At 68.7% G+C, this 112,103-nt stretch carries 97 protein-coding genes, 2 tRNA genes and 8 pseudogenes (2 of these 107 only partly in view); 51 read left to right on the top strand and 56 right to left on the bottom strand.

The window, feature by feature from the left end:
* Positions 1-1,197 carry the 3' portion of an MFS transporter gene (locus QA634_RS19040; protein WP_415926888.1) on the top strand. Its footprint begins 42 nt before the window's first position, so only the last 1,197 of its 1,239 coding nucleotides appear in the window; the start codon falls outside the window, past its left edge; its stop codon occupies positions 1,195-1,197.
* Positions 1,198-1,472: 275 nt separating this feature from the next.
* Here QA634_RS19040 and QA634_RS19045 read toward each other — a convergent pair whose 3' ends face one another.
* From QA634_RS19045 to QA634_RS19055, 3 genes are read right to left on the bottom strand one after another with little or no spacing between them, the layout of a single operon-like run.
* Positions 1,473-3,596, bottom strand: a complete 2,124-nt coding sequence (locus QA634_RS19045; RefSeq protein ID WP_012333534.1) for a peptidase domain-containing ABC transporter — start codon at positions 3,594-3,596, stop codon at positions 1,473-1,475.
* Complete coding sequence (locus tag QA634_RS19050) at positions 3,596-4,903, bottom strand: HlyD family secretion protein (protein ID WP_012333535.1); 1,308 nt, start codon at positions 4,901-4,903, stop codon at positions 3,596-3,598. The genes QA634_RS19045 and QA634_RS19050 overlap by 1 nt, the downstream gene beginning before the upstream one ends.
* A complete protein-coding gene (locus tag QA634_RS19055; protein WP_150108687.1) occupies positions 4,900-5,346 on the bottom strand; it encodes an LpxL/LpxP family acyltransferase in 447 nt (148 codons plus the stop codon). Before QA634_RS19055 ends, QA634_RS19050 begins: the two co-directional genes overlap by 4 nt.
* Between QA634_RS19055 and QA634_RS19060 the strand changes: the two genes are divergently transcribed.
* From QA634_RS19060 to QA634_RS19090, 7 genes are all read left to right on the top strand, one after another.
* Positions 5,336-5,566 (top strand): hypothetical protein, encoded by a 231-nt coding sequence (locus tag QA634_RS19060; RefSeq protein WP_150108688.1) that lies wholly within the window; start codon positions 5,336-5,338, stop codon positions 5,564-5,566. The two genes, QA634_RS19055 and QA634_RS19060, sit on opposite strands and share 11 nt — an antisense overlap.
* Positions 5,567-6,468: 902 nt before the next feature.
* Positions 6,469-6,762 (top strand): acyl carrier protein, encoded by a 294-nt coding sequence (locus tag QA634_RS19065; protein ID WP_012333539.1) that lies wholly within the window; start codon positions 6,469-6,471, stop codon positions 6,760-6,762.
* Positions 6,759-7,079 (top strand): beta-ketoacyl synthase N-terminal-like domain-containing protein, encoded by a 321-nt coding sequence (locus QA634_RS19070; protein WP_265576376.1) that lies wholly within the window; start codon positions 6,759-6,761, stop codon positions 7,077-7,079. The genes QA634_RS19065 and QA634_RS19070 overlap by 4 nt, the downstream gene beginning before the upstream one ends.
* On the top strand, positions 7,079-7,951 hold the full coding sequence (locus QA634_RS19075; RefSeq protein WP_265576377.1) for a beta-ketoacyl-[acyl-carrier-protein] synthase family protein: 873 nt from the start codon (positions 7,079-7,081) through the stop codon (positions 7,949-7,951). The genes QA634_RS19070 and QA634_RS19075 overlap by 1 nt, the downstream gene beginning before the upstream one ends.
* On the top strand, positions 7,923-8,432 hold the full coding sequence (locus QA634_RS19080) for a MaoC family dehydratase (protein WP_012333540.1): 510 nt from the start codon (positions 7,923-7,925) through the stop codon (positions 8,430-8,432). Before QA634_RS19075 ends, QA634_RS19080 begins: the two co-directional genes overlap by 29 nt.
* A gap of 155 nt (positions 8,433-8,587) precedes the next feature.
* Positions 8,588-10,822: a TolC family protein gene (locus tag QA634_RS19085; protein ID WP_283026712.1), complete on the top strand. Its 2,235-nt coding sequence runs from the start codon at positions 8,588-8,590 to the stop codon at positions 10,820-10,822.
* Between the two features lie 447 nt (positions 10,823-11,269).
* Complete coding sequence (locus QA634_RS19090) at positions 11,270-11,509, top strand: hypothetical protein (protein ID WP_012333543.1); 240 nt, start codon at positions 11,270-11,272, stop codon at positions 11,507-11,509.
* 68 nt (positions 11,510-11,577) lie between these two features.
* On the opposite strand, the gene QA634_RS19095 is transcribed toward QA634_RS19090, so the two are convergent.
* Positions 11,578-11,814 (bottom strand): hypothetical protein, encoded by a 237-nt coding sequence (locus QA634_RS19095; protein WP_012333544.1) that lies wholly within the window; start codon positions 11,812-11,814, stop codon positions 11,578-11,580.
* 68 nt (positions 11,815-11,882) lie between these two features.
* Positions 11,883-13,130 (bottom strand): phosphoglycerate dehydrogenase, encoded by a 1,248-nt coding sequence (gene serA / locus QA634_RS19100; protein WP_012333545.1) that lies wholly within the window; start codon positions 13,128-13,130, stop codon positions 11,883-11,885.
* Positions 13,131-13,314: 184 nt separating this feature from the next.
* Between serA and QA634_RS19105 the strand changes: the two genes are divergently transcribed.
* On the top strand, positions 13,315-13,908 hold the full coding sequence (locus QA634_RS19105) for an SCO family protein (protein WP_012333546.1): 594 nt from the start codon (positions 13,315-13,317) through the stop codon (positions 13,906-13,908).
* Here QA634_RS19105 and QA634_RS19110 read toward each other — a convergent pair.
* Entirely contained in the window at positions 13,849-15,747 is a 1,899-nt protein-coding gene (locus tag QA634_RS19110; protein ID WP_012333547.1) for a glycosyltransferase family 2 protein, read from the bottom strand. The two genes, QA634_RS19105 and QA634_RS19110, sit on opposite strands and share 60 nt — an antisense overlap.
* A gap of 117 nt (positions 15,748-15,864) precedes the next feature.
* Here QA634_RS19110 and QA634_RS19115 point away from each other — a divergent pair, with 117 nt between their 5' ends.
* The 6 genes and pseudogenes from QA634_RS19115 to QA634_RS19140 all read left to right on the top strand — a co-directional run bounded on the left by QA634_RS19115 (position 15,865) and on the right by QA634_RS19140 (position 20,506).
* Complete coding sequence (locus QA634_RS19115; protein WP_012333548.1) at positions 15,865-16,752, top strand: transporter substrate-binding domain-containing protein; 888 nt, start codon at positions 15,865-15,867, stop codon at positions 16,750-16,752.
* 21 nt (positions 16,753-16,773) lie between these two features.
* The gene (locus QA634_RS19120; RefSeq protein WP_012333549.1) at positions 16,774-17,421 is read left to right on the top strand and encodes a glutathione S-transferase family protein; all 648 of its coding nucleotides are present in this window, start codon (positions 16,774-16,776) and stop codon (positions 17,419-17,421) included.
* An 823-nt stretch (positions 17,422-18,244) separates the two neighbouring features.
* Positions 18,245-18,478, top strand: a complete 234-nt coding sequence (locus tag QA634_RS19125; protein WP_012333550.1) for a hypothetical protein — start codon at positions 18,245-18,247, stop codon at positions 18,476-18,478.
* Positions 18,479-18,546: 68 nt separating this feature from the next.
* Entirely contained in the window at positions 18,547-19,722 is a 1,176-nt protein-coding gene (locus tag QA634_RS19130; protein WP_012333551.1) for an aminotransferase class V-fold PLP-dependent enzyme, read from the top strand.
* The gene (locus tag QA634_RS19135; RefSeq protein ID WP_012333552.1) at positions 19,719-19,991 is read left to right on the top strand and encodes a hypothetical protein; all 273 of its coding nucleotides are present in this window, start codon (positions 19,719-19,721) and stop codon (positions 19,989-19,991) included. The genes QA634_RS19130 and QA634_RS19135 overlap by 4 nt, the downstream gene beginning before the upstream one ends.
* 54 nt (positions 19,992-20,045) lie before the next feature.
* Positions 20,046-20,506, top strand: a pseudogene (locus QA634_RS19140) (YidB family protein).
* Positions 20,507-20,539: 33 nt separating this feature from the next.
* Here the strand turns inward: QA634_RS19140 and QA634_RS19145 are convergent.
* A complete protein-coding gene (locus tag QA634_RS19145) occupies positions 20,540-20,911 on the bottom strand; it encodes a YybH family protein (RefSeq protein WP_012333554.1) in 372 nt (123 codons plus the stop codon).
* A 12-nt stretch (positions 20,912-20,923) separates the two neighbouring features.
* Complete coding sequence (locus tag QA634_RS19150; protein ID WP_012333555.1) at positions 20,924-21,412, bottom strand: OsmC family protein; 489 nt, start codon at positions 21,410-21,412, stop codon at positions 20,924-20,926.
* A gap of 97 nt (positions 21,413-21,509) precedes the next feature.
* Between QA634_RS19150 and QA634_RS19155 the strand changes: the two genes are divergently transcribed.
* Positions 21,510-22,556: a YihY/virulence factor BrkB family protein gene (locus QA634_RS19155; RefSeq protein ID WP_012333556.1), complete on the top strand. Its 1,047-nt coding sequence runs from the start codon at positions 21,510-21,512 to the stop codon at positions 22,554-22,556.
* A 391-nt stretch (positions 22,557-22,947) separates the two neighbouring features.
* Here the strand turns inward: QA634_RS19155 and QA634_RS19160 are convergent, their stop codons facing one another.
* Both QA634_RS19160 and QA634_RS19165 read right to left on the bottom strand, forming a co-directional pair.
* The gene (locus tag QA634_RS19160; protein WP_012333557.1) at positions 22,948-23,259 is read right to left on the bottom strand and encodes a hypothetical protein; all 312 of its coding nucleotides are present in this window, start codon (positions 23,257-23,259) and stop codon (positions 22,948-22,950) included.
* The gene (locus QA634_RS19165) at positions 23,256-23,909 is read right to left on the bottom strand and encodes an SGNH/GDSL hydrolase family protein (RefSeq protein WP_012333558.1); all 654 of its coding nucleotides are present in this window, start codon (positions 23,907-23,909) and stop codon (positions 23,256-23,258) included. The genes QA634_RS19160 and QA634_RS19165 overlap by 4 nt, the downstream gene beginning before the upstream one ends.
* Before the next feature lie 214 nt (positions 23,910-24,123).
* On the opposite strand from QA634_RS19165, the gene QA634_RS19170 reads away from it, so the two are divergent.
* Complete coding sequence (locus QA634_RS19170; RefSeq protein ID WP_050777497.1) at positions 24,124-24,333, top strand: hypothetical protein; 210 nt, start codon at positions 24,124-24,126, stop codon at positions 24,331-24,333.
* Positions 24,330-24,599 carry a hypothetical protein gene (locus tag QA634_RS19175; protein ID WP_012333559.1) on the top strand — a complete coding sequence of 90 codons (270 nt, stop codon included), beginning with the start codon at positions 24,330-24,332 and terminating at the stop codon, positions 24,597-24,599. Before QA634_RS19170 ends, QA634_RS19175 begins: the two co-directional genes overlap by 4 nt.
* A gap of 292 nt (positions 24,600-24,891) precedes the next feature.
* On the opposite strand, the gene QA634_RS19180 is transcribed toward QA634_RS19175, so the two are convergent.
* The 3 genes from QA634_RS19180 to QA634_RS19190 all read right to left on the bottom strand — a co-directional run bounded on the left by QA634_RS19180 (position 24,892) and on the right by QA634_RS19190 (position 27,616).
* Positions 24,892-25,080, bottom strand: a complete 189-nt coding sequence (locus QA634_RS19180) for a hypothetical protein (protein WP_012333560.1) — start codon at positions 25,078-25,080, stop codon at positions 24,892-24,894.
* Positions 25,081-25,225: 145 nt separating this feature from the next.
* Complete coding sequence (locus QA634_RS19185) at positions 25,226-25,438, bottom strand: hypothetical protein (RefSeq protein ID WP_012333561.1); 213 nt, start codon at positions 25,436-25,438, stop codon at positions 25,226-25,228.
* A 267-nt stretch (positions 25,439-25,705) separates the two neighbouring features.
* The gene (locus QA634_RS19190; protein ID WP_012333562.1) at positions 25,706-27,616 is read right to left on the bottom strand and encodes a transglycosylase domain-containing protein; all 1,911 of its coding nucleotides are present in this window, start codon (positions 27,614-27,616) and stop codon (positions 25,706-25,708) included.
* A 218-nt stretch (positions 27,617-27,834) separates the two neighbouring features.
* On the opposite strand from QA634_RS19190, the gene QA634_RS19195 reads away from it, so the two are divergent.
* Together QA634_RS19195 and ruvB are read left to right on the top strand one after the other, a co-directional pair.
* Positions 27,835-28,083, top strand: coding sequence for a DUF6894 family protein (locus QA634_RS19195; RefSeq protein ID WP_012333563.1), 249 nt, complete (start codon positions 27,835-27,837; stop codon positions 28,081-28,083).
* Complete coding sequence (gene ruvB, locus QA634_RS19200; protein ID WP_265576378.1) at positions 28,080-29,135, top strand: Holliday junction branch migration DNA helicase RuvB; 1,056 nt, start codon at positions 28,080-28,082, stop codon at positions 29,133-29,135. Before QA634_RS19195 ends, ruvB begins: the two co-directional genes overlap by 4 nt.
* A 138-nt stretch (positions 29,136-29,273) precedes the next feature.
* Here the strand turns inward: ruvB and QA634_RS19205 are convergent, their stop codons facing one another.
* The 7 genes and pseudogenes from QA634_RS19205 to QA634_RS35890 all read right to left on the bottom strand — a co-directional run bounded on the left by QA634_RS19205 (position 29,274) and on the right by QA634_RS35890 (position 35,683).
* Positions 29,274-29,714 carry a YidH family protein gene (locus tag QA634_RS19205; RefSeq protein ID WP_012333565.1) on the bottom strand — a complete coding sequence of 147 codons (441 nt, stop codon included), beginning with the start codon at positions 29,712-29,714 and terminating at the stop codon, positions 29,274-29,276.
* 29 nt (positions 29,715-29,743) lie between these two features.
* Positions 29,744-31,036: an App1 family protein gene (locus QA634_RS19210; protein WP_012333566.1), complete on the bottom strand. Its 1,293-nt coding sequence runs from the start codon at positions 31,034-31,036 to the stop codon at positions 29,744-29,746.
* 15 nt (positions 31,037-31,051) lie between these two features.
* Positions 31,052-31,288, bottom strand: a complete 237-nt coding sequence (locus QA634_RS19215) for a hypothetical protein (protein WP_012333567.1) — start codon at positions 31,286-31,288, stop codon at positions 31,052-31,054.
* A gap of 100 nt (positions 31,289-31,388) precedes the next feature.
* Entirely contained in the window at positions 31,389-32,444 is a 1,056-nt protein-coding gene (locus tag QA634_RS19220) for an AI-2E family transporter (RefSeq protein ID WP_012333568.1), read from the bottom strand.
* A gap of 231 nt (positions 32,445-32,675) precedes the next feature.
* Complete coding sequence (locus QA634_RS19225; protein WP_012333569.1) at positions 32,676-33,566, bottom strand: LysR family transcriptional regulator; 891 nt, start codon at positions 33,564-33,566, stop codon at positions 32,676-32,678.
* 133 nt (positions 33,567-33,699) lie between these two features.
* Positions 33,700-34,677, bottom strand: a complete 978-nt coding sequence (gene trxB / locus QA634_RS19230; RefSeq protein WP_012333570.1) for a thioredoxin-disulfide reductase — start codon at positions 34,675-34,677, stop codon at positions 33,700-33,702.
* Positions 34,678-34,710: 33 nt separating this feature from the next.
* Positions 34,711-35,683 (bottom strand): annotated as a pseudogene (locus QA634_RS35890) (mitochondrial fission ELM1 family protein).
* A gap of 124 nt (positions 35,684-35,807) precedes the next feature.
* Between QA634_RS35890 and QA634_RS19240 the strand changes: the two are divergent.
* Positions 35,808-36,278: an Lrp/AsnC family transcriptional regulator gene (locus tag QA634_RS19240; protein ID WP_012333572.1), complete on the top strand. Its 471-nt coding sequence runs from the start codon at positions 35,808-35,810 to the stop codon at positions 36,276-36,278.
* Between the two features lie 356 nt (positions 36,279-36,634).
* On the top strand, positions 36,635-37,066 hold the full coding sequence (locus QA634_RS19245; RefSeq protein ID WP_012333573.1) for an SRPBCC family protein: 432 nt from the start codon (positions 36,635-36,637) through the stop codon (positions 37,064-37,066).
* Positions 37,067-37,149: 83 nt separating this feature from the next.
* Here QA634_RS19245 and QA634_RS19250 read toward each other — a convergent pair whose 3' ends face one another.
* Positions 37,150-37,647, bottom strand: a complete 498-nt coding sequence (locus QA634_RS19250; RefSeq protein WP_445928370.1) for a DUF1993 domain-containing protein — start codon at positions 37,645-37,647, stop codon at positions 37,150-37,152.
* A 198-nt stretch (positions 37,648-37,845) separates the two neighbouring features.
* Positions 37,846-39,789, bottom strand: coding sequence for a M23 family metallopeptidase (locus QA634_RS19255; RefSeq protein WP_150108852.1), 1,944 nt, complete (start codon positions 39,787-39,789; stop codon positions 37,846-37,848).
* 422 nt (positions 39,790-40,211) lie between these two features.
* Between QA634_RS19255 and QA634_RS19260 the strand changes: the two genes are divergently transcribed.
* The 5 genes from QA634_RS19260 to QA634_RS19280 all read left to right on the top strand — a co-directional run bounded on the left by QA634_RS19260 (position 40,212) and on the right by QA634_RS19280 (position 45,064).
* Positions 40,212-41,465, top strand: a complete 1,254-nt coding sequence (locus QA634_RS19260) for a LarC family nickel insertion protein (RefSeq protein ID WP_012333576.1) — start codon at positions 40,212-40,214, stop codon at positions 41,463-41,465.
* Positions 41,462-42,265 (top strand): adenine nucleotide alpha hydrolase, encoded by an 804-nt coding sequence (locus tag QA634_RS19265; RefSeq protein WP_012333577.1) that lies wholly within the window; start codon positions 41,462-41,464, stop codon positions 42,263-42,265. The genes QA634_RS19260 and QA634_RS19265 overlap by 4 nt, the downstream gene beginning before the upstream one ends.
* The gene (larB, locus tag QA634_RS19270) at positions 42,262-42,930 is read left to right on the top strand and encodes a nickel pincer cofactor biosynthesis protein LarB (RefSeq protein ID WP_012333578.1); all 669 of its coding nucleotides are present in this window, start codon (positions 42,262-42,264) and stop codon (positions 42,928-42,930) included. Before QA634_RS19265 ends, larB begins: the two co-directional genes overlap by 4 nt.
* A 286-nt stretch (positions 42,931-43,216) precedes the next feature.
* The gene (locus tag QA634_RS19275; RefSeq protein WP_012333579.1) at positions 43,217-44,377 is read left to right on the top strand and encodes an aldo/keto reductase; all 1,161 of its coding nucleotides are present in this window, start codon (positions 43,217-43,219) and stop codon (positions 44,375-44,377) included.
* Positions 44,378-44,485: 108 nt separating this feature from the next.
* Complete coding sequence (locus QA634_RS19280; protein WP_012333580.1) at positions 44,486-45,064, top strand: HupE/UreJ family protein; 579 nt, start codon at positions 44,486-44,488, stop codon at positions 45,062-45,064.
* A 6-nt stretch (positions 45,065-45,070) separates the two neighbouring features.
* Here the strand turns inward: QA634_RS19280 and QA634_RS19285 are convergent, their stop codons facing one another.
* Together QA634_RS19285 and QA634_RS19290 are read right to left on the bottom strand one after the other, a co-directional pair.
* Positions 45,071-45,910, bottom strand: coding sequence for a class I SAM-dependent methyltransferase (locus QA634_RS19285; RefSeq protein ID WP_012333581.1), 840 nt, complete (start codon positions 45,908-45,910; stop codon positions 45,071-45,073).
* Between the two features lie 517 nt (positions 45,911-46,427).
* A pseudogene (locus tag QA634_RS19290) lies at positions 46,428-46,784 on the bottom strand (PAS domain-containing protein); the annotation flags it as partial.
* Positions 46,785-46,897: 113 nt separating this feature from the next.
* Between QA634_RS19290 and QA634_RS19295 the strand changes: the two are divergent.
* A tRNA-Pro gene (locus QA634_RS19295) sits at positions 46,898-46,974 on the top strand.
* 353 nt (positions 46,975-47,327) lie between these two features.
* On the opposite strand, the gene QA634_RS19300 is transcribed toward QA634_RS19295, so the two are convergent.
* Positions 47,328-47,657 carry a hypothetical protein gene (locus tag QA634_RS19300; RefSeq protein WP_012333582.1) on the bottom strand — a complete coding sequence of 110 codons (330 nt, stop codon included), beginning with the start codon at positions 47,655-47,657 and terminating at the stop codon, positions 47,328-47,330.
* Positions 47,658-48,038: 381 nt separating this feature from the next.
* Here QA634_RS19300 and QA634_RS19305 point away from each other — a divergent pair, with 381 nt between their 5' ends.
* Both QA634_RS19305 and QA634_RS19310 read left to right on the top strand, forming a co-directional pair.
* Positions 48,039-49,439, top strand: coding sequence for an IS30-like element ISMtsp4 family transposase (locus QA634_RS19305; protein WP_012330561.1), 1,401 nt, complete (start codon positions 48,039-48,041; stop codon positions 49,437-49,439).
* Between the two features lie 79 nt (positions 49,440-49,518).
* Positions 49,519-49,698, top strand: coding sequence for a hypothetical protein (locus tag QA634_RS19310; protein ID WP_012333583.1), 180 nt, complete (start codon positions 49,519-49,521; stop codon positions 49,696-49,698).
* 641 nt (positions 49,699-50,339) lie between these two features.
* On the opposite strand, the gene QA634_RS19315 is transcribed toward QA634_RS19310, so the two are convergent.
* Positions 50,340-51,128: an SGNH/GDSL hydrolase family protein gene (locus QA634_RS19315; RefSeq protein WP_150108690.1), complete on the bottom strand. Its 789-nt coding sequence runs from the start codon at positions 51,126-51,128 to the stop codon at positions 50,340-50,342.
* A 284-nt stretch (positions 51,129-51,412) separates the two neighbouring features.
* Positions 51,413-52,537 (bottom strand): ABC transporter permease, encoded by a 1,125-nt coding sequence (locus QA634_RS19320; protein ID WP_265576379.1) that lies wholly within the window; start codon positions 52,535-52,537, stop codon positions 51,413-51,415.
* Here QA634_RS19320 and QA634_RS19325 point away from each other — a divergent pair.
* Positions 52,527-54,059: an acyl-CoA carboxylase subunit beta gene (locus QA634_RS19325; protein ID WP_012333586.1), complete on the top strand. Its 1,533-nt coding sequence runs from the start codon at positions 52,527-52,529 to the stop codon at positions 54,057-54,059. The genes QA634_RS19320 and QA634_RS19325 overlap by 11 nt on opposite strands.
* 202 nt (positions 54,060-54,261) lie before the next feature.
* Here QA634_RS19325 and QA634_RS19330 read toward each other — a convergent pair whose 3' ends face one another.
* The 3 genes from QA634_RS19330 to QA634_RS19340 form a co-directional block, all read right to left on the bottom strand.
* Positions 54,262-55,182, bottom strand: coding sequence for a metallophosphoesterase (locus tag QA634_RS19330; protein WP_012333587.1), 921 nt, complete (start codon positions 55,180-55,182; stop codon positions 54,262-54,264).
* Positions 55,183-55,277: 95 nt separating this feature from the next.
* Positions 55,278-55,466: a hypothetical protein gene (locus QA634_RS19335; RefSeq protein ID WP_018259976.1), complete on the bottom strand. Its 189-nt coding sequence runs from the start codon at positions 55,464-55,466 to the stop codon at positions 55,278-55,280.
* 389 nt (positions 55,467-55,855) lie between these two features.
* Complete coding sequence (locus QA634_RS19340) at positions 55,856-57,238, bottom strand: aminotransferase (protein WP_012333589.1); 1,383 nt, start codon at positions 57,236-57,238, stop codon at positions 55,856-55,858.
* A 140-nt stretch (positions 57,239-57,378) separates the two neighbouring features.
* Here QA634_RS19340 and QA634_RS19345 point away from each other — a divergent pair, with 140 nt between their 5' ends.
* Positions 57,379-57,918 (top strand): hypothetical protein, encoded by a 540-nt coding sequence (locus QA634_RS19345; protein WP_012333590.1) that lies wholly within the window; start codon positions 57,379-57,381, stop codon positions 57,916-57,918.
* Between the two features lie 20 nt (positions 57,919-57,938).
* Here QA634_RS19345 and QA634_RS19350 read toward each other — a convergent pair whose 3' ends face one another.
* The gene (locus tag QA634_RS19350) at positions 57,939-59,048 is read right to left on the bottom strand and encodes a cyanuric acid amidohydrolase (protein ID WP_012333591.1); all 1,110 of its coding nucleotides are present in this window, start codon (positions 59,046-59,048) and stop codon (positions 57,939-57,941) included.
* 344 nt (positions 59,049-59,392) lie between these two features.
* Between QA634_RS19350 and QA634_RS19355 the strand changes: the two genes are divergently transcribed.
* Complete coding sequence (locus QA634_RS19355) at positions 59,393-60,451, top strand: hypothetical protein (RefSeq protein ID WP_012333592.1); 1,059 nt, start codon at positions 59,393-59,395, stop codon at positions 60,449-60,451.
* A 144-nt stretch (positions 60,452-60,595) separates the two neighbouring features.
* Here the strand turns inward: QA634_RS19355 and QA634_RS19360 are convergent, their stop codons facing one another.
* The 3 genes from QA634_RS19360 to QA634_RS19370 all read right to left on the bottom strand — a co-directional run bounded on the left by QA634_RS19360 (position 60,596) and on the right by QA634_RS19370 (position 65,616).
* Positions 60,596-61,837: a glycosyltransferase family 4 protein gene (locus tag QA634_RS19360; protein WP_012333593.1), complete on the bottom strand. Its 1,242-nt coding sequence runs from the start codon at positions 61,835-61,837 to the stop codon at positions 60,596-60,598.
* A gap of 13 nt (positions 61,838-61,850) precedes the next feature.
* A complete protein-coding gene (locus QA634_RS19365) occupies positions 61,851-63,260 on the bottom strand; it encodes an HlyD family type I secretion periplasmic adaptor subunit (RefSeq protein ID WP_283026715.1) in 1,410 nt (469 codons plus the stop codon).
* A gap of 130 nt (positions 63,261-63,390) precedes the next feature.
* Positions 63,391-65,616, bottom strand: a complete 2,226-nt coding sequence (locus QA634_RS19370) for a type I secretion system permease/ATPase (protein ID WP_012333595.1) — start codon at positions 65,614-65,616, stop codon at positions 63,391-63,393.
* On the opposite strand from QA634_RS19370, the gene QA634_RS19375 reads away from it, so the two are divergent.
* From QA634_RS19375 to QA634_RS19385, 3 genes are all read left to right on the top strand, one after another.
* The gene (locus QA634_RS19375; RefSeq protein ID WP_168169163.1) at positions 65,615-65,761 is read left to right on the top strand and encodes a hypothetical protein; all 147 of its coding nucleotides are present in this window, start codon (positions 65,615-65,617) and stop codon (positions 65,759-65,761) included. The genes QA634_RS19370 and QA634_RS19375 overlap by 2 nt on opposite strands.
* A 138-nt stretch (positions 65,762-65,899) precedes the next feature.
* Positions 65,900-67,102 (top strand): pyridoxal phosphate-dependent aminotransferase, encoded by a 1,203-nt coding sequence (locus QA634_RS19380; protein WP_012333596.1) that lies wholly within the window; start codon positions 65,900-65,902, stop codon positions 67,100-67,102.
* A gap of 200 nt (positions 67,103-67,302) precedes the next feature.
* Positions 67,303-67,376, top strand: a tRNA-Gln gene (locus QA634_RS19385).
* A 991-nt stretch (positions 67,377-68,367) separates the two neighbouring features.
* On the opposite strand, the gene QA634_RS19390 is transcribed toward QA634_RS19385, so the two are convergent.
* The 12 genes and pseudogenes from QA634_RS19390 to QA634_RS19445 form a co-directional block, all read right to left on the bottom strand.
* Positions 68,368-68,934: a hypothetical protein gene (locus QA634_RS19390; protein WP_012333597.1), complete on the bottom strand. Its 567-nt coding sequence runs from the start codon at positions 68,932-68,934 to the stop codon at positions 68,368-68,370.
* A 290-nt stretch (positions 68,935-69,224) separates the two neighbouring features.
* A complete protein-coding gene (locus tag QA634_RS19395) occupies positions 69,225-69,356 on the bottom strand; it encodes a hypothetical protein (protein ID WP_018263422.1) in 132 nt (43 codons plus the stop codon).
* A 74-nt stretch (positions 69,357-69,430) separates the two neighbouring features.
* Positions 69,431-70,186: pseudogene (locus tag QA634_RS19400) on the bottom strand (transposase); the annotation flags it as partial.
* Positions 70,187-70,290: 104 nt separating this feature from the next.
* Positions 70,291-70,464: a hypothetical protein gene (locus QA634_RS19405; protein ID WP_168169164.1), complete on the bottom strand. Its 174-nt coding sequence runs from the start codon at positions 70,462-70,464 to the stop codon at positions 70,291-70,293.
* Positions 70,465-70,505: 41 nt separating this feature from the next.
* A complete protein-coding gene (locus QA634_RS19410) occupies positions 70,506-73,616 on the bottom strand; it encodes an efflux RND transporter permease subunit (RefSeq protein WP_012333599.1) in 3,111 nt (1,036 codons plus the stop codon).
* A gap of 48 nt (positions 73,617-73,664) precedes the next feature.
* On the bottom strand, positions 73,665-74,861 hold the full coding sequence (locus QA634_RS19415) for an efflux RND transporter periplasmic adaptor subunit (protein WP_043701388.1): 1,197 nt from the start codon (positions 74,859-74,861) through the stop codon (positions 73,665-73,667).
* 260 nt (positions 74,862-75,121) lie between these two features.
* Positions 75,122-75,874, bottom strand: coding sequence for a sulfotransferase domain-containing protein (locus QA634_RS19420; RefSeq protein ID WP_012333601.1), 753 nt, complete (start codon positions 75,872-75,874; stop codon positions 75,122-75,124).
* 66 nt (positions 75,875-75,940) lie between these two features.
* Positions 75,941-76,729, bottom strand: coding sequence for an ABC transporter permease (locus QA634_RS19425; RefSeq protein ID WP_012333602.1), 789 nt, complete (start codon positions 76,727-76,729; stop codon positions 75,941-75,943).
* A gap of 3 nt (positions 76,730-76,732) precedes the next feature.
* The gene (gene nodI / locus QA634_RS19430) at positions 76,733-77,647 is read right to left on the bottom strand and encodes a nodulation factor ABC transporter ATP-binding protein NodI (protein ID WP_050777498.1); all 915 of its coding nucleotides are present in this window, start codon (positions 77,645-77,647) and stop codon (positions 76,733-76,735) included.
* A gap of 350 nt (positions 77,648-77,997) precedes the next feature.
* Positions 77,998-79,245 carry a chitooligosaccharide synthase NodC gene (gene nodC, locus QA634_RS19435; protein ID WP_012333604.1) on the bottom strand — a complete coding sequence of 416 codons (1,248 nt, stop codon included), beginning with the start codon at positions 79,243-79,245 and terminating at the stop codon, positions 77,998-78,000.
* A 24-nt stretch (positions 79,246-79,269) separates the two neighbouring features.
* Complete coding sequence (nodB, locus tag QA634_RS19440) at positions 79,270-79,920, bottom strand: chitooligosaccharide deacetylase NodB (RefSeq protein WP_050777499.1); 651 nt, start codon at positions 79,918-79,920, stop codon at positions 79,270-79,272.
* Positions 79,917-80,561, bottom strand: coding sequence for a NodA family N-acyltransferase (locus QA634_RS19445; RefSeq protein ID WP_012333606.1), 645 nt, complete (start codon positions 80,559-80,561; stop codon positions 79,917-79,919). Before QA634_RS19445 ends, nodB begins: the two co-directional genes overlap by 4 nt.
* A gap of 113 nt (positions 80,562-80,674) precedes the next feature.
* Between QA634_RS19445 and QA634_RS19450 the strand changes: the two genes are divergently transcribed.
* Positions 80,675-81,601 (top strand): LysR family transcriptional regulator, encoded by a 927-nt coding sequence (locus tag QA634_RS19450; RefSeq protein ID WP_012333607.1) that lies wholly within the window; start codon positions 80,675-80,677, stop codon positions 81,599-81,601.
* A gap of 68 nt (positions 81,602-81,669) precedes the next feature.
* On the opposite strand, the pseudogene QA634_RS19455 reads toward QA634_RS19450, so the two are convergent.
* Positions 81,670-81,806 (bottom strand): annotated as a pseudogene (locus QA634_RS19455) (IS3 family transposase); the annotation flags it as partial.
* A pseudogene (locus QA634_RS19460) lies at positions 81,793-82,998 on the bottom strand (transposase); the annotation flags it as partial. The pseudogenes QA634_RS19460 and QA634_RS19455, both read right to left, overlap by 14 nt.
* Positions 82,999-83,134: 136 nt before the next feature.
* Here QA634_RS19460 and QA634_RS19465 point away from each other — a divergent pair.
* A pseudogene (locus QA634_RS19465) lies at positions 83,135-83,257 on the top strand (integrase core domain-containing protein); the annotation flags it as partial.
* Between the two features lie 140 nt (positions 83,258-83,397).
* On the opposite strand, the pseudogene QA634_RS19470 reads toward QA634_RS19465, so the two are convergent.
* Positions 83,398-84,080, bottom strand: a pseudogene (locus QA634_RS19470) (IS110 family transposase); the annotation flags it as partial.
* Between the two features lie 510 nt (positions 84,081-84,590).
* Here QA634_RS19470 and QA634_RS19475 point away from each other — a divergent pair.
* The 7 genes from QA634_RS19475 to QA634_RS19505 all read left to right on the top strand — a co-directional run bounded on the left by QA634_RS19475 (position 84,591) and on the right by QA634_RS19505 (position 91,458).
* Entirely contained in the window at positions 84,591-85,562 is a 972-nt protein-coding gene (locus QA634_RS19475) for a proline racemase family protein (protein WP_012333609.1), read from the top strand.
* Positions 85,563-85,703: 141 nt separating this feature from the next.
* Entirely contained in the window at positions 85,704-86,939 is a 1,236-nt protein-coding gene (locus tag QA634_RS19480; RefSeq protein WP_012333610.1) for a metal-dependent hydrolase family protein, read from the top strand.
* A 32-nt stretch (positions 86,940-86,971) separates the two neighbouring features.
* Positions 86,972-88,189: an ABC transporter substrate-binding protein gene (locus QA634_RS19485; protein ID WP_012333611.1), complete on the top strand. Its 1,218-nt coding sequence runs from the start codon at positions 86,972-86,974 to the stop codon at positions 88,187-88,189.
* A 56-nt stretch (positions 88,190-88,245) separates the two neighbouring features.
* A complete protein-coding gene (locus tag QA634_RS19490) occupies positions 88,246-89,112 on the top strand; it encodes a branched-chain amino acid ABC transporter permease (RefSeq protein ID WP_012333612.1) in 867 nt (288 codons plus the stop codon).
* A complete protein-coding gene (locus QA634_RS19495) occupies positions 89,112-89,999 on the top strand; it encodes a branched-chain amino acid ABC transporter permease (protein WP_012333613.1) in 888 nt (295 codons plus the stop codon). The genes QA634_RS19490 and QA634_RS19495 overlap by 1 nt, the downstream gene beginning before the upstream one ends.
* The gene (locus tag QA634_RS19500; protein WP_012333614.1) at positions 89,996-90,754 is read left to right on the top strand and encodes an ABC transporter ATP-binding protein; all 759 of its coding nucleotides are present in this window, start codon (positions 89,996-89,998) and stop codon (positions 90,752-90,754) included. The genes QA634_RS19495 and QA634_RS19500 overlap by 4 nt, the downstream gene beginning before the upstream one ends.
* Complete coding sequence (locus QA634_RS19505) at positions 90,751-91,458, top strand: ABC transporter ATP-binding protein (protein WP_012333615.1); 708 nt, start codon at positions 90,751-90,753, stop codon at positions 91,456-91,458. Before QA634_RS19500 ends, QA634_RS19505 begins: the two co-directional genes overlap by 4 nt.
* 121 nt (positions 91,459-91,579) lie before the next feature.
* Here QA634_RS19505 and QA634_RS19510 read toward each other — a convergent pair whose 3' ends face one another.
* Positions 91,580-92,407 (bottom strand): hypothetical protein, encoded by an 828-nt coding sequence (locus QA634_RS19510; protein ID WP_012333616.1) that lies wholly within the window; start codon positions 92,405-92,407, stop codon positions 91,580-91,582.
* Between the two features lie 628 nt (positions 92,408-93,035).
* Between QA634_RS19510 and QA634_RS19515 the strand changes: the two genes are divergently transcribed.
* The 6 genes from QA634_RS19515 (at position 93,036) to QA634_RS19540 (ending at position 104,400) form a co-directional block, all read left to right on the top strand.
* The gene (locus QA634_RS19515) at positions 93,036-93,935 is read left to right on the top strand and encodes a dihydrodipicolinate synthase family protein (protein ID WP_012333617.1); all 900 of its coding nucleotides are present in this window, start codon (positions 93,036-93,038) and stop codon (positions 93,933-93,935) included.
* Positions 93,936-94,137: 202 nt separating this feature from the next.
* A complete protein-coding gene (locus tag QA634_RS19520) occupies positions 94,138-95,571 on the top strand; it encodes an NAD-dependent succinate-semialdehyde dehydrogenase (protein ID WP_012333618.1) in 1,434 nt (477 codons plus the stop codon).
* Positions 95,572-95,700: 129 nt separating this feature from the next.
* Positions 95,701-96,936, top strand: coding sequence for an NAD(P)/FAD-dependent oxidoreductase (locus QA634_RS19525; RefSeq protein WP_012333619.1), 1,236 nt, complete (start codon positions 95,701-95,703; stop codon positions 96,934-96,936).
* A 331-nt stretch (positions 96,937-97,267) separates the two neighbouring features.
* Positions 97,268-98,659, top strand: coding sequence for an aminotransferase-like domain-containing protein (locus tag QA634_RS19530; RefSeq protein WP_012333620.1), 1,392 nt, complete (start codon positions 97,268-97,270; stop codon positions 98,657-98,659).
* A 287-nt stretch (positions 98,660-98,946) separates the two neighbouring features.
* Positions 98,947-99,321, top strand: a complete 375-nt coding sequence (locus QA634_RS19535; RefSeq protein WP_043701393.1) for a hypothetical protein — start codon at positions 98,947-98,949, stop codon at positions 99,319-99,321.
* Positions 99,322-99,558: 237 nt separating this feature from the next.
* The gene (locus tag QA634_RS19540) at positions 99,559-104,400 is read left to right on the top strand and encodes an NAD-glutamate dehydrogenase (RefSeq protein ID WP_012333621.1); all 4,842 of its coding nucleotides are present in this window, start codon (positions 99,559-99,561) and stop codon (positions 104,398-104,400) included.
* Positions 104,401-104,845: 445 nt separating this feature from the next.
* Here the strand turns inward: QA634_RS19540 and QA634_RS19545 are convergent, their stop codons facing one another.
* From QA634_RS19545 to QA634_RS19570, 6 genes are all read right to left on the bottom strand, one after another.
* Positions 104,846-105,946 (bottom strand): IS110 family transposase, encoded by a 1,101-nt coding sequence (locus QA634_RS19545; RefSeq protein WP_012333622.1) that lies wholly within the window; start codon positions 105,944-105,946, stop codon positions 104,846-104,848.
* A 375-nt stretch (positions 105,947-106,321) separates the two neighbouring features.
* The gene (locus QA634_RS19550; protein WP_012333623.1) at positions 106,322-107,173 is read right to left on the bottom strand and encodes an amidohydrolase family protein; all 852 of its coding nucleotides are present in this window, start codon (positions 107,171-107,173) and stop codon (positions 106,322-106,324) included.
* A gap of 7 nt (positions 107,174-107,180) precedes the next feature.
* Positions 107,181-108,254 (bottom strand): ABC transporter ATP-binding protein, encoded by a 1,074-nt coding sequence (locus QA634_RS19555; RefSeq protein ID WP_012333624.1) that lies wholly within the window; start codon positions 108,252-108,254, stop codon positions 107,181-107,183.
* 35 nt (positions 108,255-108,289) lie between these two features.
* Positions 108,290-109,882 (bottom strand): phytoene desaturase family protein, encoded by a 1,593-nt coding sequence (locus QA634_RS19560; protein ID WP_012333625.1) that lies wholly within the window; start codon positions 109,880-109,882, stop codon positions 108,290-108,292.
* Between the two features lie 12 nt (positions 109,883-109,894).
* On the bottom strand, positions 109,895-111,547 hold the full coding sequence (locus QA634_RS19565) for an AMP-binding protein (protein WP_012333626.1): 1,653 nt from the start codon (positions 111,545-111,547) through the stop codon (positions 109,895-109,897).
* Positions 111,544-112,103, bottom strand: partial view of an ABC transporter permease gene (locus QA634_RS19570; protein ID WP_012333627.1) — the 3' portion only. Its footprint extends 253 nt past the window's final position; the window shows 560 of its 813 coding nt (coding positions 254-813); the start codon falls outside the window, past its right edge; the stop codon is at positions 111,544-111,546. The genes QA634_RS19565 and QA634_RS19570 overlap by 4 nt, the downstream gene beginning before the upstream one ends.

The raw sequence follows: 112,103 nt of genomic DNA on the forward strand, positions 1-112,103 counted from the left end.
TCGCTTCGCACGCAGGATCCAGGAATGTCGAAGCGGCTCATGACTCTCCTGGCCTGCGCATGCGGCCTGATCGCCGCGAATATTTATTACGCACAGCCCCTTATTGGCCCAATCAGTTCTGAATTGAATTTGCCGAAAGAAGCTGGCGGCCTCATCGTTACCTTGACGCAGATTGGCTATGGTGCCGGGCTGTTGCTCGTGGTGCCTCTTGGTGATCTTTTCGAGAATCGCCGGCTTGCCATTTCCATCCTGGTCATCGGCGCATTCGGGCTCCTCATCTCCGGAATCGCCAGCTCGGCCGCGCCCTTTCTCGCCGCTGCCCTGATGGTGGGTTTGGGCTCGGTCACGGTGCAGATTCTCGTCCCCTACGCCGCACATCTGTCGCCAGAGGCCACGCGTGGCCGCGTGGTCGGTAACGTGATGAGCGGTTTGATGATGGGCATCATGCTGGCTCGACCCTTGGCGAGTCTGATCACAAACTTTTCGTCCTGGAGGGTCGTCTTTTTCTTTTCGTGCGCAATCATGATTGGCCTTACGCTCATACTCCGCTCTGCGTTGCCTCTCCGGCCAGTCACGGCTAAGATGAGCTATGGCAAAATGCTCGCTTCGATGGCCCATCTCGTCCGGACGACGCCGGCGTTGCGACGGAGGGCACTCTATCACGCCTGCATGTTCGGTGCGTTCAGTCTCTTTTGGACGATAACACCGCTTCTGTTGATGGGGCCGGCGTTTGGCTTCAGCCAACGGGGTATCGCTCTCTTCGCCTTGGCCGGCGTCGCCGGAGCCGTCGCCGCACCGATCGCCGGCCGGATCGCGGACCGTGGATGGATCAGATCTGCAACGGCTGCTGCCATGATGATGGCGGTCGCCGTCTTCGCCATGACGCATATCGCCGTGTTGGGCTCCAACCTATCGCTCGCGCTCTTCGTGCTGGCCGGCATCATCTTGGATTTTGCAGTGTCGGCCAATCTCGTCCTCGGACAACGTGTGATTTTTGCGTTGGCGCCCGAGTTTCGTGCGCGGTTGAATGGTGTCTACATGACAACCTTCTTCTTCGGTGGCGCGTTTGGTTCCGCTCTAGGGAGCTGGGTGTTTGCCCGCTACGGGTGGAACGGAGCATCTGCTGCCGGCATCGCCTTTGGGCTGATCGCCTTGGGATATTTCGCAACCGAGAAGGCGAGCGGATCGCGCGCGTGATGGCTTCCTGCTCGACGCCTCGCCGTCGACGGCCGCGGCCTCGCCGGCGACCCCGATGATAGCGGTGGCGATCCGCTTCGCCACCTCTCCGCGCATCCGAACCGGAGCGCGATCGTCTTGTCCGGATGGGCTTCGGCCGCCGCCACGGCGCTGCGAAGCCCTCTTTGGCAAAGCTCCGGCGGCGCCGGACACCCCTCTCGCGTGTTCGGCACGAGCCGATGGCCCGACGAAGATTCGAGAACGGAACCCACGGTCATGAGACGTGACCGTTGCGATCAGGCGACCCGGGCGGAGGGGCCCTCCATCTCCACCAGCCGGCCGCCCTCGACCTTGAGCACCCGGCCGACGAAGGGCAGGAGGTGCGGGCTGTGGGTCACGAAGACCTTGGCGGCGGGCACGCGGACCAGGGCCTGGACCAGCTTCGCCTCCGAGACCGGGTCGAGATTGGCCGTGACCTCGTCGAGCAGCAGCAGGCGCGGACGGCGGCAGAGGGCGCGGGCCAGGATCAGGCGCCGCCGCTGGCCCGTCGAGAGCAGGTTGCTCTCGTCGGAGACGAAGGTGGCGTAGCCCTGCGGCAGCGCCTCGACCTCGTCGCGCAGCCCCACCACCGAGAGGGCCGCCTCCATCTGCAGCCGCGTGATGTCGGGGGAGTACATCGCGAGGTTCTCCGCCACCGTGCCGGCGAAGAGCCGGTCGTCCGCGAAGACGCAGCCGATATTCGCCCGGTACTCGTGCAGGCCGAATTGCGCCAGGGGCCGGCCATCCACCAGCACCTGCCCCTGGGCGGGCTCCGCGAGGCTGGCGAGCACCCGCAGCAGCGAGGACTTGCCGCAGCCCGAGGGGCCGAGGATCGCGACCGACTCGGCCGCGGCGACGTCGAGGGTGAGGTCGATCCCGTCGATGAGCGGCTTCTCGCCCCGCCCGTACTGGATCCGCACGCCCTCCAGCGCCACGCCGCGCCGGATCGCCCGGTCGATGCTGCTGCGCTCGCTCGCCTGCTCGGGCGCCTCGTACAGGATGTCGTCGAGGCGCTCGTAATGCACCCGCATCACCGAGATCTGCAGGAGGCTCATGATCAGGGTGTTCATGGTGGTGAAGAACGACGTCCTCAGCGAGAAGAACGCGTAGAGCACGCCCACCGACAGGGTGCTCTTCATGACGTCGGTGACGCCCATGTAGAGCGTCGCGACCGTGCCGAGCATGAAGACGAGGTGCAGGGCGAAATCGGCGTCGATCGCGTAGCGGCGCGAGCGGTAGCTGGCATTGGCGAAGCGCGAGAAGCTGTCGAGCCACTTCAGCGCGAAGAACTCGGTGGTGTTGCCGGCCTTCAGGGCGGCGATCTGCTTGAGGCCGTCGAGGAGGCGCATCTGCTCCTCGGAGCGCGCCTCCAGGGTCTCGGTCGTGGTGCGGGCGATGCGCGGATAGGTGGCGAAGCGGATCGCCACCGCCATCACCAGGGTCGCCAGCGAGGCCGCGGCCATCGACGGCGAGTAATAGTACATCATGGCGATCAGCAGCACCGACATGATGCCGTCGGCCAGGGACGACACGAACCCGCTGATCAGGAAGGTCTTGATCTGGTCGATCGAGGACAGGCGGGTGATGAGGTCGCCGGGATGCCGGGCCTCGAAGAAGCCTAGCGGCAGGCGCAGGGCGTGGCCGACGACGTTGCGGGTGAAGTGCACCTCGAACAGGGTGGCGGTGCGCAGGGTCACCACGTCGCGCAGCCAGCGCGAGGCCGCCTCGAAGCCCGAGAACAGGATCAGCCCGACGGCGACCGCGTTCAGGAGGTCGAGGTCGAATTGCGGGATCACCGTGTCGACGGCGGCCTGCAGGAAGATGGGCGTCGCCAGGGCGAACAGCGTCGTCGCGAAGGACATCACGGCGACCATCGCGACCGTGTGCTCGACGCCCCGGCAGGAGCGGAACACCGCCCAGAAGGTCGAGGCGCGGGCCGCGCGGATCGCCCGGAAATCGACCCGGCGGGAGAATTCGAGGGCGACGCCCGCGAAGTGGCGCTCCACGTCCTCCCGGGCGTAGATCCGCGGGCCGAAGGCCGGGTCGTGGATGTGGAACTGCCCGCGGGCGACCTTCTCCAGCACCACGAAGTGGTTGCCGTCCCAGTGGAGTATCGCCGGGCAGGCGAGCTTGCCGAGCTCGTCGACCTGGGCGATGCCCAGGCCCTGCGCGTCGAGGCCGATCTGGCCGGCCACCTCGACGATCTCCGCGAAGCTCATGCCGCGGCGCGAGACCGGGAACAGCGAGCGCAGGTAGGGCAGGTCGATGTCGTGCCGGTGGGCATTCGCCACCATGGCGAGGCAGGCCAGCCCGCACTCCATGGTCTCGGCCTGGAGCACGGTGCGGACCCGGCGGATCCGCTCCCCGACGCGACGGCTCATCAGCGCCCCCTCAAGGCACGGATCGGATCGGTGGCCCAGTCGATCAGGCGCCGCCGCTCGACGACGATGTCGACCGACAGGGTCGCGCCGATCTTCAGCGGCACCTTCTCGCCGTAGGCGTCGACATCCGCCCGGTCGGGGCGGATCTCGATCCGGTAGGCGGATTGCATCGGCACCGGCCGCGGATCGAGCCCGGCCTCGGGCGGCAGCCCCTCGGTGACCGGCGCCCGCACGGCCGCCTCCGAGATGTACGTGATGGTGCCGTGATGGATGCCGAAGGTCTTGTACGGGAAGGCGTCGTATTTCAGGATCACCCGCTGCCCGACCTTGGCGAGGCCGACCGCGCGGGAGGGCGCCTCGACCACGATCAGGGGCGCGGCGGCCGGGTCGCCGATCGCGGCGACGAGCTGCCCGGACCTGACCGAATCGCCGACCTTCGCCCCGAGGGCGAGCACCGTCCCGGCGCTGGGAGCCTGGATCTCCAGGGCCGATTCGGTCCGCAGGGCGGCGATCCGGCTGTCGATGCTCTCGATCTGGCTGCGGGCGGCGGCCTTCTGGCTCTGCTTGGTGGCCACCAGGGTCTCGTAGGCGCGGCGGCGCTCCGTGTCCTGGCGCTGGTATTCGAGGCGCCGGAGCTCGATCTCGGCGAGCTGCCGCTCGTAATCGTAGGTCGTCCGCTCGCGCGCCTCGAGGACGTCGCGGGTGGCGTAGCCCTCCTTCACGTAGGCGGAGACCCGGCGCACGATGGCGCGGCTCTTGTCGGCGGCGGCGGCGACCTGGCGGGACTGGGCGTCGAGGCCGGCGTAGAAGCGGGACTGATCCGATTCGATCGCCTTCTGCTGGCGCGTCGCCTGGGCGATGAAGGCCTCCGCGGCCGCCGCCTCGGCCTCCTGGGTCCGGCGCGTCTGGAGCAGGTTGCGGATCTCGGCCTCCGCCACCGATTCCCCGCCCGCGGTCGCGGCGCCGAGGCGCAGGGCGTAGACCGGGCTGCCGGCCGCGACCCGGTCGCCCTGCGTCACGGCGAGGCGGCTGACCACGCCGGCGCGCGGCGCGTCGAGGCGCACGAAGCCGCCGGTCGCCGCGACCACGCCGCGCACGCTCTCGGTCTGGGCGAAGCGCCCGAACCAGAGGCCGCCGAGGGTGGCGCAGACCGTGGCGCCGACGAGGAGCGTGGCGAACAGCGTGGTCCGGTTCTGCCGCAGGTCGATCGTCTCGGCGAGCAGCGGCGCGGCGGGCCGCGGGGGCGGGGCGGCCTCGGCCGGCTCCTCCTCCTCCGGCGCCGCGGCGGGCAGGGGGGCGGCACTCACGCGGCTCTCTCCTGCGCCGCCTCGGGCGCGGCCAGGAACTCGCCGAGCCGCTGCCACATGAACCACTGCTCGGGCGCCGCCAGCACCGATGCCTCGATGTGGCGGCGCACGAGGTCGGTGACGCGGGCCTTGGCCTCCGGCCCGGACTCGGCCACCTCGAAGGGCCGGCCCGGCGCCACCACGTCCCCGTCGAGGCGGGAGCGCACCGCCAGCGGCACCACCGTCGCCTCGGTCAGCCGGGCGAGCGCGTCGAGCCCCATGGCGAGGCGCGCCGGCCGGCCGAACAGCGTCGTGTCGACCGGGCCGCCGTAGCTCGCCGGCAGGTCCACGAAGGACACGATCACCGCCCCGGCCCGGGCGAAGCGCACGGCGTCGATGTAGTCCTGCTTGTCGCGCACGTTGAGGAAGCGCATGTCGGTGCCGATCTCCGAGATGCGGCGCATCACCCGGGTCTCGTTCTCGCGATCCTCGCGCGCGCAGGATCAGCATGCGCCGCCCCGGGAAGACGTCGTGCACGAGGCGCGCGAAGGGCAGGGCGAAGCTGCCCATGTGCAGCGGCGCCAGGATGACCGGCCGGGCGCCCGCCGCCACGCGCTCGAGCATCCCGCGCTCCAGGATGGTGACGTGGGCGGCGTCGGCCACCAGGGCCTCGCGCGACCGTGAGAGGATTGCGAGCCATTCGAGGCTGGTCATGCGGTCGGCGAAGACCGCCTCCCGGTCGAGGCGGCGCGCCTCGCGGGCCGGAACCCGCAGGGTGCGGGCCAGCGCCTCCGCGATCCCGAGCGTCCCGGCCCGGCCCCGCAGCACGGCGAGGCGCCAGCTCGCCCGCACCGCGCGGCGCCGCGCGCGCAGCGGCAGGCGGGCCGCGAACAGCTCGGTGCGGGTGGGCGTCATCGCGATGGGGGCCTGTCCTGCGGTCCGTCTCGGAAGGGCGCGGACCCGCGCCGGCGGGGCCGGAGGCGGGATCTGCCGGCCGCCGCGACGGGCAGGGCCGGCCGTCGGCTGCGCTCAGATCACGAGCACTTGCTGTTGCCGCAATCCTTCTTGCAGTCGTTCTTCGGCGGGGGGCACGGGGCGGGGGTGTCGCAGCCGCCGGAAATCGTCTTCAGGGCGGCGAGGTCGAGCGTCTTCACGGTGATGTCTCCGGTCGGAATCGGACGAGGTACCCCGCCCTGAGGCGGGGTGGGGCGCGCTCAGATCACGAGCACTTGCTGTTGCCGCAATCCTTCTTGCAGTCGTTCGCCGGCGGGGGGCACGGGGCCGGGGCGCAGGTGCCGCCGGAGATCGCCTTCAGGGCCGCGAGGTCGAGCTTCGTCATGATGATCTCTCCTGTCAGGGGAGACGGGGCGCCGCCCCGCCGCACGGTCTCTGTCGACCGCCGCCCGTTTCCACCACGTCACCTGACAGCATTCAAGCGCGGAAAACTACCGACTCCGCTCGTCGGAGCCGTCATTTCCTGTCCGTCGTTTACCATTGGGCGCGAAACCCGTTACTTTCGCGTTAATGAACTTGCCCAAGGCGCCGCCTCATTGAGAATGCCGGTCACGACATCTGAGAGACCGGCCATGCAGACCATTCCTTCCGCTTCGGCATACTCCACCGGAGATATCGAGCGCATCCTGCTCGAGATCGTCCGCAAGCAGGCCCGCAACGAGGGGGCCGATTGGTCCCTGACCACCACGATGGAGGAGGCGCAGATCGATTCCTTCGATCTCGTCGAACTCGTCTTCGAGGTGGAGGACCGCTTCGGCGTCGAGGTCAGCTTCAACGCCAACGAGCGGCCGATCGGCGAGATGACCTTCGGGGACGTGATCGCGCTGATCCGCGGCGCGCTGGCCTCGAAGGAGAAGGCGGCGTGACCCGGGTCGTCGTGTCGGGGCTCGGGGTGGCCGCGCCCGGCGGCCTCGACCCCGAGAGCTTCTGGGCGAGCCTGGTCTCGCCCGGGAGCTGCTTCACGCCGGCGCGCGAATATCCCGAGGGCGACATCCCGGTCGGACAGATCGACGCCGCGATCGACTTCGCGGACCTCCCGGTCCCCAACCCGGGCGCCTGCGACCGGGCCGCCCTCCTGGCGGTGGCGGCGACCCGCTCGGCCCTCGCGGATGCCGGCCTCGGCGAGGGCGCGGTCGATCGCGGGCGGGTGGCGGTCGTCCTCGGCAACGGCGGCGGGGGCTGATGAGCCTCGACGAGCAGTACCGGCGCGTCTTCGTGGACGGCAAGCGCCCGCACCCGTTCTCGGTGGTGCGCGCCATGACGAGCTCCTCGGCGAGCTGGGTCTCCCTGGCCTTCGGCCTCAGGGGGCCGTGCTTCGTCACCGCGAGCGCCTGCGCCTCGGCCAGCCACGCCCTCGGCATGGGGCTCCTGCTGCTGCGCGCCGGCCTCGCGGACGTGGTGGTGGCGGGCGGCACCGAGGCGCCGCTCTCCTACGGCACCCTGCGGGCCTGGGAGGCGATGAAGATCCTGAGCCGCACCGGCTGCCGCCCCTTCGCCCGCGACCGGGACGGCCTGGTCCTGGCGGAGAGCGCCGGGATCCTGGTGCTGGAGCGCGAGGCCCACGCGCGCGCGCGGGGCGCGCGGCCGCGGGCCGTCCTCGCGGGCTTCGCGGCGAATGCCGATGCGGGCGACATCGTCGCGCCGAGCGCCGCCGGCATGGCGCAGGCGATGCGGGAGGCCCTGGCGGATGCGGGGCTCGCGCCCGCGGACGTCGCCTACGTCAACGCCCACGGCACCGGCACCCGCAGCAACGACCGCACCGAGATCGAGGCGATGCGGGCGGTGTTCGGCCGCGACCGCATCCCGCCGACCTCCTCCACGAAGGGCGCGACCGGCCACGCGCTAGGGGCGGCGGGCGCGATCGAGGCGGTGGCGACGGTGCTGGCGATGGGGCGCGGCGTGGCGCCGCCGACCAAGACCCTGACCGAGCCGGACCCGGACCTCGCCTTCGACGCGATCCCGCGCGCGGCCCGCCCGATGCCGATCCCGGCGGCGCTCTCGAACTCCTTCGCCTTCGGGGGACTCAATGCCAGCCTCGTCTTCCGCGCCGCGTGAGCCGCCCGCCGGGCCGGGGGACGCCGCCTCGCTCGTCGACGCCCTGCGGGCGCGCATCGGCACGATCGTCGCGGTCTCCCCCTGGACCGCCATCGACCAGGGCCGCATCGACGCCTTCGCGGCGGCCACCGACGATCACCAGTTCATCCACGTCGACCCCGTCCGGGCCGCCGCGGAGGGCCCGTTCGGCGGGACGGTGGCGCACGGCTACCTCACCCTGGCGCTCGCCGGCGCCCTCGCCGCCAAGGCCCTGCCCCCGCACCCGGCCGTGCGCGCGGTGGTCAATATGGGGGCGGATCAGGTGCGGCTCCTCGCGCCGGTCCCGGCCGGGAGCCTGCTGCGGGGCAGCTACGAACTCGCGCGGGTCGCCGCGCTGCCGGACGGCCGCGCGGCCCTGCGCCTGCGCGCCACCCTGGAGGCGCAGGGCCGCGCGCGTCCGGTGCTCACCGCCGAGTTGTCGCTCCTGCTCGTCCTCGCCTGAGCCCGCCGCGGGGCCGCGTCCTCTGCCCGGCCCGCCCCGGAATCTGGGGTTTAAGACGGTCTTAAGCATGATTTGCGCAAGGTCTTGGGCGCCGACCCTCGGTCATCCCGTTCCGGGGATTGTCCGCGCGTCGGCCCTCTGCTGCGGAAGGCCGGATGTCGCGACGCCCCATCCCGTTCGAGCGATGCGCCGTCCTCGCCCTCGCCGCGGCGCTCGCCGGCGGGTCGGCGGGACCGGGCGCGGCCCAGAGCCTCGACGCCGCCGGGGCAGCGGCCCTCGACCAGAGCCCGGCCCTGAAGGCGGACCGCGCGCGCCAGGAGGGGGCCGAGGCGCGCCGGCGCGGCGCCCTCGACGCCTTCATGCCGAGCATCAGCTTCTCGGCCGACAGGCCCCTCGACAGCAAGTACAGCTACTCGCCCAACGCGGCGCCGACGCAGATCGGCATCGATTCGACGCCCCGCAGCGCGCCGACGCAGCTCGGCCTCAAGCTCGACCTGCCGCTCTTCGACGGGTTCAAGCGCTGGCACACGCTCGAATCGACGACGGGCCTGGCGGAGGCCGGGCGCTTCGTCAGCCAGGGCAAGCGCCAGCAGGTGCTGCTCGACACCGGCGTCGCCTACCTCGCGGTGCTGCGCGACGCGCGGAGCCTCGCCTACCGGGACGCGCAGGTCGCCGCCGTCGCCCGCATCCGCCAGCAGGCCGAGCGGCAGTTCGAGGTCCGCGACGCGACCCAGACCGATGTGGCGCTCGCGCGCTCGCGCGAGGACGCGGCGCAGGCGCAGCGCGACCGGGCCCGGGCAGACCTCGCCGCCTCGCGGCTCGAATTCCGCCGCCTCACCGGCATGGAGCCCGAGCGGATGGCGCAGCCGCGCCTGCCCGCGAACCTTCCGGCGAGCGCCGACGCCTATGCGGCGCTGGTGCAGCGGGCCAATCCCAACCTCGCGGCCTCCCGCCTCGATGCCGGCGCGGCCCGCGCCCAGGCCAGGGCCGCGCGGGCCGAGCTGCTGCCCCAGGTCAACCTGCAATTCTCCCGCTCGGCAGTGCTCAACTACAGCCAGGCGCTCGACCAGATCAACGACACCACGACGCGCCTCGTCGCCAAGCTGCCGCTCTACGAGCCCGGCGCCTATCCGCGCATCGAGGAGGCCTCGGCCCTCGCGCTGCAGCGCGCCTACGAATCCCAGGACCTTGAGCTGACGACGCTCACGGCGGCCCGCACCCTGCACGCCCGGCGCCGGGCGATCGGCGAGCAGGCCGAGCGGCTCCTGGAGCGGGTCCGGCGCCTGCGCGAGACGGTGCGGAGCTTCTCGGTCGAGCGCCGGGCGGGGTTCCGCACCGTCCTGGACGAGCTCAACCTGCGGGCGGAGCTCGCCGACGCCGAAGTCGCCGCGGCGGCGGTGGTCACGGAGCGCGACGCGCTGACGCTGCAGCTCGCCGCGGCCGCGGGGCTGCTGGGCCTGAACGGGCCGGGCCTCCGCCGCCTCGACACCCTGCCGCCGCCGCTGCCGCCCGGCCCCGTCGCCCTGCCCCCGCCCTCGCCGGGGGCGAGCCCGAGGGCCCGCCTTTCCTGCGCGGCAGCCTCGACGCGGCGGGCCTCGGGGAGGGGCCGGGGCGCGTCTCGGTCGCCGCCGCGGGGGCCGGCCCGCGCCCGTGGTGAGCGGCCGTCGCGCGCTCCGGTCGCACCCGACCTGGACGGCGACGCTGAAACCGGGGCCCCGGACGCGCGGTTGGGCCGGGCGCGAGTGCCGGTCCCGGCGCTCAGGCGCGCCCGCAACCGTTCGAGAGGCCCCATGGACCGTCGTCTCGCGCTCACGACCCTCGCCACCCTCGTCGCCGTCCCGTCGCTGATCGGCACGGCCCTCGCGCAGAACGCGCCCAGTTCCGCGTCCCAGGCCACCGGGAATGCGGGCGCCCGCATCGGCGAGGCGGAGGCCAAGCACATCGCCGACACGCTCGCCGCCGGCTCCCTCGCCCTCGCGGCGAGCCGCCTCGCCCTCACCAAGGCGAAGGACGACGACGTCAAGGAATTCGCCCGCTTCGAGGTCGCCGAGCAGGAGACGATCGCCGACGTCCTCAAGGCGATGCGCGACCAGGGCACGCCGGCGAGCGGCCAGGTGAAGGCCCCGGCGGAACCCGAGGTGACAGGCCAGATCGACGCCGGCGGCAAGGCGAAGCTGGAGAAGCTGGAACAGGCCAAGGCCGGCGAGGCCTTCGACCTCGAGTACATCCGCGGCCAGATCGAGGGCCACCAGGCCCTGCTCAGGATCCAGGAAGCCTACCTCGCCGGCGGCAAGGACCGCGAGAACCTCGCGGTGGCCAAGCTCGCCCGGACCCAGATCCGCGAGCACCTCACCCTGCTCGCCGACATCGAGAAGGATCTCAAGGACTGATCCGACATCCGACGGATTGCGTCGCCGTCTCCCATTTCGGCAATGCGGATGGCGGCTTCGCTCACGCGCCGCGCGGGCTTGGCATACCCAATCCGCTCGATCCCTTCGGGATGGCGGATTGGGGCTTCGCTCAGGCGCCGCGCGGGCTTGGCAGACGCTGTCCGGACGTGATCGTCCGGACAGCGCATGACGCGGGCCCCGGGCGGCCGCCGGGCGTGGCCGCCCGGCTCACCCGCCAAGCTTCGTGTCGGCCAAGCTTCGTGTCGGCCAAGCTTCGTGTCGGCCAAGCTTCGGCCCGGGCCGGGACTGGTTCGCGTGCACCGGCCGAATCGGGCAATCCGATCGCGCACTGTCGATCCCGTGCCGGACCGCACGGCGGCTCGGGCTCCGGGGCGCGATGGTCTCCCCATCGAAGCGGCGCCGCGCCGGAACGAGCGGGAGAGAAGGATGAGCGTCTTCACGGCAACCCTCGCCACGGAGCTCGCGGGCGAGGCGCGGGACCGGGAACTCGGCGACGAGAGCCTGGACGAGGTCAGCGGCGGCGCCCCGTTCCCGATCCGGCCCACGGCGCCGCTGCCCCCCGTCGTGGCGACGCACGACGGCAAGGGCTGGCATTTCAGCGGCGGCCTCTCCTGGCCGAGCGCGCCCGCGCCGCAGGTCCCGGCTCGCCCCGTCCCGGGCTGGTGACGGCTGCCGGGGGCTGGCGAGACGCGATCGCCGGACCATCCCGGTCCCCCGAGAAGCCGCCCCGGGCCTCAGCGCGACGGCTTGGCCGACTTCTCGGGCGAGGGCTGGCTGTCCAGGCGCTCGCCGCCGACGCATTCGCGCAGGTAGGTGTCGCGCTCGCCGCCGCCGAGCTTCAGCGCGTCGGCGCGCGAGGCGCATTCCCGCTGCCACTGCTCCGGCGAGGAGGAGGTCGGGGTCGCGCCTTCCGCGGCCGCCGCGCCGGCGGCGAGGGTCAGGCTGAGGGCGAGAAGGGCGCGGATCGGCATGGTCGGGCCTCCGGGACGGGCGAGCGATCAAGCCGCCGCCCTCCCGCCGGTTCCGGCCGCCGCGCGCCTCAGCGGCGCTCGTAGAGGAGCCGCGCCCGGATCGTGCCCTCGAGCTGCCGGATCTCCTCCAGCAGCGCCTCGGCGTCGCCCTCCACCGCGTCGGTCTCGATCACCACGTACCCGACCTCGCCGTCGGTCTGGTAGAATTGCGCCGCGATGTTGATGCCCTGGCGCGCGAAGACGTCGTTCAGGCGCCGCAGCATGCCCGGGATGTTGCGCTGGACGTGGATGTAGCGCGTGCCGAGCGGCCTCGCGGCGAGCTGAACCTGCGGAAAATTCACCGCGCCGAACGTCGAGCCGATATCCGAGTAGTCGACGAGCTTGCGCGCCACCTCGGCGCCGATCCGCTCCTGCGCCTCCTCGGTCGAGCCGCCGACATGCGGCGTCAGGATCACGTTCTCAAGGCCCTGGAGCGGCGAGACGAAGCGCTCCTGGTTCGATTTCGGCTCGACCGGGAAGACGTCGACCGCCGCGCCGCGCAGGTGGCCGTCGCGCAGCGCGCCCGCGAGCGCGTCGAGGTCGACCACGGTGCCGCGGCTGTTGTTGATCAGGTAGGCGCCGGGCTTCATCGCCCGGATCTGCGCCTCGCCGATCATGGTGTGGGTGGCGGGCGTCTCGGGCACGTGCAGCGAGACGACGTCGCTCTGGCCGAGCAGGTCGTCGAGGGTCTCGACCGGCTCGGTGTTGCCGTGGCGCAGGCGGTCGGTGAGGTCGTAGAAGATCACCCGCATGCCCATCGCCTCGGCGAGGTTCGAGAGCTGCGAGCCGATATTGCCGTAGCCGACGATGCCGAGCGTCTTGCCGCGCACCTCGAAGGAATTCGCCGCCGACTTGTCCCAGCCGCCCGCATGGGCCGAGACCGAGCGCGGCACGATGCGGCGCAGCAGCATCACGATCTCGCCGATGACGAGTTCGGCCACCGAGCGGGTGTTCGAGAACGGCGCGTTGAAGACCGGGATGCCGCGCCGGCGCGCCGCCTGCAGGTCGACCTGGTTGGTGCCGACCGAGAAGCAGCCCACCGCGATCAGCCGGTCGGCGGCCTCGAAGGCGCCCTCGTCGAGCTGCGTGCGCGAGCGGATGCCGAGGAGATGCGTGCCCCTGAGCGCCTCGCGCAGGTCCGCCGGGTCGAGCGCCTTCGCGAGGCGGGTGACGTTGGTGTAGCCGGCGGCGTTCAGCAGCGACACGGCGCTGTCGTTGATGCCTTCGAGGAGAAGGACGCGGATCTTGTCCTTCGGCAAGGAGAGTTTGTCGGCCATCGGGGTCGTCTCGTCGGGCGCGCGGGCGCAGGGCCGGACCGATAGGAGAGGCGAGGGCGCGGCGCAACCGGACCCCGCGCGATGCAGGGCTGGGCTGCGCGGGCGGCGGGGCGACGGCGTGCCCCGTTGCGGCGGCCGCCCCGCCGTGGTGTGGCGGCGTTATTCCTTCGCGCGAGGACCCGCCATGCCCCTCTCCCCCGCCATGCGCCGCGCGGCGATCCCGCTCGTCGCCTTCGTGCTCGGCCTCGCGGCGCTCGGCCTCGCCGCCTCGGCGATGCTCGGCCGCCCGACCGTCCCGGCGAGCGGCGTCGGCGGCCCCTTCGCGCTCGTGGACCAGGACGGCCGCCCCGTCACCGACAAGGACGTGGCGGGGCGGGCGCACCTCGTCTTCTTCGGCTTCACCCATTGCCCCGACGTCTGCCCGACGACCCTGCAGCAGATCTCGGACGTGCTCGCGGCGCTCGGGCCGAAGGGCCGCGACGCCAAGGCGCTGTTCATCACGGTCGATCCCGAGCGCGACACGCCCGAAGCCCTCAAGGCGTACCTCGCGAGTTTCGACCCGCGCATCGTCGGCCTCACCGGCACGCCCGAGGCCGTCGCCGGCACGCTGAAATCCTACCGGGTCTACAGCCGCAAGGTGCCGCTCAAGGACGGCGACTACACGATGGAGCACACGGCGCTCGTCTACATCATGGACGCGCGCAACAACTTCGTCGGGTCACTCAACCTGATGCGGCCGGCGGCGGATGCCGCGGCGGAGTTCGCCCGCCAGCTCTGAGGCGGTCGAGGCCCGGCGCCTCCGGCGGGCCGCGCGGGCGAGGCCGTGCTCGGTCTTGTTCCAGCGGAACGGCGCGACGAAGAACTCGGCGAGGCCGAGCCACGCCCCGAGGCTGACGAGGACGTAGTAGGCCGGCAGCGCGGCGATCCAGGGGATCAGGTCCGGCCGGCCGCGGCGCAGGCAGCCGAGCAGGGCGGGCAGGGCGATCGCCGCGAAGCCGGCGCCGAACAGCTCGATCCCGAGCGCCGTGACCATGTTGGTCCAGAAGCTCGGATCCGGCTCGGCGGGCTGCACCAGGAGGCGCCAGCCCGCCACGAGGAGCGCGGCCGGGTAGACCAGGGCCGAGACGACGGCGCCGGGCACCAGGGCGAGCGCGGCCAGCGTCCCGAGCACGCCCAGCGCGCGGGCCGTCGCGACGGGCCGGCGGGCATGGGTGATCGTGGTCTGCACGAACCCCTTCATCCAGCGGGTCCGCTGCCGCAGCCAGCGCCCCGGGCGGCTCGGCATCTCCTCCCCGGTCGGGAGCGGCAGGTCGCCGACGCGGTAGCCGGCCGCGCTCAGGCGCAGGCCGAGATCCGCGTCCTCGGTGACGTTCCAGGCGTCCCAGCCATGCACGGCCCGCAGCGCCTCGGTCCGGAAATGCGTGGTGGTGCCCCCGAGCGCGATCGGCAGCCGCCACGCCGCCAGGGCCGGCACGAGCACGTCGAACAGGGCCGCGTATTCGAGCGCGAAGCAGCGGGTGAGCCAGGACTGCTCCGCGTTGTCGACCACGAGCCGGCCCTGCAGGCAGGCCGTCCGCGGGGACGTCCGCGCGAAGAGCGCGGCCGCCGCGCGCAGCTGCAGGGGGTGCGGCTCGTCCTCCGCGTCGTAGACGGCGAGGTAGGTCCCGCGGGCGAGGGGCAGGGCGACGTTGAGCGCCCGCGGCTTCGTGCGCGGCTCGCCCGGCGGGGCGACGATGACTTCGATCCAGGGCGGCAGGGCGCGGGCGGCGAGCGCCCCGGCCGTCTCCGCGTCGTCCGCCTCGATCACGATCTTCGCGTCGAGCTTGGTGGCCGGGTAGTCGAGCCGCGCCAGGGCCGCGATCAGGTCCGGCACGATCGCGGCCTCCCGGGAGAGGGCGACCAGCACCGTGTAGACCGGCAGGTCGGCATCCTCGGCCCGCGGCAGGTCCGGCAGCGGGCAGGGCGGCACGAGCAGGGCGGCGAGGCGGAAGACCGTCATGCCGAGGAACAGGAGGCTGACGGCGGCCGCCGCGGCCCCCTGCACGCTGCCCGGCGCGTCCCACAGGAGCGGCACGGCCGCGAGCGCGAGGCAGGCGGCGAGGCACTGCCCGGGGCTCGGGCCCGGCCGGTAGGCCCAGTCGGGCGCGGCGCGCTGCAGGGCCTCGCTGGCCTGGCGCGCCGCCTGCGGCGCGCAGGCTTCGAGCACCGCCGCCCGCAGCTGGCCCGGCGCGGTGATCGCGATCCCCGATCCGGCCCGGGCGCCGCCCGCGAGCAGGTGCCCGATCTCGGCCCCGCGCGGGGCGCGCACCAGGGCCGGACCCCCGCCCGGCGGGAGCGGCGCCACGCCCGCCAGGATGCTCTCCGGGTAGCGGGCTCCCGGGCCGAGGGCGATCGCCCCCGCGAGGTAGGGCGCGCCGAGGGCGCGCGCGAGGGCGCGGTAATAGGCCTCCTCGCTCATCAGGCCGCTGCGGATCAGCGCCGTGGCGCCGTCGGTTCCGCTGCAGCGGGCGATCCACCCGGCCAGGGTCAGGACGTCCAGCGGCACGCCCTCGGCCCGGAGGAAGGAGAGTTCGGGCCTGACGTCGGCATGCGCTGCGGCCGGCACTGCGAAGGGCACCCGGGCTCCCGGCGGCGATCGATCGTGCTACACGAGCGGCGTGGGACGGAGCCCCTGGCCGGCAGCGAACCGGCAGCCCCGCGCACGCTTGGTGGATGGTTTACGGCCGGGAGAGACATGACGCAAGGGAAGCGATGGACGCGGCTCGTCTCGGCACCCAACTTGGCGCCCGTCTTGGCGCCCGTCTTGGCGCCCGTCCTGGCGCTCGCCCTCTGGTGCGGCGCGGGCCGGGCGGCCGAGCCGGTCACGATCCCGAATTTCTGGAATCCCCGCGCGCGCCTGGAGCGGCCCGAGCCGCCGCAGACGAGCCGCGCCGTCCGCTTCATCACGGACGACGAGTACCCGCCGCTGCACTTCGCCGGACCGGACGGGAACCCGACCGGCTTCTCGGTCGAACTCGCCCGGGCGGCCTGCGAGAAGCTCAACCTCACCTGCACGGTGCAGGCGCGCCGCTTCGACACGCTGCTCGACGCGCTCGCGGCCAAGGAGGGCGACGTGGTGGCGGCCGCGATCCCGCTGACTCCGGCCCTGCGCGCGAATTTCCTCGCCACGCGGCCCTATTTCCGCTGGCCCGCCCGCTTCGTCGTCCGCGCCGACAAGGGCCTGCCGGCGCCCGACGCGAAGGCGCTCGCGACCCGCAGCGTCGGCGTGGTCGCGGGGACCGCGCACGAGGCCTACCTGAAGGCGTTCTTCCGCACGACCCCGCGCGGCTTTCCCGACCTCGGCACGGCGCAGGCGGCGCTGAAGCGCGGGGAGATCGACTACCTCTTCGCGGACGGGGTGGCGCTGGCCCTCTGGCTGGGCGGCGTCGACGCCGCCGGATGCTGCGCCTTCGCGGGGGGCGACTACCTGGAGAACCGTTACTTCGGCGAGGGGATCGGCCTCGTCACCCGCAAGGAGGACGAGGTGCTCGCCCGCGCCCTCGACGACGCGCTGCAGCGCCTGTGGGACGAGGGGAAATACGCGGAACTCTACCTGCGGTTCTTTCCCGTGAGCCCGTTCTGACCGCGCCCCGAGGAGGATGCGATGACCGAGACGCTGCGCCTCTATTATTCCCCGGGTGCCTGCTCGCTGGCGCCGCACGTCGCGCTGGAGGAGACCGGGGCGCCCTTCGAGCCGGTGCGGGTGAACCTCGCGGCGGGCGAGCAGCGGCAGGCCTCCTACCTGGCGATCAACCAGAAGGGCCGGGTGCCGGCGCTGGCCGAGGGGGCCTGGGTGCTGACCGAGAACCCGGCCGTGCTCCGCTACATCGCCCGGCGCTTCCCCGAGGCGGGTCTCTGGCCGGAGGACCCGCGCGGGGAGGCGGCCTGCGCGGAGTGGCTCGCCTGGCTCGCCTCGACGGTGCACGTCGCCTACGCGCATGTCCGGCGGGCGGAGCGCTACGCCGGCGAGGAGGCGGCGATCGCCGAGGTGCAGGCCAGGGGCCGGGAAGCCTGCTTCGACCTCTGGACCATGATCGAGGTCGGGCTGTCGCGCGGCGGCTGGGCCCTGGGCGAGCGCTACAGCGTGGCCGACCCCTACCTGCTGGTGTTCTGGATCTGGGGCCGCGGCCCGGCGCTCGGCTACGAGATGGCGCGGCTGTTCCCGCACTGGACCGCCCATGCCCGGCGGATGGCCGCGCGCCCCGCCGTGCAGAGGGTGTTCGCCCGCGAGGGTTTGGCGCTACCCGCATAAGCTGTCCGTGGGAGCGGTGCCTGGCCTGGGTGCAGGGCGCGTGACCGGCGCCCGCCGCCGTCGCTCGCCTCGCCGCTCTCCCGAAACGGCCCGAGGGCGCGCCGATCCGAAGCCTTCCCCGACCGGCCGCCCGTCAGCCGAGGAGGTGCCGCGCGGCCCGCAGCGCCGCGTAGCCCAGACATGCCGTCCAGATCGCCGCGAGCCCGTGACGGAGCAGTTCGCCCTCCCGGTGAATGACCCTGAGGGCTCTCTCGGCTGTCCCTGAGCGTGTCATCGGCGTGCGGCTCGCGTGGCTCCGATGCCGAGCTTGCGCTGAATTTTTCATCTTGCCGTTGGGGCGACATCTAAAATTGTCGCCGGATCCGAGATTCCGGGTTCCGGCGGGACGCCGTGAAGAACGGCACGAGGGGAGCTTCGCTCGGTCGATCAGGCAGAACCCGACGCCCGTGCCGACGGGCCGGCCCGTCGGAGGGCAGTGCCTGTGCGACGCGCCGTCCGAGCTCAGGCCTGCGGTCCGGGCCGGGTCCGCATTCCGCCTGGGGAAGCGGAGAGATCAGCGGGATTGCCCGCCGTCGCGCGAGGGCGCGTGATGGGTCTCGTCTCTCGCCGGTCGTCTCGCCGGTCGTCTCGCCGGTCGTCTCGCCGGTCGTCTCGCTTTGCGTCGAATGCCGGTTCCGGGCTGGAGGCGGCCGCCGGGGGCTGCCACGGGGTGGCGTCACGCCGCCCCGCCGCCGTGCCGGGGCGCGGGCGAGACGTTAACGACCTGTTAACCATGCCTGCCCGACATCATGCGGTCCGAGCATTCTCATCCCTGTGAGGCGGCATGGGCATCGTCGAGCAGCGTGAGCGCGCCCAGCAAGCGTGGGCTTTCGCGCTGGAGCACCTCGTGAGCAAGGGCTGCGACGAGGCCGTCGCCCTCGAGACCATGAGCGAAGTGGCGTTCCAGACCTACGTCGACCGCCACGGATCGGTGGCGACGGCGAGCTATCTGCGGCTGCTGGCGCAGCAGGTCGAGGAGGCCGATCGCGAATTCGCCGCCGCCCTGATGCAGGGGTGAGGGCGTCGGCGCGGGCCGAGCGCCGAGGCGCGGGCGACCGCGACGCACCGAGGAGATCCCGGACGCCCATGACCGAGCCGCTCCCCTGCCAGCGCCCCCTGTTCGAGATCCCCGATGCGGTGAGCTACCTCGACGCCGCGGCGTGGTCCCCGATCCCGCGGCCGGTCCGCGAGGCCGGCGAGGCCGGCATGCTCACCAAAGTCAGACCCTGGGCCCATCCCCGTGAGCGGGCGGCGGGCTGGGCGGAGGAGGCCCGGGCGGCCGCCGCCGCCCTGATCGGCGCGGGCCCCGCGGACGTCGCCATCGTCGGATCGGTCAGCCACGCCATGGCCACGGCGGCCCGCAACCTCTCGCCCCCGCCGGGCAGCCGGGTCCTGCGGGTGGCCGACGAGTTCCCCTCGCACCGCTACGCCTGGGACCGGCTGGCGCAGGCGCGCGGCCTCGTCGTCGAGGAGGTGGCGCGGCCCGAGGACGGCGACTGGACGGCGGCGCTCGCGCGCGCGATCGCGCGCCCCGGCGCGCCGCCGGTCGGCGTCGCGACGCTGACGCCGCTGCACTGGGCGGACGGCGCGCTCATCGACCTCGACCGGCTCGCGCCCGCCCTGCGGGAGGCGGGCGCCGCCCTGGTCGTCGACGCCACCCAGGCGGCCGGCGCCGTCCCGATCGACGTCGCCCGGCTGCGACCCGACTTCCTGGCCTTCCCGACCTACAAGTGGGCGCTGGGACCCTACAGCCTCGCCTTCCTGTACGCGGCGGCGCATCGGCAGGACGGCGTGCCGCTCGAGGAGAACAGCGGCAACCGGCCGCAAGCGGCCGCGGGGGCGCGGCGCTACGACAGGGGCGAGCGCGACGATCCCGTCGCCCTGCCGATGGCCGCCGCCGGCATGGGGCTGATCGCCGGCTGGGGCGTGGCCGGGGTCGCGGCGCGCCTGCGCGCCCTCACGGACCTCCTGGCGGAGGGATGCGCCGCGCTCGGCCTGCCGGTGCCGCCGCGCGCCCTGCGCGCCCCGCACATCCTCGGCATCCACCTTCCCGGCGACGAGGCCGAGCGCCTCGTCGCGTTCCTGCGGGAGCGGCAGGTCTTCGCCAGCGCCCGGCTCGGCCGCCTGCGCCTGAGCCCGCACGTCTGGGCCGACGAGGCCGACATCGCCCGCTTCCTCCACGCGCTGCGCGACGGCGTGGCGGGCGGAACGGAGGGCCGCGCGGGCCGTTCCCCAGCTCTCACGGACAGGAGAGCGGAATGAGATTCGCGGGAACGGCAGCGGCGGCGATCGTGGTCAGCGCCCTCGGCATCGGCGCGGCCGAGGCCAAGGGCTGCATCAAGGGCGCCATCATCGGCGGCGTGGCCGGGCACTACCTCGCCAACCGGGGCGTCGTCGGTGCGGTGGCGGGCTGCCTCGGCGGCCGCTACATTGCCTCCCGCAACGCCCGCCGCGAGGTCGATTACGGCGCCCGCGTCGCACCCGGCGGCTACGGCCCGGGCCGCCCGCCCCGCCGCGACTACAATTACTGAGCGAGAGGCCCCTGCGCCGGATCGTGCCGGCGCCACCGAGATGGAGAGGCAGACATGAGCGACGGCTATCCGTCCATGACGGCCCTTCTGGGCCTCCTCGCGCTGGCAGGCTACCAGAACCGGGACAAGCTCGCCGAGATGTTCGGCGGAGGGGCCCAGACCGCGCCGGCCCCCGCCCCGGCCGGGCAGGGGGAGGCCTCGGCGGCTTCCTCGGCGGCCTCGGCGCGGGCGGCGGTGGGGGCGGCCCGGGCGGCTTCCTGCACAGCGGCCTCGGCGAGATGCTGGAGCGCTTCCAGCAGGCCGGGCAGGGTCCGGTGGCGCAATCCTGGGTGGGTCACGGCCCCAACCAGCCGATCAGCCCCCAGCAGCTCGAACAGGCGATCGGCCCCGACGTGCTGCAGGTGCTGGCGCAGCGCACCGGCCTGCCGCGGGAGGAACTCCTCGAGCGCCTGTCGCGCGACCTCCCGCAGGCGGTCGACCGCTACACGCCCGACGGCCGGGTGCCGTCCTACTGACCGGGGCGGGGGCCGCGGCCCCCGCGCCGCGGCTCATTCCTGGCGAGGGCCCGCCTCGACCTTCAACTGGTCGATGACCCAGAGCCAGGCCCCGTCCTCTCCCTGGCGGGCGACCTCGACCGAGAGGGAGCCGCGGCCCGAGCGGGCCATCGTCAGGGCGACCGGCCCGGTGCGGATGACCGGCAGGGTCTCGACCGGGGGGAAGTGGGAGCGCTTGCGCAGCAGACCCTCGTAGAAGCGGCGGATCTCCTCGTGCCCGCGCGCCACCACCTCGCCGACCGCCAGGACGGCCTCCGGGGCATAGAGCGCGACGAGTCCCTCGACGTCGCCGGCATTCGCGCGCGCCAGGAACAGGCGCGTGAGCGCCTCGGGCTCGGCGGCGCGCTCGCGGTCGGTGTCTTGCATCACGGCACTCCCTCACGGCGTGGAACGGCCCGCCTCCGCGGGCGGATCGCCGGCGGGCCAGGCGAGGCGCCCGCCCGCCCCGTCGCGCAGCGTGACGCGGACCGGCACCCCGGCCTCCACGCTCTCCGAGACGGTGCAGAACTTGCGGAACTGCGACAGGACCTTGTCGAGGCGGTCGGCCTGGACCGCCTCCAGGGCGAGGACGATCTCGACGTCGATCGCCTCCACCCGCAGGCGGCCCTCGGCGTTGCGCGCGACGCGGCAGCGCGCCGTCGCCCCCAGGCCCCGCACCTCCTGGCGGTACTTGCCGAGGGCGAAGACGAGGCTCCCGCACAGGCAGTTCGCCACGGCCGCGGTGAGCATCTGCTCGGGGCTCGGTCCCTCGCCCGTCCCGATCGGGTTGGGCTCGTCGGTCAGGAGGTCCGGCAGCCCGGTCCCGAAATCGACCAGGAACTGGTAACCCTTCAGGTGCTTCAAGGAGACGTCGAACGGGTCCGGCATCGCGGCGGCCTGGGGCGGGACGATCGTCGGGCGGATCCGACCTGGGTGAACTCCGCAGGGCCGAACCGGTTCTCTCGACGGGCGGGGCCTTTCGCCGATGGCGACGGACGATGAGGGCGGGCAGGATTGGCGCTCGGTGGGCACGCGCCGGCCGGACGCGGCCGAGCGCGAGCGGGCCCTCGCCCGGGCCCGGGAGCCCGGCCGCGGCCGCACGGCCGCGCAGCCCTCGGAGATCCCCTCGCGCGGCTGGGGCGACATCCTCTGGCGCGTGGCCTGGTCGGTGCCGCAGGACCGCGTGCTCGCGACCGCGGGCGGGGTCGCCTTCTTCGCCCTGCTCGCCGTCTTCCCGGGGCTCGCCCTGATCGTGTCGCTCTACGGGCTCGTCGCGGATCCGGGCGCCATCTACAAGCACCTGAGCCTGCTCACCGGGCTGCTGCCGCAGGCCGTCCTCGACCTCCTCGCGGCCGAACTCAGCCGGGTGGCCGGCAAGAGCACGGGCGCGCTGGGCGCCGCCTCGGGCGTGAGCCTGCTCGTCGCGTTCTGGAGCGCCAATTCGGGGGTGAGCGCCCTCTTCGACGCGCTCAACGTCATCTACAAGGAGCGGGAGAAGCGCCCGCTCCTGCACTTCTACGCCACCACCTTCCTGTTCACCCTCACGGGCGTCCTGTTCGCGCTGGTGGCGACCGGCATGGTGGTGGCCCTGCCGGTCGTGCTCAACCAGGTCGGGTTCCAATCCTACGCCAGCGATGCGGCGCTGCGCCTGCTGCGCTGGCCGGCGCTCCTCGTCCTGGTCAGCCTCGGCCTCGCGGCGATCTACCGCTACGGCCCGAGCCGGCACGAGGCCAAGTGGCGCTGGGTGACCTGGGGCAGCGGCATCGCCGCGCTGCTCTGGGTCTGCGCCTCGGCGCTCTTCTCCTGGTACGTGGCGCGCTTCGACAGCTACAACCGGATGTACGGGTCGCTCGGGGCCGGCGTCGGCTTCATGACCTGGATCTGGTTCTCCATCGTGATCGTGCTGCTCGGGGCCGAGCTGAACGCCGAGATGGAGCGGCAGACCGTGCGCGACAGCACGACCGGCCGGCCGAAGCCCCTCGGCACCCGCGACGCCCACGCGGCCGACACGGTCGGCCCGAGCCACGAGTGAGGTCGCGTGCGGCCGGCTTCGGGAGTGTTCGGGTCTTGTGCCGGGCCGAGGCCGGGACACCGTGCTCCGCCCGGCTGCCGGCATCGCCCGGCCGTGGTCTGACCTTCGCGGTCATGCGGGCCAGAGAGGCCGGTGGCCTCGGGCCATCGCTCGGGTTCCGGCAGGGTCGGCGTGACGGACGTCGACAGGTCCTTGGTCTCTCATGCGACATCCGACGGATTGCGTCGCCATCTCCGATTTCGGCCATGCGGATGTCGGCGTCGCTCACGCGCCGCGCGGGCTTGGCATACCCAATCCGCTCGATCCCTTCGGGATGGCGGATTGGGGCTTCGCTCACGCGCCGCGCGGGCTTGGCAGACGCTGTCCGGACGTGATCGTCCGGAGAAGCGTATCAGAGCAGCCGGATCGCCTGGGCGCGCACCACGATGCTGTCCTGGCGGAACCGGGCCTCCAGCTCGCGCCGGTACCGCGCCCACCAAGCCGGGTCGAGGTCGTCGCACATCACCTCGAATACCACGATATCGTCGTGCGACCGCCCCTTCCCGTCCTGCCAGACGCCCTCGGCCGGGCCGCGGCTGTAGGCGGTCACGCCCCCGAAGGTGCCGGCGAGTTCGTCCCGCACGCCCGCATAGGCGGAGCCCGGAAAGGGGCGTCCCTCGTTGTCGGAGAGGGGGAGGAGGATCTGGACCAGGGTCGCGCTCATCGGCTCGCATCTCCCCGCTCAGGGCCGCTCCGGCGCGGGGCGCGGCGCACCGGCTCGCCCCGGACCAGCGCGGCGATCGCGGCCGCGATCTTCTCGCCGCCGCGGACCGAGGGCTCGATCGGATTGGCGAAATCCGCGTCCTCGTCGCAGAGGACGCGCAGGTCGATCAGCGGCAGATCCCGCGCCCAGGCCTCGCGGGTGACGACGTCGTTGAGCACGGCCAGCGCGGCCGAGGCCACGCGGCGATACGCGGGGTCCGCGTAGCGCGGATCGTAGATCGTGCAGAGGCAGGTCGGCGTGCCGCGGGCCAGGACCGCGTCCAGCATGGCGCGGTACTGGGCCCGGAACCCGTCGCGCGCGTCGGCGAGGGCGCCGACCGCCTCGGCGACCGAGCCGGCCGGCCGGACGAGCAGCGCGGAGGCCCGCAGGGCGTCGTTGCCGCCCGCGCTGACCACGAGGTGCGTCCCGTCGGGCGGGACCCCCGCGAGCTGCCGCGCGACGTCCGCCAGGACCGCGCCGTCCAGGGCGCAGAGCGTCGCCCGTCCCTCCGGCGCGAGGGCGGCGCGCAGCTGCCGCACCACGTCCGGACCGCCGCCCACGTAGGCGGCGTTGTCGAAGACCGAATCACCGAGGAGGACGACGTGGTGCATGAACCTCTCGCCTGGGCGGACGGGGCGGGCCCGGGATCCGCCAGCGCGCGAGGGCGTTGCCCTGTTCCATGCACCTCTCCCTCGACTGCGACGGCGTGCTGGCGGATGTCGACGCGGGGGCGACCCGCGTGCGCGGCTGCCCGCCGCGGGAGTCCGAGCGCCGCCACGGCCTCGCCCGGTTCTGGGCCGCGCTGGCCCGGGCGCCGAAGCGGCGATGGGCGCGGCCCGGCACTTCCCCGGCACGCGGATCATCACCTGCATGACGGCCGACAAGCGGCACCCTTGCCGGGCGGGCGACGTCCTCGTCGACGACGCGCCGCGCCACCGCCACCTCCGGGAGGGGGCGGGCGGCGTCTTCATCCATCACCGCTCGGCCCGCGCCTCCCTCGCGGCGCCGGCGGCCATCGCCGGGACGAATCCATGACGCGTGAGCGGAGCGTGACCACGGGCGACGGCACCGCCTGGACCTGCCTCGAAGCCTATGCGGGTCTCGCCGAGACCGCGGATCGCGCCGAGACCGCGGATCGCGCCCTCGCGACGCGCCGCGATGACGGGAGGCGTGCGGTGGTGTGCACGCCCTCGGGCGGCGCGCACTCGGTCCGGCTGAGCCTGCCCGCCGGGTGGGAGGAGGATGTCGCCGACGCGGATCTCGCCGCGGCGATCGAGGCGCAGCACCCGCGCGAGCCCTGATGCGACATCCGGCGGATTGCGTCGCCATCTCCCATTTCGGCCATGCGGATGTCGGCTTCGCTCGAGCGCCGCGCGGCCGCGCAGGGGCTCCGCTCCGGGCGGGCTCGGCCGTCGCCGGGCCGCCGGGCGCCGCGGGCAGCCCGCAGCGCTTCGGTACGCTGGCGAACGGATCTCCGCCCCCGCGCGCGAACGCGCCGGCGCGACCCCGCATTGGGACCGTCGGAGCCATCCGGCTCCCGTTTCGGTCCCACTGCCGGCCGGGCCATGCCCGCGCCGGCATTTCTTTGGCCCGCTACGGCGTCGCCTTGTCGTTCAGCCTCGTGATCGTGAAGGGGGTGAACGTCGCTCTGCCGGCGCCCGCGCCGGTCGGTCGCGCGCCGACGGGAGCCTGTTGCGACCCGGCACCGCCCGCCACGTGATCGAGCGCGTCGTCCCGAAGCTCGTCCCGGCGCGGGCGCGGCGTGGGCTGCTCACGATGCATGTCACCCTCCTCCGGGGTCGATCGAGACCCGGAAGGCTAGCACGCGGCCCGGCCGAGGGCGTGCGGCCCGGCGCCGACCGGCACCGGGCCCGGCGCTCCGGCCGCGAGGTCCGAATCCTCCGCCGGGTGCTCGCGCGCCGGCCCCTCAATGGAGAGTGTACGGGTTGGTGACCGGGCGCTCGTCGCGGAATTCCTGCACGACCGCGAGCATTTCAAGAGAGTTCGCAAGCTCGGCCGCAGCCTCGCGCGACATGCCGGTCTGCTCTCGCCCATTCAGGCGGACTGGTTCATTCGTCTTGGCCGCGTGAACGCTCCAGCCATCGTGTGTCTTTCGCACGATATAGCTCCGGTTCGGCATGAAGTTCCTCCGGCTGAACGCTCTCCTAGGTGTGTTGCCTGCCGATGCCGGCGACAAGGGGCCGAACAGCGCCTGCACACTTGGGCAGCGCTGCCACCTCTCGTACCTTGGTCCGGGGTCTGCGGGTTCGCGTGACCGTCGCGACGAGCCGAATTCCGCAGGATACATTCAAGTTTTCACGACATGCCGGACGTCATCGGGATCGGGCCCGCTCCGCGGCGCAGAATCGGGCCGGCGGGGGACGATCAGGCCGACCGGCATCGCGCCTCACCAGGGCTCCCACGGCAGCGGCAGGGGCGCGCGCGGGCCGGGCGCCGGCCGGGCCGGCGGCGACAGGCGCGCCTCGGCCGCCCGGCGCGGTCCCGCCGCGACGCGGCCGGGCGGGGGCTCGCGCGCGGGCCCGCGCGCCCGGCCGGCGCGCGCCTCGACGATCTCGCTCACGCTCGTCTCGACGCGGCGGAAATACGCGGCGGGCGCGTCCTTGCCGGCCAGCACCTCGCCGGCGGCGTCCCGCCGCCGTCCCATCCAGACGCCCAGCACCCGCCCCTCGCTCCAGCCGACGAACCACGCATCGGCATTGCCCGTGGAGGTGCCGGTCTTGCCGTAGGCCTCCCGCGAGCCGAGCCCGGCGTTGCGGCCGGTCCCGGAGCGCACGACCTCGCGCAGGATGCGGCGGGTCGGCGGGATGCAGCGCGCCGGGACGGCCCGCGCGCGCGCCGGGTCGAGGAAGCGCGCCCGCACCTGGCCGCGCCCGTCGACCACGGCGAGTACCCCGGTCGGCGCGACGCGGTAGCCGCCGTTCGCGATGGCCGCGTAGGCCGCCGTCACGGCCATCACGCTCGTCGCGTAGGAGCCGAGGACGAAGCCCGCATCCGGGTTCGGCCCCGGATCGAGGCCGAGCCGGCGGCTCGCCTCCGCCACGCGCGGCACCCCGATCTCCCGGGCGAGCCGCACGGACGCCGCGTTGCGCGAGGAGGCGACCGCCTCCAGCAGCGTCGTCTCGCCCCGGTAGCCGAGATGCCCGTTGGACGGCCACGTGTCGGTCAGCGGCAGGTCCAGCACCCGGCTCTCCGGCGACAGGCCCGCCTCGCAGGCCGCGACGAGGAGCGGCAGCTTCGCGGTCGAGCCGGGCTGAACGCTCGTCTTCACGGCCGCGTTGAAGGGGCGGCGCGCCCAATCGAGGCTGCCGATCATCGCGCGCACCCGCCCGTCGGGGCTCATCATCACGGCCCCGGCCTCGTAGGCGGGCGGGATCGCGCCGCTGCCCGCCATCTCGGCGAGCCGCGCCTCGGCCGCCTGCTGAAAGCGCGGATCGAGCGTGACGAAGAACCGGAGCGTCTCGCCCTCCTGCATGGTGCGCGGCGCGAAGCTCTGCACGACCCACTCGGTGAAGGGCTGGGCCTGGATCGCGAAGTCCGGCATCGACCCGGGCCGCACCCCGGTCCGCTCGGCCCGCAGGCGCTCGGCCTCGCTGATCCTGCCCTGCTCGACCATCAGGCGCAGGACGAGGCGAGCCCGCGCGTAGGCGCGCTCGCGGGTCGCCTCCCTCAGCGGGTTGAAGCGGGCGGGCGCCTGCACCATGCCGGCGAGGAGCGCGCACTCGAACAGGGTCAGGTCGCGCGGCTCCTTGCCGAAATAGTGGCGGCTCGCCCGGTAGAGCCCGACGATCTCGCGGCCGCCGAACTCGATCTGGTTGAGGTAGGCCGCGAGCAGCTCCTGCTTGCCCACGGCGCCGTCGAAGGTGCCGGCGTGCCAGACCTCGGAGCCTTTCCGCTCCAGCTTGCTGAGGAAGTCCCGGCCCTGGAGGTCGTGGAAGACGAGGTTCTTGAGGAGCTGCATCGGGATGGTGCTGCCGCCGCGGCTCAGGCCGCCGCGCAGCACGGCGGCGAGGGCGATCAGGTCGACGCCCCCGTGCTCCAGGAAGCGGCGATCCTCGACGGCGATGATCGCCTTCTTCATCGCCTCCGGGATCTCGTTCGGCCGCAGCACCACGGGGCAGCGGCAATAGGCGTCGAAGCCCGTCGCCGTGCGGGTGACCATCACCTGCGGGGCGGCGACGAGCGCGCGCAGCTCCGCGGGTTTCAGGTCCCAGAAGGACGGGGTCTCGGGGGTTTCGGCGCGCGCCGGACCGGCGAGCGCGGCCGCGCAGAGCAGGGCGAGGCCGACGGAGCGGCGCATGTCTCGACTCCAGGGCCGTCCCGCGGAGGGACACGGCCACGGCTGGAGCAGGTGTGATCGCGCCGGGCGTTCGACAAGGGTGCGGGCGGCGCGTCGGCTCCGCCCCCTCGCGACACCGGTCCGGCCCGCGGCGTGACGCCCCGGCGCTTGCACTCCCGGATCGAGAACATATAGTGAACATATCGTTGACGAGGCCTCAGAGCCAGGGAGGACGGATCATGGCCCGCTACCGCTTCCACTGCACCAACGGCGCCGAATGCGTCCTCGACACGGTCGGGGCCGAGGTGCGCGCGCCCGCGCGGCTGACGGCGCGCGCGGCCGAGACCGCGCGGGCGGTGATGGGCGCGCTCGGCGAGCGGGCGGACTGGTCGCAGTGGCGCGTCAGCGTCCACGACCTGACCGGGCGCCGCGTCCTCACCCGGCCCTTCCTGGCGGCCGGATGCGGCCCCGCGGCGGTGGCGGCGTGAGCGGCCCGGCGGCCCGCAGGGTGGCGGGCTCCCGGCTCGCCCCGATCACGGAGGCCGGCGAGGTCCCGGACGGGTCGATCCGTCCACTGAGCCTGTCGGATTTCACGGGCCAGCGCGCGGCGCGGGCGAATCTGGGGGTGTTCATCGAGGCGGCGCGGCGCACCGGTCAGGCGCTGGACCACGTGCTGTTCGTGGGCCCGCCGGGGCTGGGCAAGACCACGCTGGCCCAGATCGTGGCCCGGGAGCTGGGGGTGAATTTCCGCTCGACCTCGGGTCCGGTGATCGCCAAGGCGGGGGACCTGGCCGCGCAGCTCACCAACCTGGAGGAGCGCGACGTCCTGTTCATCGACGAGATCCACCGGCTGAACCCGGCGGTGGAGGAGATCCTCTACCCGGCCATGGAGGATTACCAGCTCGACCTGATCATCGGCGAGGGCCCGGCGGCGCGCTCGGTCAAGATCGAGCTGCCGCGCTTCACCCTGGTGGCGGCCACGACCCGGGCGGGTCTGCTGACCACGCCGCTGCGCGACCGCTTCGGCATCCCGATCCGGCTGGAATTCTACGCGGTGGACGAGCTGGAGGCGATCGTGGCCCGGGGGGCGCGGGTGCTGGGGATCGGCATGGCGGCGGACGGGGCCAACGAGATCGCCCGGCGGGCGCGGGGCACGCCGCGGATCGCCGGGCGGCTGCTGCGGCGGGTGCGGGACTTCGCGATCGTGGAGGAGGCCGGGACGGTGACGCGGGCGATCGCCGACCGGGCGCTGCGTCTGCTGGACGTGGACGCGGCGGGTCTGGACACCATGGACCGCAAGTATCTGGGGCTGATCGCGCGCTCCTACGGGGGCGGTCCGGTCGGGGTGGAGACGATCGCGGCGGCGTTGTCGGAGCCGCGCGACGCCATCGAGGAGATCATCGAGCCCTACCTGCTCCAGCAGGGCTTCGTGCAGCGCACCCCGCGCGGCCGCCTCCTCACCCCGCACGCCTTCCGACACCTCGGCCTGCCCGTGCCGGTGCGCGAGGAGGAGCCCCTCGACGCCGCCCTGCCGGAGTGATGCGCTGTCCGGACGATCACCTCCGGACAGCGGATGACAAGCCCGCGCGGCGCTTGAGCGAAGCCGACATCCGCATGGCCGAAATGGGAGATGGCGACGCAATCCGTCGGATGTCGTCTGACGCCTTCTCCCGCGGGCTCACGCGCCGAGCGCGCGGCCGAACCAGAGGCCGAGCAGCGCCGCGAGGGCGACGAGCGCCAGGAAGCCGTTCACCGCGACGAGGATCGCGGGCGGCAGCCGCGGCACGTCCGGCCGGGGCGGCGGGGCCCCGACGAAGACCTGCCGCCAGACGCCGGCCACGAAGCAGAAGGCGCTGAACAGGACCAGAATGGTGCCGAAGCCGACGATCATCCAGCCCGGCACCACCCCCTCCAGCAGCTTGCGCGCCCCGATCCCGCTCGCCAGCGCCACCAGTCCGGTGCGCATCCAAGCCGCGTAGGTCCGCTCGGCCGCGAAGACGGTCCGGTCCGCCGCGAGCTCCGTCCTGCGGTCCGCGCTGTCCTTGGTGACCTGCGCGGCGGCGGCCGTGCGCTCGGCCGCCTGCTCGGTCCGGCGCTCGCTGCCTGTCGCCTGCTCCATCGCGCTCTCCCTGACTTTTCGCCCGATCCTCACCGCTCCGCCGGGCCCTGCGCCCCGTCGCCGGCCTCTCCGCGCCCGGCCGGCTCGACGATGACGGTCGGCGGCTCGGGCGAGGTGCCGCCGAGGGCCGCCTCCACGGCCTCGCCGGACGCGGCCGTGGCGGTGGCCTCGGGGGTGGGCCGGGTGATGCGGCGCGGCCGGCGGGGCCGGGTCGCGCCCTCGGCCGCCGCCTTCTCGGAGGCGACCGCCTCGACGGCCGGGGCCGCAATCAGGCCGAGGCCGGCCGCGTGCGCCGCGATGGCGCGGCTGTCGGCGGCGAGCACGAGGCTGCTGCCGGCCGCCGCCACCTCGCGCGCGAGCCGGGCGATCTCCGCCGCGCGCTCCGGCGCCCGCGACACGTTGCGGATGTAGACTGCGAGCACCCGGCCCGGATGCGCGTGCACGATCCCCGCATAGACCTCCGGGTCGTGCTGGCCGCTGTCGCCGATCAGCACGAAGGGAAGGTCGCGGTAGAGCACCAGCATGCGGCGGATCAGCTCGGCCTTGTGGTCCTCGGCCCGGCGGGGCAGGGGATGGCGCCAGGACAGGCCCCATTCGCGCAGGAACAGCACCGGCCCGACCGGGATGTCGTGCAGGCGGAAGAATTCCGAGAGCATGTCGTAGATGCCCCAGGGGGCGCGCGAGACGTAGAGCATCGGGTTCTGCTCGGCCCCGCCCGCGCCGGCATGGAGCGCCCGGTACAGGGCCGCCACGCCCGGGAAGGCGACGCGGCGGGTCGCGTCGGCGACGAACAGGCGCCAGAGCATCTTCAGCTTGTTGGCGACGCCGGTGTGCATCACCGTGTCGTCGATGTCGCTGATCACCACGAAGCGGCAGCGCGGCGGCGGGATGAAGACCTCGCCCCGCGCCTCGACCGGCGGATCGCTGGCGAGGCGGATCGAGACCGGGTGCCACGCCCCCTCGCCCGGCCCGGGCGGGCGGGGGCAGAGATGGATGCGGAAATAGCCGTCCCGGTCCGTCACCGTGCGGGCGGCGCTGCCGCCGAACCGCGCCTCCACGGCGAGGCCGGGCAGGCGCCGGCGCCGGATGCGGCGGCCGATGTCGCGCAGCTGCGCGCGCAGGTCGTCCGGATCGGCCGCGCGCTCGGCCTCGGATTGCCGGAAGGCGCGGCCGATCAGGAAGATCTCCTGTGCCGAGCCGTAGCCGCGATAGACCTCGACCGCCACGCCCCTGCGCCCCTGCGCCCGGCGCACCGGCCGGGCGGCGAGGCCGAGGATCCAGCCGGCGGCCCGCCTCAGCCGGCCTGCCCGCGCGCCCGTCATGGCCGTCCGCCGCGCCTAGAGGTTCGACGGCGCCTGCCAGGTGACGCCCGGATGCTCGCGGACGTCGCCGGCCTCGCGACCCGTATCGGCGTCGCTGACCCACTCGCCGGGCTCCGCGAGGTCGGCGATCCGCGCGGCCGGATAGGCCGCTTCGAGGAACAGGCGGGCCTCGCCCTCGCCCGCGGCCCGCACGGTGACGAGCGGGCGCGCCGCGTCGGCCTCGACGATTCTGGCGATGAACAGCTTCGTCATCTCGCGCTCCTGCCGCGGCCCGGGCCGCGCGAGAGCACAACGCGGGAGGAGGCCGATCGGGACGCCGCGCTGCGGGAAAAGTCGCGGCGCCCCGGCGCGCTCAGATCAGGCCGCGCAGGGCGAGTTCGTTCTTCAGGTAGGCGTAGAAGATCGGGGCCGCGACGAGGCCCGGCAGGCCGAACACCGATTCCATCACCAGCATGGCGGCCAGCAGCTCCCAGGCCCGCGCGCGGATCTGCCCGCCCATCACGCGGGCATTCACGACGTATTCGAGCTTGTGGATCGCCACCAGGAAGCCGAGCGAGCCGAGGGCGAGCGCCGGCGAGACGCTGAGGCTGACCAGCACGATCACCGTGTTGGAGATCAGGTTGCCGACCACCGGCAGCAGCCCGGCCAGGAAGGTGATCACCACCATGGTCTTGGTGAAGGGGAGGGCGATCCCGAGCCAGGGCACCGCGACCAGCAGGTAGAGCGCGGTGAGCGCCGTGTTGAGGGCCGAGATCCGCACCTGCGCGAAGACCACGCTGCGGAAGGCGGAGGCGAGCAGCCGCACCCGGTTCGTCAGGGCGTGGAGGAGGGGCGGGCGCTCGTCGAGGCCGGTCTCCCGGCTCACCGCCACCATGGCGCCGATCACGAGGCCGAAGACCAGGTGGAACAGCGCCCGCCAGACGTCCTGGCCGATCGCCCGCACCTGCCCGGCATGCTCGCGCAGCCAAGTCGCGGCCGCGGCCTTCAGCTCGGTCGATTCCTCCGGCAGGAAGCCGACCAGCCAGGGCGGCAGGCGCGAGCGCGCCGTCTCGATCACCTCGGCCATCTTGCGCAGCAGGACCGAGAGGTTATCGGACCCGCCCGACAGCAGCCCGACCAGCCAGAGGATCGCCGCGCCCACGGCCGCGACGATCACCCCGGCGAGCAGGGCCACCACGATGACCTTGGCCGTGTGGTGGTGCACGAGGGCGTCGCTGCGCCGGGGCGCCAGCAGGTGGACGAGTTCGTGGACGAGCAATCCCGCGAGCAGCGCCCCGAGCAGGTGGAAGTGCAGCACGGCGACGAGGGCGAGGCCGGCCAGGATCTGGGTTGCGGTCTCGAGCCGATGGGGCGTTCCGGGGAACGGGGCGACGGTGAGCGGGTCGGACGGGCGAACGGGATCGAGCATGGGGCGGCTCCGACACGGGCTGCCGAACAGGCGCCGGGAGGGACAATGTCTGACACGGGAATGGCGGCGCGTCCGTGCGGCCGCATAGGCGGCCCAGAGTCGCGACCTGATCAGGTCGCCCCCGTGCGACGGCGAAACGAAGGAGCGGGATCCTCCCGCGCAGTCCGGGCGCCGCCCTCGGCCCTCAGCCCTCGCACCCGGCGCCCGCGGCGGACGTCGCGCCCGGCGCGGTCAATAGGTCCAGCGCTGGGCCTTGGCGACGAGGAAGTCGCGGAAGGCCTGGACGCGGGCGACCGAGCGCATCTCCTCGGCGTAGACGAGGTAGCTCTCCAGGTTCGGCATCTCGATGTCGCGCAGCACCTGCTGCAGGAGCGGATTCCCGTTCGCCGCGTAGTCGGGCAGGATCCCGATCCCGGCCCCGGTCTCGACCGCCACCTGCAGGGCCGAGATGTTGTTGACCGTGAAGTGCACATTGCGCGGCTCGCGCCCTTCCCGGCCGGCGGTCGAGAGCCAGTGCGTCGCCATCAGGTAGGAGGGCTGGTCGCCGCCGAACGAGACGATCCGGTGCTTGTCGAGGTCCTCGATCGACTTCGGCTCCCCGAAGCGCTTGATGTATTCGAGCGAGGCGAAGACGTGGTAGTGCACCGTGAACAGGCGGCGCTGGATCAGGTCGGGCTGGGCCGGACGGCGCAGGCGGATCGCCACGTCCGCCTCGCGCATGGCGAGGTCGAGCTCCTCGTTGGTGAGGATGAGCTCGATCCGCACCTCCGGGTGCAGGTCGAGGAATTCCGAGACCCGCTGCGACAGCCACGCGGTGCCGAGGCCGACCGTGGTCGTGACCTTGAGGTCGCCCGAGGGCCGCTCGCTCGTCTCCACGAGCCGGGCGCGGGTCGTCTCCAGCCGCATCTTCATGTCGCGCGCGGCGCGGAAGAGCAGGTCGCCCTGCTCGGTCAGGATCAGGCCCCGGGCGTGCCGGTGGAAGAGCGGCGCCTTCAGCTCGCGCTCGAGCGCGCTGATCTGGCGGCTCACCGCCGACTGGCTGAGGCCGATGTCGTCACCCGCCTTCGTGAAGCTGCCCGCCTCCGCGACGTTCAGGAAGATCCTGATCTTGTCCCAATCCACGGCCGTTCATCCCCGCGCCAGAGTCCCCGGCCGGCGGGTTGCGGCGGGCGGCTCTCGCGAACGCGAATTGTTTGGGGGCCGCGACGGAGCGGGGCGGGACCCCGCTCCGTCGCGACCGGTCCCGCTCTCCCGCCTACTCGGCCGCGGCCCGGCGCGGCGTCTCGCCGATCGCCAGGTTCGCGAGGTACTTCTCCGCCTCCAGGGCGGCCATGCAGCCCATCCCGGCCGCCGTGATCGCCTGGCGGTAGACGTCGTCGGTGACGTCCCCGGCCGCGAACACGCCCGGGATCTCGGTCGCCGCCGTGCCGGGCGTCACCGCGAGGTAGCCCCCGGCGCGCAGGGGCAACTGACCCTCGAAGAGCGCGGTCGCCGGCTGGTGGCCGATCGCCACGAAGACGCCGTCCGCCCTGCGCTCGCTGACCGCCCCGGTGGCGACGTCCCTCAGCCGCACGTGCGTGACCGAGGGGGCCGGGCTCTCGCGCCCGCAAATCTCCTCGACCGTGTGGTTCCAGACCACCTCGACGTTCGGGTGCCGGAAGAGCCGCTCCTGCAGGATGCGCTCCGCCCGGAACGCGTCGCGGCGGTGCACGACCGTGACCTTGGCGGCGAGGTTGGCGAGGTAGAGCGCCTCCTCGACCGCGGTGTTGCCGCCCCCCACGACCAGAACCTCCTTGCCGCGGAAGAAGAACCCGTCGCAGGTGGCGCAGGCCGAGACGCCGAAGCCCTGGAACTTCGCCTCGGAGGGCAGGCCGAGCCACTTCGCCTGGGCGCCGGTCGCGACGATGAGCGCGTCGCAGGTGTAGACGGCCCCGGAATCCGCCTCCAGGCGGAAGGGCCGCTGCTTCAGGTCGACCTTGGCGATGTACTCCGACACGATCCGGGTGCCGACATGCTCGGCCTGCAGGCGCATCTGCTCCATGAGCCAGGGGCCCTGGACGGCCTGCGCGAAGCCCGGGTAGTTCTCCACGTCGGTCGTGATCATGAGCTGGCCGCCCGGCTGGAAGCCGGAGATCAGCAGCGGCTCGACCATCGCGCGGGCGGCGTAGATCGCGGCGGTGTATCCCGCCGGGCCCGAGCCGATGATGATGAGCTTCTCGTGGGTGGTGGACATCGGAATCTCCGGGCCTCCCGGCCCGGGACGACCTCACGGGCCGCCCGGGTGGGTCTGCGGATCGCGCCGCCTCAGATAGGCGGCCGCGACGGCCTCTGCGATCGCGGGGGTGAAATCTAAGGGTTCGTAACGAGAACCTTCAAGTCTGCCATCGAACGGATGCACAGCTCCGTACTGCCGGAGTGCGGCGAAGAACGGGCGATGGCGGGCGTAGGTCTCGGTGAGCTCGCCGAGGAGGATCGGGGATCCGGTGGCGGCGGCCTCCGCGACCATGTTGGCGCTGTCGGCCGTCACCACGATCGCGTCGGCGAGCGCCAGCAGGGCGAGGTAGGGATCGGCGCCGCTCCCGTCATGGAAGAAGCCGCTGCGTCGCGACGCGAGGTCCCGCAGGGCCGCGCGCAGGGCGGGCGGCGTGCGCCGGGAGGGGGTGATCATCAGGCTCGCCTCGCCGGCGAGGCGCTCCAGGCCCGACAGGAAGGCCGCGGCGGCCTGCGGGCGGACCCGCCCGCGCCGGTCGTCGCCGCCGACCAGGATCGCCGCGCGGGGGCCGGGAGGGCGCGGAGCCGCGGGTCGGGCGCCGCGCGGGCGGCCGCGAGGCGGGCGGCCGAGACCGGATGGGGGCCGGCCAGCGTGACGAGCACGTTCCGGCCGCGCAGGCGGTCGTGCTCCGGCACCCAGATCAGGTCCGCGGCGCCCGGGCCGGTGCGGGGGTCGCGCAGGAACACCGTGAAGGTCGCGGCCCCCGCCCGGCGCCGCAGCGCCCGCAGGACCGGGACGGCGCGCCGCCCGGCCGCGATGGCGAGGTCGGGCCAGGGCGGGGCGAGGGCGAGGTCGCGCGGGTCGGCCGGGCCGCGGGGGCGAGCCAGGAGAAGGGCGGGCGGGGCGCCACGCGGCGCTCCTCGGCGACGAGGCCGAGCGCCTGCGCGAGGCCGCGGCAGGGGGCGAGGTCGCCGGCCTTGCCGTCGGTGAGGATCCAGGCCGTCGTGCCGGGCGGGAGCGTGGTCACCCGCTCCGCATCGGCCCGGCCCGGCGCCGGAGTCAAGCGGTGCCGGGCGGCCCCGGCTTGTCTCGGCCTGCCCCGCCCGCTAGTGACCAGACTCTCTCCGTCCCAGCCAGGATCGCCGAGCCCCTTGCCCGTCCGCCTCGACGCCATCGATTGGGCGATCCTCCGCGAGCTGCAGGCCGACGGCAACATCACCAACGTGGCGCTGGCGCGCCGGGTCGGGCTCTCGGCCCCGCCCTGCCTGCGCCGGGTGCGCGCGCTGGAGGAATCCGGGATCATCCGCGGCTACCGGGCGCTTCTCGATCCGAAGCTCCTCGGCTACGAGGTGGTCTGCTTCGCGATGGTGCAGCTCGCCGCCCAGGGCCAGGCGGAGATCGCGGCCTTCGCGGCCGAGATGCGCAACTGGGCCGCCGTGCGGGAATGCTGGACCCTCTCGGGCGAGACCGACTTCCTGCTCAAATGCGTGGCCGCCAACCTGCCGGCCTTCCAGCGCCTCGTCGCCGACCTGACCGCCCTGCCGAACGTGCGCAGCGTGCGCACGGCCCTCGCCCTCGACCAGATCAAGGACGAGCCGGTGGTGCCGCTGCCGATCGCCTGAGCCTCCGCCGAGCCGGCGGGTTCGGCTGCACCGACGGAGCCGGACCGGGAGCCGCGGCGCGGCCCGGCGTGCAGGCCCTCTCCGGTATCCGAACCGATCCGCTCGGACCGATCGACGGCCGCGTCCGATCCATCGGGAGCATCCGCGATCTTGGCAGGCGGCCCACGCTTCCGTGCCGCGTCACGGCGACGGCCCGGTCGCGGAGTCGCGGGGCCGGACCGGCGGCCTGGCGGGGATGCGGGAACCGCACCAGGGGTTGTTTCTGGTGATCGTTCGCATCAGCGGTTGCCGCGAGGGCCGATCTGAGCTGAGGTGCGGGCCGGAGGGCCTGGATCTTGGCTGGAGACGGTGCATCAATGGCTCAGGAACGGATCACGGTACGGACGGTCGCTCCCGCACCCGTCGCGATCGTGTGGACGGCCTACACGTCGCCCGAGCAGATCAGGGAGTGGAACTTCGCCTCCGCCGACTGGCATTGCCCGAGCGCGAGCGTCGACCTTCGCGAGGGCGGACAGTTCTCGTCGCGCATGGAGGCGAAGGACGGCAGCATGGGCTTCGATTTCGAGGGGACCTACACCACGATCGTCGAGAACGAGCGGATCGAGTTCGCCTTCGGCGACCGTCGAGCGGTGGTCGAATTCACCCCGGAAGGGGACCACACCCGGGTGACGGTGTCGTTCGATCCCGACGCCGTGTTCCCCCTCGCGCAGCAGCGCAGTGGGTGGCAGGCCATCCTCGACAACTTCTCCAAGCATGTCGCGTTGCGGACTGGAATGTCTGCAACGTAAAGGATTTGCCTGCGGGTTCGGTATGGGCCGACGTTCTCATGCAGCCTCCACCTTGAGCGGACACTCGACGCGTTTGCCCTGCGCTATGCCGGGCGGGTGCGCAGCTGTCCCTCGTAGTCGCGCTTGCCGATCGGCACGCCCCGCGCGCGCAGGATGTCGTAGGCGGTGACGGCGTGGAAATAGAAGTTGGGCAGCGAAAACGAGAGGATCAGGGCCTCCGACGTGAAGGCCAAGCGCCGCGGACCGATCTGAAGGTCCAGTTCGCGGCCCGCCCAGCTGTTGACCTCGTCGGGGGTGTACGCCTCCAGCGCCGCTTCCGCCTTGCCCATCATGGCTTGCAGCTCGACGAAGGGAACCGGTCCGACCAAGCCGGGCGGCGCGAATACACCCGTCTTCGCGGCTTCCAGCCCCCACACGGCATGGTGCCAAGCGGCCTCGATCTGGAAATGGAAGGGTGCCATGTCATCGGAGAGCCGGGCTCTCACGAATTCATCCGGGTCGGCGCCCGTCTCGCTGCAGTGCCTGCTCGCGCGGTCGAGGAAGCCCGCAATGGCGCGTACGGTCTGCAGGAAGGTCGGCACGCTGAGCTCGTAGAATGATGTCGCCATCGGAACGACCCCACTGCGCCATCGCTGGCATCCACCCCGTGGCGGATGCCATCATTGTACGCGTTCTCATGATCGATACTGAAAGGTAGCGGCGCGCAGGGTCCCGAACTTCTCGCGATCCTTGCCTCCCGGTCAAACGCCCGCGCCGGACGTCGCGAGAGGTCCAACCTCTCAGCGCATCGCCTCGCGCTGCGCGAGCGCGCCGCCGGAGGCCTTCTGGATCAGCCCGTCGGTCTGGTCGCGCTGGCGGCGGAACTCGGCGAGCAGCCGTCCGTCCAGTTCGCGGCCGCGGGGCACGCGGATCTTCATCGGGTCGACGAAGTGCCCGTTGATGATGACCTCGTAGTGCAGGTGCGCGCCCGTCGACAGGCCGGTCGAGCCGACATAGCCGATCACCTGGCCCTGCCGCACCCGGCCGCCCGCGGCGATGCCGCGCCCGAACCGGGACATGTGGTTGTAGGTGGTGACGTAGCCGTTGGCGTGCTGCAATTCCACCCGCCGCCCGTAGCCCGAATCCCACTCCGCCTTCAGCACCGTGCCGTTGCCCGCCGCCACGATCGGCGTTCCGATCGGCACCGACCAGTCGACCCCGGTGTGGAGCTTGGCGTAGCCCAGCACCGGGTGGCGGCGATAGCCGAAGCCCGAGGTCATGTTCCCGTCCGTCACCGGCTTGCGGATCAGGAACTTCTTGAGCGAGCGGCCCATGTCGTCGAAATACTCGACCGTGCCGTCGTCCGGCGACTGGAAGCGGTAGACCCGCCGGGCCTCGCCGCCGACCGTCAGCGCCGCATAGAGCAGGTCCGGCCGCTCCGCCGAGCCGCCGCCCTCCTCGTCGTAGGTGTAGACGAGTTCGAGGTTGTCGCCGCTGCCGACCCGGCGCTGGAAATCGACGTCGTAGCCGAAGATGCGCACGAGGTCCTCGACCATGCTGCGCGGCAGGTCGTGCCGGGCGGCGGTCTCGTAGAGGCTCGCGTAGAGCCGCGCCCCGGTGCCCTCCTCGTCCTCGTCCGCGCCGGGGGCGGGGACCGCCTTGGCGGGGGCGCCCTCCTGGCCGGGGGGCGTCACCGACACGAACTGGCCGCGGTCGTTCATCGCGGCGATCGCCTCGATGCCGCGCTCGCCGTAGAGGATGACCCGGTTGATCTGGCGCGGATCGCCCGGCTTGGCGCCGGGGCCGACCAGGAGCCGCATCTGCTGGCCCTCGCCGGTCGAGGCCGTGCGCGCGAAGCCCCCGAGGGCGGCGACGATCGGCCGGACCTGGTCGTCCGCGGCGGCGTTCGCGCGCAGCACGCTCTCCAGGGTCTCGCCGCGCCGGATCGTGACGTCGCGCTCCTCGACCAGGGGCGTGCCGCGCGGTTCCAGCTTGGCGAGGTCGGTGACGTTCTCGCGCAGGACCCGCACCTCGATCGACTTGAACGGGCCCGAATCGCGGCCGAACTCGGAGTCGAGCGCCGGCAGGGCCGGGAAGCCGCGCAGGGCCCGCGACAGCATCAGCTGCGGGGCGATCGGCAGGGCGGCGAGGCGCCCGGCCTCCGCCGCGAGGCGCCGCTCCTCCTCCAGCTGCGCCTCCACGTCCTCCTCGGTGAGGGCAGGGGCGCCCGGGCCCACGGCGGCCTCGGCGAGGTCGCGCTTGACCACCGAGACGTCCGCATCGGGCGCCTCGGTCGGCGGTGGCTCGGGCGCGCGCTCGGCCCCGGGCTCGCTGAAGAAGCGCATCGGGTCGAAGGCCGGGATGTCGGTCGCCGCGAGCCCGGCCGTCGCCGAGAGCGCGGTGGCGATCCGCACGAAGGGCCGCACCTTGATGATCTCGCGCTCGCCCGCCCGGATCGTCACGGGCGCGCGGAAGCTCTGCTTGGCGAGCGCCACCATCGGGTTGCGCACCAGCCGGTCGCCCTTGCGGGCGGCGTTCGAACCGCCGTCGCTCGGCTGCGGCCGCGCGGCGATCGCGGCCGCCTGCGGCAGCTGCGCGAAGCTCGCCTCGCCCTGGAGGGAGATCCAGATCGCCGAGCCGATCAGGCCCGTCCCGGCCATGCCCGTGAGCACGCAGGCCGTGAGCCAGCGCAGGTTCACGTCGCGCCGGTCGGTCTGCGAGGAGGCCACGCCCGCGAGGTTCAACGGCGGCTCGTGGCCGGGATCGGGGTTGCGTCCCGCGCGGGGGGAGGGGGCGGAGACCCGGCCGGGTCGAGGCGCGCGCGCTTCACCGTGGCTCCTGGAAGGACAGCATGCCTCGCCCGGGCGGGGAGGGGACGCGGCGCCGTGCGGCTGCCGACGCGACCATGCGCAGGCCGCGGACCGAAATCAACCGCAGGACCCGCGCCGATCCTCAGGGCTTTCGCCCGCCAGGATGTCAGGATTGAGGCGCGGCGCGAATCGGACGGGCGCGATCGGGTCGCGGGCATCCCGGCTGCGGCTTTCTGCCGGCCCCTGCCCAGCGCGCGGAGCGCGCGATCTCCCTTGCCCAGCGCGCGGAGCGCGCGATCTCCCTTGCCCTGCGCGCGGACCGCGCGATCTCCCGGGCAGGTTTCACGCGAGGCGGCATGCACCTTCACCTCGATGCGGTCGGCGGGATGGCCGGGGACATGTTCGTCGCCGCGCTCCTCGACGCCTTCCCGGAGCACGAGGCCGGCCTCGTCGACAGCATCCGGCGGGTGGCCGGCGCGTCGGTCTCCTGCCGGCTCGTGCCGCACGGCGACGGCGTGCTGCAGGGGCGCCGCTTCCTGGTCGCGCCGACCCGGGACCACGACCATCCCCATGGCGGCCACCCCCGTCACGACCATGCCGAGGGCGCCCACGCCCACGCGCACCGGCACTGGGCGGAGATCCGGCGCGCCCTGCGCGGGGCGGACCTCGCGCCCGCGGTCGCCGAGCACGCGCTCGCGATCTTCGGCCACCTCGCCGAGGCCGAGGCGCGGGTCCACGGCATCCCGGTCGAGGAGGTCGCCTTCCACGAGGTCGGCGCCTGGGACTCGATCGCCGACATCGTCGGGGCCGCCCACCTGATCGCGGCGCTCGCGCCCGCGGACTGGAGCGTCGGCCCGCTGCCGCTCGGGGCGGGCCGGGTGACGACCGCGCACGGCGCGCTGCCGGTGCCCGCCCCCGCCACCTCCCTCCTGCTCCGGGGCTTCGCGGTGATCGACGACGGCGTGCCGGGCGAGCGGGTGACCCCGACCGGGGCCGCGATCCTGCGCCATCTCGGCGGGCGGGGGCGGTTCGACGGGCCGCGGGTGATGGGGGCGAGCGGCATCGGCTTCGGCGCCCGGACCCTGCCGGGGCTCAGCAACTGCCTGCGGGTGCTCGCCTTCGAGCCCCTGCCCGGCGACCCGGCGGGGCCGGAGGGGGCCGGGGCGGGCCTGCACCGGGATCTCGGGGTGATCGAGTTCGAGGTCGACGACCAATCGGCGGAGGATCTGGCGATCGGGCTCGATCGGCTGCGCGCCGAGCCGGCCGTGCACGACGTCGTCCAGGCGCCGGTCTTCGGGAAGAAGGGCCGCATGATGACCCATATCCGCGTGCTGGCACGGGCCGAGTCCCTCGACGCGGTGATCGCCGCCTGTTTCCGCGAGACGACCACGATCGGCCTGCGCCACCGGATCGTCGCGGGCGTGGCGCTGCCCCGCCGCAGCGAGACGGTGACGGTCGAGGGGCGCGAGGTGCGGGTGAAGAGCGTCGAGCGGCCGGGCGGGCGCACCGCCAAGGCCGAGGCCGACGACGCGGCGGGCGAGGGCCACGCGGCCCGCGCGGCCCTGCGCCGGGCGGCCGAGCGGCGCGCCCTCGGCGGGGACGCTTCGTGAGCGGCGGCCTGGAGGCCGTCCTCGCCGGGATCGGCCCGGTCGCCGTCGCGGTGAGCGGCGGCGTCGACAGCCTCACCCTGGCCAGCGTCGCCCGCCGCGGCAGCGCCCGGATGGTCCACGCCGTCTCCCCCGCCGTGCCCGAGGAGGCGACGCGGCGGGTGCGGGAGGAGGCGGCGCGCCAGGGCTGGGACCTGGCCGTGATCGAGGCCGGCGAGTTCGGCGACCCGGCCTACCGCCGCAACCCGGTCAATCGCTGCTTCTTCTGCAAGACCAACCTCTACGGGGCGATCCGCGCCCTCACCGGGCGGGTGATCGTTTCGGGCGCCAACCTCGACGATCTCGGCGAGTACCGGCCGGGCCTGGAGGCCGCGAAGGCCTACGGCGTGCGCCACCCCTTCGTGGAGGCCGGGATGGGCAAGGAGGCGGTGCGGGCGCTCGCCCGCCGCCTCGGCCTCGGCGCGGTGGCGGAACTGCCCGCCGCGCCCTGCCTGTCGAGCCGGGTCGAGACCGGCATCCCCATCGAGCCCGCGACGCTGGGCTTCGTCCACGCCGTCGAGCGGCTGGTGAGCGAGGTCCTCGGCGGCGCGCCAGGGCCCCGGCGGGCGGTGCGCTGCCGGGTGCGCGCCTCCGGCATCGTGGTCGAGCTCGACCCGGCGAGCCTCTCGGCGCTGACCGCGGACGACCGGGTCGCCCTCGGTCTGCGCATCGCCGGAGAGGCGCCCGTCGACCTCGTCGGCGCCGAGATCCGCTTCGCCCCCTACCGGGTCGGCAGCGCCTTCCTGACCGGGAGCGCCCGATGACGGAGTTCGTCCTCGACGTCGAGCGCCCGGCCCGGATCGGCCTCGAGGAGGCGGTCTACGCCGCCGGCAAGACCGCCGCGCAGGTGGCCGCGATCCTGGCGGCCGCGGCGGAGCGGCGGGCGAGCCTCCTCGTGACCCGCCTCGACCCGGAGAAACTCGCCGCGCTGCCCGGGACCCTGCGGGCGGAGATCGATTATTGCGACCTCTCGCGCACGGCCTGGTTCGGGCCGCCGCGGCCGGTCCGGGGGCAGGGGCGGATCGCCATCGTGGCGGCCGGCACCTCGGACCTGCCGGTCGCCCGCGAGGCGGAGCGCACCCTGCGCTACGCGGGCGAGGCCGCCACCGTGATCGCCGATGTCGGCGTCGCCGGCCTGTGGCGGCTCACCCGGCGCCTGGAGGAGATCCGGGCGCATCCGGTCGTCGTCGCGGTCGCCGGGATGGACGCGGCCCTGGCGAGCGTGCTCGGCGGCCTCGTCGCCGGGGCGGTGATCGGGGTGCCCACCTCGGTCGGCTACGGCGTCGCCGCGGGCGGGCGCCCGGCCCTCGACGTGATGCTGGCGAGCTGCGCGCCCGGCCTCGCGGTCGTGAACATCGACAACGGCTACGGGGCGGCCTGCGCCGCCCTGCGCTTCCTCCACGCGGCGGGCCGGCTCGCCGGCGCGTGAGGCCCGCGGGCGGGGTGACCCGCCGGGCCGCCCGGACCCCGGGCGGGCCCGCTCAGCGGAACGGTCTCGGGCAAGTCTGCCGGGACTTGATCCCGGCGGTCATGTCTCATGACCGCTGGTTCCGTTCCCGGATCGTCGCCAAGCCTTTGGCTTGGTGTCGCGAATCCGGGATGGTCGACGCCCCGGTGCGGCAGCCTCCTGGGGCGTTGGTACGAGGTGTCGCATCCTTGTCGCCGCCGGAGCGGTGACCACGTCGGCGAATGGTGCTCAGACCGGAGGGCGGACCATGGAACGTCGCAGTTTCCTGCAGGGCGCGGTGCTCGGGGCGGGCCTCGCGGCCGGCGGCTCGGCCGGCGCCGCGTCCCCGGCGGGGCCCGGCCCGGCGCTCCCGTCCGCGGGGCCGCTGCCGCCCGCGGCGGCCGCGCTCGCCGGGGCGAACCGGCCCGAGGATCCGGCGGCGCTGCCCTTCGTGACCGATCCGGGGGAGAGGCGGGGCGAGATGCTCTACCGGCCCCTCGGCCGCACCGGGGTCACCGTCTCGGCGATCGGCATGGGCGGGTTCCACCTCGGCAAGAAGGCGCTCAGCGATGCCGAGGCGACGCGGCTGATCCATCAGGGCGTCGACCGCGGCATCACCTTCATGGACAATTGCTGGGACTACAACGAGGGCAGGTCCGAGGAGCGGATGGGCGCGGCGCTCGCCGAGGGCGGTTACCGGGCCAAGGTCTTCCTGATGTCGAAGATGGACGGCCGGACCAAGAAGGAGGCGGCCGCCCAGATCGACACCTCGCTCAAGCGCCTGCGCACGGACCGCATCGACCTCGTCCAGCACCACGAGATCCTGCGCTACGACGATCCCGACCGGGTCTTCGCCGAGGGCGGGGCCATGGAGGCCTTCATCGAGGCGCGCCAGGCCGGCAAGCTGCGCTTCATCGGCTTCACGGGCCACAAGGACCCGCGCATCCACCTGCAGATGCTGGAGGTCGCGGCCGAGCGGGGCTTCCGCTTCGACACCGTGCAGATGCCCCTCAACGTGCTCGACGCGCAGTTCCGCAGCTTCGCGCACCTCGTGCTGCCCTCCCTGGTGGCGCAGGGGATCGGCGTGCTCGGGATGAAGACCTTCGGCGACGGGGTCATCCTCAAGAGCAACGCCCCGATCCGGCCGATCGAGTACCTCCACTTCAACCTCAACCTGCCGACCTCCGTGGTGATCACCGGCATCCAGAGCCAGCGCGACCTCGACCAGGCCTTCGAGGCGGTGAAGAGCTTCCGGCCGATGGACAAGGCGGCGGTGGCGGAACTGCTCGCCCGCGCTCGACCCTACGCGCTCGAGGGCAAGTACGAGCTGTTCAAGACGAGTTCGACCTTCGACGGCACCGCCAAGAACGCCGCCTGGCTCGGCGGCGAGGCCGAGGGCGTGCAATCCCTCGCCCCGACCATGGAATAGCCGGGTCCGGGGCCGCCCGCTGACGGCTGCCCCGAATCTTGCTTAACCTCGGCCATTCGAACGCTCGGTCACCCGACACTCGGCCATCCCACGCCATCGGAGCCCGCCATGACGCGCCGCCTGCCCCTCCTCGCCGCCGCCCTGATCCTCCTGCCGCAGGCGGCCCTCGCCCATCCGGGCCACGGCGACGCCGCCGGCTTCGCGCACGGATTCGCCCATCCCCTCGGCGGGGCCGACCACGTCCTCGCCATGGCGGCGGTGGGGCTGCTGGCGGCCCTGCGCGGCGGGCGGGCCCTGGTCGCGCTGCCGGTCGCCTTCCTGGCCATCATGGCGGTGGGCGGCGCCCTCGGGGCGGCCGGGCTGGCGCTGCCGGCGGTCGAGACCGGGATCGGCCTCTCGCTCGTCGCCTTCGGGCTCGCCGCCGCCCTCGGGGCCGGACTGCCGCTCGCCGCGCTCGGGCTCCTCGTCGGGCTCTTCGCGGTGTTCCACGGCCACGCGCACGGGGCCGAGATGCCCGAGAGCGTCTCGGGCCTCGCCTACGGCGCGGGCTTCGTCGCGGCGAGCGCGCTGCTGCACGCCGCCGGGATCGGGCTCGGCCTCGCCGCCGGGCGGCTGCGGGCCGCCGCCCCGGTCATGGGCGGCGCCGTGGCGCTGGCCGGCGTCGCGCTCCTGGCCCACCTCGTCTGAGGCGGCTCAGCCCGGGTTGACCGCGGTCACGAGCCAGCAGGCGGCGCCGAGCACCACCGGCTCGGTGCGCGGCAGGGCCGCGGCGACCGCCGCGAAGGCGGCGGCGCGCTCGGCCTCGCCGAGGTCGCGCACCAGCACCGAGGTCGGGCCGAGGGTGAGGGCGAAGCGCGTCGCCTCCTCGGCGTCGCGCCCGAGCACGAGGTCGCGCAACACCGCCGCCTCGGCCACCGCGGCGAAGCCGGCCTGCCGGAGCAGTCCGGCGAGGAGGCCGGGCTCCGCGAAGCGGAACGGGCCGGGCGCCCCCGGGACCGGCGGCTCGGGCGGCGGCACCACCCGCAGCGCCGCCTCCCGCGGCACCCGGATCCAGTCGTTGGCGGGCAGCCCCTGCCAGCACAGGAGCGCGATCCGCCCGCCGGGCCTGAGGCCCCGGCGCAGGTTGGCGAGGGCGGCCCGCGACTCGTCGAAGAACATCACCCCGAAGCGCGACAGCGCCGCGTCGTGGACCGGCTCCAGGGGCTGGGTCTGGGCGTCCGCCTCGACCCAGGCGACCGGGGCGTTCTCGGGATCGGCCGCGAGGGCGCGCTGGCGCGCCCGGGCGAGCATCGGCCGCGAGACGTCGAGGCCGGTCACCGAGCCCCGCGGCCCGACCGCCCGCGCCGCCAGGAGCGTGGTCTCGCCGCAGCCGCAGCCGATGTCGAGCACCCGCTCGCCGGGCCTGAGGGCCGCGGCCGCGATCAAGGCCTCGGTGAGGGGCGCGAAGGCGGCGTCGAGCGCGTCCTGCAACCGCGCCCATCGCTCGCCCGCCTCGCCGTTCCAGTACTCGGTCTGGGAGATCGGGTCCGTCATCGCGGCCTCCGCCAGGGGCGTTCCGCGGCCTTCTCGACCGCCGCGCGCGCCCGCGCAAGGGCCGGTCAACAGGAGCTCGACGCTCGGATCGGCCTCGATCACCGCGAGGGCCTCCCGGCCGTCCCGGGCGAGCAGCACCGTGTCGCCGAGATCCTCCAGGTGCCCGCTGGCGCGGGAGCGCACGGCCTCGCTGCCCTCGACGACCAGGATCGTCCCGCTGCCGCGGCGCGGCGGCGCGGCCGGTCCCGCCTCGGGGCGCGCCCCCGGGCAGGCCGGGACGGCCGCCTCCAGGGCCCGCCTGATCTGCTACCGGCCGCTCCTCGGTCACCGCCTGGAGGGCCATGTCGAGGTTGCCGGTCACGACCTGGAGCAGGTTGTTGAAGTCGTGGGCGAGGGCCGCCGTGAGCTCGCCGATCGCCTCCATCCGCTGGGCCTGCCGCTGGGCCTGCCGCTGGGCCTGCTCGGAGGCCCAGCGCCGCGACAGGTCGAGCTGCGAGGCGAAGAAGCACAGCAGGTCGCCCGCCTCGTCGTAGATCGGCCCGATGAGGACGCTGTTCCAGAATGCCGTGCCGTCGCGCTTGTCGTTGAGGATCTCGGTGGCGATCGCCCGCCTGTCGCGCAGGGCGTCGCGCATCTCGTCCACGGTCGCGCGGCTTGTCCGCGCGCCCTGGAGCAGGCGGCAGTTGCGTCCGAGCAGCTCCTCCTCGTCGTAGCCCGTCAGGTCCTGGAAGGCGCGGTTGGCGAGGACGATCGGGTTGGCGGGCTGGCGCGGATCCGTGAGGATCATCGGCATGCGCGTCATCTCCACGGCCGCGCCGGCGGCGGCTCCGGCCGACCTGCGGGCTGATCGATCGCCATCGATTAGGCCGGCCATGTCCTTTCTCCAGCGCGGGAGGGGCGAAGGATCTCCGATTTCCGGTCGCGGAACCGCTTGCAGGCTGCCAAGGCCGTCGCTATAAGCCCCCCACGTCGGCGGCGCCGACGCTTCGGAGTGTAGCGCAGTCTGGTAGCGCACCACGTTCGGGACGTGGGGGTCGCAGGTTCAAATCCTGCCACTCCGACCAAAATTCCCGAGACAGCTCAGCGGCTCACAGAAGTACCCGATCAACACCATCGAGATGGTGGACCGGATCAGCCCTTCCGGCCGAAGTTCGCGGCCGCCTGCTGCTGGTGGCTCGGATGGTGTCGCCGGAGACGCGCTCCAGGGTTTCGACCATCATGCGCCCGCACTGGGCCGCGCTCACCCGTTGCCACTTGGCGCCAGGTCGCGCGGCCATGTCGGCGCGGAGGTGCTGCGCAACGGTGCGTGCGGTCGTCCTCGGACCGAGAGCCCGCCGAGCAGGGGCGTTGCGACCGCGCGGCCCTGCCCGTCATGGCCGAGGCGGAGCAGGGCGGGGGCACCATGCGCGCCGCGGCGTCAGAGGTGCGATGCGATCCCCGCGCGGGCCACGTCCCGCTCCGCGATCGGCGGTTCGCCCATCCATGCGGACCACTCGCGCGCCAGGAGCCATCGCTCCCTCACGGCAGCGACGGCTTGTCCCTTCGTCGGCGCGGTTCCTGACTTGTCGAAGCCGAGAACGGACGCGGGCTGTCGCAGGAGGATGCTCCAGGCCCACTGAGGGGTCCAGGATGGCATGCGGATGACCTTGCAGACCCGAGCGAACGTGTGACCATCGACCTCCGCGAAGAAGTCGGCCGCCTCCCCGGGCCGCGCAGGCCGCCAGATGAGCGGGTGATCGTCCATCATGTGACAGAGCCTCCCGGCTGATGCCTCACCTGTGACACTCGTGGGGACAACGCCCGTCCAGCCGATTTGATGCCGGAGCGAATGCCGAAGCCTGTCGCGGCGATCACGAACGCTGTCCGGGTGCGGGACTGCCACGTCCCGTCCTCGACACCGTCCTGATGCGTCAGCACTCGCGATGTCGGATTGCGCAGCGAGCGTGGGCGTGAATTGATGCGCAGCGCGCGAACCTTGACGGGTGCTTCTCGTTTCAGAACGTGTCCGCGTTCTGCGATCGTATTTCGTTCCGGGTTCTGCTAAATTGACGGCGGCTGATCACAGGGAGGTCAGCAAGGCTGGTGGATTCAAGTGGTCGTCGCAACGGCTTGGCGGAGGGCGGTTGTGATGGCAGGTCGGCGGCGTTCGGATCGGGCACTTCGCGAGAAGCTGCGGTCACCGGGTCGTCCCGGGGTCGGTCTGCGCGAGACGCGGCGGGGGTTCTGGGCGTTCCTCGCGCAGGGTCTCTCCAGCGAGGTCGCAGCGATGAAGCTCGGGATCTCGCCACCGGTCGGCTCGCGGTGGTTCCGGACAGCAGGCGGAATGGCACCTTCCCACCTGTCACCATCATCCAAGTCGCCTTCTGCGCGCTACCTGTCGTTGGCTGAGCGGGAGGAGATCGCGATCCTACAAGCGCAAGGTCACGGGGTCCGGGACGTCGCTCGGCGTCTGGGACGGGCGGCGTCGACCATCTCGCGGGAATTGCGCCGCAATGCGGCGACCCGCAGTGGCGGCCTGGACTATCGCGCCACGACCGCGCAGTGGCACGCTGAACGCGCGGCACGCCGGCCCAAGCCAGCAAAACTGGCGGGGAACGCAGCGCTGCGGACGTACGTGCAGGAGCGGCTCGCCGGAACTGTCGCGACACCGGGCGGGAGCGCTCTGCCTGGCCCTAGCGTTGCCTGGAAGGGACGGCGGCACGGGCGACGCCAGAGCCGGCGATGGGGTCGATCCTGGAGTCCGCAGCAGATCGCCGAGCGCCTACGGCTCGACTTTCCGGGCGATACGACGATGCGCATCAGTCACGAGGCGATCTATCAGGCGCTCTACATCCAGGGCCGGGGCGCGCTGAAGCGTGAGCTGACCGCGTGTCTTCGCACAGGACGGGCTTTGCGTGTGCCGCGGGCCCGCAGCCTGGGCCGAGGCAGGTCGTTCGTCACCCCCGAGGTGCTCATCAGCGAGCGTCCGCCCGAGGTGGAGGACCGCGCGGTGCCGGGGCACTGGGAAGGAGATCTGATCCTGGGTCTGAAGAGTTCGGCGATCGGGACCCTGGTCGAGCGCACGACGCGCTTTACGATGCTGCTGCATCTTCCGCCGATGGACGGCCATGGGGTGACACCGCGTGCGAAGAACGGCCCGGCGCTGGCGGGGCACGGGGCCCAGGCGGTGCGCGAGGCGATCGCCGGCACGATCGCGCGCTTGCCCGAGCAGCTGCGGCGCTCGTTGACCTGGGACCAGGGTACCGAGATGGCCGAGCACGCGCGCTTGCGGATCGACGCGGGTCTGCAGGTCTACTTCTGCGATCCACGCTCACCCTGGCAGCGGGGGACGAACGAGAATACGAACGGGTTACTGCGACAGTACTTCCCGAAAGGAACGGATCTGAGCGCCCACAGCGCGAACGATCTTGCTGCTGTGGCCGCAGCCCTCAACAGCAGACCGCGCAAGACGCTGAACTGGAAGACGCCGGCAGAGGCGCTCGACGCTGTGCTGGCTGCCGTGCAAGATGGTGTTGCGACGACCGCTTGAACCCAAGGCTCAGAGCCTCGCCCCCGAAGCGCCCGCACCGGCGTCAGGTGCCCCCCTGGCGAGCACGTCGCCGCCGGACGTGAGCAAGCTCTCCTCGGTCAAAGGTCTGCTGCTCATCTTGGCGGGGATCGTGGTGGGCGGCGCGGGCTACTCCTACTCTTACACCCACACCTCCCCGTTGGGGACGCTGGTCGGCATGCTCGGCATCGCGCTCTGCATCCTCGGCACCGCCAAGGCGGAAGGGCCGGTGCACCGATAGGGGCTTGGCGGTGGGCCGCGATGGGCCCGCGGCAGGTCTGATCCGGGATCCGGTTGATCGAAGCGGATCCCGGATCCCAAGCCCGCGCGGCGCTTGAGCGAAGCCCCAATCCGCCATCCCGAAGGGATCAAGCGGATTGGGTATGATGCCGCGTTGCCGCCGGACCGGGGCCGGGAAGGGCGGGTCGGGGATCGGTTCAGGGTGGTCAGCGGGGCCTCAGGGGGCCCGCATCCTTCAGAGCAGATGGCGGGACGGACCCTCGTGCCTCATGCCTCGTTCCGGCGGTCTGGCCCGCGATGGGCACCCGGCATCCGACGAGAACGGACGCCGCCGCCATTCAACCGGCAGCGTCCTCGCCGCGTCGTCCTCGCGCAGGCCAAACAGCGCTTCAGCGGGACTCTGGCCAAGGGCGGGCGGGTGCCAAGGGCGGGCGGGTGACTGGGATGATGGGAGGACGTGCATCGGTAGGGGCGGCCTGCCGGCATCTCCTGGCGGGGACCCCGCTACGCCCGCTTCGTCACCCCACCCCATCCACCCGCCCGCCTTTGGCCAGAGCCGCGCTGAGTGAATGAGCGTCTCCGAGGTGGGCCGGCCGCATGAACCGCTTCACTCCTGGCCCAACCGCCATCATCCACCGCGTCTCACACTTCCGAGTCAGTCGCAAGCATATTTTGGAGAGAATGATAGCATAGTGCGCAGCTCATAGTCAAATCAAATATGCCATCTGCAATAGCTAAATGCCCGTCAGATGAAAAATGCTGCTGATCGTCGTGTAGAATAGTTTTATGATTAGGAATTGTATATCGAAAGATATTTTTGTTCAGGCGCTCTGAATTGTTTTGATTGAAGAAATCGATGTAATCACCCATCCGTGGAAATCTTTCAGAAAGCCCCGGTCCCGGAAGCGGCAGATCGACCACAACGACGATCATCAATGGGAATCTTTGTTGTAGCGCGTTGATGGTTTTCGTATATTTCTCCGATATGTCATCGATTTTGTCGAACGATGAGGTTTCTTCCTTATGGAGCCAGATCTGTGTGTAGCCCCATAGGCTGACGAAAATATCAGCGCCGAGCGTTGATAAGACGTCCTCTAGTCCACGGCCGATCCCCGACTCATAAGCAGGCCACTGCATTCCCCTAAGGCTTGTATTAGTCATGTATACTTTTTTGTTAAGATGCGATTCGTATCTTTGTGCTAATATGCAAGGAAATGTATTCTCAAACCGAGTTGCAAGATACGGATTGTGAATGCCGTATTCATCATATCGGACCGGCCGCGGAAGCGAGAGCGAGTCGCCCCTGACTACCAAATGAGCGTGGCTCTTTTGCTTCAGCACATTGATTGCGTCCGACGGATCGGCTCCGCTGAGAACGGCCTCGTTCGGATAGCCGTCCCGAAGGAGTTGATTGGCGTGACTCGTGTCCACGGATTTCGCTTCCGGTTCGGGTGCTGACGGACGTCATGGGGCCGAGGCGGTCGGCGTCAGATCCACGACGCGTAACACGGCTGCCGCCACTCAGTCCGGAGGCGGGACAGGGCACTCGGCCAGGTGAGAGGCTGGCGAGGCGGATCCCCGAGCCCGGCGGGCGACGTCCGATACCCGGGCGGCCGCTCGCGATGCGGATCCCGGCGTCGCTCGGGCGGGCGCAGCCAGGCTCCGCCGCCCGGGCCGGCCGGTGCGGGATCCGCTCAGCTCAACCGGATCCCGTGTCAGATGTAGCGCGTGAAGAACCGCTCCCAGAGCAATCCGACAAAAGTGAGAAGTGCCGACACCAGCGCGACATACGTGAGTGAGGCGTCGGGCGTGTACTGAGGGTAATAGGCGGATCGAAACACCATGATGAGGTTCGTCATCGGGTTCCACAACATGACGTGATAAATTTCGGACGGCATGCCGTCCGGAAGAAAAAACACGCCACTCAGGGCGTAGAATAGAATAATGAAAAGGGCGAACCCTAGCTGGAAGGGCGGGAAGATATGGACGACATTGCAAGAGACTATACCAAGACCAAATGCGAAAAAGATCGAGGTCAGGATCGACATAATGGCGAGAAACGCATTGTCGGGAATCGGATTGACGCCGGAGACGGCCAGAATGAACATGATGAGCGACACGCTCATGCACGCATTCAGAATCTCGACCAATCCGCGCGACAGGCAGACATCCAGGAATTTCACGTCGGGAAATGAGAGGAGCGGCTTGTTCATCAGAACTCCCTCCATCATCTTTCTGGAGAGATAGATGAAGATGATCATCGGCGTCATGCCGGTATGGATGAACAGGGCCGTGCTCTCGCCGATCGGCGCCGGGACCTTTCGGACCAGGAAGGTGACGACCAGCACGAAGAGGTGGGCGACCGGCCAGCCGACGATGATCACGTAGCCCCACATGGTGCGGCCGAATCGCGTGCGGATGTCGCGCAGGATCAGCGCGTGCAGCACCTGCAGCTGGATCTGGAGGGCCGATTGCTGGTGAAGCGGCGTTGCCCTGTCGGTCGCATGCGCCAAAGTCGTCGCTCCCGCGGTGAGGTTCCGGCGCTGCCCTCTGGACTCCCTTTGCGGCGTCCGCAAGGCTGGCGATGGCCCGGCCGCGCGGGCCGCGACCGGGCCCGGCCCCGAGGAGCCGGCCCCGAGGAGCCGGCCGCGGGGGGCCGGCGCGCCTCCTCCCTCGGCGGACGACGGCCCCTCGGCCAAGGTCTCTCGGCCAAGGTCTCTCGGCCATCCGGCCGGTTTTGCGGCGCTGCGGCCGCGTGCTAGAGCCGCATTTCCCCGATACCGCCAAGCCTTGCGGCTTTGGGCGCTCGACGAAAACAGGCGGCAGGCAATGAAGGACATCCTCGATCGGCTGGACCAGCGGCGCGCGCAGGCCCGGCTCGGCGGCGGCGAGAGCCGTGTGGCGGCCCAGCACAAGCGCGGCAAGCTCACGGCGCGGGAGCGCATCGAACTCCTCCTCGACACCGGCTCGTTCGAGGAATTCGACATGTTCGTCCAGCACCGCTCCATCGACTTCGGCATGGAGAGGCAGAAGATCCCGGGCGACGGCGTCGTCACCGGCTGGGGCACCATCAACGGCCGCACCGTCTTCGTCTTCTCCAAGGACTTCACGGTGTTCGGCGGCTCGCTCTCGGAGGCGCACGCCCAGAAGATCATCAAGGTCCAGGACATGGCCCTCAAGATGCGCGCCCCGATCATCGGCCTGTTCGATGCCGGCGGCGCCCGCATCCAGGAGGGCGTCGCCGCGCTCGGCGGCTACGGCGAGGTCTTCAAGCGCAACGTCCTCGCCTCGGGCGTGATCCCGCAGATCTCGGTGATCATGGGGCCGTGCGCCGGCGGCGACGTCTACTCGCCGGCCATGACCGACTTCATCTTCATGGTCCGCGACACCAGCTACATGTTCGTGACCGGCCCGGACGTGGTCAAGACCGTGACCAACGAGGTCGTCACCGCCGAGGAGCTCGGCGGCGCCAAGGTCCACACGGCCAAGTCCTCGATCGCGGACGGCGCCTACGAGAACGACGTCGAGGCGATCCTGCAGATCCGGCGCCTGATGGACTTCCTGCCGGCCAACAACCTCGAGGGCGCGCCGGAGATCGAGAGCTTCGACGACCCCTCCCGGCTCGACAAGAGCCTCGACACCCTGATCCCGGACAACCCCAACAAGCCCTACGACATGGGCGAGCTGATCCGCCGGGTGGTCGACGAGGGCGACTTCTTCGAGATCCAGGCGGCCTTCGCGCGCAACATCATCACGGGCTTCGGGCGGATCGAGGGGCGCACGGTCGGGCTGGTCGCCAACCAGCCGATGGTGCTGGCCGGCGTGCTCGACGCGGACGCCTCGCGCAAGGCGGCCCGCTTCGTGCGCTTCTGCGACGCGTTCGGCATCCCGATCGTCACCTTCGTGGACGTGCCGGGCTTCCTGCCCGGGACGGCGCAGGAATATGGCGGGCTCATCAAGCACGGCGCCAAGCTGCTCTTCGCCTACAGCCAGGCGACGGTGCCGCTGGTCACCGTCATCACCCGCAAGGCCTTCGGCGGCGCCTACGACGTCATGGCTTCCAAGCACATCGGCGGGGACGTGAACTACGCCTGGCCGAGCGCGCAGATCGCCGTGATGGGCGCCAAGGGCGCGGTCGAGATCATCTTCCGGCAGGACATGGGCGATCCCGACAAGATCGCGGCGCGCACGGCCGAGTACGAGGAGCGCTTCATGTCGCCGTTCGTGGCGGCGGAGCGGGGCTACATCGACGAGGTGATCATGCCCCACTCGACCCGGCGCCGGGTGGCGCGGGCGCTCGCCATGCTGCGCAGCAAGGAGAGCGAGCAGCCCTGGAAGAAGCACGACAACATCCCGCTCTGAGGGAGCGGGCGCCCCGGAGGGGCGCGGGCGGAGAACGGCACCGGCGGTCATGAGACAGGACCGCCGGTCTCATCCGACGTCCGGGTGATGGCTTCGCCATCTCCGATTTCGGCCATGCGGATGCCGGCTTCGCTCAGGTGCCGCGCTCAGGCGCCGCGCAGGCGTGTGATCCGGGATCCGCTTCGATCGAGCGGATCCCGTCTCAGACCTGGGCGCCGGCCGCGGCGCCGGTCAGCCGGACGAGCACGATCTCGGGCGGCACGCCGAGCCGCACCGGGATCCGGCTGAGGCCGAGCCCGCCCGAGACGACGAGGTGGCGGCCATTCTCGACCACGTGGCCGTAGACGTAGCGCTGGCCGAAGCGCGAGGCCGTGACCGGCGAGTGGCCGAGGAGGCGCACCTGCCCGCCGTGGGTGTGGCCGGCGAGGGTGAGGGCGACCCGACCGGGAACCTGCGGGAAGATGTCGGGCTCGTGCGCCATCAGGATCACCGGCGCGTCGTCCGTCACGGCGGCGAGGGTGCCGGGAATGTCGGCGAGGCCGTGCCAGAGCCCCTGCGGCACGAAGGGCTCCTGGTCGGCGAGTCCCGCGAGCCAGAAGGGCTGCCCGTCCTTCACGAGCCGCAGGGCCGCGTTCTCCAGGACCGTGATCCCCTGCGCCTCCAGCACCCGGCGCGCCTCCACCGGGCCGCGCCGCCGCGCCTGGGCGGCGGCATCGTCCCACCAATCGTGGTTGCCCAGGACCGCGTGCACGCCGAGCGGTGCCCGCAGGGACGCCAGCCGCTTGGCGAAATCCGCGAGCGCCACCCGCCGCAGGGCGACCGGCCGCGCGCCGGGGTAATCCCCGAGCAGGAGGACGAGGTCGGGAGCGAGGGCGTTCGTCGCCGCGACGATCTCCTCGACGCGCCCCAGCGACATCCAGGGCTCGCCGACGTGGAAATCGGCGAGCGCGGCGATGCGCAGCGACAGGGCCCGCGGCCAGTTCGCCGGGCGCGGCGCGTAGGGAGTGACCACGAGGCGCCAGGCGGGCTCGACCGCGCCGCCGTAGAGGCCCGCCCCGGCTCCGAGCGCCGCGAGACCGGCGGCGCCCGTCAGGACCTGTCGCCGGCTCGGCATGATCAGCATCGACGCGAGTTCCCCCGGCGCGTGGCCGCCGGCCCACGGCTCAGGGGAACAGGTCAACCGTGAACAACCGGTTCAACCGCGGACGCGCATCCCCATCAATCGGCGATCTCGTGCTCGTGCCGGATCGGCCGGCGCGCCGCGGTGGCGCAGTCGGGCTTGCCCCGGGTCGCGCGGGCCGCCGCCGCGAGGGCCGGCAGCGCCAGGGGACGGAATCCGGCCGTCACGCCAGCCTCGCGCGGGCGGTTCGTGGCCGCTTCGGTCGGGCTCTGCGCTTGCGACACCATCAGTTCGTTCCTCTCGTCACCTCGGCTCTCGCTCGGCCGGTCGCCGCCGATAAAACGGCCGAACCGGTCGGCTCTCGGGCGCCATTGCGGCCCGGCGGGGGCAAGGTGGGGGCGGCCCCGCCCCAGAGATGGACGCGAGATGAACGACACGGGAGCCGACCCGGACCAGAATGGGACCGGGCTCGGCCCAAATCTCTGACCTTTGACGCATTCTTCGCGACGAAACGGCCTTGTCCGGCCGAGGACCCGGGAGAGCCCCGCTGACCGGTTCAGGCTCTCCAGCGGGAGGGCCGAACCGGTCGTCGCAGCGCCTGAGCGGAGTGGCGTGCGGCGATGCTGCATGGGGTCTCGGTCCCGCATCGTCGCCGCCGCGCCGGCGAGGGCGGGGCTCAGACCGCCGTCAGGTTCCCCTGACGGATCCACTCCGCGGTGCGGTCGAGGGCGCGGGCGAGCCGGTCGAACAGCGCGTCGATCTCGTCGGGCGCGATCACCAGGGGAGGGCAGACCGCGACCCGGTCGCCCGCGAGGAAGCGCACGATCAGCCCCTCGGCCTGCGCGAAGGCCACGCAGCGGGCGGCGACCCCGGCCTTCGGGTCGTACTGGCGCTTCGTCGCCTTGTCGGCCACGATCTCGAGGCCCCCGATCAGGCCGATGCCGCGCGCCTCGCCGACCAGGGGATGCTCCGCCAGGGCCGAGAGCCGGCGCTGGAAGTGCGGCGCCTTCTCGGCGGCCGCCTCGACGAGGCGGTCGCGCCGGTAGATCTCCAGCGCCTTGATGGCGACCGCGCAGGCGACCGGATGCCCCGAATAGGTGGTGCCGTGTCCGAAGGTGCCGATCTTGCGGCTCTCGTCGAGCATCGCCTGGTAGAGCGGCTCCTCCACCGTGAGGCCGCCGAGGGGCATGTAGGCCGAGGTGATCGCCTTGGCGAAGGACAGGCTGGCGGGCCGCATCCCCATCGTCTCGGCGCCGAACCACGTCCCGAGCCGGCCGAACCCGCAGATCACCTCGTCGGCCACGAAGCGGATGTCGTAGGCGGCGAGCACGCGCCCGATCGCCTCGAAATACCCTGTCGGCGGCACGATGGCGCCGCCCGCGCCGAGCACCGGCTCGGCGATGAAGGCCGCAACCGTGTCGGGATCCTCGCGCTGGATCAGCGCGTCGAGTTCGGCCGCGAGCCGGGCCGAGAAGGCCTCCTCGCTCTCGCCCGGCTCGGCGCCGCGGTAATGGTGCGGGCAGCGCGCGTGCAGGAAGCCCGGCAGCGGCAGGTCCCAATCCGCGTGGTTGGCGGGCAGGCCGGTGAGCGAGGCCGAGGCCACCGTGACCCCGTGATAGCCCTTGACGTGCGAGATGATCTTCTTCTTGCGCGGCCGCCCGAGCGCGTTGTTGAGGTACCAGGTGAGCTTGACCTGGGTGTCGTTCGCCTCGGAGCCCGAGGAGGTGAAGAACACCTTCGAGACCGGGATCGGCGCCAGCTCCTTCAGGATCTCGGCGAGTTCGATCGCCGGGTCGTGGCTGCGGCCGGAGAACAGGTGCGTGAAGGGCAGCCGCGCCATCTGCTCGCGGGCGGCCTCGACCAGCTCCTCGTTCGAGTAGCCGAGCGCCGTGCACCACAGCCCCGCCATGCCCTCGAGGTAGGGCCGGCCGTCGGTGTCGTAGACCCAGACGCCGTGGCCGCGGTCGAGGACGAGCGGCCCGGTCTCGCGAAACAGCGCGAGGTTGGTATAGGGATGGATCAGGGTCTCGACGTCGCGGGTGGCGAGGTTCGACAGCATCGGCAGGGTCCCGGGATCTCGGCCGCTCCGCGGGATGGCCGCGGGCCTCTCGGGGCGCTTCGGAGAAAACCGCCCGCCGCCACACTAGCGGCGCGATGCCCCCGCACCAAGGCGGCCCGCGCATGAGACCTCTTCCAAGCATGATCGACCCCGCCTCCCTCGTCTCCCAGCCCGCGCCCGGGCGCGCCTGCGGCGCCTGCACCCTGTGCTGCAAGGTCTTCGACGTGCCGGCGGTGGAGAGCGTCGCCGGGACGTGGTGCCGGCACGCCGTCGCCGGCCGGGGCTGCGGCATCCACGCGACGCGGCCGGATCATTGCCGGGCCTTCCACTGCCTGTGGATGACCGAGGGCTGGCTCGGCCCGGAATGGAAGCCGGACCGGGCCAAGATGGTGCTGACCCAGGATCCGGTCACCCGCTTCCTGAACGTCCAGGTCGATCCGGGCCAGGCGGGCGCGTGGAAGCGCGATCCCTACTACGCCCAGCTCAAGCGCTGGTCGGTGGCCTCGCTGCCCCGGAAGCGGCACGTGATCGTGTTCGTGAACAAGCACGCGACCGTGGTGCTCCCCGACCGGGACGTTCCCCTCGGGGTGTTCGCGCCGGGCGACCGGCTGGTCGCCCGCGAGCGGATGACGCCGGCCGGCCTCGTGATCGACGTCGAGAAGGTGCGGGACGCGGCCTGAGAGCCGCGCAAGGCACCCCGTCAGGCCGGACCGGCCGCGCCGCTCCGCCGCGCGATCACCGCCACCGGCCCGCCCCCGTCCGGCCCCTGGAACTCGGCCCCGCCGGAGACGAACAGGTCGGTGGCGCCGACGAGACCCGCGAGCGCCCCCGCCACGAAGCCGCGGGCGTGGCGGGTCGGCGCGATGTCGGAATCGGTCAGCATCGTGTGCCGCCGGCCCCGGATCGCGCCGTCCGCCGAGGCCTCGGCCTTGGCGAGGAGGGCGGCGAGCCTGGCCCGGCCGGCCTCGTCCACGAACCCGTCCGGCCCGAGCAGGCCGAGCCGCCCCAGGCAGGCCGCGACCGGCCGGAGGTCGATCGCGTCCGCCATCACGGCGTGATCGATGACCAGGGGGCCGGTCCAGTCGGGCGACATCCCCATCACCACGACCTCGTGGTCGAGGAGCTCGACCCCCGCGGAGGCGCCGCAGCGGCGGGCGTGACGTCCCGGATCGGTCTCCGCCACGGTCTCGCCGATCGCGGCGGCCGGGACCTCGCCAAGGGCGAGGGCGGCGCCGAGCGCCGCGGCCGCGCGCGAGAGGCCCATCGACTTGAGCGTGTCCCGGGTCGCGGGTGCCGCGCCGCGGGCGAGGGCCGCCCCGATCCGCTCCGAGGTGAGGAGCGGGCACTTCACCTGGACGTAATGGACCTGACCGGCGTCGAGTCCGGCCTCGCGCATCGCCGCCCGCACGCCGGCGGCCACCATCTCGACCTGGGCGCGGCGCCCGAGATCCTCGGCGGCGAGGGGCGGCGTGCGGGCCTGCCCGACCGCGAGGGCCGGGCCCGGCCCGGCCGCCTCCCGGGCGGCGATCACGAGCCAGTGCGGCGAGAGCCCGCCCTCGGTGCCGCCCGACATCACCATGGCGATCCGGCCGAGCGCCGCCTCGCCGATCAGCGGCCCGAACAGCCCGCGCAGGGCCTGCACCGCCAGCGGGCGGGTGAAGTCGTTGACGCAGCCATTTCCCTCGGTCTTGGCGAAGACCGCGACCACGTCGCCGGGATCGAGGCGCCCGTCGCGCAGGGACGCGGCGATGGCCGAGACGTCGTCGGGGGCGGCCATCGGCAGGCGCAGGATCTCGGCGCGGCGGGGCATGGTGTCGTCTCCTCCCCGCCTGCGGCGGGGCGCGGGGCATCCCCTCGATCCGCCGCCGGCAGCAACCGCCGTGCCAGGGCGCCCGGTCGCGGCGCGGCGGTGTGGTGATCCGACGCGCGACCGCGCGCCATTGCTCGGGGCGGGAAACGGGCGTTATGAGGAAGCGAAGGCGCCCGCCCGCCCCGTGGCGGATCGGCACCCGCGCGCGGCCTCGGCCGAGCGCCTCGCAACCCTGCTCTCGCACGGGCAGCCCTGCTCTCGAACGGGAAGGACCGGATGCGGAGCGACGCCGGAGACGGGCGGTCGCGCGGGGCGGCGCCCGCGGGTGATGCGGGGGCGGCCGCGTGAACCGCCGGCCGATCTCGCTCGCGGTCGGCGTCGCCTGCCTCGCCGCCTGCGGCCTCGCGGCCGCCGCCGGCACGGCCGTGATGCCCTCCTACCTCGCCGCCTGGCTGGTCCTGGTCTCGCTGCCGGCCGGCGCGCTGCCGCTCCTGATGGGGCTCGAACTCGCGGGCTTCGCCCACGAGCCGATGGCCGCCTCCCTGCGCCGTCTCCTCGCGCTCCTGCCGATCGCCGCGCTGCTGCTGGTGCCGATCCTGCTCAACCTCGGCGCGCTCTACGGCTGGGGCCGGGGCCTGCCGCCCCGCACGGCGCTCGCGGCGATCTGGTTCACGCCCGCCTTCTTCACCCTGCGCAGCCTGTTCTACCTCGCGGTCTGGCTCTGGCTCGCCGAGACCTTCCGGCGGGCGCCGCTCGATCTCGCCCTCGAGGCCGCGGCGGCGCGCCGCCGCCGGGCCGTGATCGGCATGGTGCTGCACGCGGTGCTGGGCACGCTCGCGGCCGAGGATTGGGTGCACTCGGTCGATCCCGCCCGCGCCTCGGCCGCCTTCGGGCTCCTGGTGATGACGATCCAGGCCGGGCTCGCCCTCTCGGCGGCGGCGCTGATCGCCGCGCGGGCGAGTTCCGGCCGGCCGCTGCGCGACAACCGCATGGCGGCGGCCTTCACCGACCCGATGCTGGTGCTGCTCGCCTGCTGGGGCTTCGTGCACTTCGTGCAGTACCTCGTGGTCTGGTCGGCGAACCTGCCCGACGAGGTGCGCTGGTACCTCGACCGGGGCGGCACGCTCGCCCGCGTCGGCGCGGTCGTGGCGCTCGCCACCGGCGTGCTGGCGCTTCTCGTCCTGCTGCCGCGGCGCGTGGTCGGGCGGCCCGCCGCCCTCGTCGCCATCGCGGCCCTCGTCCTGGTGCTGCACGGCGCCGAGATGTTCTGGCTCGTGACGCCGGGCTTCCGCGGGGCTTTCCGCTTCACCTGGCCCGACATGCTGGCTCTGGTCGGCGTGGTCGGGGTGGCGGCGGGCCTGTCGGGGCGCGTCGAGCGCAGCCTGTGGCGGGCGCATCCGTGAGCGGGCGAGGATGGCGGCAGATCCGCGTCCCGGCCCGCTTCGCGTCCGGCCGCTCCCCCGCCGCCACCTGCCGGGACCTCCCTCGACACCGGTTCCGAACCCGCTCGGAGCTTCCGCGGCGGCCGCGGGACGGGACCGCCCGCCTCAGGCGGCGGGCTGCAGCGCCCCGGCCGCGACCTCCTCGATCAGCCGCAGGTGGCGCGGCAGGCAGACCCGGGCGAGGTCGTAGCCCTCGGCGCTCCGCCGCGCCGCCGCCCGCATCGCCCGGAAGGCCTCGGGCTCGGCCAGCGCCCGCACCACCGCCTCGGCGATGGCCGCCGGGGAGAAGAAGTCGACCAGCACGCCGTTCTCGCCGTCGCGGATCACCTCCTCGACCGGGGGCGTGGCCGAGCCGATCACCAGGCAGCCGGCCGCCATCGCCTCCAGCATCGACCAGGACAGGACGAACGGATAGGTCAGGTAGACGTGGGCGGCCGAGACCTGGAGCAGGTTGAGGTAGGTCCCGTACGGGATCCGCCCGACGAAATGCACGCGCGACAGGTCGAGATCCGCCCTGACCTCGTCCAGGAAGATGTCCTTCCAGGTCCGGCCGGCGGGGGGCTTGGCGCCGTAGCTCACGTCGCTGCCGCCCACCAGCACCGCCCGGGCCTGCGGCCGGCGCCGCAGGATCTCGGGCAGGGCCCGCATGAAGCTGTGGTAGCCCCGGTAGGGTTCGAGGTTGCGGTTGACGAAGGTGACGACCTCGTCGCCCGGGGCGCAGCTGGTGCCGGTGCGGTCGAGGGTGATCCGCGCCCGCGGATCCGGCCGCACGAGGTCGGTGTCGATGCCGTCGTGGATCACGCTGAGCCGCGGCCGGAACGGGGCGGGGACCCGGCTCGCCTGCCAAGCCGTCGGCGAGACGAGCCAGTCCGACGCCTCGAAGGCCAGGTAGGCGGCGGCGTTGCGCACGCGCACGGCGAACAGCCCCTCACCCGCCCGCACGGGGAATTCCGGGTCGAAGCCGACATCGGCGCCGCGCGCGCCGTAGCTGAACTCGACGAAGCTCAGGAGCCTCGCCTCCGGCCAGACGTCCTTCAGGAACAGGGTCTCGCCCCAGCCCGGATGGCCGCAGATGACGTCGGGCGCGAAGCCCTCCTCCCTCAGGCGCAGGGCGGCGCGGGCCGCCGCCTCGCCGCGCAGCACCTTGGTCTCGAAATCCTGGGCGAGGCGGTGGATGCCCGGGGTCGAGCGCCCCTCCACCGCGTAGCGCAGGTGGCGCACCCCCGGCAGCGGCGGCGCCGGGTTGATGCCGAGCGCCACCACCGCGTGCCCGGGCCGGGCCGCCAGCGCCGGGGCGACGTGGCGGTACTGGCCCGGGAAGTTCTGGTGGACGAAGAGGACGCGCATCGCCGCGCCGGGCTCAGCGCTCGTGGCCCGCCGTCGCGGTCGTCTCCTTCACGGGCGAGAGCACGTAGTCGATCACCCGCCGCGAGCCCGTGCGGATCTCCGCCGTCACGGTCATGCCGGGGGTGAGCGGCACGGTCTTGCCGTCCGCCTCGATCGTCGCGCGCGACAGCTCGATCGTGACCGGGAAGACCAGGTTCTGGGTCTTGGGCGTGCCGCTCACCGGGCTGAGGCCCTGGCCGCGGCTCATCGAGACCGCGTCCGAGGCGCCGCTCGCGTCGCGGTCGTCGACGGCGTCGCGGGAGACCCGCGCCACCTTGCCCTCGATGCTGCCGTAGCGGGTGAACGGGAAGGCGTCGATCTTCACGACCGCCTCCTGGCCCGGGATCACGAAGCCGATATCCTTGTTCTGGACCATGGCCTCGACCTCGATCGGCCCCTCGCTCGGAACCACCACCAGGAGCGGCTGGCCCGCCGTCACCACTTGGCCGAGCGTCGTCACCGCGAGCTGCTGCACGGTGCCGCTGATCGGCGCGGTGAGCCGGGTGCGCTCGCGCTTGAGCGCCGCCTTGACCACGTCCTGCCGCAGGGCGTCCCGCTTCTGGGCCGCCTCGGTCACGGATTGGTGCTGCTTGGCGACGGTCTCGGTCGCGAGCTGCTCGACCCGCCGCTGCAGCGAGACCGCGGCGGCCTGCGCCTCGATCAGCTGGCCGCGGTCGTAGGCGAGGTCCGCCGCCACCTGCTCGACCTGCTGCACCGCATCGATCACCGCCGCGCGGGTGCCGGCCTGGCGGGCGACCAGGGTCTCGCGCATGTCGGCCCGCTCCTTGAGCACCGCCTGCAGCCGCTCGCGCGCCGCGATGCTGGTGGCGAAGCGCTTCTGCGTCGCGTCCTTCTCGGCGATCTGGGCGAGCAGCGCGTCGCGGGAGGCGACGTACTGCCCGATCTCGGCCAGCATGGCGGCCCGCTCCCGCGCCTGCACGGCGGGCGGGATGCTGGCGGGGAACGCGACCGGGCTCGTCGCCGGCTGGTTGGTCTCGACCGCCGCGACCGTGGCCTGGCGCCGGATGATCTGCGCCTCCAGCGAGGCGAGGTCGCCGCGCCGCGCCGCGAGGTCGGCCTCCGCCTCGGTCGGGTCGAGCTCGATCAGGAGGTCGCCCTCCTTGACCCGGGCGCCGTTCTCGACGTGAACCGCCAGCACCTTGCCGGTCTCGAAGGGCTGCACGACCTTGGAGCGCCCGCTCGGCTGGATGCGCCCGCTCGCCACCGCGTGGATGTCGAGATGGGCGAGGAAGCTCCACAGGAGCGCCGCCGCGAACATCAGGCAGATCGTCCAGGTGAACAACGTCGCCTGCGGGGAGGGCGGCGTGTCCAGGATCTCCAGGTGGGCGGGGAGAAATTCCTGGTTCTCGCGGTTGACCGCCATCGCCCGCACCCGCTCGGTGAGGCGGCGGGGGAGAGCGAGCGGGCGGTGGGCAGGGCCGGCAGCCGGTTGCGCGCGGCCGGGGCCGGGGAGGGGGCGGCCTGCCCCTCGGGGCGGGGTTCGGGGTTCGCGGTCACGCGGCGGCTCCCTGCTCGGCGGATCCGTGGTCGGACTGCATGCGCCACAGCCGGCCGTAGAGCGAGGTGGGACGCTCCACGAGGTCGCGGTGGGTGCCGTCCTCGACGATCCGCCCGTCCTGCAGCGCGATGATGCGGTCGCAGCCGCGCACCGCCGCGAGGCGGTGGGCGATGATCACGACGGTGCGTCCGCGCACGATGTGCCGCATGTTCTCCTGGATGATGCGCTCGCTCTCGTAGTCGAGGGCCGAGGTCGCCTCGTCGAGGATCAGGATGCGGGGATTGGTGGCGAGCGCCCGCGCGATGGCCAGCCGCTGGCGCTGGCCGCCCGAGAGGTTGGCGCCGCGCTCCTCGATCGGGGTGTCGTAGCCGAGCGGCAGGCGGTTGATGAACTCGTCGGCGCCCGCGAGGCGCGCCACCTGGATCACCTGCGCGCGCGACAGGCCCGGATTGGCCAGCGCGATGTTCTCGAACACCGTCTTGTTGAACAGCAGGTTCTCCTGCAGCACGACGCCGATCTGGCGGCGCAGCCAGGCGGGGTCGACCTGCGCGATGTCGATGCCGTCGATCAGCACCTGGCCCTTCTCCGGCACGTAGAGGCGCTGGAGGAGCTTGGTGAAGGTCGACTTGCCCGAGCCCGAGGGCCCGACGATGCCGAGCACCTGCCCGGCCGGGATCTCGATCGAGACGTCGCGCAGCACCTCGGGCGTGCCCGGCTGGTAGCGGAACACCACGTTGCGCACCGTGATCTGGCCCTTGGCGGGGGGCAGGTGCGCCTGGCCCATCGAGCGGGTCTCGGGCGGGCAGTTGAGCACGTCGCCGAGCCGGTCGATCGACACCTTCACTTGCTGGAAATCCTGCCAGAGCTGCGACAGGCGCAGGATCGGGGCCGTGACCTGCCCCATGATCATGTTGAAGGCGATCAGCGAGCCGACCGTGAGGTCGCCGTTCATCACCGCGTAGGCGCCGAAGAAGAGCACGAGCGCGGTCGTCACCTTGTTGATGTACTGGATCGCGTTCTGGCCGATGCTGGCTACGACGCCCGCCACGAAGGAGGTCTTGACGTAGGCGGCGAGGCGCTCCTCCCACTGCGTGCGCAGAGTCGGCTCGACGGCCAGCGCCTTGACCGTGTGGATGCCGACCACCGACTCGATCAGGAACTGGCTCGACAGGGCCGAGCGGTTGAAGCGCTCGAGGGTCTGCTCGCGCAGGATCGGCCGCAGCACGACCGCCACCAGCACGTAGCAGGGGATCGACAGGGTCACGATCAGCGCCAGCAGCGGCGAGTAGAAGTACAGGATAACGATGAACAGCAGCGTGAACGGGATGTCGATCGCCGAGGTGAGGGCCTGCCCGGTGAGGAAGCTGCGGATCGTCTCCAGTTCGCGCACGCGCGCGACGGTCTGGCCGGCCGGCCGGGTCTCGAAATAGCCGAGCGGCAGGCGCATCAGGTGCTCGAACAGGCGGGCGCCGAGTTCGACGTCGATCCGGCTCGTCGTGTGCGTCAGGATGTAGCTGCGCAGGTATTGCAGGACCACGTGGAACAGGCCGAGCACCACGAGGCCGACCGCGACCAGGGTCAGCGTCGAGTAGCCGCGATGCGTGAGGACCTTGTCGATCGTGATCTGGAAGAAGATCGGCGTGATGAGGGCGCAGACCTGGATGAAGAAGGAGGCGACCAGGACGGTCAGCAGCGGCTGGCGGTAGCGCCAGATCGACGGCACGAACCAGCTGAGGCCGAAATCGTGGATGACCTTCTGCAGGCTGGCCCGGCGCGCGATCAGGATGATCGACCCGGTCCAGCGGGCGACGACGGCGTCGGCCGGCACGTGCTCGGCGGTGCGGGCCGCCGCGTCGATGATCCGGTACTTGCCGTCGTCGAGGCGCCGCCCGAGCAGGACGAAGCGCCCGCCCTCCATCTCCAGGATGGCGGGCAGCGGGATCGATTCGAGGCGCTCGGGCTTCTGCTTCTCGAGCAGGCGGGCCTTGAGCTTGAGCTGGCGGGCGCCGCGCACGAGGTCGACGGCGCGGGCGGGCTGCACGCCGAGGCCGAGCTCGTGGCGCACCTGCGCGGGCTCGCAGGCGACCTGGTGGAACGAGGCCACGAGCGCCAGGGCGGCGAGGCCGGAATCGATGACGGGAGCCGGCGGCGGCGCGTGCGCGGCCTTCGGTGGTTCATCCGGGGAGGGGCGCCCCGCCGGTGACACGACCTGTCCTTCCATGCCCGTTCCCTTCGTCTCCGCTCACGTTGCCGGCGCGCCGAAGCGGATACCAACGATATTCGACCGCGTGATGAATGTCGCGCCGCAGAGCAACGAGGATGCTGCCGGTGGGCGCGTGATGGCCATTGGCGATGAAGTTGGCTGAATTGCGGGCGGGGTGTCCGTGCGCCAGCGCTCCTTGCCCGCGACCGAAGGCGCGACTAGGGTCCCGCGGCGATTTGAACCGCCGGCCTCGGGCCGCCCTGCGCGCATCGCAGGTTCTCTTGAAGGTGGAGTGACAGCCATGGGCTTTCTGGCCGATGCCCTCTCGCGCGTGAAGCCGTCCGCGACGATCGTGATGACCCAAAAGGCGCGCGACCTGAAGGCGAAGGGCCGGGACGTCATCAGCCTGTCCGTCGGCGAGCCGGATTTCGACACGCCCGAGCACATCAAGCAGGCGGCCATCGAGGCGATCCGCCGTGGCGAGACCAAGTACCCGCCGGTCTCCGGCATCGTGCCGCTGCGGGAGGCGATCGCCCGCAAGTTCAAGCGCGAGAACGGCCTCGACTACAAGCCGTCCCAGACGATCGTGGGCACCGGGGGCAAGCACGTCATCTACAACGCCCTTCTCGCGACGCTCAACCCGGGCGACGAGGTGGTGATCCCGCGGCCCTACTGGGTCTCCTATCCGGAGATGGTGGGGCTTTGCGGCGGCACGGCGGTGTTCGCCGACACCACGATGGCGAAGGCCTTCAAGCTTCAGCCCGAGGATCTGGAGCGCGCGATCACGCCCCGGACCAAGTGGCTGATCCTGAACTCGCCCTCGAACCCGTCCGGCGCGGCCTACACGCGGGCCGAGATGAAGCGGCTGACCGACGTGCTGCTGCGCCATCCGCACGTCTGGGTGCTCACCGACGACATGTACGAGCACCTCGTCTACGGCGATTTCAGCTTCGTGACGCCCGCGCAGGTCGAGCCCGCCCTGTACGAGCGCACCCTGACGATGAACGGCGTCTCGAAATCCTACGCGATGACGGGCTGGCGGATCGGCTACGCGGCGGGTCCCGAAGCCCTGATCAAGGCGATGGATTTCGTGCAGGGGCAGCAGACCTCCGGCGCCTGCTCGATCGCCCAATGGGCGGCGGTGGCGGCCCTGGACGGCCCGCAGGACCACCTCGCCGAGTTCCGGGCGGCCTTCCAGACCCGGCGCGACCTCGTGGTCTCGATGCTCAACCAGACGCGGGGGCTGCGCTGCCCGACGCCGGAGGGGGCGTTCTACGTCTACCCGTCCTGCGCCGAGCTGATCGGCCGCCGCACGCCGGAGGGCCGGGTGATCGAGACGGACGAGGATTTCGTGTCGGCGCTCCTGGAGAGCGAGGGCGTGGCGGCGGTGCACGGCTCGGCCTTCGGGCTCGGCCCGAACCTGCGCATCTCCTACGCCACGTCGAATGCCGTGCTGGAGGAGGCCTGCACGCGCATCCAGCGCTTCTGCGGCGCCCTCAGCTGAGGGCGGGCCGGGATGGGCCGAGACCCGGCCCTCCCGCCCAGCCCCGTGTCCGGCGGCGCCCCGCCGGCCTTTGCCGCTTGCATCGGCGCTCCGAGCCGTGCTATCGCCCGCGGCGTCGGCAGGAACCGCGCTCGGCGCGATGCCAAGTCCCTCCGGGACGGGCCCGACCGGCAGGCGGCGCTGAGCGATCGGCCGCTTGCTGGGGGATAGTTTAACGGTAGAACAGCGGACTCTGACTCCGTTAGTCGTGGTTCGAATCCACGTCCCCCAGCCATTGAAATCACCCGTCAGGTCAAGGGCTTGGCGGGTTTTTTGTCGCGCGAGCCTGGCGACAATGTGTTTCGACTGGCTGCAACACGACCCCTAGATTTACAATGGGTTACAGCAGTACGTCGGCTGCTCCGTGCAACACGGATGGAACACGAAACCGCGCTCCCACAAGAGACAGGGATGGTGGTTCATGCCCTCGTGAGCCGGGCGATGCCCGACGTAACCCACGGCAGGGCAGGGGGTGCATCCGAGACGTGTTTCATCCCCTTGGGAACGCTCCTGCAGGCAGCGAGCCCCGCGCGGCCTCGGGCTTTGGCATCAGCGTCCGGGATCCATTCGGGCAAGGACAGAGGCCTAGCTGTGCCCCGCTTCCTCGATCGCAGCCCCCTCAGGTGTGAAGCTACTGCTCTGTCTTGGCATTGCCACGTGCTGAATGAGGCGCCAGGATTCGTGACCAACACGGCCGGGGGCACAGCGCATCTGTATCCTCGATGAGCGAAGGGAACCGCTCATGACTGGCTCGAAAAGCACGTCGACCTCAGAACACAAGCTTGCGCAGACCAACAAACTTTTAATCTGTAGGTCCTGGGTTCGAGTCCCAGCGCGCTCACCACAGATTTTGCCTGCTCGGTCAATGACTTGGCGGGCTTTTTCATGACCCTCCCTTGCCCTTTCCGTGTTGCAACGGCGTGCAACACGACTCCTGAATTTACAATGGGTTACAACCGAGCGTCGGCGGCTCCATGCAACACGGATGCAACACGAATCCAGTCCGCTTGGCGCTCTTCAGACGGGCCCAAGGGTCGCATTCCGTGAGCCAGCTGCCGTACATGCTGAGCCCCGCGCTGATGCTCTCTTGAGGCCCTTGGCAAGGCCGAGTAGGGGAGGGCGAGCGGCTACCCCAGCTGGTCACTGAGGCTGGCCGGTACAGCCAGAGAGGACCGGCTCAGGGGATCAACCTGTACCTCAGCCATTCTCGATACGGCGCATCGCCTTCAGAGCACGGCCTCGATCAGCCCGAGCGATCTCGCCTCTTCGGCCTCAATGTACCAGTTCGACGGAGCCTGCTGCAGGAGCTCTTCCATCGTGACCTGGGAGCCGCGAATCAGGTTTTCAAAGCCCTCGTTCTGGATCGCGATCGAGGCTTCGATCTCGTGCAGCGTCGCCTTCACAGTCGCGATGCAGGTGGTCAGCGGTCCATTGATCGTGAGCTCCTTCGCGAGCTTGCGCTCGTGGATCATCAGCCGCGTGCCGCGGGTCAGGTAGCGGTTGGCGCGAACAAAGAAGCTCATGAAGGTCGTACCGGCCGAGTAGATCGCTGCCTTGCCAAGAAAGACGAAGCGCCGGTCCGGGCTCATCTCGCTGTGGTAGCGGATGTCCTCGCCCATCATGCGTGCGACCTCGGGGTCGCCTCCGAGCGTCGACAGCTCGACCACGACGAGGTTCTGCGAGGCCTGCTCGAACTGACGGCGGAAGTCCCGGTACATGTCATAGTCGACCGGCCCCGAGAGCAGGACGGCAGGGGGCTCGAACGCGGGTGGCGGCAGCGGCGAGGTGTCCATGAGGGCTCCTGATGGGATCGGCTCCGGCGCCGGATGAGCGCCTTCCTCTGAACTGGGCGGCTACGACCCCGGTTGCACCGCAGCATGCAACAGTGAGGCTGCGAACGGCGAGTTCGAGATCCGAGGCGCAGGAGGTACAAGGTGCCGTCTTGGGCCGTCCCCGGCAGGAACGAGGAGCCCTAGCCGATGCCGTGCTGCCGCCGGGCAGGTGGGGTGCTGACAGCCCCGCCTTCGCCCGTGCGATAGTACTCTGAGGCGGCTAGATCGCGCATAATGGCACCTGCCGACCGTCAGCCGAATGCCCGATGGCCGCCAAGCGCCCTGATGCCGATCCGCGCGAGACGCTCGCGGAGGTGAATCGGATAAGCGATGAAGGCGTCGGGCAGCGCGAGGCGCAGGTCCGGCTCGTCACCGACCTGCATGCGCGAGGCCTCGATGCGTCCGAGGAGCAGGAGCGTCTGTACCGCCCGCCGATTGTGAGACACCGGTTTGAACCCTATGCGGCGAGAGCCGCAGGTGGAAGCTGCGCGGCCCGAATAGCGGCCGGTGGGCGGAAGCCGTGCCGCTCGATCAGCCACGTCGTATTGTAGATCTCCCGGAACACCAGCAGCGCGCGGCGCAGATCCTCGACGGTGTCGAAGCGCTCCACCCAGAGCAGGTTCTCCTTGAGCGTGCGGATGAACCGCTCAGCGTAGCCGTTCCCCTCCGGCGCCCGCACGAAGGCGGGCGAACTCGCGATGCCCAGGAACGCCAATTCTGACTGGAAATCATCCGATAGGTACGGGCTGCCGTGGTCGTGCCGGACACTCAAGCCGCTGGCGATCCGCGCGCTGAAGCCACCGAAGCGCTGCCGCACGCCATGACGGATCGGCTCCAGCGCCTCGAAGCGCGTGGCCCGTCGCGCCGCATGGATGCCGACACACGCGGCCGAGCAGGGGTCGACGGCCACCAACACCGCGACCTGCCCCTCGCCGGTCCACGGGGTGGTCAGGTCGGTCCCCCACATCGTGTCCACCGCCTCCGGGAGGATGGTGCCATCGTGGGTGCGCGGACCGCGCGGCGCGCCGACGCGAGACGGGGCGAGCAGATCATGGTCGCGCATCAGGCGCAGCACGCGGCGCTTGGAGGTGCGCACGCCCGTGTGGCGCAGGCGCGCCCAGACCTTGCGGTGACCCTCGCCGTGGAAGGGGCTGCCGGTGAGGGTGGCGCGGATCTCCTCGAGCAGCGCGGCATCCGGCATCGGCCGGGCTGGTTCGAGAACTACAACACCGTCCACCCGCACTCCGGTTTGCGCATGCTCTCACCCCGGGAGTTCCTCCGCCAGAGTGCCGAGGCCCGGCCCGCTCCCTCGATCTGCTAACCCAGGGCGCTCACGATGCCCGATATCCGCACGATCGGCGACACGGATGGTGCAGCGTTGCCGTAGACGGCATCGAGAATGGCGTCGGCCGGCTTGGTCCAGATGCGCTCATCAAGCTTAAACCCGAGAAGCGGTTTTGAAGCGACATCCGCAACTGTCATGTTAGCCATGATTGTCTCTCTCACCCACTCGCGCCAAGGCCGGGGTGGCACTAGACATTTTCGTGAAGACCTACCTCGCCTCGCCGCGCCGCTTGCGGCTCCAACTCGTCCACCACCCCGACGAAGCGGCCGAACAGCCGCCCGAACAGCCGGGCGAGGTCGTCCATCAGCACGAAGATCGCCGGCACGAAGAGCAGCGACAGGAGCGTCGAGACGATCAGCCCCGAGATCACCGCGATCGCCATCGGCGAGCGGAACTCGCCGCCGATGCCGAGCGCCATCGCGGAGGGCACCATGCCGGCCGCCATGGCGATCGTCGTCATCACGATCGGGCGGGCGCGCTTGCGGCCCGCATCGGTGATTGCGGTGATGCGGTCGACGCCCCGGGCCATCTCCTCGACGGCGAAATCCACCAGCATGATGGCGTTCTTCGTCACCACGCCCATCAGCATCAGGATGCCGATCACGACCGGCATCGAGATCGGCCGGTTGAAGATCAGGAGGCCGAGGATCGCCCCGCCGATCGAGAGCGGGAGCGAGAACAGGATGGTGAGCGGCTGCAGGAACGAGCCGAAGAGCAGGATCAGCACGCCGAGCACCATCATCAGGCCGGCGCCCATGGCGAGGGCGAAGCCCTCGAAGACCTCGCCCATCACCTCGGCGTCGCCGGTCTGGCGCAGTTCCACCCCCGGCGGCAGAGTCTTCGCGGCCGGGGTCGCCAGCGCCTTGGCGATCGCCTCGGCGAGGGCGTCCGAGCCCTGGAGATTGGCCTCCAGCGCCACCCGGACGGCGCGGTCGTAGCGGTCGATCGCGGTCGGGCCGCGGCCGAGGCTGATATCGGCCACCGCGGTCAGCGGCACCGCGGCGCCGGTCTTCGTCGGCACCTTCAGCGCCTCCAGCGCCGGCAGCTCGCCGCGGGCCTCGGCCGGCAGCTGCACCCGGATCGGGATCTGCCGGTCGACGGCGTTGAACTTGGCGAGGTTGGCGCCGATGTCGCCGATCGTGCCGACGCGCACCGTCTCGGCGATGGTCTCGGTCGAGACGCCGAGATCGGCCGCCACCGCGGGTTTGGGGCGGATGCGCAGCTCGGTGCGGTCGAGCGGCGCGGTCGACATCACGTTGACGAGGTTCGGCACCTGCGCGACCTCGCGCTGCATCCGCTCGGCCACGTCCCGCACCACCTCGGTGTCGGGCCCCGCCACGATCAGGGTGAAATCACGCTGGCCGCCCTCGCGCAGGGACCAGTAGCGGATGTCGGGCTCGTCGCGCAGCGCGGCCATGATCGCCGCCTCGAGGTCGCCCTGCTTGCGCGTGCGGGCGTTCTTCGGCGTCAGGTTGATCGTCAGCGTGGCGAGCCGGATCTCCTTCTTGCCCGGGAGCTGGCGCCCGCCATCGACGAAGACCGAGCGCACCTCGGGCAGTTCGCGGATCTTCCGCACCACCCGGTCCGAGACCGCGATCGTGTCGTCGAGCTTGGCACCCGGCGGCAATTCGAGCACCAGCAGGGTGCGCGCCGCGTCCTCCTTCGGCAGGAAGCCGGCCGGCAGCAGCTTGGTCGACATGAGGGAGCCGGCGAACAGCGCGAGGCCCACCACCAGCGTCACGAACTTGTGCCGCACCGACCACGCCACCACGCGGGTGTAGGTGCGCATCACCGGGCCGGGTGCCTCCTCGGCGTGGCCGTGGTCCCGCATGAAGTAGGCCGCCATCATCGGGGTGATCAGGCGGGCGACGAGCAGCGACATGAACACCGCGGCCGCGATGGTGAGGCCGAACTGCTTGAAGTACTGGCCGGCGATGCCGCCCATGAAGCTCACCGGCGCGAAGATCGCCACCAGCGTCGCCGTGATGGCGATGACCGCGAGGCCGATCTCGTCCGCGCCCTCGATGGCGGCCCGGTAGGGCGACTTGCCGAGCCGCACGTGCCGGACGATGTTCTCGATCTCCACGATGGCGTCGTCGACCAGGATGCCGGTGACGAGGGTGATGGCGAGCAGGCTGACCGCGTTGAGCGAGAAGCCCATGGCGCTCATCGCCCAGAAGGTCGGGAAGACCGAGAGCGGCAGCGCCACCGCGGCGATCAGCGTCGCCCGCCAGTCGCGCAGGAACAGGAACACCACCAGCACCGCCAGGGCCGCCCCCTCCATCAGGCCGTGCATGGCGGATTCGTAGTTGCCGATCGTGTTGGTGACCGAGGTGTCGATCAGGTCGAAGTGGACGTTCGGGTGGGCGGCGCGCAGCTCGTCGATCTTCCTGGCCACCAGCTGGGCGACCGAGGCGTCGCTGGCGCCGCTGGCACGGGAGATCGCCAAGGCGACGACCGGCTCCCCGTTGAGGCGCGCGAAGACGCGGGGCTCCTCGGCCCCGTCCGTCAGGGTGGCGAGGTCGTCGAGGCGCACCTTGCGCCCGCCCGGCAGCACGATCGTGGTGGCCGCGAGCGTGTCGAGGCTCGCCGAGGCCGCGAGGGTGCGGATCGACTGCTCCTGGCCGCCGAGCTCGGCCCGCCCGCCCGCCATGTCGGCGCTGGTGAGGCGCAGCTGCCGGTTCACGTCGGCGGCGGTGATGCCGAGCGAGAGCAGCCGGTCCGGCTTGAGGGTGACGCGCACCTCGCGGTTGACGCCGCCCAGGCGCCCGACGCCGCCGACCCCGCGCAGGCCCTGGATCTGCCGCGCCACCACGTCGTCCACGAACCAGGACAGGTCCTCGGGGGCCATCGCGGGCGCCGTGGCGCCGTAGACCATGATCGGCAGCCCGGCGATCTCGACGCGGTTGACGATCGGCTCCTCGATCGTCCGCGGCAGGTTCGTGCGGATCTTGGCGACCGCGTCCTTGACGTCGTTCACCGCCCGATCGGTGTTGACCTCGAGCCGGAACTCGACCGTGGTGGTCGAACTGCCCTCGGTGATCGCCGAGGTGATGTGCTTGACGCCCTTCACGCCCGCCACGGCGTCCTCGACCCACTTCGTCACCTGGGTCTGGAGCTCCGAGGGCGCGGCGCCCGGCTGGTTGATCGACACCGAGACGAGCGGCACGTCGATGTTGGGGAAGCGGGTGATCGGCAGGGTGCGGAAGCTGACGAGCCCGAGCAGCCCCAGCACCAGGAACAGCACGATCGAGGGGATCGGCTTGCGGATCGCCCAGGCGGAGACGTTGAGGCGCATCGGGTCGGGTCCTTCGGCGGCGGGGGCGGGCGCCGTCGGCGCCGTGGATCAGGGGCGCGGGAGGGCGTCGGCGCTGACCTGCTGGGCGGGAAAGACCGGGCGGACCCGGTCCCCGTCGCGCAGGAAGCTGCCGGCCCGGGCCACGACGGCGTCGCCGGCCCGCACCCCGTCGCGGATCTCGATGAAGCCCGCCGCCGAGAGGCCGGTGCGGACCCGGCGCGCCTCGACCCGGTCGCCCGCCACGACGAGGACGGTCGCGCCGCCATTGCCGTAGACGACCGAGGCGACCGGCACCGCGACGCCGGTGCGGCGCGCCACCTCGACGCTGCCGCGGGCGAAGGCGCCGATGCGCAGGCGCGGATCGGGGTCGAGGCGCACGCGCACCTTGCCGAGGCGGGTCGCGCGGTCGATCTCCGGATAGACCGCGCGCACGCGGCCCGGCACGCCGACGGACCCGTCCGGCGTGTCGAGATCGAGCTGGGCGGGCGCGCCGGGCTTGAGCCGCGGCATGCCGGTCTCGGTCACCTCGCCCTCGAGTTCGATCTCGCCGCGGGCGATCAGCCGGAACAGCGGCTCGGCGGTCGCGCTCGCGGTGGCGCCGATCCGGGCGGTGCGGCGGCTGACGATGCCGCCCTCGGGCGCGCGGATCTCCGTGCGGGCGAGCTTGAGGTCGAGTTCCTTGCGCTGGGCCCGGGCCTGCAGGAGGTCGGCCTCGGCGATCGAGAGCCCGTTGCGGGCCGCGGCGAGCCGCCCCTCCGCCGAGCGCGCCGCCGAGGTGCGCTGCTCCATCTGCACCTCGGTCGCGTTGCCGGTCCGGATCAGGGTCCGGGTGCGCTCCAGCGCCAGGGCCGCCTCGACCTGCGCCGCCTCGGCCTGCACGATGGTGCTGCGGGCCTGCTCCACGGCGGCCTCGGCCCGGGCGATGGCGGCGGCGTTCTGGGCGAGCTGGGTGTCGATCATCTCCCGGGACAGGCGGGCGAGCACCGCGCCCCTGGCGACCCGGTCCCCCTCCTCGACCAGGAGTTCGGTGATGCGGCAGCCCTCGATCTCGGGCGAGACCATGATCTCGTCGCGCGGGACCAGGGTGCCGGTGACCACCGTGCGCTCGACGATCTCGCGCTCGGCCGCCACCACCACGGTGACGGCGGGCACGGGTACCTCGGTCTCTAACGTACGATGGCCCGTCGCCGCCGGCACCAGGCACATGACGGCGAGTAGCCAAGCGAGGCGGCTGCGGCGACACATGACAGGGTACCCCGGTCGGCAGCTACCAGACTACGCATGGCCCAACGCCGCGCCGCCGGTGGTGCTGCTCGGCAGCTCGACCAGCGCGCTGCGCGGCATTGCGGCTATATGAACATAGCGTATGCATTGTCGTTACCGGCTTCTACAATGCTCACGCCGACCAATCGCGGTTCTCCGAATGGATCACGTGTTAGTCTCAGCTCACACCACATCCGCAGCCCTACCAAAAACTCAGCCGCGGATAAAAGCAGCTTTTAATGTCAGCGTGTATCTCTCGATTGAAAAAATTTCTGGTAAGGGCCGCCGGAGAAGTAGCGCCTTAATTCATCGAAATTTTGGACCGTTTCTATCAAAGGCCGCATCTCCTGGCGTTGAAGATCGGTCAAACCAGAAGGCTGATGCGGTCGAACTCCCAAAAAGCTCCAAACTGAATTCACGCAAGCGTTCCGATCGCGAGTGACATCTTCATAACGAACCACCATAACAGCACCAGACCCAAAGGAATGTACAACTCGCGCGTTAAAACAATCAGAAAGCCTGAAGTATGCCTCACAGTCAGCTGTCGATAGCCGGACACGCGGCGGCAGCGCGCCTCCGCCGTCGGAGCTAAACTTCAGCCAACGGCCAGATTGTCTTGCCTGGACAAGCGAGCGAAGCGACTCCAAGACATTAACGCGAACCATAAGAATGACTTTAAGACCAGGCCACGCAACAAGCTCGTCAAATATGCCGGGACGGTCGCGAAATTGAGGTTCGTTGATCTTGCAGCCAACGTGCGTCACTTCTGCCTTGACAGATTTTGCGGTATATTGCAGGTACGCAACCTCGAGGAGCCCTCGATCGCTAAGTAACAACCGACTTTTGTCGGGCCAATTGCCTTCATACTGATTTAAAAGCTCGCCTCTGCTGTAGATGTTGGGATGCTCGTTAAGCAATTCCTCGAGAAAGTGTGTACCCACTCTCGGCATTGCCAGTATAACGAAGGGATGATGCGAAGACATCTGGCTGTCCATTGGTAGCACCATTAGACTACACATACGATTGCAGGCCTAAGTTACGGCTATTTTGCCGAACCGGTGTCACCGTAGGAGACACCGGCGAAGCATTGCTGTCGCAAAGAAAAATGGCAGTATCGCGTACGCGCAAAGCACGAAAATATGCACGCCGACACCGCTGGTCGACCGTCCGAGCATCACTGGGCGAATGAGCTCGATCGAATGGACCAATGGCAAGACCGAGGTTAAATTTTTAAGCTCGCTCGGCAACTGATTGACGGGGAATACTGCGCCACACAGAAACAACATGGGTGTGATAAAAAGGGTCTGATAAAATACAAAATGATCGTAACTGCGCGCCAAAGCAGCAACAAGCATAGCTAAGCTTGCGAAGGCAAGACCAGTGAGCGCAATGACGGGCAGCGCATAAAATGCGGACGGCCAAGCGGCGTAGCCAAGCACGCCCGCGATGATGATGATTCCGGACCCCGCTAGAAAAGCCCTTGTGGCTGCCCACGCTAGTTCCCCGAGAATAACATCGCCAAGCGTGAGTTGTGTATACAGAATTGCTTCCCAAGTGCGCTGGGCGTGCATGCGTGCGAAAGCCGCGTGGATTATTTCGAAAGTCGCCGAGGTCATGGCGGCAGTCGCGACCATACCTGCAGCAAGAAAGGCGATATACGGACTTCCCTCAACTTGATCGATCATCAGTCCGACGCCGAATCCAAGACCAACCAGGTAAATCGTTGGATCGGCAAGATTACCAAGAATTGATGCAGGTGCAATTTTCTTCCAGGCTTGATAGTTGCGGAGCCACACCGCTAGCCAGTTCCACGCATTGGCGGGAAGAGCCGCTGCAAAATCTCCCGTCATCGCTCATCTCTCCATCTCGTGACCAGTTAGCCGCAAAAAAACATCCTCGAGGTTCGGAGGACGCTGTAGAAGGCGTAAGCCCGAGCGCCCAAGAAGCTGGAGGCAAACCTGCTCTGGATGTGGCGTGTAGCAATAGAGAGTCTCGCCGCTAGCTTCGATGTGCCGCGCGTATGGTCCAATTATCGCACGTAGTTCACGCGGATTACCACCATAGACCTCGACTACATTGCAACCGATCTGCTCCTGGATGAGTACGCGGGGCCGACCTTCTGCAATTCTGCGTCCATCGTCGAGAACACACACCCGGTCACACAGTCGCTCGGCCTCCTCCATGAAATGGGTAGTCATTAAGATCGTTTTTCCTTTAGCTAGAAGTGAGCGAAGACGCTCCCAGATTAGGTGGCGCGCGTGCGGGTCGAGACCGGTTGTCGGTTCATCCATCACGAGCATCTCAGGATTATTGATCAAAGCACGCGCCAGGGACAGGCGCCTTCTCATGCCTCCGGACAACGTCGCGATGCGCGCATCCACCTTGTCCTCAAGACGGGCAAACTCTAGGAGCGACGGCGTAACCGCTTTAATGTCGCGAGCACTCATGCCGAAGTAACGCCCGAACACGATAAGGCCCTCGCGCACTGTAAACTCGCTGTCGAGATTGTCGAACTGTGTGACTACGCCAATGCGGGATCGCGCCAAGCGAACGCGCGCCGGCACGGGCTCGCCGAACACATTGATACTACCCGAGTCTAGCGGCGCTATGCCCAGGATCATGCGCGTGACAGTGCTCTTGCCCGCACCGTTAGGCCCTAATAATCCGAAGCATTCTCCGGGTGTAACGACGAAGGACAAGTCATCGACAACGACATTTTTGCCGTATGACTTCCTCACACCTTCAAGACTTATTGCTGTTATGGGCATTAAATCACACATCCTCTCTCAGGCGGCATTGCACGGTAATCACTGGCGGGTGTAATAAGCATCCGAACGACATTATTCACCAGCCGGTTCAGTGAGGGCGGTGATCGTTACGCGCTTCTATTACTGGAACATAGAATCTGGCCTTCAACCTAGATACTTAACCAGAAAATGGGCAATCTGGTGCAGTACACCGGAGCCACTTGCTGCGGCGTCAAACACTTCCGCTACGCACGCCCCCTTTCGCAACCACAGTCTGCAACGAAGGGCTACCATAAAGAAGGCAATATAAGTCAGACCCGCCGTGCGAAAGAGCGCTGGAACGGTGCCAGACTTGAATGTATCTGATGCTGCTATGTGCTTACTGTCACGGATTTTATGTAAACGCTTTTCTGCCCGTCGTATGGAGAGCCGCGGGACAACCAATTGCTATTACTGATTGTAAATAATGCATAAATCTTCAGCGGTATCAGTAAAAAGATGTTTATTGGCATGTGAAACAAGAAGCCGAGAAATCGAAGTTGGCGAGCACGGACAGATGCTACGCAGCAGCGAATTATTGTCATTAAGACGATCATTAAACTCGGCCACCACGGGACGGAGGCCGTCGAAAACACCTGTGCTATTCCCGCGATCAACGAAACAGTGAGCAATAGAAGCCCTATGTTCTGCCCAATCACATCCAGGGTCAGATAGCCGTCCAGTCTGGGAAGAATATATAGCGCGAGCAGCGTGTCACGGTAAGTACTACGCGCCCATCGCAGCTGCTGGCGCAGATACGAACTAAGTCTATCCGGGACGACAGTTGCTACACAGGCATCTGGTACGTACTCGGTTCGAAATCCTGCTTCTAGCATCAGTATCGTGAGATGCCGATCCTCACCAAAATTGCTTATTCTACCGCGAAAAACTTGTGTCTCGTACCGGTCTATCAACAGAAGCAGCGCGGACCGGCGGTACATCGCACAAGGACCGCAGCAGCACATAACGGCACCGAATCGACCTTGTGCCGCTCGTTCCTCATTACAGGCCAGCCAGTATTCCATATCAATCAACCGAGTCAACCATGTTTTCCGGCGGTTGCTAGCTGTTAACTGGCCCATTACCGCACCTACAGATGGATCTCGCATTCTCAGTGCGAGCTTTGCTACCACATCGCTATCCGCGGTCGTATCGGAGTCGATGTTGAGCACCAAGTCTCCCGTGGACCGGCGTATCGCCGAAATCTGGGCTTTGCGCTTCCCAACATTATCTTCCAAATTAATGAACACGAACCTCGGATCGTGGGCAAAAACATCGTGCACTTGTGCCAATGAGCCGCGGTTGTCTGAGCCATCATCAACCACGTATATCTGCAGTTTCCCACTATATTCCTGACTTGCAATTGAAGAAAGACACTCGAAAAGCGTACACGGATCTTCATTAAAGCAGGGGACAATGACATCTACGCTTGGCATGATACCCGAACCGACGAAAGCACTCCTTTTCGCTGGCGAAATAGTTGCGGGATCTGAATAAAAAATCTGCACGCCTTTGTAGAACGCCGAGAGTAGCGCGTATAGTGATACAGCGCCGATGCTGGTTGCCGCGAATTTATCCATCTTGCATCTGCCAGTTTAGTGATCTTAGGGAAGAAGGCAAATTTTGAACCCATGGTTATGCAACTCCGGAATGAGACGAGAAAGTGCGATGACGGTCTGCTCTCGCGGGCCGACATGAGTGCACGGAGCTGCGTCGCCGGGAGGACTACCGTCGTGCAGGAGCACGATTGCACCTGGACGAACTGAGTTTAGCACGCTGTCTATAATCGCATTAACACCGGGGCGCGACCAATCTCGGGGATCCACAGACCAGTGGAGAGCCGCAAGTCCAGCTCTGGACGCAATACTGATTACTTCCGTTGTCCATTTTCCGTACGGCGCACGCACATGCCGCAACGTACACTGTGGACAGGCCATGCGGATCGCTCTATTTGCCTGCAAAATCTCCTGCTCAACCGTATTCGGATCGCATATCGAAAAATCCGGGTGAGTCATGGTGTGGTTTGCCACCTCATGCCCATCTGAGATCATGCGCCGGATTAGCAGCGGCTCCCTTGCCGCGTACGCGCCAATGACACAGAACGTTGCCGGCACGCCGTATTCCGCCAGCACATCGAGAATACCGGGAGTGCAATGTGGATTAGGGCCGTCGTCGAAGGTCAAATATACACTGGAACGGTCTCCGCTTCGACCCCATCGGGTGGACAACTCGGATATACAATTAAATTTCTTCATAGTTCTGGTCCATTGCGATCAATTAGTGTACCTGGCGGCCAATGACTGACCGGCAGTTGAATGGGGAAAATTAGGATCAGAAGGTCCTCGACTCTCGTCGGTGGCATGTCGAGGCTCATGTCTCGGAGAGTGGAACGGACGCGAACCCCGGACACAGTGGCCGCCAAACCGGCCTTACCGAGCAGCCTGGTGAGGTGTTTCTGAAGCGCAGGCCGGACTGTGCCAAACCCGAAAGGGACACCGAGGTTTTTCAAAGCTGGATACAGCTCGAGCATCGAATAACTAACTCGCAATCCCTCGAGATCCAAACGTACTGCATACAATCCCAGTTCGACGACGAGTAAATCAACCATCCCAATTTTGATGAAGCGGCGTAGTGCGGCTATGTGGGCTGCGACGCCCTTCGAGTCGTAGCCGATAGCACGAAGTTCTGGTCTAGCACCGGCCCAACTGCGACCGCCTTCAAATGGCCTGGCATTATACGCGCCGCTCGGGTTGTAGGCGTTCCGCAAGAATTCAGCGAGTTCAGCGTGGTCAGCGAGATCCAACTCACTTTCCCAGCACAGACGCCATCGCACCTGCAAACGACCCGGATGCTCCTCCGTTCGGGAGATAGAGCAAAAATCTGGATTGATTTTCATGGTACGACTGCATGCCCAGCAAGTTTGGCACCGCCCTGTATGCTAGGACCACAGCACATTTGTAAAATCGATTGTTTTGATGTAACGCATCTGGGTGGTGGATAGGAGGGTAGATGCGCTTCAAGGGCCTCGATCTCAATCTTCTCGTTGCGCTCGACGCTTTGATGAAAGAGAGAAATCTCACCCGCGCGGCAAGCAGTCTCAACCTAAGCCAGCCCGCAATGAGCGCGGCTGTCGCGCGTTTGCGCGCATATTTCCGAGATGAGCTATTTATCATGCGGGGCCGCAAACTCGTTTTAACGCCACGCGCGGAGGAACTTTCCGCCCCAGTCCGCGAAGCTTTGCTGCATATTCAGCTCGCAATTGTTTCTCGAGATACCTTTGAGCCATCCCAATCAGAGCGGTGTTTCAGAATCGCTCTTTCTGATTTCATGACGGTCGTATTTTTTAGACGTGTGATGGAGCGGCTTACGACGGAAGCACCCGACATCAGCTTCGAGTTACATGAGCTCGCCGATGACCCTGACGAACTTCTTCGGCGTGGCGAAGCCGATTTTCTAATCTGCCCAGAATTGTTTCTGTCGGATGCGCATCCAAGAGCGTCTCTTTTCTCTGACACACTTGTTTGTGTAGGCTGCCGCGCGAACGACAAGCTATCGCGACAGCTTACATTTGATAGCTACGTGTCGATGCGCCACGTCGTAGCGAAATTCGGGCGCAAGCGAAAGCCTTCCCTGGAAGAATGGTTCCTGCTGGAACATGGAATAAAGAGACATATAGACATTGTGGTGCAGAGTTTCACTATGATACCGCATATGATTTTGGGAACTGATCGGATTGGAACGATACCATTAAGCCTTGCCAGGTATTTTGAAAATATCCTGCCTCTGCGCATCGTCGATTTACCACTTCCGTTTCCTGAATTTTGTGAGTCCGTTCAATGGCCGGCCCTGCATAATTCTGATCCGGCAAGTATTTGGATGCGGGATGTGTTTTTCTTTGAAGCGTGTAGGGTGGGCTCGCCGGGCAACGCTGCCTGATTGCTCAGAGTCTACCCCGTACCTGAATCACGGGTGATCAACCCCCACAGGGTGGCCCGAGTGGAATGTTAGTGGACCGTGGGCCTGTCCACCGCGGGTAGCTTGGCCGGCGGAGCCGGGCGGGCGAGCGCAGCCGGCCAAGCGGTCAAGGCCGGCACGAACACCTCCGGGGCCGGCGGTAGCCCAGGGAGGCGTGCGGCCGAACCCGTGCCGGGCTCGTCGAGCACGCCGCGATGGCGGCCTCGCTGCCATTGCCGATCATCCCGCGTCGGGCCGATCAGATCGATCCCGTGGCGCTCCTGGGCCTCCACGAACAGCGCCGCGTTCACGAAGCCGGTGTCGGCGATGTGTGTCCTGGGCAGCAGGCCCCGTGCAGCGAGCGCCGCGTGGATGGTCGAGGTCGTCGCGTCGTCCGAGACCGCGGCGGTCGTCGTCTCGACGTGGGTGATCAGGTTCGGGGTGCCATCGTCACACGTCTCGGTCAGATGCACCTTATAGCCGCTCCACACCGTCGCGCCCTTGCTCGCGTAGCGCGCCTCCACGTCGTACGGCGAGCCGATGTACCGACCCGACGGTGGCACCTGATCGTTCGTCCGCCACTCGACGCGGGCGCCGTCCGGGCCGTGCTCGACGAGGAAGTTCTGCACCCAGACGCGTCGCAGGATCTCGAGGGCCGCGACGTCCCGCAGGACCGGCGGCGCGCCGTCCGCTGTGGCGAGAGCCAGCAAGGTGAACCCATCGATACCGGTCTGCACCGCCCACGCCCGCCGGCCAGCCTGGCTCTTGGGCAGCCGGAACTCGCTCGCGCGAAGCCCGTAGCGTTCGACCCACGTCGGGGTCGTGCACGCGCGCAGCCAGTCGGGCGCCACCGTCGCCAGCTCGTTCAGCGCGTGGCGCAGTGTTTCCCCAACGGCTTCGAGCCGGCTCATTGTGCGCATCGCCCCGAGGACGTGCGTGGAGTCGCTGCGCTGGCGCCCGCCGCCCTTCAGCAGTCCACGCCCTCGTGCCAGTTCGAGGGTCGCGTCGAAGAGCCGGCTTTCCGCTCCATGAGCGAGAAGGCGCGTGCGGAACTCGCTCAAGACAGTGTGGTCGAAACCGGCGTCAGCCAGTTCCAGGCACAGCAGGTACTTCCAGCCGATCCGTGTACGGACCGCGTCGGCGGCTTGCCGATCGGTCAGCCCCTCCATGAATTGCAGCAGGGTCGCGAGGGCGAGCCGGACCGGCGCCTCTGCGGGCCGTCCCCGCGCTGGGAACAGGTCGGCGAAGTCGCCATCCTCCACGACCCTGTGCAGATCGTCGTAGAGGCGCATGACCGGATTGCCATTCGGAAAGATCGCGCGCGCGACCTGCGCGGTCCGGTCCGGCACGACATACGTGCGCTTCACGTCGAGCGACATCACCCACCCCCGGCTGGCTTGGGGCCGCATCGTCGCTCAAACGCAGCGCGTGGGTCGTCCTCTCATCGCAGGAGCCGCGCCGAATTCGCCACCAATATCAAAATGCGGGAGAGCCACGGGAGCGGGTCAACATCACCTGCCAGACCCCGAGACCGTGATGCGGCTTCTGCCAGCCTGGTTCGAGTACTACAACACCGTCCACCCGCACTCCGGCCTGCGCATGCTCTCGCCCCGAGAGTTCCTCAGCCGGAGTGCCTAAACCCGCCCCGCCGCTTGTCCGGTCAAACAGGGTGCACTCCACAAAACGGGCTCCCTCAATCCCGGCTCGACCGGTTCGTCATAATCTCCCAGCACTTCGCACCCCGCCTCCGTTGTCGATGGCCGGCAGGCGGGATCTCGTCAGAAGGCGGGCGCTCTGTAGACGTCGCCGCGCGTCATCACCGCCCAGGCGATCCGGCCGGTCTTGTTGGCCAGGGCGACGGACAGGACCCGCGCGGGCTTGCGCTCCAGGAGCCGCTTAGCCCGGGCGCGCCCGGGATCGTTTTGGCACGCCGTCCGGATCACCGCCGTGCCCCCCACGACGAGCAACTGCCGGAGACCGTGCCGTCGCCCTGCTTGCTAATGCCCCCGAGCCGATCCTTGCCGCCACCGCTATGCGGTCGAGGCGTGAGGCCGAGTCAGGCTGCGAACTGCCGGCCAGACCGGAAGATAGTGGGGTCGCGCACGGCCACCGTGATCGCGCTGGCGGTGATCGGGCCAATGCCGGGGATCGTCAACAGGCGGCGGCTCGCGGCGTCGCTGCGGAACCAAGCGACGATGTCGGTCTCGGCGCTCCTCAACTGTTCGTCGACCTCCTCGAGTTGGCCGATGAGCTCACGGATCGCCGAACGGGCCAACTCCGGCAGGCTGGCCTGCTCGGTCCTGAACTGCGCGATGGCGCTCTTCAAGCCGGCGGCACCCTGCGCCGCCACGACGCCGAATTCGGCCAGATGCCCCCGCAAGGCGTTGATCAGCATGGTGCGCTGCAGAACGAGTAGATCGCGCACCTTGTGCAGCGTGAGCATGGCCTGCTGATCGACAGAATCGCCGCGGAGAGGTCTGAAGCCGCCGAGCGGCGGTGAGGCGCGGACGCCTAGTCGTACTCACCGGTGAGCGAGATGTGATCCCACCCGAGCGGCGCGACGTGGGCCAACATCTCGTCCGGCCAGCGACGCCGTTGGCGCACAGCCGCCGCACCGCGAGGTCAACGTAGACGGCATTCCAACGGCCGATGGCTGCGGTGACAGCCTGCGTTCTCTGCATGCACGTGCAGCACTTGATGGGGTCAGCTAGGTGCGGGGCAGCTGGGTTGAAAACGCAGTCAGCGCAAGGCCGCACGCGGTACTCTTGGCATTGGACGCCAGGAGAATGGCTCCGTCCCGATCGCTTGGCACACTCCCACGGTGCCTGCTCACCGCGGCCGCGGCCAAGGCCGGGGTCCAACCCGCGGATATTCACCACGCCGAGGCATGAGACGCCTTGTGCTCCTTCAAATTAATGCTATAGGACAATGACCACCGCGACATATGTCAATGGGGAGGGTTCGGGCCGCTATGCATACGAGGCGTCTGTTCACTGTCATCGACAGCCATACGGCCGGTCACCCGACACGGGTGGTGACGTCAGGCATACCGGCGCTGCAGGGGCGCAGCGTGCGCGAGCAGCGGGATGATTTTCGCGCTCGTTACGACGGGCTTAGGACGCTTCTGCTTCATGAGCCGCGCGGGCACGCTGCCATGGCAGGTGCGATCCCAGTCCCTTCCATGATCGCGGACCAAGGGCTGTTCTTCGTCTTCTCGTATTCCTACGCTGACATGTGCGGTCATGCGACCATAGGTTACGTGGCGAGTCTAGCAGCTTTAGGTTCGCTCCCTGCGAGTTTTGAACAGAACGGCATGTCGATTGAGACGCCGGCCGGGATCGTGCACGTCAAAGGGAAATTTGAGGCGGGTCGGCTGACCTCAGTGATACTGCGAAACGTGCCATGCCACGTCTTGGCCAGCGACGTTGCCGTCGAAGCGGATGGCTTCGGTCAAGTGATCTGCGACCTCGCCTATAGCGGCATCACCTATGCCCTTGTGGATGCTGGCATGTTCGAACTTCCATTCGACATCGCAAATGCCGGCCACTGGTGCCGCGCGGGCATGGCCATCAAGGACGCGCTGAACTCAATTTCCGAAAATCCGAAGATCGACAGCGTCTTGTTCTATCACTCTGTGGATGGAGGAGCTCGCCACCTCGTGGTTCTGGCTGGCAACAAGTTCGACCGTTCACCTTGCGGGACGGGCACCTCTGCACGCCTTGCTCAACTTCACAGGCGTGGGGAAATCGCCCCGGGAGCAAGCTACCGCGCCGAGAACATCATGGGCGTGCCTTTCGTCGCTACGATCGCTGAACTCGCTGAGACCCGGTCCGGACAGCCCGCTGTGATTCCAGAAGTCCGCGGTATGGCGCACCTGAGTGCCTTCTCGACGCTCGTTCTCGAGGCTGAGGATCCGATCCCCTCGGGCTTTCTGCCCGGCTGAGTGGGTCGTCGGCCGACCATCTTATCGAGAAAATGCATTTATCGGCCAAGTGAATCTTCAGATGACACCCGAGTCATCTGTTGGAATAAGGACAAGTTTCAAAAATTTTTTCCTTCTAGATTGGAAGATAAGGAACCCGCCATGACAACGTACATGTTCAAGAACAGCCGTATCGTCGACGGAAGCATGGACAGGCCGACCGATCCAATGCAAGTCCTTGTCGAAAGCGGCAAAATCCGCGAAGTCGGCAAGGCAATCACCGCATCCGCAGACGAGACGATCGATCTCAGCGGTAAGGTGCTGATGCCGGGCCTAATTGATTGCCATGTTCACACGATTGCCGTGGGGGCCTCATTTGGGCGAAATGCGGAGCTTCCCGACTCGCTAGTGACGGCGCGGGCCTCACTCGTCCTACGAGGAATGCTGATGAGAGGTTTCACCACAGTCCGCGATGCGGGTGGGGCCGACTACGGCATCAAATGCGCGGTCGGAGAAAAGATCTTTCCGAGTCCGCGGCTCGTTATCTCAGGCAAGGCTCTCAGCCAGACCGGCGGTCACTGCGATTTCCGAGGCCGTTTCAACAGCCGACCCCAGGTCCATTCGGGCTTTCCGCTCGGGGCCCTAGGGCGCATATGCGATGGGGTTCCTGAAGTGCGTCTGGCGGCCCGAGAGGAGATCAAAGCCGGCGCCGACTTCATCAAAATCATGGCAAACGGAGGAGCCGCGTCGCCAACCGATCCCATTCACTTCCTCGGCTTCTCGCGTGAGGAACTCCTCGCCGTAGTCGAGGAGGCGAAAAACGCGGGTACATACGTGGCGGCCCATCTCTACACCGATGATGCGATCCGTCGCGCCGCCGAGGCAGGCATCCACTCGCTGGAACATTGCAATCTGATCCAGCCGGACACGGCCAAATTCGCCGCTGCTAAAGGGGCTATTGCGGTCCCGACCCTCGTTACATTCGATAAGCTTCTGAGCGAAGGCGCCCTGAACGGTTATCCGGCTGATGCAATCGAAAAGGTTAAGGTTGTGCAGGCTGCCGGAATTGAATCACTCACCATCATGCGGAAGGCCGGCCTGCCGATGGCCTACGGTTCTGACCTTCTGGGAGAGATGCACCGCCACCAGTCTGAGGAATTCGTTATCAGAGGGAAAGTGCTTTCCGCTCACGATGTTATCGCTTCCGCGACCACGGTAGCAGCAAAACTTTGCCACATGGATGGAAAGATAGGAACCGTGGCTCCAGATGCATTCGCTGATCTGATCGTGGTCGACGGCAATCCCCTCGACGATCTTTCTCTTCTAACCCGACAGGGTCAGCATCTGTCCCTCATCATGCAAGAGGGCGCGATCGTAAAAAGGAACGGTCTTAACTAAGGCGTACCCTGAAAGAAAAGAAGGGTTAACCGATGATTAACCGTAGACGAGCTATTGCTGCTCTGGCGAGTGCGACGTTGCTGTCGTCGGTCCGCAGCGGCGGCGCCCAGACAGGCGCGACCTTCCGGATTGGCGCTCTGAATCCCATCACCGGCGCCGGCGCCGCCTACGGCACCGGTATGCAGAAGATGATCCTTGCGGCCGCGGAAGAGGTGAATGCGGCCGGAGGCGCCGGAGGGCGGAGGATCGAGGTCTTGGCCGAGGACGATCAAAGCCAGCCACAGGCGGGCGTCCTCGCTGCCAAGAAGCTAGTCGAGATCAACAAGGTCCAAGCGCTGGTCGGAGTTTGGTCCTCCGGCGTCGCTCTGGCGACGATTCCCATCGCGAATGACGCAAACGCCATCTTCATGGCCACCTCCGGCGCGCCAGAGTTGACGAGTCCGCATGTTAACGCTAAGAAACTGGTCTATCGGTTCAACACAACGGGTGACGGATTCGGGAAGGCATTTGCCGAAGTCTGTACAAAGGAAGGCTTCAAGCGGCCTGCAACGATGGCCTTCAACAACGCCTCAGCCATCGGCATCGTCGAAGGCTTTCGCAAGGCGTGGGTAGCGAAGGGCGGCAAGGTCGTCGAAGCCGTAGTTTATGAGCCCAGCCAGCCCAGCTACCGGTCGGAACTACAGCGGGTACTGTCGGCCAAGCCCGACGTGATCGTCCTAGGATCCTACCTGGCCGACACCACCATCATCGTGCGTGAATGGTTCCAGACAGGTGACGCCCAGAAATGGCTCATTCCCGGCCATGCTGCGAATGCCGACCTAATCAAGGCTGTTGGACCGAATGCGAGTGAAGGCTTGCTGGTGGTGAACTCTATTTCAAACGAGGCGTCCACAGCTTACAGCAGGTATGACGCAGCCTACCGAAAGGCAATGCGCGAATCGGGCGCGGTGAACATCTACGCTGCCATGGCGTGGGATATGGTGATTGTGCTAGCGCTCGCGATAGAAGCTGCTGGCCCGAATGCGGAAGTCTACGATGTTAACGCCAAAATCAAAGAAATTGCAAATCCCCCTGGCAAGCAGGTCTCGAGCTTTTCTGAAGGCAAGGAGGCGCTCAGGACCGGAAAAATCAACTACGATGGCGCGTCATCTACAGTCGATTTCAACGACAGCTCTGACGTGATGCCGGACTTCGATCTTGCAATCGTCGAGCATGGCAAGATCAATCGTAAGTATATCGTCAAGATCTGACCGGCTTCGAGGAAGGTCGGCGTCCCCGCCGCACTTCCTACGCCAATGGAGCTAGCATGCCAGCTTTCGCTGAACTTTTCATCGGCGGCCTCATGTCGGGATTGGTCGTGGGCCTATCTGCTCTCGCGATCACACTTGTCTTCGGCATCGCACGATTTCCGAACGCAGCGACGGGTGATGTGATGACAGCTGGCGCTTATATCGCGCTGTCGGTGGCTGCCTTGACGGATTCAGTCATCATCGGAGGCCTCTTCGGCGCGCTAACGGGTGGAGCCCTCGCCATCCTCGCCTACCTGCTAGTGTTCCGGAAGCTATCGGGCCGCTCCTCTGTAACCAATCTTCTCGCGTCGATCGGCATAGCGTTCTTCTTGCGCGCCGTGATCGGTGTCGGTTTCGGGCATCAGCAGCAGGTCTTTCAGCTTCCCCTCGAACGACCCTGGCGCATCCTCGATGTCCGGTTCCAACCCGCCGATCTGAACCTGGTGATTGTAGCCGTAATCGCTCTGTCAGTCGTCTTCTTAATCCTCTACGCGACGCCGATTGGCCGCTGCATGCGAGCCGTCGCCGACGACCCTGGTCTGGCGAAGGTCTCCGGCATTTCTCCCTCCCGCATCATGATCGCGCTGTGGGTTTTGGCCGGCTCTGTCTCCGCAGTGGCTGGCGTCATGTATGGGATCAAGACTGTTGTAACGCCGGAGATGGGGTGGGACATGCTCCTTCCAGCGTTCGCCGCCGCGATCCTGGGCGGAATTGGTAATCCGGTTGGCGCGATCTGCGCTGGCATCCTCCTCGGAACCTTGCAGGAGGTCGCGACGCCTCTCGTCGGGTTCACCTACAAGATAGCTATCTCGTTCTTCGTTCTGCTGCTCGTGTTGCTTGTGCGCCCGCGGGGTTTATTCGGTCAAATTGAAGGGGTTCGCTGATGGAAGCTTACATCATCGCGATTCTGATCATTAGCGGAATCTATGTACTTTTAGCTCTTGGGCTGAATCTACAATACGGGCTAACTGGCATTACCAATTTCGGTCATGTTGGATTCTTCTGTATCGGAGCCTACACAGCGGCGTTATTAAGCCAAGTATCGGTTCCTTGGCCTTTCGCCTTTCTCGCAGGCGCAGCCCTCGCCGCCCTCGCGGCTTGGCCCCTCGGCCTCATTAGCCTCAAACTTCGGGACGATTACTTCGCCATCGTCTCGCTGGGCTTCTCGGAAGTGGTGCGGATCGTCGTCACGAGCGAGAAATGGCTGACGAAGGGCGTGCAGGGCATTACCGGTATACCCAAGCTGTTCGCTTTCCTCGGGACGGGCACCGCCCAGGCCCTAGCCGTGCTACTCCTTCTAGTCGCCGTAAACATGCTGGCTGGTCTGTCCAAGTCGCGCATCGTCCGATCTCCGTTCGGTCGAATGATCGAGGCAATTCGAGACAACGAAGAAGCTGTGAAGGCGCTTGGCAAAGACCCGTCGACGTTCAAGATCCAAGTTCTCATGCTTGGCGCTGCTCTCGCTGGTATTGCTGGGGGGTTTTATGCACACTACATCGGGTACATCGTCCCCGAGCAATTCATACCGCTGATCACATTTTACATTTGGATGGCAATCATTATCGGCGGAGTCGGGCCAATCTCGGGCGCGCTTGTTGGCACACTCATTCTAATGTTCTTCCTGGAGGGATCACGCTTTCTGCGAGGCTTCATCCCGTTCGTTTCCGAGGTCGAGATGGCCAGCATCCGCCTCGGTGTGATCGGGCTCGCTCTGGTCCTCTTCACGCTCTACCGGCCCCAAGGCCTCATGGGGGATTATACAAAGCGATGAACCTTAAGATAGAGGGTCTGACGAAAGTCTACGGCGCGCTTCGGGTCGTCGATGGGGTTTCGTTCTCTGTTCCGCCCGGCGACGTGGTCGGGGTCATCGGCCCCAACGGCGCCGGCAAGTCGACGCTGTTCTCGCTAGTGACCGGGTTCCTGGCCGCCAGCGAGGGGGCAGTTCGTCTCGACGGCAAACAAATCGGCCATCTCTCCTCGGTCGAACGAGCGAGAGCTGGAATGGTGCGCACTTTCCAGGTACCCCGGGAATTCAGTCATCTGACCGTCAAGCAGAACCTGATGGCGGCGGCGCCAAAACAGAGCGGCGAGCGCATCGCCGACCTCTTCTTTAAAATCAGAAAAGTTCGTCAGGAAGAGAAGGTGATCTCCTCTGAAGCCGATGCCATGCTGGACTTTCTGCGACTCACGCGGATCGCGAACTCGCCGGCTGGCCGGCTTTCTGGAGGTCAGAAAAAGCTTCTCGAGCTCGGTCGTGCGCTGATGACTGGTGCCAAGCTGATCTTATTGGACGAACCTTTCGCTGGTGTAAATCCAGTTCTGATTGAGGAGATCGCGGAGCGCATTCGGGAGTTGAAGAACCGGGGCATCGGCTTCCTAATCATTGAACATGATCTCGGTGCACTCACTCGTCTCGTCTCTACGCTTCACGTGATGGATCGTGGGCGCCTGATTGCGTCCGGCCTTCCGGCTCATGTGCTGGCGTCCAAGCAGGTTCGCGAGGCCTATCTCGGAGGGTCGTCATGATTGTTCTGTCCATCGAGGGCCTGAAGGGTGGCTACGGCGAGGTCGACATCCTGAATGGCATCGACCTTGAACTCGAAGCAGGTGAAATACTGACGGTTGCCGGAACAAACGGTGCGGGGAAATCTACTCTTGCGAAGGCCGTGGTCGGGCTGCTGCCGCGCGTTGAGGGGAGTGTGCGGCTCGGAGGAAGAGATGTTACGCGACTAGCAACCGAGAAGCGGGCCCAGAATGGTATCGGCTATGTGCCGCAGGTGGCTAATGTCTTTCCTTCATTGACGATCATCGAGAACCTCGAAGTTGTTCAGGGAGTGCGTGATTCAAAATCGCGAATTGCCGAGGTGTTCAGACAGTTCCCTGCCTTGGCCGAACGCAAGCGGGCGCGTGCAGGGAGACTCTCCGGCGGCGAGCGTCAGCAATTGGCGTATGCGAGAGCCCTCATGACACGACCTCGCGTGGTGGTGCTCGACGAGCCAACGGCTGCCCTATCTCCGGCATTGGTCGCCGACAGCTTCTCTCGCATTGCGTCCCTGGCAGCAGACGGCACCGGTATCCTGCTGATCGAGCAAAGGGCTCGGCAAGCGTTGGCTATCTCAAACCGCGGAGCGATCATGGATGGTGGGCGCGTCGAGATGGCGGGTTCGGCGAACAAATTGCTGAACGATGAGAAGGCAGCGGATCTGTATCTGGGGCGTTACTCCACTTGATTGCCGGACCAGGCAGTTTTAAGCTCCCGAGACTCGCTGTAATGATCGGCGGCCCGTCGAGTGTCTCGCCGAGCCGAACGTCCGAAGTACCGGACCGGTCGACGGCCAGGCCGGCCCGCGATCACTCCTGTGCTGGTACTCTCAGGCGCTGCATGTGACCGAGCATCTTGCCGACGATAGCGCCAAGTTGTTCGCTCACCTGCGTAGAGTATGACAGGGCCACCTCCGTGACGCCTCCCGGCGTGGCCCTGTGGCCCTCCGCTTGCTTCGAGGCCGCGTGGTGTCCACGCAGCCTCCTGGTTAGTTCATCGAACACGACGTGCATCACATCGTCCAGCGCTGCGGGCGTGAGACCACGTTCGGTTAAACTGTCCTCTATCGTCCTTGCGAGTGATGACCTGATTAGTGTCAGGAGCGGACCCGCTAGGAGCGTCATCAGATCATAGGCCTGTTCCTCTTCCATCCAACTGGTCGGGCCCAGTAGCTGGAGAGCCGCGATCGCTGATGAAATTCGAGGATCGGCCCGCGCGACATCGTCCAGAAGTCCGATCGAACGAACTTCGCCCCCGTCCTGGGGAATGGCCGGGCTGAGCCGCGTCACCAGCGCATTCGGGAGAGCCTGGCGCACGATGCTCACCTCGGCGTCGATCCCCATGGCGAACATGACGCCATCGAAGCTGCGAAGACCACGGCGCTCAGCTAGCCCCACCAAGGCTTGGTTCGGGATTGCGGAGAAAATGACGCGAGACTGTATGACAACATTGAAATCGTTGCCAGATTTCTTGCCAGCTACCGGAGGCGATGCGGAATCACCGAAGCGACGGCTCCACGTAATGACGTGCTTGCCTCCCTCCCTCATTCGGGTGGCGACCGCGTCCCCGAGGCGTCCGGCGCCAAAAACACCGACCGCGTCGGTCGATCCCGATACATGCGTGATAGAAGGTTTCATGTGATGTCATCCTCGGGCCTGTGACGGACATGTCGAGCGCCGACGCCGAGAGCTGGGCCTCGACCTACCTCAAGACGGGAAATCCTCTCTCGGCGGGCTAAGACGGCTCGTCCACAGAGGCGTGACGAGTCGATGCTCGCTCCGCGAACAGCGACGGCGGTCGGAAAAACGCCACGAGGCGTGCACCACGCCTGCGAAGATGGTGCAAGACGGGCCCATTGGGCGCTGGATTGCGGACCAATGTGCCGGCATTGCGCGCATCGTGTTTCCATATGCCGTAGTTTTGTGGACCGAACAAGACCGAAAAACCGCAGATCGTGCTTGTGTCATGCGCCCGGATTGATATATAGCATGATGCGAATGACATAGGACGCGGCGGGCCAGGAATGAGTATGGAACGGCAATCGTCGAGGCGCCTGTGTTCGCAGGGGGCTTCCGTGGCCTTAATAAGTGGCGCGCCCGAGCCGGCCTAAAGATGCCCGATTGGGTCTTGGCCGGATCAAGGTTCGCGAGAGGCTGGGGCTCCCTGCCATAGGCGGTGAGGAAGTCGGCTACATCAAAGCGTGCATACTCGGTCCGCTCGCGGCCGCTCTCGCTCAAACATCAACTCATTCTGGAGGACACTGCTATGGCAAATATTGACTGGGGCGGCATCTTCCCGGTTCTCGTAACCCCGTTTGGGCCAGACGGGTCTATCAACGAGCTGCGATACAAGGAGCTGATCGATGAAGCGATCAGGAACGGTGCTCGCGGCATCGTTGCGGCCGGTAGCACGGGCGAGTTCTATGCACTCACGATCAGTGAGCGCGCCCGCCTCTATAAGCTCACGGTCGATCATGTAGCCGGTCGAATTCCCGTCTTGGCCGGAGTTGCCGACCTCCGCGTTGAGGATGTGGTTGATGCCTGCCAGGCCGCGGTCGCAGCGGGTTGCGTCGGTGGGATGATTCTGCCGCCCATTTACGCCATGCCAAGCCCGCGTGAGATCGTCGCCTTCTTTGAGCACGTCTCTCGGAGCAGCTCGCTGCCGTTGATGCTGTACAACAGCCCAAGGCGCGCAGGTATTGATATCAATCCGGCGCTGGTCGAGCAGCTCTCCAAGCTTCCCACGGTCGTTGCAATCAAGGACAGCTCCGGGCTGATTAATCAGGTCACCGAGCTAGTGCAGCGTGTCGGCGGCAGCCTTCGCGTGTTCGTGGGGTACGAAACCATGATCGTACCGGCCCGTGCGGTAGGTGCTCACGGCGTCATCGCCATGGCACATCAGATCGCGGGGCCTCTCATTCGCGATTACTGGGATCAAGCGTTGAAAGGCGGTGAGTCCGTGGATGACATGGGCCGCGATGTCTTCGCATTCTACCGCTGCTTCCAATCAGGCGCCTATTACGCCGCAATCAAAGAGACCATGACACAGCTTGGACGTGACGCAGGTGGGCCGCGTCTGCCGCTGCTTCCCCTGACCGGCGACCAGAAAGCTGCGATTGCCAAGATTATCGGAGAGGCCGGGCTGAGCCGCTGGGCGAAGACCTGAAGCATCACGGCGTCCGCCCACGCCTCTCTCCGGAACGTCCGATCAAACAAAGGGTGACGTTGCGAGCACGTAGATGGTTGCGTGCGCACCGGGATCGTGGGCGCGTTAGGTGAGAGGACCTCGTAAATTTCCGGACCGAGCTATCCGGGCTCGTTTCGATCGGCATTCGCGTGCGAAAGCCCGCACTTTCTGAAGGACGGCTATGTATACGAAATTGGCCCTATTTATTGATGGCGAGTGGATTGAGGAAGCCAGTGCCGGCAGCGAAGTGGTTCTCAATCCGGCAACAGAGCAGCCGCTCGGCACGCTGCCTCACGCCGGCCGGCCGGAGTTGGATCGAGCGCTCGCGGCGGCAGATCGCGCCTTCCACGGCTGGAAGCGCACGTCGCCTTATGAGCGTGGGCAGATCCTGCGGCGCGCCGCCATCCTCATGCGTGAGCGACTCGTTCACATCGCGACTGTGCTGACGCTCGAGGAGGGCAAGACGCTTGCAGAGGCCAAGGGAGAGATCACAGCTGCGGCAGAGTTCTTCGATTGGTTCGCCGAAGAGGGACGGCGGAGTTACGGGCGCATCATCCCTGCCCGACTCGCCGGCATGCTTCAAACCGTGACGCAGGAGCCGATCGGCCCCGTCGCCTGTTTTACCCCGTGGAACTTCCCGGCCGTGACCCCGGCCCGAAAGATCGCGCCTGCTCTGGCGGCAGGGTGCACCTGCATCATCAAGCCGGCTGAGGAAACTCCGGGCACGACGCTAGAGATTGCGCGTGCGCTTAGCGATGCCGGCCTACCGGCCGGCGTGCTCAACGTTGTATTCGGCAACCCGGCAGAAGTCTCGGAGTATCTTCTGAGATCTCCCGTGATCCGCAAGATCTCGTTCACCGGATCGACCCCAGTTGGCCGCCATCTTGCGCGCATCGCGGGAGAGACGCTGACGCTGGCCACGATGGAACTCGGCGGACATGCCCCAGTCATTGTTGCGAAGGACGCCGATATCCGTCGCGCCGCCGAGCTGTCGATGGCGGTCAAGCTGCGTAACACGGGGCAGGTTTGCACGTCGCCGACGCGCTTCTTCGTAGAACGCCCCGCTTACGAGGAGTATCTGGAGCACGCGCGCGCTCTCGTCGAGAAGCAGGTGGTCGGCGACGGCCTGTGGCCCGAGACGACGGTCGGACCTGTCGCGAACGCCCGCCGCGTCGCTGCCATGGACGACCTGATTTCGGATGCTCTCTCGCACCAGGCTCGGCTCATCGCCGGCGGAGAGCGTATCGACGGGGTCGGGCTCATGTACAAGCCTACTATCCTCGCGGACATTCCGGATCACGCTAAGGCGATGTCGCACGAACCATTCGGCCCGCTGGCCCTCGTGCAGCCGGTCGAAGACATCGGCCACGCGCTCGCGCGGGCGAATTCGCTGCCCTACGGCCTAGCCGGATACGCTTTCACGAGTTCCTCAGCGACGGCGAACCGCATCTCCGAAGAACTAGCTGTCGGTGTCATCGGGATCAACCAGATGGTTGTTACAATCCCTGAGACGCCCTTCGGCGGCGTCGGAGATAGTGGCTGGGGGCGTGAGGGCGGGATTGAGGGTCTTGAGGCCTATATGAGTAAGAAATACGTAGGCCACCTTCACGTCTGAGCGCGACGTGGTTCTTTCTACGTCGGGAGAACCTTCCGTCGACCCACAGAGCTAGCGCGAGTCCGATCTACCGAAGAGCCGTAGAGCTTTTCGCTTAGCATAGACTCGCCCTAATCTCGGGAGGTTCGAATGGTACAAGCGAGGTCTATTGCCGTTGTGGGAGGAGGGCTCATCGGCATCAGCTGCGCCCTCTCCCTCTCCAGGGAAGGCCATCGCGTGACTGTGTTCGAGGAAGGCAAGGTCGGTCATGGTTGCTCCTGGGGCAACGGTGCCCAGTACAATGCCGGGACCTCGCTGCCGATGTCCTATCCGGGGGTGATGTGGCGTGCGCTGAGATGGCTTGCTGACAGGAATGGACCCGTACATCTCGCTGCTCGAGAGCTTCCTCGGAATATCGGATGGCTCCTGCGTTTCATTGAGACGGGTTCTCCGAAGAGATGGGAGAAAACATACACTGCTCTCAACGCGCTTAATGCGCCGTGCTCCGATCTATACAAAGACCTGCTGGGCGATGACGAATGGACTAAAATCTTCCGACCTAGCGGTGCTCTTCATGTCTATCGAGAGTCCACGCGCGGCCGACTCGACGATCAAATCGAGCGGTTGCGGATGAGCCACGGGGCCACCTTTGAGAAAATTTCCGCTGAAGACATCCGGCAACTAGAACCGAACCTGTCCAAGGACTATCAGCGCGGCGTCTACTTTCCGGGCAGCGGTTACGTTGATTCTCCTGTGGCGCTAGTGGAGCGCTTAAATGCACGCGCTACATCATTCGACACGAAGGTGCAGCACGCGCGCGTCTTGTCCATTGAGCCGGGATCGGAGGCTGTGACGCTCCATACAACGTTGGGTTCTCATCGCTGCGACTTGATCGTCATTGCCGCCGGCATCGCCAGTCGTGATTTGGCGAGAAGCCTCGGCGTATACTTGTCCATGGCGAGTGAGCGAGGCTACCATGTGGCGCTGTCGGATGTCGCTGGCGCGATCAGCCGCCCCGTCACCGACACGGCTTCAGCCTTTGTCGCGACTCCGCTCTCAGAAGAGTTGAGAGTGGTCGGCATAGCGGAATTCGACAAGGCCGACGCGCCTATCAGGAGTAGTCAGACGGACAAGCTTCTCGTGGCAGCCCGCCGTATGATACCGGACCTTCAAGTCAGTACGGTGCGACATTGGATGGGCATCCGTCCATCCACTCCGGACAGCCTACCCATTATAGGACCGCATCCGAAGCACACCGCCATCCTGTTCGCGACAGGGCACGGTCACCTGGGGATCAGCGGGGCGCCTATGACGGCTGCCTTGATTTCCGACATCGTCGCGGGCCGGCGCCCTCGCATCCCACTCGCGCCGTACGGCGTCAGGTAGGTGTGGGGGCGACTGCGGGGCGGCCGCGCAAATCTCCTGCGAAACGACTGAACAAGCGCTTCACTTTCAACGCTTTGACCTGGTACATGTACCGCACTGCCCCTTCTTGCATCAGGCCTGATCAATGTCAATGTGGAGTTCGGTTGCCGCGTTCCTCCTGTGTTCACGGATTGAAGCCGTGTATCCCAGAGATCGTGGTGAAAGAGTGTCTCAGCCGCGCCACTGGTGCCACCTGCCTGAACCCATACGAACGAAGAGCTAATTCGTTGGTCACACGCGGTCGCTAGAGTCGGACCTACGGTTGATAGATCAGCGCAAGGAAAATTGCTTCATGGCCTCGGAGAAGACCAAGTTTTTCGGCTGGCTGCCCCGGGAGCTGTCGTCGGAAGGTCCGCGCTACCTTGCTCTGGTAAATGCGCTTGAGCAGGACGTCGTGGAGAACCGTCTAGTCGACGGCTCGCGCCTCCCGCCGCACCGTGAACTGGCTGCGCAGATCGGATTATCAGTTGGTACTGTCAGCAAAGCATATCAAGAGGCGGAGCAACGGGGCATCGTCAGCAGCCATGTCGGGCAGGGGACTTTTGTGCGCAGGCGCGCATCGACCGTCCCAATCGGCGCGGCCGCGCCGCAAGCCGTGAACATGGCCCTCAATGTGCCAGCTCATGGTCGCGAGGCGGATGTTCTCTCTGGGCTCCTGAGCGATGTCTACCGTCCCCAAGAACTAGCGCCACTACTCGATTATCATCCCCATTCAGGCATCGGGCATCATCGCGAAGTCATTGCCCGCTCCATTTCGGATGATGCGTTCAGCGTTGATCCCGCGCTGCTGTATCTGTGCAACGGCGCTCAGCATGCCCTCGACATTGCCGTGCGTCTCGTGGCACAGCCAGGCGACAAGATACTCGTCGATCGGCTCACCTACTCGGGCTTCAAGGCGATCGCAGTCGCGAACTCACTCACGCTCGTGCCGGTTGATCTTGATGATGAAGGCACCGATCCTGACGCCTTGGAGGCAGCGTGCCGGCTTTCTGGTGCCCGCGTCTATTACTCTATGCCGACTCTACAAAGTCCGACAGCGCGGACCATGAGTCTCCAGCGACGAAAGCGCATTGCCGAATTGGCCGAAAAACTTGACCTCCTCATTATTGAGGACGACGTCTACAGTTTCTTCTATCCTGAAAGGCCGCTTCCGATCGCGGCGCTCGTGCCCGAAAGAAGTTTCTATGCAACGTCTTATTCTAAGTGTGTCGCACCGGGTTTTCGGCTCGGAACACTCTCGGTTCCTCCCGCGTTCAAGGGTCGGGCTGAATTATTTGTCCACGCCTCCTCATGGTTCGCTGCACCCATCTTGGGTGACCTGGCGGTTCGTCTTCTCGAGAGCGGCAGGCTCGATGAGCTGATTCGTGAGCGGAGGCGGCAGGCAACCGAGCGGTATCGTCTCTTCGCGAAGTTCTTTCCGTTTGTGGAGAAGCTGGACAATCCCCCTTTCTACGCCTGGCTGCCCTTGCCGCAGGAATGGTCCGCATCGCGTTTCACTTCGGCGGCACGCGGGCAGGGCATCCTCGTAACGCCTCCGACCGCCTCCACTGTTGATGACGACGATCCGGGCGCCGTTCGCGTGTGCCTAGGTGCGCCAGACGATCTAAGCGAGCTTTCCGGTGCTCTCTCCATCCTTAGCGAGATCCTTGCTCGGCCACCTCTGAGCGTCTTCTCTGTCGCTTGAACTTGATAATAGGCAGCGAAGAGGCGCCAATGATTTTTACTGTCGAGAGGTGTCGAAGGCGAGTGCAACCACTCCGTCGTTATTTCGGACGGCTGACTTGAGAATTTGAGCGTGCGCTTAGTGGCTCGCGCTTCAAAATTCAGAAGCGATGAATGTCATGTTGTGCGTCGCGGTTGTTTGAAATCTGAGCGCGTCAAAGGCCATCGGAGTTTACGACTGCCATGCAAATCCGCAACGATGGGGCGAATGCACGCCTCCTCGATTGTCCCGGCTTTATAGGCGCCCCAATGGATGTGCTGCACGAATATGCGCGCGGGGAGATCGAGAGCGTGGAACGGACGGTCGGTCGCTGCGGCGAAGGTGACGGTGCGGCGGATCCCGCGCGTCTCGTGATCGGGGTAGGCACCTATCGCCTCGGCATAATCGAGATCGGTGCCCGCTCGACCCGGGGCAGCCAGCTTTACATGGACGACACTGTCGGTGCGCCGGGCGAGGCGGGCGACGTCGTTGCGGCTGAGACCGACTGGGCGTCGGTCAAATCGCTTGCTACCGCGCTCGACGAGCCTCCGGATTTCTCCCGACCGATCTTCCTGAAAAGCGTGCGTTGTGGTGCTTGGGATCTGGCTGCTTGCCGGGTGGCGCGGGCACGTCCCGCTTGCTGAGACAGCGCGAGCAGAAATGATGAAGTAATCCGTGCGGGTCCAATGACGATTTCATTAAAATTGGAAAATCTGAGTTATGTGGACGGTGCGAGCCTACCCGTCTCTGATGGAGCGATCCGAACCATTTTATCGTTATTTCCGATTAATCGTACGTCACGAGCTAGAAAAAAAACGCTGTGTGTTGCGCATCGATATTGATACTTGTTGGTGCGCTCACGATCCGAATGGGGAAGAGCTGTGACACGTGAGACCACCCCCGTACTGCCGTCCTCTGACGCAGAGAATGCCTGCACCGGCCTCATCAAGACGGCCGCCGAAGCGGTCACGCGAGCAGGTGGGCGGGGAGGCTTCGTGCGTGACCTGTTCGGACGGGTGCCCCCGGAGGATCTGACCTCTTATCCCGCCGCGGTGCTCGCCGACCTCGCCTGCGACGCTCGCGCTTTCCTGGCTGAGCCCCGACGGCCGGGCGATCCGGCGCGGCTGCGGCTGCGCGATGCCACGATCGAGCGCAGCGCCCAGCCATGTGAGATCACCGTGATTGAGGTGATCAACGACAACCGTCCTTACCTGCTCGACTCGACGCTGGCCGCGCTGACTGAGCACGGCCTGACCCCTGACTTCGTGGCCCACCCGATCCTTGGCGTCGAGCGCGACGCGGGCGGCGCCCTCGTCCGGGTCGTCGGCGAGACCACGGCCGAGGCACACGGCGGGCTCGCCCGCGAGAGCCTGATCCACATCCATCTCGACCGGATCGAGGGGGCGGCGCGGGAGCGGCTGGAGGCCGAGCTCGGCGAGGTTTACCGCGACGTAGCGCTGGTGAGTGACGACGCTGAGGCGATGCGCGTCCGCCTCGCCGCTCTGTCTGCAGGCATCGGGCAAGGGTCCCCGCTGCTCTCGGAGGTCGAGACGATTGAGGCGCGCGCCTTCCTCGACTGGCTCGCGGACGGCCATTTCACCCTGCTCGGCATGCAGGAACACGGCATTGCGGGTGAGACGTACTCGCTGGTGCCCGAGTCTAGCCTCGGCGTGCTGCGTGATCGCGGCGCGGCAGTGCTGCGGCCCGGTCCCGGCTGGATCGACTACACTCCGGAGATCCTCACCTTCCTGCAGGAGCCGCAGGCGCTCATCATCACCAAGGCCAGCGCTAAGGCGCGAGTGCACCGAGCGGGCTACCTCGACTACATCGGGATCAAGCTGTTCTCAGCGGACGGCAAGCTGTCTGGCGAGGTGCGGGTGGTGGGTCTGTTCACGGCCTCCGCTTACGCCAATCCCGCCCACGAGGTGCCGATCCTGCGCCGCAAGGCGGCGGCGGCGGCCGATCGCGCTGGCCTCGACCCTACGAGCCATGCAGGGCGCAGCCTGCTCGCGGTGCTGGAGACCTATCCGCGCGACGAACTGTTTCAGATCGACCTCGACCGGCTGACCCACTTCACCCTGGCGATTGCAAGCCTTGCCGATCGGCCGCGCCTGCGTGTGCTGTCGCGACCGGATCAGTTTGGCCGCTTCGTCTCACTGCTCGTCTACGTGCCGAAAGACCGCTACGACTCGACTGTGCGCGCCCGGATCGGTGCCCACCTCGCCGAGACTTACGGCGGCCATCTCTCCGCGGCCTACCCGGATTTCCCTGAGGGGCCGCTGGCGCGAACCCACTACATCATCGGCTTGTCCGAGCCAGGCGTGCCGGAGCGCGATCCCAGCGCGCTGGAGGCCGAGATCGCGGGGATCGTGCGCACCTGGGGCGACAGCCTGCGCGCGGCGCTGGCCACGCTCAGCGACGGCGCCCGTGCTCGCATGTTGGCCGCGCGCTATGCCGAGGCATTCTCCGTCGCATACCGTGACAATTACTTGCCGGAGGTAGCGGTCGCTGACGTCGCGATCCTCGAACGCTTGAAGGCCGACCGGCCGCGGGGAGTCGACATCGGTCGCCGCGATACCGATCCCGCGAACCAGATCCGCCTCAAAGCTTTCTCGCGCGGCACCTCGATTGCCCTGTCCGACCGCGTGCCGGCCCTGGAAAACCTGGGCTTCCGGGTAATCAACGAACGCACCTACCAGGTGCGGCCCTCTGGCGTCGGCGAGGGTGACCGCGTCTGGCTATATGACATGCTCCTGGAGCGTGCCACGGGTGCGGATATAAGCCTCGCCGAGGCGGCGGTGCTCGAAGAGGCTATGCTGGCAGTCGCCGATGGGCTCGCCGAGTCCGATGGCTACAACCGCCTTGTCCTTGAGGCCGCCCTGCCATGGCGCGAGGCGGCGCTGCTGCGAGCGCTCGGGAGGTACTTGCGCCAGCTCCGCATCCGCTACGGGCAGGACTACATCGCTGGCACGCTCGCGCGGCACCCGGTGATCGCCAAGGGGCTAGTCGCCCTGTTTCGCGCCCGGTTCGATCCGGCTGCTACAGGCGACCGGGTGGCAGCCGAAGCTGTGGCGCGGGCCGAGATCGAGGCTGCGTTGTCCGGTGTCACCAGCCTCGATGAGGATCGGATCCTGCGCCGCTTCGTGAACCTTGTCGAAGCGGCCCTGCGTACGGACTTCTTCCAGGTGGCTGAGGAAGGAGGCCCGCGCGACACGATCAGTTTCAAGTTCGCCTGCGCGAAAGTCGTGGGAATGCCGCTGCCGCGGCCGCTCTTCGAGATCTTCGTCTACTCGCCGCGCGTCGAGGGCGTGCACCTGCGCTTCGGCTACGTCGCCCGCGGGGGCCTGCGCTGGTCGGATCGGCCGGAGGATTTCCGCACCGAGGTCCTCGGCCTCGTGAAGGCGCAGCAGGTCAAGAACGCCGTGATCGTGCCGGTGGGCGCCAAGGGCGGCTTCTTCCCCAAGCGCCTGCCGCCGGCCTCCGACCGCCAGGCCTGGATGGCCGAGGGCACCGAGAGCTACCGGATCTTCATCCGCACCCTGCTCTCGCTCACCGACAACATCGTGGACGGCGCCATCGCGCCTCCAAAGGACACCGTGCGGCACGATCCCGCCGACGACGCTTACCTCGTGGTCGCGGCGGACAAGGGCACCGCGACCTTCTCGGACGTGGCGAACGCCATCTCGCTGGAGCGCGGCCACTGGCTCGGGGACGCCTTCGCGTCGGGCGGGAGCCAGGGCTACGACCACAAGGGCATGGGCATCACTGCGCGGGGCGCCTGGGAGGCGGTCAAGCGCCACTTCCGCGAGATGGACGTGGACACCCAATCCGATCCCTTCACCGTGGTCGGCGTTGGCGACATGTCCGGCGATGTGTTCGGCAACGGCATGCTGCTGTCGCCGACCCTCCGGCTGCTGGCAGCCTTCGACCATCGTGACATCTTCCTCGACCCGAACCCCGACGCTGCGCGAAGCTTCGCCGAGCGCAAGCGGCTGTTCGATCTCGGCCGCTCGTCCTGGGTGGACTACGATCGGTCGCTGATCTCGGCCGGCGGCGGCGTGTTCTCCCGCTTGCTGAAGACGATCCCGCTTTCGCCAGAAGCCCAGGCGGCGCTCCACTTCGACCGAAGCGAGGTAACACCGGCCGAGTTAATGCAGGCGATTCTCAAGGCCCCTGCCGACTTGCTCTGGTTCGGCGGCATCGGCACCTACGTCCGCTCCACGAGCGAGACCGACGACGAGGCGGGCGACCGCGCCAACGATGCCATCCGGGTGACGGGCACGGACCTGCGGGCGCGGGTGGTCGGCGAGGGCGCTAATCTCGGGCTGACGCAGCGCGGGCGCATCGAGGCGGCGCGCAGGGGCGTGAGGCTCAACACCGACGCCATCGACAACTCGGCTGGAGTCAACACTTCAGACGTGGAAGTGAACATCAAGATCGCGCTGATGGGCCCGGAGCGCGACGGGCGGCTCACCGATAAGTCCCGCAACGCGCTGCTCGCTGACATGACGGAGGAGGTCAGCCGCCTTGTCCTGCGCAACAACGAATTGCAGACGCTCGCCCTGTCGCTGGCGCTGCACGGTGGCGTCGGCGAGACCGGCTTCGCGATGCGGACTATGCAGGCCTTGGAGGCGGAAGGCCGCCTTGACCGGGCGGTGGAGTTTCTGCCTGACGACGCAGCGCTCGCCGAGCGCATGCGCCGCGGTGAGGGGCTGACGCGGCCGGAATATGCGGTGCTGCTCGCTTACGCCAAGCTGTGGCTGCATGATGCGATCTTCGACAGCACAGTGCCGAACGATCTGTACTTCGACCGAGAGTTGCAGCGCTATTTCCCAAAAGCGCTGCGTGAGCGCTTTCCGCACGAAGTGAAGGGTCACCGGCTGCGCCGAGAGATCATCGCGACGGCGCTCGCCAACATCATCGTCAATCGCGGCGGCCCCTCCCTCGTAACGCGACTTGTAGACAGCACGGGAGCGGACGCGGCGGCTATCGCCAAGGCCTACGCGGTGACGCGGGACGCCTTCGGGCTAATGGAGCTGAACCTCGCGATCGACGGACTCGGGGGGCGGATTGGGGGCCAGGCGCAGCTTAGCCTCTACGCCGAGGTGCAGGACCTACTCGCCAATCGCATCGTCTGGTTCATTCGCAACCTCGACCTCGCGGTCGGACTATCGCCGATCATCGCTCGCTACCGCGACGGCGTTGCGGCCGTCGAGGCAGCTTTGCCCAAGGTGCTCGGCGAGGAGGCGTGGGCAGTGATCGAGGCAAGAGTGGCGGAGCTGACCGGGGCGGGCATGGCCCCGGTGCAAGCCAGGCGGCTCGCCTCGCTCACTGCGATGGTCTCGGCTCCCGACATCGTGCGCGTCGCCGAGGTTAGCGGCCGGCCGGTTGAGGAGGTGGCGGCAACTCACTTCGCTATAGAGCACGCCTTCCGCCTCGGCGACCTTGCCGCCGCGGCGCGGACGGTGGCTGTCGCTGACACATTCGACCGGGTCGCTTTGGACCGGGCGGTGACGGGGATCGCGAGCGCCCACCGCAAGCTGACGGCGGAGGTGATTGCAGACATCGGCGCCGGCCCAGAAGCGGTATCGGCATGGATCCGGGCGCGCGGCTCCGCGCGCACCCGGATCCGCGACACAGTAGACGCCATCGCCGCCTCGGGACTCACACTCTCGAAAACGACCGTGGCAGCGAGCCTGCTCGGTGACCTCGTGCGGGGCTAGTTCACTCACACCGACGAGTGCAACACACGCTCGTCTTCTATGCGGCGCAGAAGATGCGGCGGCAGGGCCTGGCGACCGCCGCCGTCGCCGTGATGGTACCCGACCAACCGCCACAAACCTGAGCTCGACACTTATGAGGCGTTTCCGCAAGGTGGCAACGACCGTTTCGGACGGGCGGGAGCCGGGATGTTGTGCGGGCGCTGGGCCCGCGGATCCACTCGTATCCGGCGGAACAGGACGTTCCTGACCAAGGTGCCTCATGCGAGGCGCACCGGCTGAAGGCGGCGGGACCCATCTTTGGCGACGGCAGCAAACCCCGTCGAGCTCCGGTCACACACCTGCCCCGCTCGCCCGACGTGCCGTCTATCGGCCCGGCGGACGAACCTCGATCCTCAGGCTCCCTTCAGGTGCGCGCCCTCGGAACCAGCCCAGTGGCGAGGTAGCGCTATAGGGCGAACAGCAGCTTGCGCGCCAGGGCGACCGCCGTGATCTTGCGGATGCGCCCGCGTCCCGTGCCGACCCGCTCGACGAACCAGCGGGCCAGCCCGCTACCCGGCTGATAGCGCAGCCACAGCCAAGCCAACTCGATCATCGACTTGCGGAGCAGCGGGTTGCCGGCCTCCGAGATGCCCTGGTCACGCTGACGGTCGCCACTGGCGTATGGGCTTGGCGTGAGGCCAGCGTAGGCGGCCACCTGCTTGCAGTTGTCGAATGGCCCGTACAGCGCCTCGCGCACCAGCACCGTGGCTAACTCGGTGCCGATGCCGCCGAGACGGGCCAGACGCACCACCTTCTCGGCGTCGGCGTCCTCGATCGCGGGATTGGCCGCGGCGGCGTCCCGCTCAGCCTCGGCTGCCGCGATCTGCTCGAGCACGAGTTCCAGCCGCCGGAACTCACGTTCGACCTCACCGCGCAGGCGCTGAGGCAGCTCGCGCCCATCGCCGGTGCGGACCTCTGCCAGCCGCTCCGAACGATCCCGGCGCAGCGGTTGGAAGGTGTACACGCCTTGTGTCGCGAGCAGGCCCTTGATCCGGCTGACGTGCTGAACCCGCTCGGCGATCAGGCGCTGCCGCTCGCGATGGGTGCGCCGGGCATCCTCGCGTTCGACCGAGGGCACCTGAACCATGCGGCAGGCGGCGTAATCGCCGCGGCACCACGCCATGAGAGCTCGGAGCAGCATGGCCGCGTCGAGTCGGTCGGTCTTGGCCCGTCGGGCACGGCGGTCCACCTGGAGACTGCCGGGATCTATGACGAAGCAGGTGATCGCCTCGGCCGCGAGGCGGCGCTGCAGCCAGAAGCCGTCGTAACCAGCCTCGTAGCCGAGGATGACCGCCAACTCCCGGCCAGAGCTGCGCTGTTCGCGGGCTTGCAGGCGGCGCAGCAGAGCGAGCAGACCCTCCACATCTCCGCCGCTGAGCCGGTGTGCCGAGGTCTTCCCACTCGGGATGGCCTGCGCGGCCAGGAACCTGGCCGACTTGCTGAGTTCCAGCGTCACGAACACAGCAAGGTCAGGCAGGTTCGTCTGGATCTGTTCGCGGTCAGACATGGCCAACTCCGGTCCGATTTCAGGAAGTTGGTGGATGATCCAAGCTCCAGCTTCCTGCATGGTATCTTTGGCCAATCCGCGGTCGGCGGCCTCGGGTTACGCACGTGGTCAGGAGCAGGGCCAGCAAGCGACTTCGTTCCGCCGATGCGCCGGAAGCAATCCAGCCCGGTTACAGTAACGAGCAGCGGTAATCCGAGGCGAGCTTGTAATACGCCTGTCAGGAATTTCCACGATGTGCCGTGGACTGCGTGAGCGCACGAAACTCCTTCGGTATGCTCGGACGTGTAGGAGGATACGGTCCGCCAGGCCGTGGTGATTGGCCAAAGTCGAGATCAGGGGGCAAAAAATCAGCTTCTTGTCGTGGGTATTGCTATTTCAGATACGCAAGAAATCTGCGGCATTCTGGTAAGCCCATTTGCGCCGCACCATATTCGTAAGTGGGAGAGCGTCGAGCTCCGCAACGGTCCGCTCGATGGGCAGCATTGGGTGGCCGGTGCCGAACAAGAACTGATCTTGAAGATTGCGGCTTCCGAACGCCAGAAGGGGCTCGTAGCCCGATTGGGAGGTGGTCAGCAGCTTCGGCCGGATCGCGACAACGCCGATGCGAAGGTTCCGATGTCGCCACGCGACCGCGATCAGCTCCTGCACCCACGGCCAGCCTGGCGGCGAGGCGCAGGCCCTGAGCTCGGGAAAGTGAGTCATCACCTCGTCGAGGTGAGAAGGCCGCCCGTACTCGATCAGGCTCTCGGTCGAGAAGTTGAGCCCGGTATGGATGTTGACCGGGATGTCGAGGTCGATGCAGGCACTATAGAGTGGGTAGAGGCGCTTGTCGTTGGGCGCGAGCCTGTGCTCGAAGCACTGGATGTTGAGGCCTCTCAGCCCAAGGTCCCGGACAGCACGGCGCAGCTCGCGCACCGCGTCCATGCCCTTGTGGGGGTCCACGCCCGCGAAGCCGACGAACCGGCCGCCCTGCGCCGTGCAGAAGGCCGCAACATCCTCGTTTGCGATTTTGAAGCCGAAGGTCGTCTCAAGGTCGCGCGCCTTGACCACGACATGACGCGCATCGACGGCATCGTAGGCCGCGAGGTAGGCCTTCAGCGCCTCCGGCCCGGTCTCCTTCGACACTTTCGCTTCGCTCGCTTGGTAGACCCGCCGGTAGTTCGCGAGATGACCCGCCTGCCGGCTGAATTCCGGCAGCGGCGGCCGGCTCGAAAAATCGATGATCATGTGATCCTCACGCCGGGGGCAGGACGCGCGCGTCCTGCTCGCGCCATCCGACGAAGACGCCGACGCCAATCTCCAGCTTCTCGCGGTGGCGGTGGTTGAATTCCTGGACGAGGAACCGCGCCCCGGTCGCGAGCCGCACGACGTGTCGGACGTTGGCTCCGACGACGAGAGACGCCTCCAAGGCCCCCGCGAGCGGATGGGTCGGCGACGGTGCGGTGGCGAGGGCCGCCAACTCGGGCCGGACGAGGAGCGTGATCTCTTCACCGACTTCGACCGGAAAGGACGGACGCGGTGCGGTCATCCTCACGTCGCCCAGGCTTAGCGTGAGATCCGATCCCTGCTGAGACACGATGCGTCCCGGCATCAGGTTGGACTCGCCGATGAAGTCGGCAACGTAGGGGGAGTTCGGCTCGAAGTAGAGCTCGTCGGCCGTGCCGCACTGCGCCGCCCGCCCGTCCTTCATGAGAACGATCCGATCGGACATCGTGAGTGCCTCCTCCTGATCGTGCGTCACGTACAGCATGGTGATGCCGGATTCGCGGTGAAGCCGGCTGATCTCGATCTGCATCTCCTGCCGCAGTTTCTTGTCGAGTGCGCCGAGCGGCTCGTCCATGAGGATGAGGGCCGGCTTGTAGACGATGCAGCGGGCAAGCGAGATGCGTTGCTGCTGCCCACCCGAGAGTTCCTTCGGCCGTCTTTCGGCGACGTGCGGCATCCGGATGAGGTCGAGCACTTCGCCGACCCGCCGCCGGATCTCCGCCTTGCCGACGCCCCTGACCTCAAGCGGGAAGGCGATGTTCTCGAACACGGTCATGTGGGGCATGAGCGCGTAGTTCTGGAACACCATCCCGAGCTTGCGCTTGCTCGGCGGCACGTGCGTCACGTCCAGGCCGTCGATCAGGATCCGGCCGCTCGACGGCCGCGTCATACCGGCGATGAGGTTCAGAAGGGTCGTCTTGCCGGAGCCGCTCGGCCCGAGCAGGCTGACGAACTCGCCGCTCGCGACCTCGAGGCTGAAATCTGTGAGGGCGCGAAATTCGCCATACCGCTTGCTGAGCGCCTCCAGGCTGATCTTCGACACGGGACGGCTTCCTGGGCTGGTGTCGCGGGGGCGGCTCAATGCCGGCGGAGGTCCTTGAGGATGTCCCGGGCAGCGTTGTGGCCCGGCACGCCGGTGACTCCCCCGCCCGGATGGGCGGACGCACCGCACAGGTGCAGACCGCGGATCGGCGACCGATAATCCGCGTAGCCCGGGGCGGGGCGGCGGAAGAAGATCTGGTCGGCGCTGATCTCTCCGTGGTGGACGTGCCCGCCCGGGAGGTCGAAAACCCGCTCGAGATCGGCGGGCGAGTAGACGTGGGTGTGAACGATCCTGTCCCGGTTGCCGGGCGCGTAGTCCGACAGGGTGTCGGTCACGACCGTGATCAGGTCCTGCCTCGCGTCCTCCGTCCAGCCGCCCCGCAGATCGTAGGCGGCGTGGCCCGCCATCACGCTCATTAGGTGGCGCCCCGGCGGGGCGAGCGTCGGATCGACCACGCTCGGCGTCATGGCGACCACGAAGGGGCGGCGCGCATAGGACCCGTACTTGACCGGGTCGAAGGACTGTTCGAGGTAGTCGATGCTCGGGCCGATCCGCACCTGGGCCGGGTAAGCGAAGCCGGCCGCCTGCGGATCGAAGGCCGTGAAGCGCGGCAGGTCGTCGAGTGCAAGGTGCACTTTGTAGACCGAGCCTTTGGATCGGAAGGCACGGATCGTCCCCTTGAACTCGTTCGAGAGTTCGCGGCCGTCGACGAGCTTCAGGAAGGTCGTCTTCGCGCTGGCATTCGCGATCACGCGCTTGGCCCGGATCTCCTCACCGGACGCCAGGGTCACGCCCGTGGCGGCGCCGTCCCTGACCGTGATGGCGGCGACCTCGGCGTCGGTCCGGATCTCGAGCCCGTGACGCCGCCCGGACGCAGCAATGGCGTCGCTGATCGTGCCCATCCCGCCGCGGATGAAGCCCCAGCCGCCCGCCGCGGTCTCGTGGTCACGCACGAGCGGCCGCAGGAGGACGTAGGCGGTCCCCGGCGTGCGGGGCCCGGCGCTGCCGCCGCCGCCCGCCGCGTAGAACCCCAGCGCCGCCTTGATCGCGTCGTTCTCGAACCAGCGGCCGAGGTACTCGTAGGCGCTCAACGTCAGGAGATCGTAGAGCTTGTAGAAGTCGGCCCCAATGTCGTGGTAACGCCAAAGAAACTTGGCCGTCTTGATCAGGTCCCTGGGACCCATGGCGGTGATGTCGACCGGCGTCTCCCAGATGATGCGGCGCATGAACGGCGCGAGCGCCTGCAGGTGCTGGCGGTACTCGGGATACGCGGCGGCATCCTTGGCCGAGAATTTCGCAATCTCGGCGCAGGTGCGGGCCTCTTCGTCGAAGAAGATGAGCGAGCGGCCGTCCGGGAAGGGCTGGAACATCGGCGGCGGCTTCAGCGCCTCGAAGCCGAACCGGGCGAGTTCGAGGTCGAGGATCACCTTCGGCTGCATCAGCGCCATGACGTAGGACGCGGTCGAAACCCGGTAGCCGGGCCAGACCTCCTCCGTCACGCAGGCGCCGCCGATCATCGGGCGGCGCTCCAGGACGAGCGTGCTCAGGCCGGCCCGGGCGAGGTAGGCCCCGCAGACGAGGCCGTTATGGCCGGCTCCGACGATCACCGCGTCATAGTTGTCCGCCATCGGATGCCCCCTCTACGACGCCTTGAGCCACGCACCCGCGACCCTGTCGTAGCTGCCGAGCCTGAGGTCGGGCAGCTCCGCGGTGAGCCGGTGCTTGGCGATCTTGTTCGAGGCCGTCTTGGGCAGGTCCGGCCGGAACTCGTAGAAGCGCGGGACCTTGAACGGCGCGAGGTTGGCACGGCAATGCGCGATGATGGAGGCCAGGGCGGCCTCGTCGCCCGCCGACCCCGGTTCCAGGACGAGGTAGGCCTTGATCTCCTCGCCGCGGACCTCGTCCGGCACCGGCACGACCGCGGCCTCCACGACCTCTCTGGCGCCCTGCAGCACCGCTTCGACTTCCCGGGCCGCGATATTCTCGCTCGATCGCCGGATCATGTCCTTGGTCCGGCCGAGAATGGAGAAGTAGCCGTCCCGGTCGCGCTGGAACACGTCGCCCGTCCGGAACCACTCGCCGAAGAAGGCATCGGCCGTTGCCTCCGGCCGGTTGTAGTAACCCTTGAAGATCCCCCGACCGCGCACGACGAGTTCGCCGAATGCGCCCGCCGGAACGGTGTCGCCCTGCTCATCGACGACGCGGCACTCCCGGAACGGGCCGGGCACGCCGCACGAGCCGGACCCCACCTTGTCGACCGCCTCGATGGGCATGAACATGGTCGGACCGAGCTCGGTCATGCCGAAGGCCTCGCGGGCGAAGAGATCGAACCGCTCCTCGACCGCGGCATGCAGATCGCGCGGTACGCCGTACATGTTGGCGCGTACGACCGCGTTCCGGCGGTCGTCGGGATGAGGCGGCTGCTTGAAGACGAGCAGCGGCAGCAGGCAGAAGTTGATCGCGTGCTCGCGCACCCACCCCATGAAGCGGGTCGCGCTCTGGCGCTCCGCGACGAACAGCGTCCCCCGCTGATAGAGGGTCATCAGAAGGAGCCACTGCGGGTCCATGTAGAAGAACGGGGTCGAGGCGAGGATGCGCTCGTAGGCACGCCCGTCGCGGCGCGCGTTCACCTTGCCGGCGATGATCCAGTATTCCTGGGTGAGGAGGCAGCCCTTGGGAAATCCGGTTGTTCCCGACGTGTACTGGATGTTGAGCAGGTCCGCGTGGCCGACCGGCTCGGGCGCCGTGAAGGGCTCGGAGCCGGGTTCGAACGCATCGCGGAAGGCGGTGTAGGGGCCCGCGGCTCCATCGACGAGGAGCACCCGCTCGGCCGGCAGGGCGATGCTGCCGCCCGCCCGCGCGCGCTCGTACACGTCGCGAGCCGTCTCGTGCAGGATCAGGAACTCGGCCTCGCTGTCGTTCAGCACGTAGGCGAGTTCCCGCTCGCGATAGGTGACGTTGATCGGCACCATCACGGCCCCGATCGTGCCGATAGCAAGCCAGGAGAGCGGAAAGGCCGCGATGTTCGGCAGCATCACGCCGACGTGCACGCCCTTGCGGACGCCACGCGCGAGGAGCCCGCGCGCGAGCGCGCCGACGCGCTCGCGCACCTCGCCGTAGGTCGCCTGCTCTCCGCTCTCGAAGAAGTTCCAGGCCAGGCGGTCGCGCGCCGCGTCCGCGGCCTCCTCCAGAAGGACCGCAATGTTCGCGGGAAGCGGCTCCGCCTCGATCGTCCGCCGGCGCTCGGTGACCGACGGCACGGGCTGGTTCAGGATGTCGGCGCGCTTGGTCATGAGTGTCCGGTCGTATCGGTTTGCAGGCGAAGCATCGCGAGGCTGAAGGCCAGCGAGATCGCGGTGAGGATCGCGGAGACGGCCGCGATCACGGGTGAAATTTCCCAGCGCAGAGCGCTGTACATCTTCACCGGAAGGGTCATCGTGGCTGGACCGCTGACGAAATACGAAGCCACGACCTCGTCGAAGGACAGGAGGAACGCGAACAGGGCACCGACGGCGAGGGAGCCGCGGATCTGAGGCAGCACGATCTTCAAGAACACCCGCGCGCGGCCCGCGCCCATGATCGTCGCGGCGGTCTCAAGCGCGGGATCGATCTGCCGCAGGCCGGCCGAGACGGACACGATCACGAATGGTGAAACCAGGACCGTGTGAGCCAGAACGAGGCTCAGGTCGGTGCCGCCGATGCCGAGCCCAGCGAACTGGAGGTAGAAGCCGAGCCCGAGAACGACGACCGGTACGAGGATCGGGCTGACCAGGAAAAGGTTGAGAGCCCGGCGCCCGCGAAAGGCCCCGCGCACGAGCGCGTAGGAGGCCGGCACCGCCAGGACGAGGC

This window comes from Methylobacterium sp. CB376, assembly GCF_029714205.1.
GTDB lineage: Bacteria > Pseudomonadota > Alphaproteobacteria > Rhizobiales > Beijerinckiaceae > Methylobacterium.

What these genes read in the sequence shown, in the direction of transcription:
- QA634_RS19085 (WP_283026712.1), top strand. Translation starts at nt 8,588, where the DNA reads ATGTCGCGACGCCCCATCCCGTTCGAGCGATGCGCCGTCCTCGCCCTC.
- QA634_RS19535 (WP_043701393.1), top strand. Translation starts at nt 98,947, where the DNA reads ATGGATGTGCTGCACGAATATGCGCGCGGGGAGATCGAGAGCGTGGAA.
- QA634_RS19520 (WP_012333618.1), top strand. Translation starts at nt 94,138, where the DNA reads ATGTATACGAAATTGGCCCTATTTATTGATGGCGAGTGGATTGAGGAA.
- QA634_RS19125 (WP_012333550.1), top strand. Translation starts at nt 18,245, where the DNA reads ATGGGCATCGTCGAGCAGCGTGAGCGCGCCCAGCAAGCGTGGGCTTTC.
- QA634_RS19420 (WP_012333601.1), bottom strand. Translation starts at nt 75,874, where the DNA reads ATGGACAGCCAGATGTCTTCGCATCATCCCTTCGTTATACTGGCAATG.
- QA634_RS19475 (WP_012333609.1), top strand. Translation starts at nt 84,591, where the DNA reads ATGCATACGAGGCGTCTGTTCACTGTCATCGACAGCCATACGGCCGGT.
- QA634_RS19505 (WP_012333615.1), top strand. Translation starts at nt 90,751, where the DNA reads ATGATTGTTCTGTCCATCGAGGGCCTGAAGGGTGGCTACGGCGAGGTC.
- QA634_RS19245 (WP_012333573.1), top strand. Translation starts at nt 36,635, where the DNA reads ATGGCTCAGGAACGGATCACGGTACGGACGGTCGCTCCCGCACCCGTC.
- QA634_RS19130 (WP_012333551.1), top strand. Translation starts at nt 18,547, where the DNA reads ATGACCGAGCCGCTCCCCTGCCAGCGCCCCCTGTTCGAGATCCCCGAT.
- QA634_RS19300 (WP_012333582.1), bottom strand. Translation starts at nt 47,657, where the DNA reads ATGATGGACGATCACCCGCTCATCTGGCGGCCTGCGCGGCCCGGGGAG.
- QA634_RS19260 (WP_012333576.1), top strand. Translation starts at nt 40,212, where the DNA reads ATGCACCTTCACCTCGATGCGGTCGGCGGGATGGCCGGGGACATGTTC.
- QA634_RS19350 (WP_012333591.1), bottom strand. Translation starts at nt 59,048, where the DNA reads ATGCCCCGCCGCGCCGAGATCCTGCGCCTGCCGATGGCCGCCCCCGAC.
- QA634_RS19055 (WP_150108687.1), bottom strand. Translation starts at nt 5,346, where the DNA reads ATGCGCCGCATCTCGGAGATCGGCACCGACATGCGCTTCCTCAACGTG.
- QA634_RS19545 (WP_012333622.1), bottom strand. Translation starts at nt 105,946, where the DNA reads ATGTCTGACCGCGAACAGATCCAGACGAACCTGCCTGACCTTGCTGTG.
- QA634_RS19320 (WP_265576379.1), bottom strand. Translation starts at nt 52,537, where the DNA reads ATGTCCTTCATTGCCTGCCGCCTGTTTTCGTCGAGCGCCCAAAGCCGC.
- QA634_RS19425 (WP_012333602.1), bottom strand. Translation starts at nt 76,729, where the DNA reads ATGACGGGAGATTTTGCAGCGGCTCTTCCCGCCAATGCGTGGAACTGG.
- nodB (WP_050777499.1), bottom strand. Translation starts at nt 79,920, where the DNA reads ATGAAGAAATTTAATTGTATATCCGAGTTGTCCACCCGATGGGGTCGA.
- nodI (WP_050777498.1), bottom strand. Translation starts at nt 77,647, where the DNA reads ATGCCCATAACAGCAATAAGTCTTGAAGGTGTGAGGAAGTCATACGGC.
- QA634_RS19335 (WP_018259976.1), bottom strand. Translation starts at nt 55,466, where the DNA reads ATGGTGTCGCAAGCGCAGAGCCCGACCGAAGCGGCCACGAACCGCCCG.
- QA634_RS19510 (WP_012333616.1), bottom strand. Translation starts at nt 92,407, where the DNA reads ATGAAACCTTCTATCACGCATGTATCGGGATCGACCGACGCGGTCGGT.
- QA634_RS19220 (WP_012333568.1), bottom strand. Translation starts at nt 32,444, where the DNA reads ATGCTCGATCCCGTTCGCCCGTCCGACCCGCTCACCGTCGCCCCGTTC.
- QA634_RS19150 (WP_012333555.1), bottom strand. Translation starts at nt 21,412, where the DNA reads ATGCCGGACCCGTTCGACGTCTCCTTGAAGCACCTGAAGGGTTACCAG.
- QA634_RS19550 (WP_012333623.1), bottom strand. Translation starts at nt 107,173, where the DNA reads ATGATCATCGATTTTTCGAGCCGGCCGCCGCTGCCGGAATTCAGCCGG.
- QA634_RS19450 (WP_012333607.1), top strand. Translation starts at nt 80,675, where the DNA reads ATGCGCTTCAAGGGCCTCGATCTCAATCTTCTCGTTGCGCTCGACGCT.
- QA634_RS19060 (WP_150108688.1), top strand. Translation starts at nt 5,336, where the DNA reads ATGCGGCGCATCACCCGGGTCTCGTTCTCGCGATCCTCGCGCGCGCAG.
- QA634_RS19480 (WP_012333610.1), top strand. Translation starts at nt 85,704, where the DNA reads ATGACAACGTACATGTTCAAGAACAGCCGTATCGTCGACGGAAGCATG.
- QA634_RS19145 (WP_012333554.1), bottom strand. Translation starts at nt 20,911, where the DNA reads ATGCAAGACACCGACCGCGAGCGCGCCGCCGAGCCCGAGGCGCTCACG.
- QA634_RS19275 (WP_012333579.1), top strand. Translation starts at nt 43,217, where the DNA reads ATGGAACGTCGCAGTTTCCTGCAGGGCGCGGTGCTCGGGGCGGGCCTC.
- QA634_RS19560 (WP_012333625.1), bottom strand. Translation starts at nt 109,882, where the DNA reads ATGGCGGACAACTATGACGCGGTGATCGTCGGAGCCGGCCATAACGGC.
- QA634_RS19325 (WP_012333586.1), top strand. Translation starts at nt 52,527, where the DNA reads ATGAAGGACATCCTCGATCGGCTGGACCAGCGGCGCGCGCAGGCCCGG.
- QA634_RS19090 (WP_012333543.1), top strand. Translation starts at nt 11,270, where the DNA reads ATGAGCGTCTTCACGGCAACCCTCGCCACGGAGCTCGCGGGCGAGGCG.
- nodC (WP_012333604.1), bottom strand. Translation starts at nt 79,245, where the DNA reads ATGGATAAATTCGCGGCAACCAGCATCGGCGCTGTATCACTATACGCG.
- trxB (WP_012333570.1), bottom strand. Translation starts at nt 34,677, where the DNA reads ATGTCCACCACCCACGAGAAGCTCATCATCATCGGCTCGGGCCCGGCG.
- QA634_RS19380 (WP_012333596.1), top strand. Translation starts at nt 65,900, where the DNA reads ATGGGCTTTCTGGCCGATGCCCTCTCGCGCGTGAAGCCGTCCGCGACG.
- QA634_RS19340 (WP_012333589.1), bottom strand. Translation starts at nt 57,238, where the DNA reads ATGCTGTCGAACCTCGCCACCCGCGACGTCGAGACCCTGATCCATCCC.
- QA634_RS19365 (WP_283026715.1), bottom strand. Translation starts at nt 63,260, where the DNA reads ATGGCGGTCAACCGCGAGAACCAGGAATTTCTCCCCGCCCACCTGGAG.
- QA634_RS19285 (WP_012333581.1), bottom strand. Translation starts at nt 45,910, where the DNA reads ATGACGGACCCGATCTCCCAGACCGAGTACTGGAACGGCGAGGCGGGC.
- QA634_RS19375 (WP_168169163.1), top strand. Translation starts at nt 65,615, where the DNA reads ATGCCCGTTCCCTTCGTCTCCGCTCACGTTGCCGGCGCGCCGAAGCGG.
- QA634_RS19170 (WP_050777497.1), top strand. Translation starts at nt 24,124, where the DNA reads ATGGGCGCGGCCCGGCACTTCCCCGGCACGCGGATCATCACCTGCATG.
- QA634_RS19495 (WP_012333613.1), top strand. Translation starts at nt 89,112, where the DNA reads ATGGAAGCTTACATCATCGCGATTCTGATCATTAGCGGAATCTATGTA.
- QA634_RS19280 (WP_012333580.1), top strand. Translation starts at nt 44,486, where the DNA reads ATGACGCGCCGCCTGCCCCTCCTCGCCGCCGCCCTGATCCTCCTGCCG.
- QA634_RS19490 (WP_012333612.1), top strand. Translation starts at nt 88,246, where the DNA reads ATGCCAGCTTTCGCTGAACTTTTCATCGGCGGCCTCATGTCGGGATTG.
- QA634_RS19095 (WP_012333544.1), bottom strand. Translation starts at nt 11,814, where the DNA reads ATGCCGATCCGCGCCCTTCTCGCCCTCAGCCTGACCCTCGCCGCCGGC.
- QA634_RS19415 (WP_043701388.1), bottom strand. Translation starts at nt 74,861, where the DNA reads ATGTGTCGCCGCAGCCGCCTCGCTTGGCTACTCGCCGTCATGTGCCTG.
- QA634_RS19165 (WP_012333558.1), bottom strand. Translation starts at nt 23,909, where the DNA reads ATGCACCACGTCGTCCTCCTCGGTGATTCGGTCTTCGACAACGCCGCC.
- QA634_RS19410 (WP_012333599.1), bottom strand. Translation starts at nt 73,616, where the DNA reads ATGCGCCTCAACGTCTCCGCCTGGGCGATCCGCAAGCCGATCCCCTCG.
- larB (WP_012333578.1), top strand. Translation starts at nt 42,262, where the DNA reads ATGACGGAGTTCGTCCTCGACGTCGAGCGCCCGGCCCGGATCGGCCTC.
- QA634_RS19065 (WP_012333539.1), top strand. Translation starts at nt 6,469, where the DNA reads ATGCAGACCATTCCTTCCGCTTCGGCATACTCCACCGGAGATATCGAG.
- QA634_RS19500 (WP_012333614.1), top strand. Translation starts at nt 89,996, where the DNA reads ATGAACCTTAAGATAGAGGGTCTGACGAAAGTCTACGGCGCGCTTCGG.
- QA634_RS19195 (WP_012333563.1), top strand. Translation starts at nt 27,835, where the DNA reads ATGGCCCGCTACCGCTTCCACTGCACCAACGGCGCCGAATGCGTCCTC.
- QA634_RS19405 (WP_168169164.1), bottom strand. Translation starts at nt 70,464, where the DNA reads ATGGCTAACATGACAGTTGCGGATGTCGCTTCAAAACCGCTTCTCGGG.
- QA634_RS19190 (WP_012333562.1), bottom strand. Translation starts at nt 27,616, where the DNA reads ATGCGCCGCTCCGTCGGCCTCGCCCTGCTCTGCGCGGCCGCGCTCGCC.
- QA634_RS19360 (WP_012333593.1), bottom strand. Translation starts at nt 61,837, where the DNA reads ATGCGCGTCCTCTTCGTCCACCAGAACTTCCCGGGCCAGTACCGCCAC.
- QA634_RS19105 (WP_012333546.1), top strand. Translation starts at nt 13,315, where the DNA reads ATGCCCCTCTCCCCCGCCATGCGCCGCGCGGCGATCCCGCTCGTCGCC.
- QA634_RS19370 (WP_012333595.1), bottom strand. Translation starts at nt 65,616, where the DNA reads ATGGAAGGACAGGTCGTGTCACCGGCGGGGCGCCCCTCCCCGGATGAA.
- QA634_RS19565 (WP_012333626.1), bottom strand. Translation starts at nt 111,547, where the DNA reads ATGACCAAGCGCGCCGACATCCTGAACCAGCCCGTGCCGTCGGTCACC.
- QA634_RS19160 (WP_012333557.1), bottom strand. Translation starts at nt 23,259, where the DNA reads ATGAGCGCGACCCTGGTCCAGATCCTCCTCCCCCTCTCCGACAACGAG.
- QA634_RS19485 (WP_012333611.1), top strand. Translation starts at nt 86,972, where the DNA reads ATGATTAACCGTAGACGAGCTATTGCTGCTCTGGCGAGTGCGACGTTG.
- QA634_RS19180 (WP_012333560.1), bottom strand. Translation starts at nt 25,080, where the DNA reads ATGCATCGTGAGCAGCCCACGCCGCGCCCGCGCCGGGACGAGCTTCGG.
- QA634_RS19155 (WP_012333556.1), top strand. Translation starts at nt 21,510, where the DNA reads ATGGCGACGGACGATGAGGGCGGGCAGGATTGGCGCTCGGTGGGCACG.
- QA634_RS19305 (WP_012330561.1), top strand. Translation starts at nt 48,039, where the DNA reads ATGGCAGGTCGGCGGCGTTCGGATCGGGCACTTCGCGAGAAGCTGCGG.
- QA634_RS19135 (WP_012333552.1), top strand. Translation starts at nt 19,719, where the DNA reads ATGAGATTCGCGGGAACGGCAGCGGCGGCGATCGTGGTCAGCGCCCTC.
- QA634_RS19175 (WP_012333559.1), top strand. Translation starts at nt 24,330, where the DNA reads ATGACGCGTGAGCGGAGCGTGACCACGGGCGACGGCACCGCCTGGACC.
- QA634_RS19210 (WP_012333566.1), bottom strand. Translation starts at nt 31,036, where the DNA reads ATGACGGGCGCGCGGGCAGGCCGGCTGAGGCGGGCCGCCGGCTGGATC.
- QA634_RS19185 (WP_012333561.1), bottom strand. Translation starts at nt 25,438, where the DNA reads ATGCCGAACCGGAGCTATATCGTGCGAAAGACACACGATGGCTGGAGC.
- QA634_RS19390 (WP_012333597.1), bottom strand. Translation starts at nt 68,934, where the DNA reads ATGGACACCTCGCCGCTGCCGCCACCCGCGTTCGAGCCCCCTGCCGTC.
- QA634_RS19515 (WP_012333617.1), top strand. Translation starts at nt 93,036, where the DNA reads ATGGCAAATATTGACTGGGGCGGCATCTTCCCGGTTCTCGTAACCCCG.
- QA634_RS19115 (WP_012333548.1), top strand. Translation starts at nt 15,865, where the DNA reads ATGACGCAAGGGAAGCGATGGACGCGGCTCGTCTCGGCACCCAACTTG.
- serA (WP_012333545.1), bottom strand. Translation starts at nt 13,130, where the DNA reads ATGGCCGACAAACTCTCCTTGCCGAAGGACAAGATCCGCGTCCTTCTC.
- QA634_RS19395 (WP_018263422.1), bottom strand. Translation starts at nt 69,356, where the DNA reads ATGCAGGTCGGTGACGAGCCGGACCTGCGCCTCGCGCTGCCCGACGCC.
- QA634_RS19215 (WP_012333567.1), bottom strand. Translation starts at nt 31,288, where the DNA reads ATGACGAAGCTGTTCATCGCCAGAATCGTCGAGGCCGACGCGGCGCGC.
- QA634_RS19530 (WP_012333620.1), top strand. Translation starts at nt 97,268, where the DNA reads ATGGCCTCGGAGAAGACCAAGTTTTTCGGCTGGCTGCCCCGGGAGCTG.
- QA634_RS19525 (WP_012333619.1), top strand. Translation starts at nt 95,701, where the DNA reads ATGGTACAAGCGAGGTCTATTGCCGTTGTGGGAGGAGGGCTCATCGGC.
- QA634_RS19205 (WP_012333565.1), bottom strand. Translation starts at nt 29,714, where the DNA reads ATGGAGCAGGCGACAGGCAGCGAGCGCCGGACCGAGCAGGCGGCCGAG.
- QA634_RS19445 (WP_012333606.1), bottom strand. Translation starts at nt 80,561, where the DNA reads ATGAAAATCAATCCAGATTTTTGCTCTATCTCCCGAACGGAGGAGCAT.
- QA634_RS19330 (WP_012333587.1), bottom strand. Translation starts at nt 55,182, where the DNA reads ATGCTGATCATGCCGAGCCGGCGACAGGTCCTGACGGGCGCCGCCGGT.
- QA634_RS19075 (WP_265576377.1), top strand. Translation starts at nt 7,079, where the DNA reads ATGAGCCTCGACGAGCAGTACCGGCGCGTCTTCGTGGACGGCAAGCGC.
- QA634_RS19120 (WP_012333549.1), top strand. Translation starts at nt 16,774, where the DNA reads ATGACCGAGACGCTGCGCCTCTATTATTCCCCGGGTGCCTGCTCGCTG.
- QA634_RS19045 (WP_012333534.1), bottom strand. Translation starts at nt 3,596, where the DNA reads ATGAGCCGTCGCGTCGGGGAGCGGATCCGCCGGGTCCGCACCGTGCTC.
- QA634_RS19345 (WP_012333590.1), top strand. Translation starts at nt 57,379, where the DNA reads ATGATCGACCCCGCCTCCCTCGTCTCCCAGCCCGCGCCCGGGCGCGCC.
- QA634_RS19080 (WP_012333540.1), top strand. Translation starts at nt 7,923, where the DNA reads ATGCCAGCCTCGTCTTCCGCGCCGCGTGAGCCGCCCGCCGGGCCGGGG.